This window comes from Lacrimispora xylanisolvens, from assembly GCF_002934545.1.
Lineage (GTDB): Bacteria > Bacillota > Clostridia > Lachnospirales > Lachnospiraceae > Lacrimispora > Lacrimispora xylanisolvens.
Genome location: NZ_PTJA01000004.1, coordinates 230,687 through 346,029 on the forward strand (window position 1 = coordinate 230,687; position 115,343 = coordinate 346,029).

A 115,343-nucleotide genomic window follows, 5' to 3' on the forward strand; every position below is an offset into this window, starting at 1 on the left:
CCGGCTACCACTTCAGTTTTCACATCTGTGTGATTCTTAGATAAATGAAAAACTTTTTCAAAAAATCCATCATTGGTGTTTCGTTCCATACTTCTACCTCCTTAGGTGCTCTAAAAAATTCGTTTCCCTTCCACATACTTCCCCGCGATGTGTCTGTCATCAGACAGATAGATAAAACGTTCCAGCCTTTCCCTCGTATTAAGGGGCTGGGGATGACTTAAACTGCTGTCATCCAGAATCAGAGCATCAAACTCATAACCTTCCAGAAAGCTGCCTGCTTCACCAAAGAAAGAGCCTCCTCCCATGGTTCCCAGGTAGAATGCCTCCTCAAACGTAATCGGCTTTAATGAGGAATCCACAAGGCGCCACCGAAGCTTTGACACCGATATGGCATCTGCCATGGCACGGAATATGGACTCACTGCTTCCTCCCGCTACATCGGTACCCAGGCCTGTCTTTAATCCCTGGTTCAGATAAGCACGGATTGGCGCAATACCGGACGCAAGGTTGGTGTTGGACTGGGGACAGTGTGCAACATAAACTCCCCGCTTTTTCATCAGTTCAATCTCCTGTTCAGACGAATAGACGCAATGTGCCATCACAGTCTTTTCCTCCCCACCGAACATGCCGAACTGATCATAAGCCTCACCGTAACACCCAGTACTGGGACATAAGCTCTTCACCCATTCAATCTCACTTAAATTCTCTGACAAATGGGACTGAACAGGAAGTCTGTATTTCCTCTTAAGCCTTCCCAGCCGTTCCATGAGATCATCGGTGCAGGATGGAATAAATCTGGGTGTCAGAATAGGAGTTACATTCTTATACTTCTCTCTTGTATGGGAAAGCCATAAAAGAGTCTCCGCTTCTGATGCCTGTGCACTGGGCTCACATAGATAATCCGGCGAATTCCGGTCCATATTGACCTTTCCAACCATGGTCTTTAAACCGGTATCTTCCATGAAATCCATTAACAGTTCAGTCGCCGGTCCATGGATGGTGGCAAAGATACAGGCTCTCGTAGTCCCGCTTTTCTTCATCGTTTCTGCAAATATCTGGTAGGCTTTTTTTGCATATTCCAGATCGCCATATCTGGCTTCCTCCGGAAACGTATTGGTATTCAGCCAGTCTAACAGTTCTAAATCCATGGACAGACCCCGGAATGAATATTGGGGCGCATGGATATGAAGATCAACTAGTCCCGGTATAATCAGCTTATCGCCGCAGTCAATCAGCAAAAAGTCCTGAAACTGTTCCGGTATGCTGTGAAATACTCCGGCTGACTTCCCATTCTGGCATATTAAAAACCCCTGTTCCACCATTCTTAACGTGTGTACATCCTCACTGTAGCAAATGTTTCCTTTTAATATAAAATTTCTATCACCGGTCATAGAACCTCCTGTTCCGCACAAACAAAAATACGGCAGCCAAATTGCAACGTTCCTAAAAACCAAGCAATAAAAAACTACCGTCTCATTCTGTCGCTCCAAACGTGAACACAAATAGCACAGCTAAATAAGCCGCCTTCCCATCACGAGGAAACTTATAGACAACTATTACGGTAGTTGGTAGAAACACTCATCCAATTATGAGCATATATAAGTTTCTTGAATACTGATACTTAACAAATTTTGTGACCTCTGACAGGTTGACTATAACATATTGTAAAACTATTTGTCAATGCCAATTTTGTTTTAAATCATTTGTCTTTAAATGCTGTCTTTTCTATATTAATGCAGCATTTTTCCGACTATTTTCTTCTGCTAATAGTATATCCAGAATTTCAAACTTTAAATGAAATACTCCCCTACAGATTCCCAGGAAAGATCTTTCTTTTCCATCCATTGGCCGATGTTTCCTGCCCAATCAGCCGGCATCGCCCAGGAAAGTCCGCATCCTGCCTTAATCTCTCTTGGTACCGGAATAATTCTTCCCGGAATCTCTTCTTTCATACATGCCGTCTCCATGGCAATCGCTTCCGTTACGGTATGAAATGTCACTACAGTCTTTAACTCTTTCTGCCTCATCCTGTCTCCTGTCAATGGCTGCTCAATTCTCTGACTGCCTTTACTGCCTGATCAATTTCCTCTTCTGTATTGAAGTGAGACATGGAAAACCGTACTGCCCCCTGCTTTTCAGTTCCCAGCGCCTGATGCATGAGAGGAGCACAATGTGCACCTGCCCTTGCATAGATCTCATAAGAAACTGCCAGTTCGTCTGCCACCTCTCCGGAATCGTAATCCCCTATATTTAAAGCGACAACAGGTGCCCGCTTATCAAGGCTCTCTAAGGAAAAATCCCCGTAAACCATGACGCCCGGAATATCCTTTACTCCTTCATAAAACCGTCTCATCAAATACTGTTCCCGCTTACGGATATACTCCATCCCCGTCTGACCGATATAGAGAAGTGCTGCATGAAGCCCTGCTAAGCCATGGCAGTTTAATGTACCTGCTTCCAGACGCTCCGGCATCTGCTCCGGCTGTGTTCGAAGGAAGCTTTGCACTCCGCTTCCGCCTACAACCAGCGGCTGAATGTCAAGCCCTTCCCGTACACAGATTCCTCCCGTTCCCTGAGGGCCCAACAATCCCTTGTGTCCCGTAAAGCAGACAACATCAATTCCCATTTCTTCCATATCAATATCAAATACTCCGGCTGTCTGTGAAGCATCCAACAGGAATAAGATTCCAAGCTTTTTACAGATTCTCCCAATCTTTTCCAGGTCATTGACGTTTCCGGTTAAATTAGAAGCATGGGTACATACTACGGCTCTTGTATTACTCTTATATGCACGCTCAAAATCCTCGTAATTGATACAGCCTTGTTTATCAGCAGGTAAAATGGTAAGCTCCACCCCTTTTTCTTCCATACGGTAAAGAGGACGAAGCACGGAATTGTGTTCCATCATGGTGGTAATCACATGATCTCCCGGACGGAAAATTCCTTCCACTGCCAGGTTCAGACTCTCTGTAGAATTTGCTGTAAATGCCACCTGGCTGGGGCTTTTTACATGAAATAACCGGGATATCAGACTTCGGGTATCATAAATCATCCTGGCTGCATCAAGAGAAGCGCCGTGAATTCCTCTTCCCGGATTCCCCATATGAAGTATGGCGTCGGCTACTGCCTTTCCTACTTCCTCAGGCTTTTGCAGGGAAGTGGCTGCATTATCCAGATAAATCATAAATGGTTCCTCAGTTTTACAGATTTTTCCTGTTTCTTCGTAACTTCACCGATAATCCGGCATGTTGTCTCCATGTCCGCCTGTGCAAAATCATTCATAATCTGCTCTCCGTCTTCCCTCGATACGCTGATCAAAAGTCCTCCCGAAGTCTGGGGATCGCAGAATATATCAATCATACATTCCTCTGTATCTGCGTAGTCCACATGATCACTGGTATAGGTGCGGTTTTTATATGCCCCTTCCGGCACCAGGCCCATTCTTGCAAGCTCAAAGGCCTCCTTTTGTACAGGAAGATCTTTGACGGAAATAACCAGGGTCACCCCGCTGCCTTCCGCCATCTCAACGGCATGCCCAGCCAGTCCAAACCCCGTCACATCGGTGCAGCTGTGTACATCATAACGTTCAATCACCTGCTTCGCCTTACGGTTTAAGGAAGTCATCACCTTTATCACTTCTTCTTTTGCCTCCTGTGAAGCTAAATCAGCCTTTACCGCAGTATTAACAATACCCGTACCAAGAGGTTTTGTAAGAATTAAAATATCTCCCGGCCTGGCTTCGCAGTTTTTAAAAACCTTATCCGGGTGGACAAATCCCGTCACACTAAGCCCATACTTTGGTTCCTCATCCTGAATGGAATGGCCTCCTGCCAGTACAGCACCTGCCTCTAAAACCTTTGACGCACCGCCTTCTAATATCCTCCCCAGAATCTCCGGATTTAAGCAGTTGGGCCACGCCACAATGTTTAAAGCAACTTTGGGTTCACCACCCATGGCATAAATGTCACTGAGGGCATTGGCAGCAGCAATCTGGCCGAATGTATAGGGATCATCAACCACTGGTGTGAAAAAATCCAGGGTCTGAATCAGTGCCAGTTCCTCATTTACCTTATAAATTGCACCATCGTCAGAGGTTTCAATTCCAACCAGAAGACTGGGGTCATGAAACTTGGGTAAATGTTCCAGAATTCCAGCCAGAGTTCCCGGGCCGATCTTCGCGGCACAACCGGCTGTTTTCGTCATCTGGGTTAATCTTACTTCACTGTCAGGTATCATATAGCGCCATCTCCATTCTACTCATTTTGTGGTCAGTTTATTACTACTTCTTTCTTCAGCGCAAAGGAATAGATAATCCTTTCCTTCACCTTTTTGCCTGTAATCTGCTCCAGAGCCCGCCTGTAATATTCCATCTGGATTCCATAACGGTCAGAAAGAACGGATTCCTGCCCTTCTTTCAGAAAATCTGTTTTATAATCCACTAAAACCAGCTGCCCCTCTTCCTCCATATATGCGTCAATGATTCCCTGTATCAGGATACGTTCATCGGAATCTGCCACATCCATCTCCCTGGCCGGTATCCCGATTACAAACTGCTGTTCCCGCTTTAACAGACCTTTCTCCTGAGCTGCTGCCAGACGCTTTCCTAATGGTGATTTTATAAATGCCAGAAGCTGGGAAATGGAAAGCAAAGCAAAGCTTTCTTCACTTAGCCGGCCATCGCTTTTTAGATTCTCCAGTGCCAGAGTTAAGTCCTGTGCCGTTTTCACCTTTGAAAAATCCAGAAGTTCCAGTGCACGGTGATAGGCTGTACCCCGACGGACGCCTCCCGTCTTTTCTTCTTCTATTTCCTCTCTTAAAAAAACAGGAATTGTTGGAAGGAAATCGCTTTCTTCTTCGTCTAAGTATTGCCCCTGCTTTTTCAGTTCTGAAACAGTGAGCTTGGTATGGAGTCTTATGTCCTCTTCGTAAGGATAAAAGTAGGAAAGTGCCTCCTTTAAGCCTGTTTCAAAATCCTGGTCATAGCTTATTTTTGTATCCAGTCTCAGGAAACTTTCTTTCGTCAGTTTCTTGCTTACCTGCCGGTTCATTTCCCCCATAACAAGACCGGAAACAGTCAGCTCCTTCATAATTAAATTCCCTGTATCCTGCCCCTCTTCAGACAAGATACCTGTGGAGGAATATTTACCAGACAGACTCATTAAAAGCCAGTCTAAATAAGAATCCGCACCGGAGAGGAAGGAAAATGGGATCTGGCCCTGAGCTCTCATTACGGTTGCATAACGCTCAAATTTTTTATCCAGATACCGGTCTAACCCAGTCATGATAAGCTTTTCCTTGGCTCTTGTCATGGCAACATAAAGGACTCGAAGCTCTTCTCCAAGCGCGCTTAATTCCGTTTTTCTCTTTAAAACGTGTTTCTTTAAGGTAGGTGCCTTGATCCGTCTTTCCAGATCCATGTAATCGGTACCGATTCCCAGATCAGGATCGATGAGAAGTTTTCCATAAGCATCCTGTTTGTTGAATTTTTTTCCCATTCCCGCCAGAAATACAACTGGGAACTCAAGACCCTTGCTTTTATGAATACTCATGACGCGAACGGTATTCTCTTCTCCCAGAAGGGAGGCTTCCCCAAAATCAGTATCATATTTTTTCAAATTTTCAATATAGCGGATAAAGTGGAATAACCCCCTGTAACTGGTCTGTTCATAGGAAGCCGCCTTTTCCACCAGCATGGCAAGGTTGGCTCTTCGCACCTCTCCTCCAGGCATGGCGGAAACGTAGTCAAAATACCCAGTTTCTTCATATATATCATAAAGCAGCTCATGAATGGACAAATAGGCGGCTTTTTCCCTGTACTGAGAAAGCCCCCGGGTGAATCTTAGCAGCTTCTCATAAAGCTCAGGAGCGCTTTCATCTTCCTTATGTTCATACTCCTTTAAATAGTGCTGCCACGCCCCGTAAATTCCACGGTCCTGCCCCTTCTTTGCAGCATTTTTCCATACAGCCAGCAGATGGGCCATCTCCTGGTCGGTAACTCCTACTATGGGGGATCTAAAGACTGCAGCCAGAGGAATATCCTGCATGGGATTATCAATAATATTCAGCATGGAAAGGACTGTCTCCACTTCTGAAGCGGAAAAATATCCTGTTTTACGCTCTGCATGGGCAGGAATCCCCTCATTCATCAAAATATTGACAAATTCCTCTGCCCAGCCACTTAAGCTTCTTAATAAAATAACAATGTCAGAGTATTGGCAGATCCGGTATCCTCCTGTCTGATTCAGATTTTTATCCCAGACAAGAAGTCCGCTGTCCGGATCTGTCAGCTCCCTGATTTTTGAGGAAATTACCTTTGCTTCTGCTTCCCTGCCAGTATAATCTGCACTATCTTCATCAAGCTGTTTTAACTGTTCCGAAGAACCATGAATCAGAAGCAGCTCCGTCTTCTCTCCTGCACGACCGTCTGTTTCCTGAAAAACAGCCCCAGGGTGAAGTGCCGTCTCCTTTGTATAACGGATATTTCCCAGATTTTTCGTCATAATCTGATAAAATACCTCGTTGATGCTGGTAAGTACTGACTCTCTGCTTCTAAAATTCTGATGCAGCTCAATCTTCTGATAGCTACCTTCTTCACTGGAGTAGCTCTGATACTTGTCTAAAAACAGCTGTGGTCTTGCCAGACGGAACTGATAGATACTCTGCTTCACATCTCCTACCATAAAAACATTGGGACTGCCAAACCGTTCTCTTGAAATACTGTTGATCAGCGCTTCCTGTACCTCATTGCTGTCCTGATATTCATCTACCAGTATTTCCTCAAACTGGCGGCTGAATTCATCTGCAGCTTCTGTGGGAACCCTGATTCCGTCTTCTTCCTTTAACAGAATCTCCAGGGCATAATGTTCCAGATCATTAAAATCCACCAGATTGCGCTCTTTCTTTTTCTCCTGGTATCTGCGGGAATATTCTTCTGCCAGATGAAGAAGCATGAAAACAGCTTCTTTGGTCCCTTCCATATCGGCTCCCACTTCTTCGGGAGATTCAAAGCAGTACAAATCGCAAAGCTTACCAATGCCCTTTTTCACTCTGTCCCTGACTGCAGTGACAGCGGCCTTTTTTTCCTGATCGATGTCCTTGCTTCGTATCGAGGCAAGTCTTACAAAGGCTACCTCTTTCAGCCGGCTGTTTAAGCACTCGTAATCCTCTGCTTTCCCAAGAGATTTAAGCATCGCTGCATCACTTGCCAGCATGGGAAGATATGCCTCAGGACCATTTTCCTCCTGGCAGATCTCCATGGCTGCTTCTGTCTGGATTAACAGTTCCTCAAGCAGCAGAGCGGCGTCCTCCATCAGAAACCTCATCCAGGCGGTATCCTTCATGTGTTTCATATCACAAGCTGTAAGCTCCTGTCTGCAGTTATTAAGCCACTCCTCCGGCCATGGATTACTTTGGGAAAAACGGTATACCTGCATGATAAAATCTTCAATTCCCCGGTCTGTCTTGCCGGAAGCATACGTTTCTACAAAGCATTCAAAGGAAGGATCCTTTGCTTCGTAAAATTCCTCCAGCATCTCCTTCATCACATCTCCCCGGAGAAGAATCAGCTCTCCCTCATCTCCCACACGAAAAGCAGGGTCAATATCTAACCGGCTGTAATGCTCTCTGATGATCCCCAGACAAAAGCTGTCTATGGTAGTAATCTGGGCATAGGGTATCATGGCTGCCTGCATCTGAAGGTGCTCGTTATCCGGCTGCTCCATCAGTTTTTCATCCACCGCCTTTAAGACACGCTCCCGCATCTCATCTGCTGCTGCCTTTGTAAATGTCATAACAAGAAGCTGATCGATTTTAAGGGGATTCTCTCCCTCCGTAATCATACGGATAATGCGTTCCACCAGAACAGCTGTTTTACCGCTGCCGGCTGCTGCCGATACCAGAAGATTTCTGTTTCTGCTTTCAATGACTGCTTTCTGTTCCTCTGTCCAGGTGATTGCCATGTTCTTCTCCTTCCTCTGCTTCTCCTTCGATAACCGGCCATATTTCCTCGGATTTTAAAGCCTTAAATTTCCTGAAACCGTATCCCTGTGTCTTTAAATCAAACCCGCAGACTGCATGGTAGGGGCAGTAATCGCAAGCCGTTTTATTCCCCTGTTTATAGGGATTTACATCAATAACCCCTTCTAAAATCTCCCGGCCTTCCGTCTTCAGTGTTTCCTGAACATACTGCCTCAAGGCTGAAAAACGGTTTCCGCCGGCTACTGATGACCGTGCCTCCTGAATGATTCCATTCTTCATGGCAACCGGTATTACGTCAGATTCTGATTCAATTTCATGATCCAGATGAGCGATTGCATTTAAATCGGTATTAACCAGACCGTTCATACGAAGCTGCTTTAAAATTCTGCCTGATATCTCTTCCTGTGTCATCTCACCATCTTTGTCCACAACCGGATCGTTAATATTATAATAAAAGATTCCGGCAGGAATCACCTGCTTGTCCGGCCTTTTCCGCTCTTCCATCTCCAGAGCCGCATCCATATAGACCACAAGCTGAAGCTGAAGTCCATAATAAAGGGAAGTTAAATCAAATGCTGTACTTCCTGATTTGTAGTCAATAATCTTTACGTAAACTGCCTCTTCATCCTCGCATAAGTCCATGCGGTCAATCCGTCCCCTTAAATGAACGGCCTCATCTCCAGACAATGGCAGTCTCATGGCTTTTAAATGATCGTCTGCAGAAAAGGATACTTCAAATCCGACAGGAGTAAAATCCCCTTTCTTCAGCTGCTCGGACAACGCCCACACCGTTCTGTCTGTGATCCGCTCCACTTTGCCTGCAAGGTATGCATTTCTTGCTGAGCTTTTTAAAACGGTGTTGCCATATTCCTCTGTCACTCTGGTTACACATTCGTGTACCATGGTCTTTCGTTCCTCTTCTGTCAGTGTTTTAAAATCCCTTCCTTCTTCCTTCATCCGCGCAAACCATAAATCAATGGAATCATGAAAGAGATTACCGATATCCATGGCAGCCAGCTCATATTCCTGACGTTCCATCAGTTCCAGACCGTAACTTAAGAAATGGGCATATGCACAAGAAGCATACTGCTCCATTCTGGTCACACTTCCATTAATAACGGAGCCGTAAAGAGCCTTGGCAGCTGCTTTTCCAATGCCTTTTTGCTGATATACATAAAAAGCCGCCTCCACCAGCTGTCTGGCTTCCTCCTTATGATCTGGCGAGGAAAGAAACGCTTTTAACAGTTCCAGAAGCCTTAAATCCCCTCCGTTTTTACCACACTCCCTCATCCCATCTGCCAGCTGGCTCTTTGCTTCACGATAATTTAAAGGAACCCCCGCCTCCCCCGGAGCCTGTTCCTTTAATCCTGGAAACAGCTTCTTTAATTCTCCGATTAAGGTAGAAGGGCGCATGCTCTTCCCGCTTCCGTCCATGGCTGCATAGGATAACACCAGCTCTTTCTCCGGCTTTGTCAGTGCCAGATACAGATAAAATCTCTGACGGAACCCTTCTTCCATGGAGGTGGGAGCCAGTTCTATTTCATGATTGGATAAAAATTCTCTCTCCCTGTCTGTAAATAAGCTGCCTTTCTCTTTTTTTACCGGAACCAGTCCATCGTTAACTCCTACAAAATAAAGAACCTTAATATGATCCAGTCGGGTTCTTGTAATATCTCCCACTACAACCCGGTCCACGGCAGCTGGAATTACGCCAACTTTAATCTCAGCAAAACCGGCATCTAAAATTTCACCGTATTCTCTCCTGCTTACATGTTCGTCTCCTAACAGTCCGGCAAGGCGGTCAAATAAATCCATTACCAGCCCATAAACCTGACCGTATTCCTTGGCAAGTGCGAATTCCCCCATCTCCTGAAACTTTTTCTCAAAACCAATCATCTTTTCTTCAATGCCTGTCTCCATTAAAAGTGCAGTCACAGCCGCAGTCATGGTTTTTACGGTAGAATCTTCTCTTTTAAATTCCTCACGCAGATGATGAAGAGGTTCCATCAATTCCGCTTTAAACTGATTTAATTCCAGAAGATTCAGCTCCCTGGCTCCTTTATACCAGCCCTCAAACTCAGCGTTCCATTTTTTAAATCCTCTGATTCCCATGGCTATGACGTAATTTTCCAGCCTGTCCGCCTGGTCCGTCTGATCCTGTGAAACTACCAGCCCGGTTCTTATGTAGCGAAACACGGATTCATAGGAGAAATCCTTTTGAACAATCTCAATGGCGGCACGAATCAGTTCCACCATGGGATTTTTTAATATGCTCTTCTTATCATCCAGAAAAAATGGCACATGGTTTAACTGAAACTGATGAATCATCTCGTTTGCATAGCTGGATAAGCTTCCGGTTATAACCGCCATATCCCGGTATCGAAGTCCGTTTTTTCTAATGTTTTCTTCCATGGAACGGATTACAAATGCAATCTCTTCCGAGGGATTACGGGTCTGATACAAATGGATGGATTCCGGCTGGCCTATAAAAGATCTTCCTGTATAGCGATAGAGATTCTGTTCCAGAAAATCCAGACTGCAGGGTGAGTGATCTGTGTCTTTCACAAAACGGACTGCGGGATGATCCGTAAGAAGGATGTCCTTTTCACGGCTTATCCCTGTCTCCATGGCAAGATCATTTAGTTTTTTTATCATCTGGCGGCTCATGTAAAACAACTCCTGAACCCCGGTCTTTCTGCTCATGTTCACTGCCGGATCCATGGTCACTGTAATCATTACTTTCTTACTATAACGGAAAAACAATTCCAAAATCCGATACTGGACAGGGGTGAATCCCGTATAACCATCTAATGTGATTACACTGTTTTTGATCAGTTCAGATTTAGGAAGGACTTTGCAGAGAACGTCTAATATCTCCTCTGAAGTAATAAACTTACCTTCAATATAATCTTTAAATCCTTCATAAACGACAGTAATATCCGACAGTTTCTGAGCCAGCACAGGGCTTAAGTTCTCCGGAATCTTCTCCTTTAGCATATCAGGAGTAATTCCATACTGGTAAAGCTCGGAAAGCATGGACTTTAACTGGGATATAAACCCTGCTTTCGACAAATGTTCTTTATAAAATACAAGACTTTTTTTCTTGTCTGCGGCTACCTTTCGAAGCACCATGGATTTCCCCATATCATCAAGAACCTGGGGATTTACAACCGCCAGTTCCTCAAAGATGCGGTAGGCAAGACGTTTAAAGCTGACAATATCAATATTCATCACTCCGAAGCTTGGGTGCAGGGAGACGATCTCCTTCTGGGTCTGCATGGTAAACTGCTCCGGCACGATGGCAAAATACTGGGTATCCGGTTCATTCACCGACTGACGGATCAATTCCGTATAAAGACGGCTGGTTTTGCCGGAACCGGATCCACCCAAAATAAATTGAAGGGACATACTTTTTCTTCCTTTCCCAAAACACACGTTTGTCTATTATCTTAGCACAGATTTCCTGTTACAACAATGAAATCTTAGGAATGAAATCCCCCAATCCGTTCATACATTATAACAAAACTATACGGAGGGCTTCTGTCTTATGAGCTCAAAAACAAAAATTGTTGTTTTACGAATGAAAGAGATCATCTATACTGCGATCTTCGTTGGCCTTGGAATCCTCCTCATTACCCTGTTTCTAGTCATGTTCCGCCCGAAAAAGGATACTGTTCCCACTTCCGGCGATGCTGTGGCTTATGTACCGGGTGTATATTCCTCTGCCATTACGCTGAATAGCCAGGATATCAATGTTGAGGTCACAGTTGATTCAAAGAAAATCACTTCCGTTACACTGGTTCCTTTAAGCGAGGCGGTTACCACCATGTATCCACTGATGCAGCCCGCCATGGATAATTTATCTCCGCAGATTTTAAAGAATCAGTCAACCAAAAACATTTCCTATCCGTCTGAGTCCCGCTACACCTCCAGTGTTCTGTTAAAAGCAGTGGATCAGGCACTTACCAAAGCTCAAAAAACCGACTGAGACAGGGGATTGTGTTTTTTATTACCAGACGGTATAATGAAAAATGACTACATAATTACTTAAACGAGGAAATTTTATGAAAAAGAATACAAGAAATAAAGACGAAGGAACGTCGAATCAGATTACAGAGGGAGTGATATGGAAGCAGCTTCTTCTGTTTTTCTTTCCAATTTTATTCGGAACATTTTTTCAGCAGCTTTATAATACGGCCGATGCAGTCATTGTTGGCCGGTTCGTAGGAAAAGAAGCACTGGCTGCCGTTGGAGGCCCTACTGGAACTCTGATCAATCTGTTTATCGGGTTCTTTATCGGGCTTTCCTCCGGCGCAGGCGTCAGCATATCCCAGTTTTTCGGAGCCGGGCAGAAAAAGCAGCTGAGCGAAGCCGTCCATACAGCCATGGCTTTTTCTGTTGTATGCGGCTTTTTTATTATGATAGCAGGAATTATATTCGCCCCCCTTGCCTTAAAAGCCATGGATACTCCTGATGATATCCTGCCTTATGGGGTTTTATTTATGCGTATTTATTTTTTAGGAACAATTCCTAACCTGATTTACAATATGGGGGCTGGTATTTTAAGGGCGGCCGGTGACTCCAGGCGTCCTCTTTATTTTCTGATTGTCAGCTGCTTTGTTAACATTGTTCTGGATATTATCCTGGTTGTTTTTTGCCATATGGGAGTTGCCGGCGCTGCAATCGCTACCATTACCTCCCAGCTGTTAAGTGCAGTACTCGTAGTGATTATTCTGGTTCGCACCAAAGAGGATTACCGCCTGTCTTTTTCTCAGTTAAAAATACAACGGGACATGCTGGTGCGGATTATCCGGATTGGATTTCCCGCAGGTCTTCAATCCGTAATGTACACGTCATCAAATATAATCATTCAATCCAGTGTAAACACATTGGGAACTGACACCGTGGCTGCCTGGACTGCATATGGCAAGATCGATACACTGTTCTGGATGATGATCAGTGCTTTTGGTATCTCCATAACCACATTTGTGGGACAGAATTACGGTGCAAAGAAATTAGACAGAGTATACAAGGGCATACGAGTCTGCCTTTTTATGTGCTTTGTTTCAGCTATTGCATTAAGCCTCCTGCTTTACACATTCGGAAGTCTGGTATTTCTCCTGTTTACAACTGACGCAGCAGTCATTGACAAGGGTACACAGATTCTCCGGTATCTGGTTCCCACCTTTTTCACTTACGTGTGTGTGGAAATTTACTCCGGATCCCTTCGTGGAACCGGTGACTGCTGGATCCCCATGATTTTAACCAGCCTTGGCGTCTGCGTCCTTAGAATTGTATGGATCTGCATCGCTGTGCCCATTCACCCAGTGATTGAAACCGTAGTATTCTGCTATCCGTTAACCTGGACAACCACATCGGTTCTGTTCCTGATCTATTTCCACTTCTTCAGCAGGTTAAAGAAAAGAAAACCAGTACGCATATAATCAACGAGACTGTTACTGCACATAATATGCAATAACAGTCTCGTCCTTTACTCCATGGGAGCACGGTAAAATCTTCCGTAAAACTGCTGAGTTTTAAACATATTCACTATCACCTGATCATCGACTTCATGAAACAGCGCGATGATATCCTCTACTTCATAAGAGGACACCACTGTGTGGAGGAGATACATCTTCTTCCTGCTGTAGCCTCCCACTGCATCCACACAGGAAATTCCGTGCCGGAAATCTTCCACATACTTTCCCGCCAGCTCCGGTCCTTTTACGGTTGTAATCTGAAGTGTCACACGTTCATACCGGTGATGGAAGGTGGATATGACCTTGGTGGACACAAATTGAAACAGAATGGAATATCCGGCATAATCCCAGCCAAATATAGCTCCGAAAATACAGAGCAGAATTACATTTCCTACAAACACATGGGTCCAGATGGAATTGCCGGTTTTATTGGAAACATAAAGGGCAATGAAATCTGTACCGCCTGTGGATGCATTCCCCCGAAGTGCCAGTACAATGGCAAACCCGTAAAGCACACCGCCATAGATCACATTTAATATACCGTCATCAAAGATGGGCGTAAAATGAAACACTCTTAAAAATGTACTGGCCAGCAGTACCTGCAGCAGGGAAAAAAAAGTAAACCGTCTGCTGATACTTTTACTGCATGCCCATGCAACTGGAATATTGAGTACAATCATGCCCATAGAGGTAGATATATTAAATCCGAACAGTGAGGTAATCCGGTCGATTAAAATAGCAATACCTGTAAATCCTCCCGATAATAATCCAGCAGGCCTGATAAAAGCCTGAATCACATACGTCTGTAATAGCGCTGATCCTATCACTGCCAGTGCGGTCATAATATTACGGACCCGCTTATCTCTCCTCAGTTCTTTCCACATAGTATTCCTCCTTATCACACCTCATATTATATGTAAGATTTTCCTGCCTATCAATGCAAATATAAAAAAATTAGAGGACTGCCCTTCCCCCACAGAAGGCAATCCTCCGTCACGATCTAAAACCGTCACACTATGTAGTTTTGTGCTTTGACATCCCCACATCAAAACACCGCACGCAAGGCACCCCTTGTGCTTCTCACATGGACGATAATACCATCTTTTGGCTCATAAGTCAATATTTTTAGTGTATTTTGCCAAAAATCAACAGGATTCGACCAGATACCACTGCATATTTTCCAATAAAACAGATCAAAAAAATCCTTTCTGACCATGCAGAATTAATAAAACATATTTTTCATGAAAATGCACATACTTTCCATAACCAATGCAAGGAGATTATACCATGGAATTTACGACGAAACTTTCTGATACTATGAATTATTTAGATAAAAAGCTGGATGTGGTGGGAAACTTTGATCTGGTTTACCGAACGTTCTATGTGGCCGGCAAAGAAGCGTGTATTTATTATATTGAAGGCTTCACAAAAGGAGAGGTCTGGCAAAAATTAATGGAGGACTTTGCTTCCATTAAACCAGAAGACATGCCTCCTGATGCTCATGAATTTTCTAAAAAATATCTGCCATACAGTCAGGTAGGACTGGTGAAAGAGGAAGAAGCAATGATTAAGCAGCTTCTTGCCGGAATCTCCTGCCTGTTTATTGACGGATATGACAAATGCTTTACTCTGGACTGCAGAAGCTATCCTGTAAGAAGTGTATCAGAGCCGGAGAAAGATAAAGTTCTGCGGGGTTCCAGAGACGGATTTGTTGAAACTCTTACGTTTAACACCGCTTTGATCCGCAGAAGAATCCGGGATCCCAAATTAACGATGGAAATCATGAATACAGGTGAAAGCTCCCATACAGACATTGCCGTATGTTATTTTAAAGGCCGGGTGGATGAAAAGCTTCTTGCCACCATAAAGGAAAGGATCACTAAACTCCATGTGGATGCTCTGACCATGAACCAGGAAAGTCTGGCAGAATGTATCTATCCCTACAAATGGTTCAACCCTTTTCCAAAATTCAGATATTCGGAACGTCCGGATACTGCTGCTGCCTCCCTGCTGGAGGGAAATATAATTATTCTGGTTGATAACTCTCCTTCCGCCATGATTCTTCCCTCATCTGTTTTTGATATCATAGAGGAGGCCGATGATTATTATTTTCCTCCCATTACCGGAACTTACCTGCGGCTGTCACGGCTTGTTATATCCATTCTCACGTTGTATTTAACGCCCCTTTGGCTGCTGTTTATGCAAAATCCGGAAATGATACCCAATTGGCTGCGCTTCATCCGTTTATCGGAACAACCTCAGGTCCCTCTTTTTTTTCAGCTTATGATTCTGGAATTTTCCATTGACGGACTGCGGCTGGCTGCTGTGAATACCCCCAGCATGCTGACCACTCCCTTAAGTGTGATCGCCGGTATTGTAATGGGCGAATACTCTGTTAAATCAGGGTGGTTTAACAGTGAAACCATGTTATATATGGCTTTTGTAACTGTGGCAAACTATTCCCAGTCAAGCTTTGAACTGGGCTACGCATTTAAGTTTATCCGAATGATGCTCTTAGTTTTAATCGCTCTTTTTAATGTGTGGGGCTTCATCATAGGCTTTATTTTGTCTATATGTGCTGTTGTATTTAATAAAACCATTGCAGGTAAGAGCTATATTTATCCCCTGATTCCCCTTCATCTCAAAGAGCTGAAAAAAAGGTTATTCCGGGGACGCCTTCCTCATAAAGAAAAGCAGAGTTAAAAAAAGCAGGCGGAACATGAATTCCGCCTGCTTTGTATTATTCGTCAATGCTGTAGTTTGGTGCTTCTTTTGTAATATGAATGTCATGAGGATGACTTTCCTTTAAGGAAGCAGCTGAGATCTTAACAAATCTGCCTGTTTCCTGAAGGGTTTTAATATCCTTTGCTCCACAGTATCCCATACCGGAACGGAGACCGCCAAGCATCTGGAATACCGTATCCTCTACCATACCTTTATATGCGACCCGGCCTTCCACGCCTTCTGGAACCAGCTTTTTCGCATCTGTCTGGAAATAACGGTCCTTGCTTCCGTTCTCCATGGCAGCGATAGAGCCCATACCACGGTATACCTTATACTTTCTTCCCTGATACAGTTCGAATGTTCCCGGGCTTTCATCACAGCCAGCAAACATGCTTCCCATCATACAAACGCTTCCGCCTGCTGCAATGGCCTTTGTTAAGTCTCCTGAGTATTTGATTCCTCCGTCTGCAATGATAGGAACCCCATGTTCCTTTGCTACGCTGTAGCAGTCCATAACTGCTGAAATCTGAGGCACACCGATTCCTGCAACCACACGGGTGGTACAGATGGAACCAGGTCCGATTCCTACCTTAACTGCATCAACTCCTGCTTCAATAAGAGCCTTAGTCGCTTCGCCAGTCGCTACATTACCGGCAATGACGGAAAGGGCTGGATAGGCTTCCTTGATCATTCTGACACAGTTGATTACATTCTCTGAATGTCCGTGGGCAGAGTCAAGAACCACAGCATCTACCTTGGCTTCCACAAGGGCTGCCACACGATCCAGAACGTTGGCGGTAATTCCAACAGCTGCTCCGCATAAAAGCCTTCCCTGTCCATCTTTTGCAGACAATGGATATTTGATCTGCTTTTCGATATCTTTGATGGTAATAAGACCTTTTAAGTTAAATTCTTCATCAACGATGGGCAGCTTCTCAACTCTTGCCTTTGCAAGAATCTTCTTCGCTTCCATAAGAGTAATTCCTTCTCTTGCTGTCACCAGATTCTCAGAAGTCATGCTTTCTTTGATTTGTCTGCTGTAGTCCTCTTCAAACTTTAAATCACGGTTTGTGATAATACCGACTAATTTTTTGCCCTCTGTGATCGGTACGCCGGAAATACGGAACTTGGCCATCAGCTCGTCCGCATCTTTTAATGTATGTTCCGGGGAAAGATAGAATGGATCCGTTATGACGCCGTTTTCTGACCTCTTAACCTTATCAACCTCTTCTGCCTGCTCTTCAATCGACATGTTCTTGTGAATAATGCCGATTCCACCCTGTCTTGCCATGGCAATTGCCATGCGGTGTTCGGTAACGGTGTCCATTCCTGCACTCATAAGTGGAATGTTCAGCTTGATGGTTTTTGTAAGGTTGGTCGACAAATCAACCTGATTGGGTATTACGTTTGAATAAGCTGGAACTAACAGCACATCATCAAATGTAATGCCTTCGCCAATAATTGTACCCATTATTTTCCTCTCCTTCGCTTAATTTTATACTTTTTAAAATAAACATTTTTGCTTATTAGTTAAATAGTTTAGCAAACTTTGCTTTGGTTGTCAACGGACATTTTCCTGTTTTTTTCCGCCCTCTGTGGACAGTAAAATGAACATTTCTAATAAATAATTACTTAACCAGGTCCACCCCTGGGGCTTTAAGCCTGGCAGTTTTCAGACGCATAAAAAAAGACCGCAGGAATTCACTTCTTCTGATTAAAGCAATGAATTCTGTACGATCTTTTATTCACCGGCAGCCTGGGATCATCCTCTCCAGTACAGCATCACGGCGCCGAAGGGGCTTAGCATCACACTGTCCTCATGGATTTTTACATTATCATAATTAGACAGTAATACATCCCAGTCATCCAGTACCTCTTTCTGCTTCACTGTCTGCTCCTGCCCGGTGAAGTTGGCAAATACCAGCAGCTTTTCTTCATACAAGGCCCTTTTATAGGACATGATACCCTGATTATCCACAAATACCGGTTCATAGCTCCCGTCGCTGATGATATCATACTGCTTTCTTAATTCCACCAGCTTCTGATAATAGGTAAAGATGGAATCGGGATCAGCAAGGCTTTCTTTTACATTAATCTCCCTGCAGTTTTTATTGACAGTCAGCCACGGCGTTCCGGAAGTAAATCCGCCATTTTCCTCTCCGTCCCACTGCATAGGGGTCCTGGCATTGTCCCTGGATCGTTCCTTAAGTATCCGGTAGATATCCTCTTCCTTCTGCCCCTGCTCCTTTAAAATATCAAAATAGTTCAGACTTTCCACATCCCGGTACTGGGAAATATCTGTGAAACAGGCATTGGTCATACCAATTTCCTCTCCCTGGTAGATAAAGGGCGTTCCTCTCATCCCGTGAATCACTGTAGCCAGCATCTTGGCGGACTGCTTCCTGTAGGTTCCGTCGTCACCGAAACGGGATACGGCTCTGGGCTGATCATGGTTGCACCAGAATACTGCATTCCACCCGTTTCCCCCGGCGATTCCCTCCTGCCATGTGTGGAAGATCTTTTTCAGCCGCCCAAAATCATAGGGCATTAAGGACCATTTATCCCCGTCCTTATAATCAACTTTCAAGTGATGGAAGTTAAAGCACATCTTCAACTGCTTTTCCTCCGGGTTTGTATAACGAATACAATGGTCTATGGTGGTGGAAGACATTTCCCCTACTGTGACCACATCTTCCCCATCAAGCCCTGTATCCTCCACGATTTCCCGCAGCAACTCATGAATCCGGGGACCATCCGTGTAGAAACGGCGTCCATCCCCCTCCTCGTCATCTTCAAAAACAGTTGGCTTGGAAACCAGATTGATGACATCGAACCGGAATCCCCGGATTCCTTTCTCTTTCCAGAAACGAATTACATGTTTTATTTCTTCCCGTACGTCCCGGTTCTCCCAGTTTAAATCCGCCTGGGTCACATCATATAAGTGCAGATAATACTTTCCAAGCTCTTTTACGTACTCCCATGCATTTCCCCCGAATTTGGACTGCCAGTTGGTGGGCGGACTGCCCGCCGTTCCATCCTGAAAGAAATAGTAATCCTGATATTTCTTCTCCCCGGCAAGAGCCCTCTGAAACCACTCATGTCTCGTAGAAGTGTGGTTAAAAACCATGTCAAGCATGAGCCTCATGTCCCGGTCTTTTGCCTCGGATATCAGGCGATCTAAATCCTCCATGGTTCCAAATAAGGGATCGATCCGGCAGTAATCCTCAATATCATAGCCGTTATCATTCTGAGGCGACAGGAAAAATGGAGTGAGCCAGAGGTAATCCACACCCAGCTTTTTTAGATAATCCAGCTTTTCGATAATGCCCTTTAAATCACCGATTCCGTCTCCATCTGTATCCATAAAGGATTTTGGATAAATCTGATAAACACATGATTTTTTAAAATTCTGCATTTACTAAATTCCTTTCTTTTTGCCCACAACAACAGTCAGACCAAAAGGTACTGCAATAGCAATCAGCATGCAGATGGCAAAGATTCCCATATACTGAGGCTGTATGGACAGAATTCCTGGAATACCGCCAACTCCGATGGAATTGGCCATAACATTCATTCCAACGGAAACGGTCGCTGCAATGGCAGAACCGATCATCGCAGAAAGGAAAGGGAAGCCTCTCTTTAAGTTCACGCCGAACATAGCTGGTTCCGTAACCCCTAAATAACAGGAGATACAGGCTGGAATGGAAATCTGCTTTGATTCCTCATCCTTTTTCTGTAAATAGATCATACCCAGTACTGCGGAGCCCTGTGCAATGTTGGACAAAGCAATCATTGGCCACAGCATGGTTCCGCCGAACTCCGCCATGAGCTGGAGATCGATGGCATTGGTCATATGGTGCAGTCCTGTAATAACAAGGGGCGCATATACAAAGCCGAATAAGGTGGCAAACAGCCAGCGTAAGTTAGAAGTAAGACCTGCATAAACCACCTTTGATATAGCGGAGCCAATGGCCCATCCGATGGGTCCAACTACTGCATGGGCGGCAATCACTGCCAGAAGCAGGGAACAGAAAGGAACTACAATCATGGAAATAGCCTGAGGAGTGATCTTCTTAAAGAACCTCTCCAGATAAACCAGTACAAAGCCTGCTAAAATAGCCGGAATAACCTGTGCCTGATAACCAATCATTCTCATCTTTACAAAACCAAAATCCCAGACCGGTATCTCTACGCCCGGCGCCATGGCATAGGCGTTTAAAAGCTGGGGAGACACTAAGGTCAGACCCAGCACAATTCCCAGGATCTGGGTAGTTCCCATCTTTCTCGTTACAGACCATGTGATCCCCACCGGGAGGAAATGGAAAATAGCCTCGCCTAAGAGCCAGAGAAAGCTGTAAACGCCGGACCAGAACTGGGAAACCGCCACCAAAGTCTCTGTCCCGCCGTTCATGAATTTAATTTCACCGATAATATTCCGAAAGCCCAGGATGAGACCGCCTACGATAATGGCGGGAATCAGGGGAGCGAATATTTCCGCTATATCTGCAACCGCTCTCTGCAGCGGGTTCATGTTGCCCTTCGCTTCCTTTTTCACTTCGTCCTTTGATACGCCTTCTATTCCTGAAATTGCTGCAAATTCATTGTAAAAAGTCTGTACGTCGTTTCCAATGATAACCTGAAACTGTCCAGCCTGTGTAAAGGTACCCTTAACGCTTTTCAATGCTTCGATCTTCTGCGTATCAGCCTTTGACGGATCTGACAGCACAAAACGCATTCTGGTCATACAGTGAGTCACAGCCCCTATATTCCCCTTACCTCCGACGAGGTCCAAAAGCTGCCTGGAATCATCTTCATATTTCCCCATATCCATACTCCTTTTCCATATGTTTTTAAAATAGTTGCAACTTATATGTTATTATTGTGTTTTGAATATAACATATACGTATATCTTTGTCAACATATATGAAGAAATATATTTCTGTCTCTTGACATAACCTTTTACAGCTTCCTTCTGGCGAAATCCACAAACTTAAACTTGTCCGGCCTGTGGCGGGATTCTGTAAATTGAAACAGGGTGGAATCCTCCAGATAAGTATAACTCTTCACCACCACGATCATGTCGTAGCTTCCCATATCCAGCAGGCGGTAATCCTCATCTGTAGCCATATGAACCGTGATTTCTTTCATGGCAAATCCGATTTTCAGGCCCAGCTCCTTTTCCAGATATTCGTAAACAGAATCCTGAGCCGCGCGGAGAGGCAGATTTTCCACCACCTTCCGTGAAAAATAATCCTTGTCAATGATGATCTTCTCTCCTTCGATCTCCCTGACCCGCTCAAGAGAAAATGCCTCATCCTCCGCTCCGATCTGCAGGGCAGCCATCAGCTTTTTATCTCCCTTTATGATTTCTAAATTTTCCACAATCGTATTGGGCTTAGAATCAGAAAAACGGTAGATTTCCTTAAAGCTTGCAATTTCTGATACAGGAAAATTAAACTTATTCTTGTCCAGAACCTCCGCCGCCTTTCCTCTGGCTTTTTGGATATAACCGTCCTGAACCAGAAGTTCCAGAGCCTTGCGCACCGTATCCCTGGAAGCACCGTAAGCCTCCATCAGCTCTCCCTCCGCCGGAAGCTTATCTCCTGGCTCATATTCCCGCCTGTCAATCTTATCTAAAAGCAGCTTATAAAGATGCCTGTATTTACTTTCCATAATTGTTTAACCTCCATATACCGGGTTCATTTTTATATTTCTGATAAGTATTGATATTATTGTAACATATACGTATATGTCAGTCAAATAAAACAAACTACAAAGTAAGGACTATCCCATAATGCAAAAAAAGAATCAGGCGGTCTGTTAAACCGTCTGATTCCCGTTATTACATCTGAGTTACAACTTTGCGTGGTGCAGTCATCTTCATACAGCGGAGCAGCTTGTCGTTTGGTTCAAAAATAATCTTCGTCCGTTCTGAACCAGACTGGCTAATCAGTGTATAAGTCTTAGCATCAGGTATTTTAGAAGAAAAATCCAGTACTTTCATGTTGCCTGATTCATGATCTCTGGCTTCTGTAGAACCGGTAGGTGCTACAATCTGAATTTCCTCCATCGATCCTTCCCAGCCTTTCTTACGCTTGCTTTTGCCGTAAATTCTGTCTATGGACAAGGTATTGGTCACGAACAGATACTCATATTCCACATCACTGTTTCGGAATACGACGTAGGTTGCCGCTCCGGCAGCAAACAAAATAATTACTCCAAAGATACCGAAAACCGGAGAGATGGACAGGAAAAATGCAATGACACATAGAATTCCCATCACAATTTTCAGTAACATGGTATAAGCTGGAGACTTCCGCTTTACAAGCCATTCTGCATACATTTCATTCATAATAATACTGGATCCTTTCTCATACCTGCAAGGCGTCTCTTCTGTACAAATTTTACATCATATCCATTCCGCCGGGAGCTGGCATTGCGGGTGCTTTTTCCTTAATATTAGCAACAACAGACTCTGTTGTCAATAAGGTAGATGCAACACTGGTTGCATTCTGAAGTGCACTTCTTGTTACCTTGGTAGGATCAAGAATACCAGCATCAACCATATCTACATAAGCTTCTTTGTATGCATCAAAACCAGTGCCTACTTTCGCTTCTTTGACTTTATTGATGATAACGCTTCCTTCCAGTCCTGCATTGGCTGCAATGTGGTATAACGGAGCTTCAAGAGCCTTTAAGATGATCTTTCCGCCGGTCTTCTCATCGCCTTCCAGACCATTTACAAGACCTTCAATTTCAGTGATTGCATGGATATAAGCAGAACCGCCGCCTGCAATTACGCCTTCCTCTACTGCTGCTCTTGCTGCAGATAACGCATCTTCCATACGAAGCTTTGCTTCCTTCATCTCTGTCTCTGTTGCAGCACCAACACGGATTACTGCTACGCCGCCAGATAATTTTGCAAGTCTTTCCTGTAATTTTTCTTTATCAAATTCAGAAGTTGTTTCTTCGATCTGGCTCTTAATCTGACCAATTCTTGCATCAATGGCAGCTTTGTCACCAGAACCGTCAACAACAACGGTGTTCTCTTTCTGGATCTTCACTGATTTTGCACGGCCTAACATATCAAGAGTTGCGTTCTTTAATTCGTAACCCAGCTCTTCAGAAATAACTGTACCGCCTGTTAATACTGCGATATCCTGTAACATCTCTTTTCTTCTGTCGCCGTAGCCAGGAGCTTTCACACCAACTACATTAAAGGTTCCTCTTAATTTATTAACAATCAGAGTTGTTAATGCTTCGCCTTCAATATCCTCTGCAATGATAAGAAGTCTTGCGCCGGACTGAACAACCTGCTCTAATAAAGGAAGAATCTCCTGAATGCTGGAAATCTTCTTGTCAGTAATAAGAATATATGGATCGTCAAGATTAGCTTCCATCTTCTCCATATCGGTGCACATGTAAGCGGAAATGTATCCTCTGTCGAACTGCATACCTTCTACAAGGTCCAGTTCTGTCTTCATGGTCTTGGACTCTTCAATGGTGATAACGCCGTTATTGGAAACCTTCTCCATAGCGTCAGCTACCATCTCGCCAACTTCATCATCTGCTGCAGAAATAGCTGCAACTCTTGCGATGGAAGCTTTTCCTTTGATCGGCTCGCTCATCTTTGCAATTGCATCAATGGCTGCCTGGGTAGCTTTTCTCATACCCTTTCTTAAAACGATTGGGTTTGCACCAGCTGCTAAGTTCTTCATACCTTCATTAATCATAGCCTGAGCCAGTACTGTTGCTGTTGTGGTACCGTCACCGGCAACATCATTGGTTTTGGTAGCAACTTCCTTTACAAGCTGTGCACCCATATTCTCAAATGCATCTTCCAGCTCAATCTCTTTTGCAATGGTAACACCATCGTTGGTGATTAACGGTGCTCCAAATGATTTATCAAGTACAACGTTTCTTCCTTTCGGACCTAAGGTTACACGAACGGTATCTGCTAACTGATTCACTCCTGATTCAAGTGCTTTTCTGGCATCTACGCCATATTTAATCTGCTTTGCCATGATTCATTCCTCCAGTTTAAAGTTTAATTTGTGATCTTATATAAGGAAATCACGCCTTTTTATCAAAATCTGCTGTTACCTGCCGGTACTGCGTTTATTATTCAATTACTGCCAGAATATCACTCTGTTTTACAATTACATACTTCTCGTCGTCTTCTCCGGTTTCGATCTCTGTTCCTGAATATTTGGAGAAGATTACTTTATCGCCTGTTTTCACCTGCATGGAAACTTCCTTACCATCTACAAGACCGCCAGGTCCTACTGCGATGACTTCCGCCTGCTGTGGCTTTTCTTTTGCCTGACCCGGCAGAACAATACCGGACTTTGTTGTCTCCTCTGCAACCAATGGTTTTAACACAACTTTGTCAAATAATGGTACTAATTTCATTGCAATTCCTCCTCATAACCTTCTTATTATTTCTTTCTGATTGGCCTTTAGAAAGAAGTTATATTTTATTCACATAATATGTTATATCACTCATTATTAGCACTGTCAATAGTTGAGTGCTAACTTTATATTTTTTTTACAAATTTACCATAATTAAACGGAATGAGCCGTTACTTACATAGTTTATAGAAATTTTCTTATTATATACCTTTATTTTTTTCCGGGTAAGTATTACAATAGGTAAGAGAATGAAAGGAGTGTTTAAAATGGCAAAAAGAGGTAATGGTTTTGGGAAATTCGTGGCACTTGCCACTATCGCCGGTGCTGTTGCCGCCGGCATCTCTTATTTTACAAAATACAAATCCTTCCATAAGGAGCTGGAAGAAAACTTCCATGATTTTGAAGATGACGGGAATGATGACATTTCCAAAATTGACAGTACGATGAACCGCAACTATGTTTCCCTTCATGCAAACAAGGATGAGCTGAAGACAGCAGCCTCCGATATGGCAGATGCAGCAAAAGATGCAGCAAATGCAGCAAAAAATATGATGAAAGATGCGGCTACCATCGTCAGCGATACAGCGAAGGAAGCAGCTTCTGCAGTGGCTGATACAGCCAGGGATATGTTTGATTCTGCAATGGAGAAGGAAGATATAGAAGAGGAAGATATGGATATTACCGAAGACGGTGGTCTTGACTATAACGCTTCTGAATCCGGACAACCTGCTGCAGATGAAGCACCAGAAGATAACACAGATTCCAAAGCTTTAGAATCTTCAGATGATACCACCACCATTGTGGAAGAAGAATTACAATAAATATTCTGCCGTATGCAGGGAAAAGAAGTATATTTTGAAGGACCGCCTCAAAATATACTTCTTTTTTAGTGTTGATATTTTAATGTGCAATCACCTTTGCTGATGGTAAATAAAAAAACAGCAAAAATACTTGACAAACAAAATCTACAGTTGTAAACTTAAGATACAGTCTACAACTGTAGATCATTAAATATTGACAGGCATTAAAAAGGCGTATGAAAGGAGGTGTTTTATTGGCAAACAAAATTTCAAAAATATCAGAATCAGAGTGGGAAGTGATGAAGCTTCTGTGGAAATCAAATCCATTATCATCAGAAGATATCATTCATGGCTTGTCCCCCAAACACAGTTGGTCAGCTCAAACTATAAAGACCTTTATAACCCGGCTTAGTAATAAAGGTGTTATAAGTTACAAAAAGGAAGGCAGACTTTATTATTATTTTCCTTTGTTCTCAAAAGAAGAATACATCAAATATGAAAACAATTCTTTTTTAAAAAGAGTGTATGATGGAGCGCTTGACATGCTTTTAACAAATTTTCTGGCGGAAAAAGAATTATCGGTGGAGGAGTTGGAACAACTTGAAAATATTTTAAAAGATAAAAAACAGAATAAATCTTCAGATTAATCTGAAATCAAAAGGAGGTGAACGATTGTTATGGAATACTTAATCAAAATTTTTTTCAGCTATTTAAGATCAACTTTATCTACCGGCATTTTTATATCATTAGCAATCATATTTTTTAAAGCTTTTGACAAGAAGATTAATGTGAGAGTAAAAAATATAGTATGGATTTTGATTTTAATTAAATTACTAATACCTGTTTCGATACCTGTAAGCATGAATTTGTTTGATGCATTAAGTAATAAATACGCCATGTCTGTACAATCTCAACAGGCTTCTCCTGTAACAGAAAAACCATTAATCACTGATTCAATAATAGCCAGTCAGCCGCCTTTTTTCCCGGGAAACAATATCACCGGGAAAGTAAGTATTGTTAATATGCAAAGGCAAAGCGATATTGCATTCGTTTTTAAAATAGCGGCAGTTGTATGGTTAGATGGAGTAGTTTTATTAAGTCTCTTTTTATTAATTGCACAATATAAGTTCAAAAGTAAAATGAAAAAAAGAACAGATATCTTAGATTCGAAGTCACTGGCTTTAATTCAAGAGCTTAAAGTATTGTTATCTATAAAGTCAGAGATCCCTATCGTAATCAATAATCAGATTAATAGCCCATGTATTTCCGGAATTTTTAAACCTACCATTTATATTCCAGAGTACATCATTAAAGTATGTGATACCCCCCAGCTTTCCCACATTCTTCTTCATGAATTGGTTCATTATAAAAGAAAAGACCTAATTTATAATCTACTCAGTATCATTGCACTTAATATTCATTGGTATAATCCTCTTGTGTGGCTTGCAGTTAAAAAAATGAAACTTTACAGAGAGTGCTGCTGTGATGCGTTTGTTCTTGAAATTCTTGATGAAGAGGAAAGCATTGAATATGGAATGACACTTTTAAACTATTCAAGATTATATTTAAATAGAAATAAATACTCACAATTACCAATCTATTTCGAAACAAAAAATCAAATAAAGGAGCGAATTACAATGATAAAAGGATTTCATAAAGGTTCTTATAAGGTGACAGGTAAGGTGATTTTAAGCTGCGCCATTGCGGCAAGTGTTATATTTACAAATAATCTGGAGGTAAAAGCATTAAATGCGGATAATCTTCTAAAAACAACTAGTTCCGCATTAACTGCTCCGGGGCGAGGCTCCGGCTGGTACCATCAAAATAACAATTGGTATTATAAACAGGTAGTCGATAAGGTAATTGATAATTGGTATGGTATACAGGATAGTACGAATGAGACGGAATACTGGCTATTTGATTCTGGAAAATGGTTCTACTTTGACGGGCAGGGGATCATGGTTAATCATACAACTCTAAAAATTGAGGGAAAAGATTACACATTCAACGAGAATGGCGTCTGTACAAATAAGGTTTATAAAGGCTGGGTGCTGGATGATGGCGATTCAGGCTGGTATTATTTTGATGAGAATGGAATTATGTTAAAAAACACCACTATAGACGAAAATGTATTGGATGAACATGGTAAGTTAGTAAAAGCAAAAGAGCGCAAAACCACAAATGACAAAAGTCAGTATAATGGTTGGTACCAGGAAAATGGCAAGTGGTATTGTAAACTTGATGGAAAAAATATGACAAAGGCCTGGGTTGGCGTTGGTGGTAATACGTACTATTTCGACGAGCAAGGCGTCATGGTAAGTAATACAACAATAAAAGTCGACGATAAGAATTATATATTTGATCAAAATGGCGTGTGTACTAATATTGACGAGAAAAAAGGCTGGAATTACGATGATGGGCAATGGTCTTATTACGATAATAATGGCGTAGCGCTTAAGAATACTACGATAGATGGATACAAACTTGATTCTAATGGAGTTAGGGTTGAATCAGAAAATATTGGTTCAACTGAAGCGTACTACATTCAAGGCGCAGATGGTTCACTGGTTGATCTTCAACTGAAAGATTATTATGTAAGAGATCCGGAATCAACAGACGGGTGGTACAGTAAGGAAGATGCATGGTATCTAAAAAAAGATAACAAAAATATAACTGGTTGGGTGAAACATAATCATGCGTGGGTTTATTTGGATAATCAGGGAAAACTGGTTAAGGATACTACTTTAAAAATTGACGGTAAGGACTATGTGTTTAATTTTGATGGGGTATGTACGAATAAGCTGGATTAATAAAAATTCTATGGGTGAAAGGATTTTAATATAGCGATTAATAAGTGTCATCGGCACTTCAACTCCCCTGCCCCTCAATCTTGAGGGGATCAGGGGTTTCTTTCTGTTTTATTAAGGTTCAATGCAATATTCAAACCCGGCTTCTTCAATCATTTTAATGGTGCTGTCAATGCTTTCACCGCCTGCAGTAAGGTACCCAGAAGCAAATACAGAATCAACCGCATAAAACATCCATTTTTCTTTTCCCTTTAAATAAAGCTCCCTTCCTGCCGCGCACCGGATATCTGATCGGGGATTTAAAAGTCTGGCCAGACAAAGTACTTTTAAGCAGTATTCAGAAGTTAGAATGGCTGTACTCTGATGTTCCAGCGCCGTACCTTTTATGGGTATGAGAAAATTAATGGGGACTGCTTTTGGACTTAAATCCCCAATCTCAAACAGCATGTCCACCACATCTTCCGGCTTTTCTCCTAATCCCACGATTCCGCCGCAGCAAAGTTCAAATCCCATCTCTTTTAACATATTAATATTGGCAATCCGCTGCTCATAGGTGTGGGTTGTGCAGATATTGGGATAATAGTTTCTGCCTGTATTTAAATTATGGTTGATTCTGTCCACACCGGCTTCTTTTAATATCATCGCCTGCTGTTTTGTAAGAAATCCGATGGAACAGCAGACCGGAGTATGACTTTCTTTTTTCAGTTTTTTAATTTCACTGGCAAATGCAACAATCTCCTGGTCAGAAAAACGGATTCCGCTTAATCCGATGCAGTGCCTTGCCAGCTTCTTTTCTTTAACCAGATAACCGTCTTGTAATAGCTTCTCACAGGAGATTAGTTCATAAGTATCAATGTCCGTTTTTGCCTGTCCGGACTGGGCGCAGTAAGCGCAGTTCTGGGAACAGTTACCACTGCGGGCATTGGTAAGCAGGTGTATACTCACCATATTCCCTTTATGCTTCTTTCGCAATGTATAAGCTGCTTCAAGAAGTTTGGGTAGTTCTTCATCCGGCATCAGAAGAATGGACCTGGCATCTTCCTTTGTAAGATTTATGTACGGATCTGTCATTTCTGTCCTCCTCTTATTCTTCATTACCACTGCAAAGTTCTTTGAAATACAGAATATAAACGGCGGACTAAAACGATGGTGATGCATGTCTTTAATAAATCACCCGGCAGAAACGGGATTACGCAAAGACTGAGAGCTGCTGTAAAAGAGGTGTGGGTAATATAGGAAAACCACAGGGTTCCAAATGAGTAAGTAACCAGCCAGCCGGCCAGTATGGACAAAGCAAGGGTTTTAACCGTGCGTTTTCCAAAACGCTCCAAAACCCATCCTGTCACATAAGCTGATACTACATAACCGATAATATATCCGCCCGTAGGTCCCGCTAACCTGGTAAGCCCTCCGTTAAATCCGGAAAATACCGGAAGACCTGCTGCGCCCATCAAAACAAAGGTAAGCTGGCTTAATGCCCCCAGCCTTGATCCCAGTAACCCTGCCGCTAGAAAGGTAGAAAGATGAGCAAAATTAACGGGTACCGGTCCGATGGGGATGGTAATTTGAGACAGGATTGCGGTCAGAGATGCAAACAAAGCACATAACGTAATTTCTTTTGTTTTTGAATTTTTCATGAAAAATCCCCCTGTAGAATGATGTCATTTTTCATCATTATACAAAGGGATTTTTATATTGTCAACCTGATTGTTGTTTCAGGTTAACATTTCATTATTTTTCGTAAAGAAACTTTTCCGGAAGGGTAACTTTAAAATCACGGGCAAGATCTTTAAAGTTCTGTGGTGTGATTGTCTGCAGTTTATCCGGACGTATGGATAAAACCTTTACCAGAATCTCTGCTGATTTCTCAACCGTATGCATCAATCCGAAGGTTAAGTCAAAGTCTTCACCGGAAGCGAAGAGACCATGATGGGCCCATACTGCCACGTCATATTTCTTCATTAACTCACTGGTAGCAACTGCGATATCGCGACCGCCTGGCACCATCCAGCCCACCACACCAACACCACTTGGGAAAACAACGGGGCATTCGGTAGCCATCTCCCATAACTCTCTTGTAAATACACGGTCTTCCAAAGGCAGCACAAAGGTTAATGCAATTACATTAGCCGGATGAGCATGATAAATCACCCGGTGCATACCATTGGTTGCAATCTTCTTCACTTCATGATTCATTAAATGGGAAGGCAGCTCACTGGTAGGGCGTCCTCCGTTTACAAGGCCCCAGCAGATCCTGTAATTTTCTCCGGATTCATCGATTTCTATGATACAGGTGTTTGCAGCCGGATCTAAAATCACATTACGAAAATATTTTCCGCTTCCTGTTACCATAAAATATTCTCCTGCCAGATCCTTAACCGTTGTTCCGATGGGCTGCCAGGAAGTGTTTTGATCTAATTCTTCCTTTACAGACTCCACTTCTTCTGCCTTAATCCGGTAGCTTAAATTTCCTCCGTTTCTTTCATGCCAGTTCTGGTTAAAACCATCGTCACACATACGGATAAAGCCTTTTACAAATTCTGCATCTAATATCTTCATGTTTCTTCTCCTCTATTTGCGGTCTGCCAGCACTTCTTTTTCATATGCGGTAATCTGGCTGAACCAGTCTTCTTTTGCAGGTACTCCGTTTATCTCACAGAAATAATTCCATACATCACCGATCGGGTAGAGCTTTAACTCTTCCTGAAGCATCATAAGCTCTGTGAAATTACGGGATTCCTGTAAAGCAGCCAGCTTCTCATTGGGAAGCAGAAGGGCGTTCAAAAGAGCTTTCTGCATATTTCTCATTCCTACTACCCAGGCGCTTAAACGGTTGATGCTGGCATCAAAAAAGTCCAGAGCCAAAAGGACACGGTCTGCTCCGCCGCGCACAACCTCTTTTGCGATCTCTTTCGTCTCATCGTCAAACAATACCACATGATCACTGTCCCAGCGAACTGGTCTGGTTACATGAAGTGCTACTTTATCAAAAAACAGAAGCATGGAAGAGATCTTATCAGAAACTACCTCCGTCGGATGATAATGTCCACTGTCTAACAGGCAGAGAATATCATTCTTTGATGCATAGTTCATATAAAATTCATGGGAGCCTACGGTACAGCTTTCCATACCAATGCCAAATACCTTTGATTCCACTGCGACAAATACCTTAGACTTATCGTAATCCATGGAAAGAATCTGGTCAAGGGAATCTTTTAATCTCGCTCTTGGTGAGGTACGGTCGGCAGGAATGTCCTTAAATCCGTCTGGAATCCAGATATTCATGGTACAGGGTGTACCTAACTCTTCGGCAAAATACTGGGAAATGCGGATGCACGCCTGTACATGGCGGATCCAGAATGCCCTTATTTCAGGATCTTCGCTTGATAAGGTGGCATGCTCTGCTTTTGAATGGGAAAATAAGGTAGGATTAAAATCAATACCAATTCCTCTCTCTTTCGCAAATTCCACCCATTTTGCAAAATGCTTTGGTTCCAGCTTATCCCGGTCAGCCCATTCTCCCTCTTCAAAGACTGCGTAGCTTGCATGAAGATTGATTCTGTGTTTTCCAGGAATCAGGCTCAGCGCCTTGTCCATATCTGCCATCAGTTCTTTGGAATTGCGTGCCCGTCCCGGATAATTTCCGGTGGTCTGGATTCCTCCTGATAATGCACCGGCTCCGTCAAATCCGGTTACGTCATCACCCTGCCAGCAGTGCATGGAGATGGGGATCTGTTTCAGTGCAAGAAGTACCTGGTCTGTATCAACGCCTACTGCTTTATATGATTCCCTTGCTGCTTCATATCTTTCTTTGATTGTCATATTTATTTCTTCCTTTCTTTTTTTTCAGTCTAAATGGAATACCGGTTTTAATCCGTCTGAAACAGGGCTGTTGTCAGGATTAGTTTTCATAATGTCCGCCATATAATCCCACCATTTCCGGTTAATGGGTGTATCTGCAGATTTCGCCCATTTCTCTTCCTCTTCTATTTCAATATAGCCATAAAGCACATTGGTTTCTTCATCTAAAAATATGGAATAATTATGTCCGCCGCATTCATGAATCATTTCTTTCATTTCCGGCCAAAGCAGATTGTGGCGTCTCTCATATTCCTCCGCCATGCCTTCATTTAAATACATTTTAAATGATTTTCTGATCATATCGTTCCTCTCCTATTCACAGCCGATTACAGCGGCTTATATTCTTTTACAGCAAATGACTGGTATACTGCTTCTCTTGCTGTTTTTAAATCTTCAAATTCTCCGTATGAAATCATCTGAGCCAGCAGATTTCCAATTGCAGTGGCTTCTCCCGGTCCGGCATAAACCGTTTTCCCCGTCTGTTTTGCAGTTAATTCATTTAGGTAAGCTGCATTGGAACCGCCTCCCACCACATGAAGACTGGAATATGTTTTTCCTGTAATGGACTGAAGCTCTTTGGTTGTCTCTTTATAGCATACAGCAAGATTGTTATAAATCACCGCCGCAATTTCTCCTGCACTTTTTGGTACAGGCTGGTTATTTCTATGGCAGAACTCAGCAACCGCATTTATCATACTCTCAGGAGCCAGAAAGCAGTTATCGTTACAGTCAACCAGAGACGGGATACTTTCCTTTGATGCAAGCTCACACAGTTCTGCGAAGGAATAAATTTCACCCCTCTCAGCCAGCTCTTTTTTCACTGACTGTATCATCCAAAGTCCCATAATATTTTTTAAATACCGATAACGGAATTCATAACCGCCTTCGTTGGTAAAATTAGCTTCCATACTTTTGATGGAACAGTCGGCAGCCGGAAGTTCGGTTCCCATAAGCGACCAGGTTCCTGAGCTGATGTATAGTATGTCCTCCTGAAGTTCTTCTCTTCCCGGAACTTTAGGAACAGCCATTACCGCAGAACCGGTATCATGGGTGGCAGGTAATACCACAGTACAGGAAAATCCCACCTCTTTTATAATATCCTCAGTGAACTGGCCTACCTTTGTTCCAGGCATGGAAAGGGGTCTAAATAACTTCTCCGGATAGGAAAGCATACGAATCAGTTCATAATCCCAATCCTCAGTTACAGGGCTGACCAGCTGGGTAGTGGTAGCATTGGTATACTCCTGCTTCTTTTCTCCTGTCAGCAGAAAATGAAAGTAATCTGGAATCATAAGAAGCGATTCTGCTCTCTTAAGAAGATCTGGTTCTTTCTCTTTAACAGCCATCAGCTGATAAATTGTGTTAAAGATCTGTTTTTGAATTCCTGTTCTCTTATATAAATCATTCTGTGAAATGATTTCATATACCTTTTCATCCATTCCCGTTGTTCTGTCATCCCGGTATCCTGCTGCCCTTCCAAGAATTTTATTCTCCTCATCAAGAAGAACAAAATCCACTGCCCAGGTGTCAATGCCCATGCTGACGGGTATCTTACCAAGTTTTTTACACTGCTTCAGTCCCTCTTTTATTTCAGCAAATAAGGACTCCACATCCCAGGATAAATGACCATTCTCCTGCCTCATTCCATTGTCAAAACGGTAAATCTCTTCCAGAATTATCTTGTTGTCCTTTACAGTACCGAGTATATGACGACCGCTGGAGGCTCCTATGTCTACCGCAAGATAATATTTTTCCATACGCACCACACTCTTTCATTATTATTGCCCATGCTCTCTGGGCATAAAGGGATACCCACATTTCTATTTATATCATAACGGATATTTAAATAAAAAATAAGGACGCTGTTTAATTAAAACTACGTCCTTATTTGCACTTTCTTTTATAGTTACTAGAAAATATTAAATAGATTAACACGTAATATAGTCGTAAGTTTGGGTATAATCGCCGTATACACGTCGTCTGCAATTATGGTATAATATAAATATCAAAGGTGTGGTTTGCTTTACGGGTACGTGAGTCCGGTTTTAGTGAACTGCATTTTTTATTTTATTAGAAAGAGGTGAGATATTATGAACATAGGTGATGTCTTTATATACGGAAGTCATGGTATTTGTGAGGTTACCGGATTACAGGATATGTGTATGGATGAAAAAATCAGCCAATATTATGTACTCAAACCTGTTTACCATGCTGCCGCTACAGTATACATTTCATCTATTAGCAGCAGAAGAAAAACTGAAATTCGCCACATTCTCTCTGCCGATGAAATTTTCTCTCTACTAAAAAAAATGCCGGATAAAGATCACATTTGGAATAATGATAATCGTAAGCGAAAAGAATTATACCGCCAGATTCTTGCAGATGGTAACCATTACGAACTTGTAAAAATGGTAAAAACTTTACGTTGGCACAAACAAGAGATAAAAAACACGAATAAAAATAATAAACTACAGATCTCCGATGAAGACTTTCTTAAGGATGCTGAAAAAGCGCTTTGCGAGGAGTTTGCTTATGTATTGAACATCAAGCGTGAAGAGGTTATTCCGTTTATTTATGAACAGTGATGTTAACCCATTTTACATGTTACCCGTAAACTCCCGACTATTCAATTTTTTATTTTTTCTTGACATACTCAAATTATCGTGTTATACTTCAAATAGTATTTTAATAAAGTCTTGATTTCGCATATATACGTAAGTCATTATTCTATTGATGATTTACGCATATGTGCGATTTTTAGTTTTATCAAATATAATTATAATTTAAGGAGGTATCTTTAATGAATAAAGGTACAGTAAAATGGTTTAATGCGCAAAAGGGATTTGGTTTTATCAGCGACGAGAAGGGTAACGATATTTTCGTTCATTTCTCAGGTCTCGCTATGGACGGTTATAAGTCATTAGATGACGGACAGTCTGTAACATTTGATGTTACAGAGGGTAATCGTGGGTTACAAGCTGTAAACGTTAACCTCGCATAAACATTAAAAAGACTGCTTTCGAGTGGTCTTTTTTTAATTTATATCAACAGTTTTCTTCATTGCCTCCATAAGATTGATGATGGGGCATAGTAAGTGCGAGACACGCTGACAGCGTACCTACGGTTAATAGTTTTCTCATAAATCCTCCAAAAGTTTGTCAATTTAGGGAACACAAGCGTGGCAATGAAAGGGCAGGAAAATAGCGGTTGCTCTCTTGATTTTGATATACAGATATGTTATATTAGAATCACAAAAGGAACACCCCCCTCCACAAGGGGTTGGCCATGAATAAGATAGAAAATTCCACCCTCAAACACGTCCAATGTTTTACAAGGGTGGTTTTCTATGCCTGTTTCCAGGACTTTATAGAAAAACGCTACTTACAATTATAAAAAATAAAGGTAAGTAATGCTAAAATGAACATACCAAAGGCCATAAGGTCTTTAAAGTCATATTTCATCCGCACCACCTCCTATCTATGTATAGATAGAAGGCCAACGCCCTTGCAGTGATACGATCCATGCCCAGACAAAGACAAATTATAATAATCTACCACAATACAAAACGTCACGGAATACTGAAATTCAGTTTTTCCGTGACGCTTGATTATTTTTTCAATACCATTTTGCATAAATAAGAATTACCAGCTTAAGCATAGATAAATTAGCGTCCTTATTCGCATTCTCACCCAATTGCTTTTAAACTTCCTACTCAGCCTTGGAAGAAATAAGTAATTCCTTTAAATCCATAATAGACATTTCGTGCTCGTCCAGTATTGTGGATACTTCCTTAAACTGTTCCAGCTTTATTTTATCCTGAATCTCTTTTTCCTTTTCATCCAGTGTAATAAGACTTTCCTTATACTGCTTGATGGATTCCTGAACTTCCGTTAACTCTTCCTGAAGTTTCTCAAGCGCTGTTTTTCTGACTCCTCTTGGCATACTGGTCCTCTCCTTTACAGATATTAATTAATTAACCATATATAACCAAGTATATGCAGAATTGTTTTTCATTATTACAAAAATACAAGTTATTAATAAATTATCTTTGTTTTCTTTTCTTCATTATTAAAGTATCACTTTCGGTTTATCATCCTTAACAAAGAAGAAAAGGGATACTCCTTAATACTGTTATCTCTTCCCATCGGGAAATGGCAGCGTTACATTCTTATCCCTGTATTCTTTTGGAGACATGCCGTAGTAATTCCGGAAAATACGATGAAAATAACTGGTATTGTCATATCCTACTGCAATGGATATATCCGTGATAGAGAGTCTGGTATTCAGAAGAAGAAAGGAAGCCTGATTCAGCCGCTTAATCTGAATGAGTTCCTTAAATGTCCGGCCGGTGAGACGTTTTACTGCTCTGCTCAGCCAGTAAATATTGTAGTTTAAGCTGGCTGCAAGTTCTGTCAGTTCCCCGTCTTTATAATTTTCATCGATAAATTTTAAAACCTGAAAAGTCAACTTCTGGTCAAAACTTTCTGATGTATGGCTGATCTTATCGGTGTAGTGCATGAGCTGAAGAAATAAAAGCCCCATTGTAACCTGATTGATACTTCTTTTATTTGGCTGGTCATTGAGCAGAGTCCATACCATATTTTCCACCAGATTCTGTACTGGAAGAACGTCTGCCACCTGAAAATGCAGGTAACTGGCATAGCGTGGATCAAAGCAAAGACTGCCTACCAGAAAATCTCTTAAAAGGTTCTTCTCCTCTCCCATCATCTGAAAGGCAGTATCAAAAAACTCTGGAAGAATGATAAAGTTAACGGCAATATCTCCCTCACCTGCAGGAAGTATTTCCTGTGTCGCATGCTGATTTAAAAACAGCAGTTCCCCGGTTTTTAATACTACTTCTTCTCCGTCAATCCGGTGGGTGGTCTCTCCCTGGCACATATAAATTACTTCTATATAATTATGTTTATGTCTTGGGAAATGGACAAATCTGGTATGAGGCCTGATGCGGATCATTTTACCATGCTCTAACATCTTTCTGCTGTCAATCACCAGCTCCTGGCTCTCTGTATACCGCTTCCGGTCGATTTCCGTTCTGCCGTTTATGATCTCCCGTTCCTCCTCAGTGATCACTGCAAGACGGTTTATAATCTCCTGATTCACTGACTGGTGCCTCCTCCCTCCATTTGGGAAAACGAAATTAAGTTTCTCCATCGATCCTCACCTATGGCTCGTTCACTAAGAGCATAGGCGTGGTCCTTTTCCCCATTGGCAAGGAGTTTATAAATCACTGCACCCTTTGCATCTGTTTCTTTGATCCAACGGTCATTTAATACAATCACTCCGTCTTTCGTCTGAAACTGCCACACAGCGGTCTCCCCCTGCCTGTTGGTACTGGAATAAGTGATGTCTCCCTGCATGAGGTCATCCTGAAACATTCCGTTTTTAGAAGTTTTAACAGTAATGTCCTGTGTAACCCCATCGTAATAACGGTAACCGCATTCACCGTTGCCGTTCATCTTTCCATTCTTCCAGCTTCCATAGGAATAATCATATCGTTTGCCTTCTTCCAGACTAAGGACTGAGATGGCCGAAACAGTTCCTTCCGGCATTCCATTTTTAAAATCCCCATAAAATACGACAGTGGGCTTTAAAAATACGATTCCTGTTCCATCCTTGATTTCACGTCTCAACATCCCTTCTGAATACATACAGGGAAATTCAGCAATGGAATCACCATTTGCTTCTACTAACCTTGCAGCTCCTTCCAGATCCCCGTCTTTCAATCTGCCGCCCAGCCCTTCTAAAAATTCACGATTGGCCGCAGTCAGTGAAATTCCCGTATCCGCCATTTCTGTAACCGCCGTTTCCGGTGGTATATTTTTTTCCTGAATCTGAGATAACTCCGTCTTCTTAAGCGGTTTATCCTTATTCTGTACTTCCTTACTGTTTCTAATAGTTCCTGCCACACTTAAAAGAAGCATCAACAGGGATACCAGAGCAATGGTGACGCCAATTCTTATATTTTCTTCTCTTCTGGCTTTATTTCCATCATAATTCACGAACTTCCCCCCTTACTGCCGTCAACCGACCAGGCTTCTTCTAAAAGAGCAATCCCTTTTTGTATTTCCGTCTCAGTCAAATTTGCAAATCCAAGAATAACCGTAGGTGGATATTTGTTATGCTCCTTATGAATAAAGGATCCGGACAAACCATATACTTTTACGTTTTTCTTCTCTGCTCTTAAGACCAGTTCTTCCTCGCTTCTTCCCTTCCGGTCTGTCAGCAGCAGATGCAGTCCCGCATGTTCTCCCCCAATTAAAAACTGATCTTCAAAGGACTTTAAACCGGCAGTTAACACATCGTGCTTGGACTTATAAACGGCTCTCATCCGGTTTAAATGACGCTCATAATGTCCCTCTGACAGGAACTGATACAATATGTTCTGATCTATTCTTGATACCGTGGAAGCATAGAAACTGATCCGTTTCTGATAAATCTGGTACAGAGGGATGGGTAACACCACGTAACTGACACGGATGGCGGGAGCAATGGATTTGGAGAAGGTGCCGCAGTAAATCACCCGCTCCCTGTCATCCATACCCTGCAGGGCAGGAATCGGCTTTCCCTTATAACGGAACTCACTGTCGTAATCATCCTCAATTAAATACCGGTTCTCCTGTTGGTACGCCCATGCAAGCAGCTCCTGCCTTCGTTTTACCGGCATAATAATACCAGTGGGATACTGATGAGAGGGCATGACATAGGCAATATCTGCACCGCTTTTTTCAAGCAGCGAGACGTCCATTCCAGACTGATCCATATCGACTGGTACCACCTGATACTGCAAACTGTCAAACACCCGGTATGCCTGTCTGTAAGTGGGATTTTCCATGGCAATGGTTCTGTCCCTTCCCAGTATCTGAGACAGAAGCATCAGAAGATATTCGCTTCCTGCACCTACAATGATTTGTTCCGGGAGACAGTTGACTCCTCTGGCAGAATGAAGGTAGGAACGGATTGCTTCCCGAAACAGGTACTCCCCCTGGGGATCTCCTGCTGCGAAGATCTCTCTGTTATCATCGATCAGCGTATTTTTTGATATCCGCCTCCATGTATTAAAGGGAAAATTACAAAGATCAATCCCTCTTGGGGAAAAATCCACGTCCCACTTCTTTTTCTCCCCTACTTCCTCTTTTGCAGCAGTAAAAAAAGAGGGCTGGCTTTTTAAAGTCTCCTGTCCGGTATGAATGAGTCCGTCGATTTTCAATACAAAATAACCACGGCAGGGAACCGACTCAATATAGCCTTCTGATAAAAGCTGCTCGTAGGCCATCTGGGTGGTACTCCTGCTGACTTTTAAATGCTCCGCCAAAAGTCTGGTGGAGGGGAGGCGAACTGCAGGCTTTAGATTGCCTTTTACAATTTCATTCTTAATGTAATTGTAAATCTGGCTGTAATAAGGCCAGCCTGGCTGGTTCTTTAAAGGTATCATCAGTTCCATGGTAACAACAATCCTCCTTTACCGGATAGGAAAAAATGCCGCACGTCCCTTATCTTGCGGTCATGCGGCATTTTTGTTCAGCTGTACTATTTTCCAATTTTAAAAGAACTCTTTAAGGATACGATCCGGTTGAATACCAGATGCTCCGGTGTGCTGTCCTTGCAGTCAACACAGAAGAAGCCGTTTCTTACAAACTGGTAGCTGTCATATGCCCTTGCTCCTTCAAAGCTGGGCTCCACATAACAGTTCTTTAAAACAGTCAGGGAATTGGGATTTAAGTTTAAGCTTCCGTCTTCGTTTAACTTTCCTTTTTCTTCGTCCACGATGTTCTCATATAAGCGGCACTCCACCTTCTGTGCAGTTGAAGCAGCTACCCAGTGAATGGTTCCTTTCACTTTTCTGCCCTCAAATCCGGAACCACTCTTTGTCTCCGGGTCATACGTGCAGTGAACAACCGTAACATTGCCGTTCTCATCTTTTTCGCAGCCGGTACAGGTCACAAAATAAGCGTTCATGAGGCGGACTTCATTGCCTGGGAATAAACGGAAGTACTTTTTAATGGGCTCTTCCATAAAATCTTCCCGCTCGATGTAAAGTTCTTTTCCAAATGGAACTTTTCTCTCACCCAGTTCCGGATTCTCCAGGTTATTGGCTACATCAAGATACTCTGTGGTATCTTCCGGATAATTATCAATTACCAGCTTGATGGGGTCTAAAATCGCCATCATTCTGGGTCTTTTCAGTTTTAAATCTTCCCTGATGCAGTACTCTAACATCGCGTAGTCAACAGAGCTGTTTGCCTTGGAAACACCTACTAAATCAACAAACATACGAAGGGATTCCGGCGTATAGCCTCTTCTTCTTAATGCTGCGATAGATACCAGTCTTGGATCTTCCCAACCGTCAACGATGTTATCCTCAACAAGCTTTTTGATGTAACGCTTTCCAGTTACCACATTGGTCAGATAAAGCTTTGCAAATTCGATCTGACGGGGAGGATTTTCAAATTCACACTCTTTTACTACCCAGTCATAAAGCGGTCTGTGATCTTCAAATTCCAGGGTACAGATGGAGTGGGTAATATGTTCAATGGCATCTTCAATTGGATGTGCAAAATCATACATGGGGTAGATACACCATGTATCCCCGGTGTTATGATGGGTCATACGTGCCACACGGTAGATAACCGGATCACGCATGTTGATGTTGGGAGATGACATATCAATTCTGGCTCTTAACACTTTTTCGCCGTCTTTGTATTTACCGTCCTTCATCTCTTCAAACATCTTTAGGTTCTCTTCCACACTCCGGTTTCTGTAAGGGCTCTCCTTACCAGGAGTCTTAAAATCCCCACGGTACTCCCTTATTTCATCAGCCGTTAAATCACAGACAAATGCCTTTCCCTTCTTGATTAAAAGAACGGCACAGTCGTACATCTCCTGAAAGTAGTTGGAAGCAAAGTAAAGTCTGTCATCAAATTCTGCTCCCAGCCATTTCACATCTTCAATAATAGATTCCACGAATTCCGTCTTTTCTTTTGTCGGGTTTGTATCATCAAAACGGAGGTTGAATTTTCCGCCATACTTTTTAGCCAGGCCATAGTTTAACAGGATGGATTTGGCATGTCCAATATGCAGATAACCGTTTGGCTCCGGCGGAAATCTGGTCTGCACATGGTTATAAACGCCTTCTGAAAGATCCTTGTCTATCTCCTGTTCAATAAAGTTTTTAGAAATTATTTCTTCTTTGTTATCTTCCATCTTTCTTCCTCCATATCAGTCACTTCAATAATACAATATCATATCATACTTCAAACGATTCGAAAAGGGGGAAAACGTCTTATCCTATAACAGATAGCCTTTCTTTTTCAGCTCCGCCTCAATAAAATCCAGATTCTTCTCCGAGTCTGCCTCTACGGTATGATAATGGCAGCCTCCTGTCAGCACATTTAAGGGCTGGTCTTTGGAGGATTCTAAATGCTCCATAAATTCTGCCGCATCCAGACGGTTATTAATAATTAAATCCACCTCGATCTGTCCGTATAACTGGTGTTCGATGAACACGTTCCTGATTCTTCCGCCATAATCAACAATGGTATTCAGTTCCTCCAGGGTATCTTCTGTCTTATGTCTAGTTCTGAAAATTCTTACAAAAGAGGATTCCTCTTCTCTCTTTTCCAGATGAAGCAAATAGCCTTTATTGGTGGACAGGATCATTTTACTTTCTGCACGCAACAATGCAATATCCTGTACCACCACCTGTCTGCTGACGCCAAGTCTCTGGGCTAAATCTCCTCCGGATATGGGCTTTCCTTCTTCCATTAACAGTTCCACAATTTTCTTTCTTCTTCTGCTGCCTTCCACGTTTTATTACTCCTGCCTTATTTTTCTGATGTCCTCTGTTGTCAAAAATGTGCCTTGGTATCCAAGGATTTCACAAAGCCTTGTGATGTGAGGCGGTTCCAGCCGTGCTTTTGTAAGAGTGTCTTTCTCATAAAATATCTTCTCTCCCGGTCCGTCTGATATCACCTTTCCTCCTGCCATAACAATAACCCGTTCAAAATACCGGGCAACGAAATCCATATCATGAAGGATTGCCAGTACAAATTTTCCTCTCTCTGTCATGGTACGAATCAGCTGTCCCAGCACCTCCCGCCCCCTGGCATCCTGGGCAATGGTGGGTTCATCTAATATCAGCACCCTGGGATCCATTGCCACGACGGATGCAATTGCCACCATCTTTCGTTCAGACAAATCCAGATCATAAGGATTTTCTTTTTCTGCATGGAGGAGACCTACCATCTCAAGAGCTTCCCTGGCACGCTGCTCCCCTTCTTTTCTTGTCATACCGATGTTTAAGGGACCTACCATCACCTCTTCTAAAACCTGATTCTTAAAAATCTGGTCATCGGGATTTTGAAATACATATCCTACTTTTTTTGCAAGCTGGGCTACGGTACGCCCGGAAATATCCTCCCCTTCCAGAAGTACGGTTCCTGCCCCGGGTTTTAAAAGTCCCTTAAGCAGCTTAACCAGTGTGGTTTTTCCGGCGCCGTTCTGACCAATCACTGCAGTTGGTCTTATATCCAGGGAAAGGGTGAGATTTTCAATGATCGGAGCGCCGGGTATATAATGAAAGCCCAGATCCTTTATGGTAAATATATCCTGACCCAGTTTGTCAGGAGTTCGCTCTCTTCCTGTTTTTGAAATGGTAACGGGAAACTGATCCTTGTAGCTTTGTATCTGTTTTAAGGTTACGGGATAAAGTAAGTCATCCCCCTCTTTCCTATAGACGGAAAGCGCTTTTGAAACCTGAGTATAGACGGGTGGTTCCACCCCAAGCTCCTCTAAATCATCTCTGGAAAAAATGCGTTCCGGAACATCATAAGCCACCTGTGATCCACGATGAAGCAGAAGTATTTTATCACAATAAGCCGCCAGCTTTTCCATCTTCTGCTCCACCATAATAATGGTGATTCCCGTCTTCGCCAGTTTTTCAACCACCAGGAACACGTCTTCGCTGCCCTGGGGATCCAGCTGGGATGTGGGCTCGTCCAGGACTAAAACCTCAGGTTCCATGGCAAGAATGCTGGCAATTGCTACTCTCTGAATCTGTCCCCCTGATAAATCAAAGGGATTCCTGTCCTTATATTTAATAATATCCAGAAGCTTCAGCGCTTTATCCACTCTTTTTCCGATCTCTTCTCTTGGAATCCCCAGGTTCTGAAGTCCAAAAGCAATTTCCTCAAAAACCGTATCTTTCGCACCGGACAGCTGATTAAACGGATTCTGAAACACAAGACCCACCTTCTGACAGAGAACTGCAATTGGTACCTTCGATGCTTCTACACCGTCAATGATCACTTTTCCCCCGTACGCTCCACGGAACATGGTTGGAACAAGCCCTGCAAATGCCTGGCAGAGTGTACTTTTCCCCGCCTGATTTTCACCGATAATGCCGATAAACTGTCCCTTATCCGCCTCAAAATCAATTCCGTCCAGAACCAGCTTACTGGTATGGGGATACTTATATTTTAAACCTTTTACTTCAATGAATGCCATATACGATCCTCCAGACAGCCGAGGCTGCAATCAGAAGAGCCATAAGAATCATAAACCCTTTGTCTCCTCCCGATAGCCGGTCCTCTCTTAAAAATGTCTTTTTATTTTTAGAGCCAAACCCTCTGACCTCAAGAGCGATCGCCCGTTCTCTGGTATTGATGAGGGAACTGCTGACTACTGGAGAAATCAGGGGAATAAATGCCTTAGCTCTGGTAAATAAACTTCCTTCGGTTTCCATTCCCCGGCTTCTCTGGGCATCTAAAATAGTATTCATGGTTCCCATCATCTGAGGAATGATTTGAAAAACAGAGGTGATCATATATCCGAATCTGGGAGAAAAACCCGCCTGTTCCAGATCGTCTACCAGATATGCCGGTCTGGTGGTAAGAACAAATGCAGCAAAAGCCAGAAGCATATTTAAAATATTCAGACCGATCCGGCATGCATAAAGAAGACCTTCCCTGTAAAATGCCAGGGCTCCCACTCGAAACAGGATGGTTTCATTCTCTTTGTTAAACAGACCATGGATCAAAAAAATAGTAATGAGAATGGTAAATGAAAATGCAATCAGCGGAAAAACCTTTTTAAGGATTCCTCCGCTGATTAAAAGGATCAGACTGATCGCCAGAAACAGCCCGTACATCCACAGCGCGCCTCCAATGAGAGGCACGCTGATGGCCGCCAGAATATATACCATCTTGGCAAAGGGGTGAAGTCTGGTTAAATAGCTGTCCTTATCTACGTAGAGACTGATGCTTTTCATAGGAATAAACCTTTCTTAATCCAGAATTTCTACCTCATCATTCACATCATAAAGAGAGGTGAGTTTTTTCGGCAGTCCTTTCATAATCGCAAAAACAATAAGGACCGTAATCAGCTTGTCCGGTACATCTACAACCAGTTCATCAAGAAATGATCCCAAAAATACAGGCAGTCCGGCAGACTGGGACCAGCCAAATAAAAGATCTCCCCAAACGTTTCCGGTTGCCCCGCCCCAGAAAATCACATTTAAAGGAGTGGAGATAACAACAGCAGTCAGTCCGGCAGCCACTGCTGTAAGTATTGCTCCTAAAAACCTTTCCATATGACCCAGTCTTGCCATAATACCCACTGCAGCTCCGATACCAAGACTGGTGAGGGCATAGATCAAAGTAATGGAATCACCGGTGGTAAAGCCAAAAATCAGATTGTTGGCCGCTCCGCAGACAGCTCCGATTATGGGACCTCCCAGCACACCGCCGATACAGGTGCCGATGGAATCCAGCCACAGGGGAAGCTTTAAAACAGATGCAAATAGTTTTCCTAAATAATTGATTCCGATACAGGCAGGTATCAAAACAAAAGTTGCCGCGTTTAACCTGGTTTTAAATAAATGATTCATCCTCAATCCTCCGTTCATGATTCTGATTGATCCATTCGGACAAACGCTTCCAGCGCAGTCAGGATCTCCATTTGTTCCCCTCTCATCATAGCAGATTCGCCGTCGGTGTAGCTGTTAATCTGCTCCGTCAGCTCCTCCTCAAATTCCACCACCGTATTCAGTATGGAGGCTGTCTTTACTCCACGTAAGCCTCCGGTTACAAATACGGCCGCCGTTTCCATGTCTGATCCGAGAACGCCTTTTCCCGACCAGTAGGCACAGATTTTTTCTTCCTCATCAATGTAGAAGCTGTCATGACTTCTGGCAATTCCCACATGAGCCGTTGCACCCAGTGCCCTGGCACTCTCCATACAGGCGATCAATAGACCTGTATCCGGAATTGCAGGGTACCTGGAATCCACGTAAGACGACGATGCTCCGTCATCTCTGACCGCTCCGTTTACCAGAATTAAATCTCCAAGACGGATTCCTTTTTTAAGAGCTCCGCAGCTGCCGATCCGGATCATTCCTCGTACCCCGATTCTGGAAAGTTCTTCCACAGCGATTGCTGCAGAGGCTCCTCCTATTCCGGTAGAAACCGCCATCACAGGTACTCCATGATAGAACCCTTTTATGCTTCTGTATTCCCTGTTGTAAGCAAGCTGTTCCACATTTGTAAGGTGGGAAGCAATCCGGTCTAATCGGGCAGGATCTCCCGGCAGCAGAGCATAGGGAGCTGTCTGACTGTCTGACAGCCTGATATGGGGCATAATTTCTGTCAAAACCACCATCTCCTTCCTTTTCTATTCTCTGAATTTAACACAAAGAAGCTGCCTTGTCAACCAATTGTCAGGTGACAAGACAGCTCTCTTTTCTATTCCTTTATAATGATGTTTATTTTCTCTCTGCAGCGGCCCACAGATCCTGTTTCTCCACAAACTGTTGATTGATCCATTCCAGTGCCTGCTGCCTTCCTTCTTCTGAAAAAGGAAATACTGCTTTCGTCTTTTTTTCATCGGCAGTCGCTTCGTAACAGTATGGCTGGGGGTAAACGGCGGCTTCCAGTCCTTCTTCTTCCTTTTTAATCCGATACCGCATCCCATTCATGCTTCCCGTATATGCCTCTTTTTTAAAAAACTGGATTGGAACAAATGTTTCTTTCTTTAGCATCGATCAATCATCTCCTTATTTAACACCCGGACCTGTTTTTTTCTTTCCTGTGGAATTGGAAACACCTGGTCCCACTTCCTGCTGCGGATTGTTTGTAACAGGCGCTTCCTGAGTGGCAGGAGTGGTTACTGCTGGTGTGGTAGGTGCTGCTGTGGTAGGCGCCGGTGTAGTAGGCGCCGCCGTTGTGGCAGCTGTTGTTGCCGGGGTAGATGCTGCCGTTGTTGGAGTTGTTGTCGGTGTGGTTCCCGCAGTTTCAGTCTTTGTTGTCCCATTAGAAGTTGTCTTAGTTTCTGTACCAGGTAAGTTGTAGCAAAGCACCGGTACTTTAGACGGAATGTTCTCAAAGAGAGTTTTGGCCATTGCCGGGGGAAGGTTTACACATCCATGGGAACCACTTGTTTTGTAAATACTGCCTCCAAACTGCTTTCGCCAGGTTGCATCATGAAACCCGATATTACCGTTAAATGGCATCCAGTAAGCAACCGGAGTTCTGTAATCTTCTCCTTTTAAAGTTGCATCCTTCTGCTTATATGTAAGGGAGTAAACGCCAGCCGGTGTTGACCAGCCTTTTGATTCATTCCCTGATACAAAATCCGTATCCAGTACCAGTTTACCATCTTTATAAAAATATAAATGCTGTGCGGTAAGGTTTACTTCTACATAAGTATTCCCATAATCATTCTCCCCGTAGCTTGCCGCCTCCTGTTTATAGGCAGGCACCCTTTCCTGACTTTCTCCCGATCGGATAATTTCTGCCAGTGCATCGGCTTCCGCACTCTGATTCATCTTCCAGCCATAGCTTCCTCCGGTTATTTTTACCGGTTTTCCGTAAGAAGTATTAAGAGTCTTTGCCTTTGATACGGTATCATACTTGGATGCCAGACCTTTTACATAGGCAGTTACTTCAGAACTGCTTAAATATGCTTTTCCGTCTTCCCCAATCCCCACCCATTTGGAAATGGTATCACCGTTTAATACTTCTCTCTTATCTCCAAATTTATAGGTTACCTTCACGTTGGTATATCGGTTTAAGGTCTGGACCTGATTGATTAAATCCGGATTATCCGCCGTAATCTTTGGTTTTGTATAAACATCACCATCCTCTAAGGACACTTCTGTCTTAAAGTCCGAAACAGCTGCTGCAATCAGTGATTTTACCTTCTCCGGATCCGGGCGGTTTCCATCTACTGCTGCAACAATATGATATCCCTTCCCAGACTCATACTGAGAAATAGTGGCATCCTGGGGTTCTTTTATCTTATCTTCCTGAAAACAGGCCAGCTTTGATACTACTTCATCAAACTGCTCCTGATTGTATTTTACCAGAGTTCCAATATCAAAATTCTGAAATTTGCTATTATGCTCTCCCCATTTTAAAGGATTCTGCTCTTCCAGAAGTTTTTCCACGCTTCCGTCAAAAACCGCTTCCATACCAATATCAGTACCTTTTATGGTCTCGGTATTATCCCCCCGTTCCTTAATTGTAATCTGGTAACCGTCAATACCGGCTGCTACCATCTTCTTAACCTCATCAATGGATTTTTTGGATGCATCCATACCGTTAATGATTGTGTTGGGGAAAAACACCTCTTTGTACTGTCTGCCCATCTGTAAATATGTAAGTGCCGCAATTAATGCGACTACGGCAACGGACCCGCCTCCGATTACAGCCAGACCCCCGATTCCCAATGACTTTTTCTTCCTGCTGTGGGGCATTTGCTTTTCCATTTATTTCCTACCTCTTTACTAGCCTTTTTATTCAGGTATTATTATATCGTAAAACAACGAAATATGTCTAAATATTTATGGTATATTTCTTGACTTTTTTATTACGATTTGACCTGACATCTCCAGAAAATTCATATTGACTTCCTGCCTTTCATAAGATATGGGTAAGAACAATCGGAAAGAACCAATTTATGGCTAATTATTCAACTGTATACGGAATTGTCGGTTCCGTTACTCCCTTTTACACCACGGTATCTGACCATAGCTGCTCCCTGCTTATTTCTGTCAATACCCAAACCATGGGGCAGATTAACTTTGTAGTTTCTCCCCAAACCTTTGTTTTGGAACAGCACACATTTGGTCAGGGTGAGCCCATTATCGGCATATATGACACCAGTGTTCCGGTTCCTTTGATCTATCCTCCCCAGTACCAGGCTGTAGTTCTGGCACAAAACACCTTCGGCTACCGGGCCGCACTGAATTATTTTGATGAAGATCTGCTAAGCGTGGATCAGACAATGAAACTAAACATTCCATCAGATGGAAGCACTCAGGTTCTTCTGGTCAATGGACAAAATTTTGCTTATAATCCTGGAGATCACTATCTTTTTATTCTATACATGTCTGATTCCATGAATCCTTCAACGGAAGTGACCCCTCAGAAGATTATCGTATTCTGTAACTCTGATGAGTAAATGCATGAAAAAGCCGTCTTAACCGCCCATTTACCAGGCTGTAAGACAGCTTTTTTATTAATAATGACAAATAACAGGGATTCCCGTATAGATTAAACCATAAAGGGCCTTTGCCTTTTGAGGTGGAAGGTTAATACATCCATGACTTCCACCTGTCTGGTAAATGGTTCCTCCGAATTTGCTTCTCCAGCTGGCATCATGAAAACCGATTCCTCCATTAAAAGGCATCCAGTAATCCACATGACTTTCATATTCGTAAGTACCATCCGGCTTTTTATCTCCCCGCAGTACGCGGTCTGTCTGCTTATAAGCAAGGGTATAGATACCTTCCGGTGTGGTAAGCTTCTTTGACACATTCCCCGTTACACAGGGAGAATCCCATACCACACTCCCATTCTGATACAGGTACACATGCTGGGCTGCCATGTCCGCTTCCACATAAGTACTGCCCCAGTCCACATTTCGGTCAGCCGCTGCCAGACTGTACTGGGGCGTCCGCTCCTGACTCTGGCCTGTTTTTATAATAGCGATTAGAGCCTGTGTCTCCGCTTCCTGGTTTATCCGCCATCCATATGCACCGGAAAGAGACAGATCTCTTCCATCGGTTGCTTTAAAGGCCCTGGCTTTTCCAGCCGTATCATATTTACCTGCCAGCGACTGAATGTACTCCGCAGCTTTTGTTCCATTTATATGGATTCCTGTCTGATCTGCACCATCGATCCAGGTACAAAGCTGTTCTCCGGTAAGTACTTCCGACTGACTGCCAAATAAATATGTGACTTTCATATCTCTGATCTGATTTAAGGCAGCGCATCTTGCCACCAGCTCTGAATCTGTGGATGTGACGGTCACCGTATCATAACAGTTTTTCTCTTCCAGACTGAGCTGTCTGTTCTCCTGAGTTAACGCAGCTTTCACCGCCTCATCAAGCTTCTTTCTGTTTACGCTGTTCCCCTGTACCTCAGCAATGACAGTGAAGGGCTGTCCCTCCTGCCAGGCTGAAATTCTTGCGTTCTGAGTAACCACAATATCCTTGCTGCTGACACAGGCAAGAGAATCCAGCCGTTCTTTCAGCTTCTCTTCCTGGTAGGTCACCGTACTTTTAAGGACACTGCTGTTGTCGATATCAGGACCTGCCACACGTCCGTTACTATTTTGTTGCGCCAGTATATTCTGAAGTCCATCGGTAATCACCACCTGATACTGGATATCTGATCCCTTAATCACTTCAGAGGCTCCTCCTTTTGCCTTTATGGTTAGCTGATACTCTCTTCCATAAAAGCCTTCAATCTGTACCTTTGCCTCCTCTACAGTCATACCTCCCACCAAAACTCCGTTGATCTTTGTTCCGGGCACAAACTTAGAAGCATCATCTGCCAGTGCAACCACACTTCCTGCCAGCATAAAAACCGCCGTCAGAAAAGCAATTATCCCTACGGTACCTGCATGACTCTGTCTCCTGCTCATTCATTCAAATCCTTTGCTGATTAGTTATTATGGAAAAATATCCCACTTCCTCCTAGGTTAGCACGATTTTATCAGAATAACAAGTATCAAAATCCACAAATCATTCCGCCACATATTTCGTCAGATCAGCCCAATGTTCCAATGCAACAGCTCCGATTTCAGGATCATACAGAATGCCCAGATTCCTTTTTATTTCTTCATAACAATACTTCAGCGAATATGCATCCCTGTATCCTCTGTCGGAGGTCATGGCATCGATGGAATCGCAGATTGAGATAATCCTGGAACCAACAGGAATTTCATCTCCCCTCAGTCCGTAAGGATAACCGTTTCCATCATACCGTTCATGGTGGTGAAGTACAATGTCTTTCAGCTCATTCAAATGACGGGATTTACTTAAAATCTGAGCACCGGTCTGAGGGTGTTTTTTCATGGCAGCCCATTCGTCCGGAGAAAGCCTGTCCGGTTTGTTTAATACTGCATCAGGAACTCCAATTTTGCCAATATCATGAAGATGTGCAGCAATATGAATTCGCTCCGTCTCTTCCCGATCAAGCTTTAGAAACCCGGAAAGGGCCAGCGCCATATCGCTGACCCTTTGAGAATGCCCCGCCGTATAGGGATCTTTGGCATCTAATGCGCTGACGATGCATTCGATAATTTCATGATAATCAATGCCGTTCCTGCATAACTCAAATCCTGATTCATTTTTCATGCTCTTTTTTACCTGTCTTACTGGTTAGCATTAGCTAACTTGCAATTAATAGCAACCGGCATTCTCACATCCGCAAGGTTTAATTGAAATTGAAGCGATCTTCTGATCTTCCAGATAGCCGCAAGCAGTTAAACCTGCCCGCACAACAGAATTCCAGTTTTTTGCAGAGAGATGATAAGTCGTTTCATCATCCAGCACTACCGTGCAGGCATCTTCCATGGAGCAGGTGTCGGAGTAAGCGATTTTATACATGTTCTTCCTGCTGATGGCTCCGATTTCCTCTAAAACATTAACCATACGATAGACAGTAGCAGCTCCGATGCTCTCATCCACCCTGGAAGCTTTGTAATAGATTTCTTTACAGCTGGAACATTCATGTTCCAGAATAATATCTAAAAGTGTGAGGCGCTGCTTTGTAATTCTGCACCCCTTACCCTTTAACCGCTCAATAATAAGATCCTTCTGCATCCTGGTTCTATGATAACTTCTGGAATCAGCTACTTTTCTTTTTTCAATCATGTTTGTGTGCATTTCCATTTTGCCACCTCCATTAAGACGTATAATATAGTACGAAAAACAGATACCAGTCTCTTAGTGGCAGTGTCCGCCACAATCCTTGCACTGTCCGCCGCACTGAATGGATTTTCCGTTTTTCTTATCCCGAATCATGCTTCTGATAATCAGTGCCACCGCTCCGATGACAACTGCTGATACTGCTAACGTTCCCATATGATACCTCCTGATATCTTGAGCCTGCATAAACGTAAACCATGCAGGCTCTTATGATTACCGGATTATTTTGCTCCGGCTATACTTGTTAATTTTACATTGGATTCACTTTTTGCTTTTTCAGGTCTGACAAGCAGATAGATAAAGCCTGCAATCAGTGCAAATGCCACTACTGTAAAGAATCCAAAGGATCCTGTGGTGATTAAAGTTCCTACCTGATAGACACAAAGCGCTACTATATATGCCAGAAGTGTCTGATATCCAACTGCAAACCAAAACCATCTGGTGTTATTCATCTCACGTTTGATCGCTCCCATTGCTGCAAAGCAAGGTGCGCAGAGAAGATTGAATACTAGGAAAGAATATGCAGCAACTGCTGTCATACTACCTGCAAGAGTACCCCAGATCTCAGAACCATCTTCTGCAACTTCAGCAAAGCCGTAGAGAATACCAAAGGTTCCAACTACGTTTTCTTTTGCTACCAGTCCTGTGATGGCTGCTACTGCAGATTTCCAGTTTCCCCAGCCAAGAGGAATGAAGAGCCAGCTGATAGTACTTCCCAGCTTAGCCAGGATGCTGTGGTCAAGTTCCATTGCTTCCAGCATTCTAAACTGACCGTCTACCCAGCCAAAATAGGAAGCAAACCATACAACGATAGTAGATAATAAAATGATTGTTCCCGCTTTCTTAATAAAGGACCAGCCGCGTTCCCACATACTTCTTAAAACGTTTACAACTGTTGGCATATGGTAAGCGGGGAGCTCCATAACGAAAGGCGCCGGATCACCAGCAAACATTCTGGTCTTTTTTAAAATGATACCGGAACAGATAATTGCTGCAATTCCTACGAAATAGGCACTTGGTGCAACCCAGGAAGCTCCATCGAAAAGTGCGCCTGCAATCAGTGCAATAATCGGAAGCTTGGCTCCACAGGGAATAAAGGTTGTTGTCATAATTGTCATCTTACGGTCACGATCATTTTCAATGGTTCGTGATGCCATAATACCTGGTACGCCGCATCCACTGCCGATCAGCATGGGGATAAAAGACTTACCGGAAAGGCCGAATTTGCGGAATACGCGGTCCATAATAAACGCAACACGTGCCATATAACCGCAGCTCTCCAAAAATGCAAGGAAGATAAAAAGTACCAGCATCTGAGGTACAAAACCAAGAACTGCACCCACACCTGCAATAATTCCGTTAACTAACAGACCCTGGAGCCAGTCTGCGCAGCCAATTGCAGTTAAAAAACTCTCAGCCATAACTGGTATGCCAGGAAGCTGGAGGCCGAAAAGATTCATTTCGTCACCGAAAAGACTGTCATTCACCCAATCAGTTGCCCAGGAACCCACTGTTGTAACAGAAGCATAATAGACAATAAACATTACGGCTGCAAAGATGGGCAGTGCCAGAAACCGGTTAGTAACGATCCGGTCAATTTTATCGGAAATCGTAAGTTTATTTTTCATGCTTCTTGTTAAACACTGATCGATGATAGAAGAGATATATACATAACGTTCATTTGTAATAATACTCTCTGTATCGTCATCCAGTTCCCGTTCAATCCTTGTGATCTCTTCCGTTACATCAGGTACACGCTTCATCTGAGTCTGTATCTTTTCATCCTTTTCCAGAAGCTTAATGGCAAAGAAACGTCTCTGATCCTCAGGAACATCATTTCCAAGTTTGTCTTCGATGGAATCCAGAACTGATTCCACTTCAGCTGCAAATTTATGTACTGGCGGTCTGTTATTTTTCTGGTTTGCAATCGCAACTGCTTTTTCAGCAGCCTTCTGGATTCCAGTGCCCTTTAGTGCAGAAATTTCCACAACCTCACAGCCAAGCTTTTCGCTTAATTTACTTATATGAATTTTATCCCCGCTCTTTTCCACGATATCCATCATGTTAACTGCCATGATAACGGGAATTCCAAGTTCCATAAGCTGGGTGGATAAATATAAATTACGTTCTATGTTGGTACCGTCTACGATATTTAAAATCGCATCAGGACGTTCTCCGATCAGATAATTTCTCGCTACCACTTCTTCCAGTGTGTAAGGAGAGAGGGAATAGATACCTGGAAGATCCATGATAATGACATCTTTATGACCTTTTAACTTTCCTTCTTTTTTCTCTACGGTAACTCCTGGCCAGTTCCCCACAAACTGGTTTGATCCCGTCAGTGCATTAAACAAAGTCGTCTTTCCGCAGTTGGGATTACCTGCTAATGCAATTTTAATTGACATACTCTACCTCTTTCTGCCTGTCAGCAATTGATTTGTCTGGTATTAGTCTCACCTAACTAATATGTAAAAAAATTACTCCACAATGATCATTTCTGCATCCGCTTTTCGTAAAGACAGCTCATACCCTCTGACTGTTACTTCCACCGGATCTCCAAGAGGAGCTACTTTCCTCACAAAAATATCAACACCTTTTGTGATTCCCATATCCATAATTCTTCTCTTAACAGGACCTTCTCCGCTTAGCTTGGTTACCTTGACAGTTTTACCGCATGGAATTTCCTTTAATGTCATCGTCTTTTCTCCTTTTCTATCCCACCATGATTTTATTAGCCATATCTTTTCCTATGGCAACTCTGGAATCTTTTACATTAACGATCATGTTTCCGCTTATTTCAGAAACAACAGTCACAATTCCGCCGGTAACAAAACCCAGGTTTTCCAGAAAACGTCTTGTCTCTTCTTTGCCACCGATTTTACGAATTACGTTAGGCTCTCCTGCTTTCACCATTGTTAAAGGCATCATTCATCATCTTCTTTCATTTTATTATTGATAATCATTCCCATTTCTCTTCAGTTAGTATATTCTAACTTTTGTTAGTTGTCAATATTTTTATTGAAAAATTTTCTCATTTGTTAAATGTATTTTTTCACGTACACATTTCATTATAAAAAGCTACGGCATATAAAACCTGTTGCCGCAGCTTTTTTATCTTGTTTTTACCAGATTTTCACTCTCTTCTCAGGAGCCACATACATGGCATCTCCTTCTTTTATTTCCGGATAAGCCTTATAAAATGAATCTGTAGCGCTAAGCACTCCGTTAACCCTGACTTTTGCCGGGGAATGGGAATCCGTATTCAGACGATCAACCATCGCTTCCGGAGTATACTTGGACGCCCAGATTGTTGCATACTGGCGGAACAACAGATTCAAATCACTGCCCTTTTCATCTGCAATCGCCGTAATGCATGCCATAGACCCCAGATCTGCGATATTTTCATTCAATGTCTGGGCGCCATTTACTTTTCTTCCCTGAAATCCATCCATTCCGCTGTAATATTCTTCCACCTGTTTGGCCAGCTCATCAAATTTTTCCCGGTCTTCCTTTGTCCACCATACATGATAATTTCCATTCTCATCGTAAAGAGAACCGGAGGAATCAAATGCATGGCTCACCTCATGTGCCATTACCATTCCAATTCCGCCTAAGTTAGAGGCGAAGTCCGCTTTGGGATCATAAAACGGGGACTGGAGAATCGCGGCAGGAAACACAATCTCATTGGCAGTGGGGTTGTAATATGCATTTACAGTCTGAGGAGTCATGCCCCACTCTCCTTTATCCACAGGTTCCTTATATTTCTTCTTATTCACCTCATTGACTGCTTTCATGAGAGAGAGGCTATTATCAATTAAGTTTCCCCCCTCTTCTGCTGACAGCACTTTGGCATCTTTATAATCATTGGGCCATTTATCCGGATACCCCACCTTCAGATTCATATGCTCCAGTTTTCTTATGGCAGAAGCCTTGGTTTCATCACTCATCCAGGTGAGATTTTCAATCTGTTTTTTATAGGAGGCAAGAATCAGGCGGATCATGGACTCAATATCCTTTTTATCGGATTTGGAAAAGCATTTCTCAACATAAAGCTTTCCGAATTCAAACCCCAGGGTGTTTTGTGTCAGTTCACTTGCCAGCTTTTCGTCTGTTTTTCTTACTTTGATTCCTTTTCTTAAATTATTCCATTCCAGATTGGAGTCTCGGATTTCGGGTGTCAGACTGGGGGCAAAATCATTTACCAGACAAAATAACGTATACTGTTTTAAAAGAGGGAGGGATTCCTGATTTAAATATCCACCGATTTTTTTCATCTGATCTACCTGAACCACAATGTATTGATCCTGTTCATTTAAGTCTGCTGCTTTCAAAAAGGTCTCCATGGTTCCATCAGGAAACAGTTTCTTTAATTCTTCTACGGTATACGGATTATATATAACGTCAGGATCTCCCTGTTTGCTAAGAGGAAGTGCACTCGCTGCCAGATCCTTCTGCAATTTTAAAATACCATCCGCAGCCTGATCCGCTTCTTCTTTCTTCATTCCTGTATATTCCATAATCTGGGATATATAATTGCGGTAATGGTTCATCAGTTCTTCCTGGTCGGAATCCTCCAGGGTTTCTTTTCCAGGTCCAAGATCTGCACCGTCAAAATACAGGGCATAGCGGGTAGAATTACTCATATCCTCAGACCACTGGGGCAGAATAATGCTGCTCACCCCCAGATCATTGTAGATTTTTCCCGCCTGTTCCAGATATTCCTCGATGGTGGAGGCACGGCTGATCCCGTCCATATAAACAGCAAGTCCGCCAAATCCGGCAGCCCTTCTCCCCTCCATATCCATAGCGGTCAGATAGAGATCGGCGATTTTCTGTTCCAGAGATCCTTCTTTTTCATTTTTCCTGTTATTCACAGATTCACGGAGCACTTCATTTAGAATTTCATATGCCTCTCTGTCCAGCTTATAAAACTGGCTCCAGCCACTTGCGTCACCCGGAATCTTGGTATTATTAAGCATCTGCCCGTTGACAAAGTCATAATAATCATCTTCCAGGCGTATATGGCTTGCTTCCCCTGCAGAGGCCTTTCCCGTTCCACTGGCGGGTTTTGCCTGGGTCTGCTCTTCTTCCGGTTTCGGACCTGTTTTACTTTTACAGCCGGTAAACGCCAGAGTCATAACTATCATTGCTGCCAATATTGAGAAAAAAACTTTTTTCATGAAATCTACCTCTCCTTGCCATTACGATATATTTTTGTACGAAAAAAGGAAGCGGATTTCTCCACTTCCCATCTGCTCATTCTTTATTATGCTTAAACTTCGTCAGAATATACAGGTGCATCTTCTGCAGCTGCTTCGTCCTGACCCTGAAGTGCTTTGATGCTTAAGCTGATCTTCTTGTCATCTTCATTGAAATCAACTACCTTTGCTTCGATTTCCTGTCCAATTGCCAGAACATCTGCAGGTTTTTCCACATGCTCTCTGGAAATCTGGGATACATGAAGCAGAGCGTCTACGCCTGGCTCCAGCTCAACAAATGCGCCGAAATCAGTCATACGTGCTACTTTACCGTTTACTACATTGCCGACTGCATACTTTTCAGATGCATCTTTCCATGGGTTTGTCTCCGGGAATTTTAAGCTGAGAGCAATCTTGTCGCCGTTGATATCTTTGATTAAAACTTTTACTTTCTCACCAGCTTTGAATGCTTTTTTCGGGCTTTCTACTCTGCCCCAGCTCATCTCTGATATATGAAGTAAACCATCGGCTCCGCCAAGGTCAATAAATGCACCGAAATCGGTTACGTTCTTGATTGTACCTTCAACAACATCGCCTGCATGGATCTTATCAAATAATTCTTTCTGAAGCTCGGCTCTCTTAGCAACCATAATCTGCTTTCTGTCACCGATAATTCTTCTTCTCTTTGGATTGAATTCAGTAATGATGAATTCGATCTCCTTATCTGCATACTTGGTTAAATCCTTCTCATAAGTATCGGATACCAGGCTTGCAGGAATGAATACTCTTGCGCCTTCTACAACCACGCTTAAACCACCGTCAAGCACCTGTGCAACTTTTGCGGTAAGTACTTCGTGGTTTTCAAATGCTTCTTCTAACTTCTTATTGCCTCTGTCTGCTGCTAATCTCTTATAGGATAAAGCAACCTGACCCTCACCGTCATTAACCTTAGTGACTTTGGCTTCCATCTCTTCGCCAACCTGAACAACAGTTGTAAGATTTAAATTCTGGTCATCCGTGTACTCGCTACGCGGGATGATGCCGTCAGACTTGTACCCTATATTCAAGACGATTTCATCTTCTTTTACGTCGATGACTTTACCAGTGACGATCTCTCCTGTACGTATGGTTTTCAATGATTCCTCTAACATTTGTTCAAAACTTAACTCTGACATTAGTATGAACCTCCTCGATAATATGATTCGGGGTTGAAGCCCCGGCTGTAATACCTACGCTGCGCACAGAATTTACACAATCAGGATCTAAATCACCTAGTGTCTGGATATAGTAAGTATTCTTACATTCCCTTCGGCATATCTCGTACAGCTTCTGGGTATTGGAACTGCTTTTTCCGCCAATGACTATCATGGCATCCACTTCTGAAGCTATCCGCTTTGCTTCCACCTGTCTTTCCTGTGTTGCATTGCAAATCGTATTTAAAACAAGTATATCATACCGCGTTTCAGAAATTTTTTCAACTAAATCTTGAAATTTCTTGTAATTAAATGTCGTCTGTGATACAATACACAGCCTCTCTCCTTCTGTGAGCGGCAAAGTTTCCACTTGCTCGGGTGTTTCCACCACTAAAGTATTGTCATTTCCCCAGCCTTTAATACCTTCTACTTCCGGGTGTGAATCATTACCAATTATGATCAGGCGTCTGCCCTCTTTATTCTGCTCCTGTGCAATTTTGTGAATCTTTCTCACATAAGGACAGGTTGCATCAATGATCTCAATTCCGTTCTCTTCCATGATATCATAAACCCGCTTTCCGGCTCCATGGGAACGGATTACCACAACGGCGTCGTGAATCTGTTTCAGTTCTTCTTCACCTTCAATTACTTTTACGCCCTTTTCCTCTAAATCTTTTACAACCTCTTCATTGTGGATGATGGGACCATACGTATAAATTGGCTTATCGTTTCGTTTCAACTGTTCATATACCTGATCAACGGCACGTTTCACACCAAAGCAGAATCCGGCGGATTTTGCCACAACTACTTCCATACATTAGCTCCTCTCTTCCAGTTTTCTTTCCTCAAACAGCATTAAAATCCGTTCTATTACCTCTCTGGCACTCATCTCAGAAGAATCTAAAAGCACTGCATCCTCTGCCTGCTTTAAGGGAGAATGTTCCCGGTTCATATCCTGGTGGTCCCGCTTGATAATATCTTTTTCGATTTCTTCCAGGCTGCAGTCCTGCCCTTTTTCTTTCAGTTCCAGGTACCTTCTTTCGGCACGGACCCGGCTGCTGGCGGTTAGATAGATCTTAAGATCGGCATCAGGAAGAACGCAGGTACCGATATCTCTGCCATCCATAATGACATTCTCCCGGGCTGCAAGACCTTTTTGCAGTTCTACCAGCTTTTCTCTCACCGGTAAGTGTACGGAAGTGGCAGAAGCCATGGCTCCCACTTCCTCAGAACGGATCAGTCCTGATACATTCTCTCCGTTTAAAATCACCTGCTGCACGCCATTTTCATAGGCCAGGGTCACATCAGCAGTCTTAACAGCTTCAGAAATGGCCGCCTCATCCTGGGGAGAGATCCCTTTTCTTAAAAAATGCAGTGCCATGGCACGGTACATCGCTCCCGTATCCACATAAACAAAATTAAGTTTACTGGCTGCTGCACGGGCAATGGTGCTTTTTCCCGCTCCAGCCGGTCCGTCTATTGCGATATTATAAACCTTTGTCATCTTTCGTCCTTCTCCTCTCCTGCCGCACTACCTGCTGCGAAACCTGTGGACCAGGCAATCTGAAGATTAAAGCCCCCGGTCACCGCGTCCAGATCCAGAACCTCTCCTGCAAAATACAGGCCGTTTACAAGTTTTGATTCCAGAGTGGAGGGATTTACCTCTTTTACAGAAACACCTCCCTGGGTGATAATGGCCTCATTGTATCCTCTCAGTGCAGTGAGAGTCATGGTAAATGACTTGGTTACGCGAATCAGCGCCTGACGCTCTTCTCTTGTAATCTCATGAACCTTCTTTTCCGGAGAAATTCCGCTTGCATCAATAATAACAGGAATCAGCTTGGCAGGATACAGATTGCCCAGAGCATTTTTAAACTGCTTATTCATGGATTCCTCAAAATCTCTTAGAATCCTGGCATCCAGCTGTTCTTCCGTCAAAGCAGGTTTTAAATCAATGGAAAGGGTAAGAGGTCCTTTCTTCAGTTCCTTTGCCGCATAGCTGCTGGCACTTAACAGAACCGGACCGCTGACTCCGTAGTGGGTAAAAAGCATCTCTCCGAATTCCCTGTAAATAACCTTGCTGCCTTTCATTACCGTCGCTTCTACGTTTCTAAGTGAAAGGCCCTGCAGTTCCTTAATCATGGGCTCTTCCACGACGAAAGGAACCAGTGCCGGAGATAACGTGCTTACGGTGTGGCCGGCTTCTTTCGCCAGTTCATAGCCGTCTCCCGTGGAACCGGTAGTCTGATAGGAATAACCTCCGCAGGCAATGATTACGCTGTCTCCATAAAATGACTTCTTACCGGTACTGTCACTGACGACAATTCCTTTTACAGTACCGTTATCAATAATAAGCTTTTCTGCTTTTTTCCGGTAATGAATCGTAACACCCAGTTCCAAAAGCCGGTTATTCAGCGCCTTAATTACATCGGAAGCCTTATCCGAAGCCGGAAACACCCGGTTTCCCCGTTCCGTCTTTAACTGGCAGCCAAGGGTCTCTAAAAGTTCCATCATATCGAAATTGGTAAAACCGTAAAAGCTGCTGTAAAGGAATTTGGAATTGGTTACAACATTCCCGAACAGTTCCTCCGTATCACAGGCATTGGTTACATTGCACCGTCCTTTTCCCGTAATATATACTTTTTTACCAAGTTTCTCGTTTTTCTCAAAAATGTGGACGGTACTGCCCTTCATGGCTGCTGCTATTCCAGCCAGCATCCCTGCAGCGCCCCCGCCCACGATTAAAACCGTATTCATGCCCTATCCTCCTGCCTTTGTTCACTTCCTCCTACTTTACACGAAAAAAGAGGAAAACACAAGTGGTCAGGGACGATTATTCACTTCTTTTATCTTGTTTTCCAGAGCTTCCACCACAGTTTTTAAGATCTTGATCCTTGCATAATACTTGCAGTTTCCTTCCACTACCACCCATGGTGCATAGGTTGTGGAGGTACGGACCAGCATCTCATTGACTGCCGATTCATACTGATCCCATTTTTCTCTGTTTCGCCAGTCTTCTTCTGTAATTTTCCACTGCTTTAAGGGATCTTCCTGCCGTTCTTTAAAGCGTTTTTCCTGTTCGTCTTTATCAATGTGAAGCCAGAATTTAAGGACGACGGCACCTGCATTTGCCAGGTGGCTTTCCATCTCATTGATTTCCTGATAAGCCTGCTTCCACTGGCTTTCCCTGCAAAAGCCCTCTACCCGCTCTACAAGCACTCTCCCGTACCAGGTGCGGTCGAATATGGCGATATGGCCTGCTTTCGGCATATTGATCCAGAAACGCCATAGATAGTGATGAACCCGTTCCAGATCGTTGGGGGCCGCAGTCGGGTATACCTTATACCCTCTTGGATCCAGGTGGCTGGTAAGACGTTTGATGGCTCCGCCTTTTCCTGCTGCATCCCAGCCTTCGAACCCCAGCACAACCGGAATCCGCATCCGGTAAATCTGGCTGTGGAGAAATTCCAGTTTTTTCTGCAGACGGTCAATTTCCTTTTTGTAATCTTCCTTTGAAATGGACTTGGTTAAATCCACTCCGGACAGAACACCTGATTTAAAGCTTTCTGAACGGACTGGCACTTCCTTCTCCTTTGCCACTCCGTTTAAGCTCTTTTTATTCAGGGCATCCGAAAGACAGTCTGCCACACAGGACATGATCTTGGCTGCTGCATACTCTTTATCGTTTGCTTCGATTATGGTCCACGGGGCATAATCCATGTCCGTATTCTGAAGCATCTCTTCGCAGATCTTAAGGAACCGGTCATACTCCGTGTTCCTCTTCCAATCGTCTTTTGTTACCCTCCAGCTGGTTTCCTTTGAGTTTTCCAGCTTTTTAAACCGCTTCTTTTGTTCTTCTCTTGAAATATAAAGAAAAAGCTTGATGATAACCATTCCGTCATCGGTAAGCTGCCGCTCAAAGGACTGTATGTCGTGAAAGGCTGCTGGCAGATCTTCATCAGGAAGCTTTGTTGAAAAACGCTCCATGGTTACCTGACGGTACCAGCTTCTGTCAAAGACAGCGATTCTTCCCTGGGCAGGCAGTTTTGTGTAAAAACGCCACAGGAAGGGACGCATACGCTCTTCGTCCGTCGATTTATCATTGGCATAGACATCAAAGCCTCTGGGATCAAGGGCCTGAATCAGGTGATTGATCTGGGTGCCTTTTCCTGAGGCGCCCATACCCTCAAATACGATCATAACCGGAATCCCGGCTTCCTTTAACTGGCGCTGCAAAAGCCCCAGTTTTTCACTTTGCTCTTTCTCTGTCTTTTTGTAAGTTTCCTTATCAATTTTCTTTGATAAATCAATTTTCTCCAGCATAAACAGTCCCTCCTTACTGGTTTCCGTTAAGCCTGTATCTTTTCAAACACCTTTGCTACCTCGGGCATAACCTGGCTGATTTTAATCATCTGCGGGCATTCCTTTTCACATCTGTGGCAGGTCTTGCAGCTGTCTGCTTTTATGGCAAGAGCCTCATACCCCGCTTTGGCCTCGTCCTCTTTGTGGGCAGCCGTCATATTATAATAGGAGAATATCTCCGGAATCTCCAGTCCGAAGGGGCAGGGAACACAGTAACGACAGCCGGTACAGCCAACCAGCGCCATGGAGTCAAAGACCTCCTTTGCTTTCTTGTACATGGCATGCTCTTCTTCCGATACCATACCAATATAGCTTCTGTCTGCATACAAAAGATTATCTTCCAGTTGCTGCTCATCACTCATACCGCTTAAAAGCAGGCTGACTTCCGGCTGATCCCATAAAAAGTCAAGGGCATATTCCACGCTGGATTTTTCACTTCCTAACACTTCTTTTACATGAGATGCAGGATTGGCCAGTCTTCCGCCTAAGAGCGGCTCCATAATGACTACGGCAAGTCCTTTTCCAGCGGCCTCTTTCAGTCCTTTTAAGCCTGCCTGATGTGTGAGATCCACATAGTTATACTGAATCTGGCAGAAATCCCATCCATCATAATAATCTAGGATATCCTGAAACACGTCATATGAATCATGGAAGGAAAAACCAATATACTTAATTTTTCCATCTGCTCTCGCTTTTTCCATCTTCTCTACCAGTTTCAGTTTTTTTATCTTCTCTTCAAACCGGTCTCTGCTTAAGGCATGGAGCAGATAAAAATCCACATGATCTGTTTTTAATTTTGCTAACTGTTCATCTAAAACTTCTTCAAAATCTTCTTCTTTTACAAGCTTCCATACAGGACATTTGGTAGCCAGATAAGTCTTCTCCCTGTAACCTTCCTGCAGCGCTTCCCCTACTATTCTCTCACTTTCCCCCTCATGATAGGGATAAGCAGTGTCAATGTAGTTGACTCCCTGATCAATGGCATGACGGATCATTGCCACCGCCCGCTTCTCATCTACCTGATTTTCTCCCGAAAGAGGAAGCCGCATGGCTCCGAACCCGAGTGCTGAAACTTTTATTCCTGTCTTTCCAAAATCACGATATTGCATATTTTTCCTCCGCATGATAAGATTCGCAATTGAACTATAAGCTGCTTTAATCATTATTGTATCATATTTGTTTTCTGTTCAATAGTTTTTTTTGCAAAATATAAGCGAAAAAAGACAGACTTTGCGTCATGCAAATGCCTGCCTTTCTGCCATGAATATTAATTTTGCTCTTTAAACTTCGGTCGTTATAAAGATATCATAAATCGCTTTAATCGCTTCTTCAAAATCACTGTTTCTCACACCAATAATGATATTTAATTCACTGGAGCCCTGATCAATCATTTTAACATTGACTCTGGAATGGGCGAGGGCCGAAAAAATCCTGCCGGCAGTCCCTCTGGTGGCCTTCATACCTCTGCCTACTACAGCTACCAGTGCAAGATCGGATTCCATCTCCACAAAATCAGGCTCAACCGCTCTGTGAATTCCGGCAATAACAGACTGCTCAAATTCCACAAACTCTGACTGGTGAACGAAGACTGTCATGGTATCGATTCCGGAAGGCATATGCTCAAAGGAGATTCCGTATTTTTCAAATACCTCAAGCACCTTTCTCCCAAAACCAACTTCAGCATTCATCATGGCTTTTTCAATATTAATGGAACAAAAGCCTTTCTTTCCTGCTATTCCCGTAATGGTGTAGCGGGGCTGTCTGCAGGTGCTTTCCACAATTAAAGTTCCCTTGTCCTCGGGCTTATTGGTGTTACGGATATTAATGGGAATTCCTTCTTTTCTCACAGGGAAGATTGCATCCTCATGGAGTACGCTGGCACCCATATACGCCAGCTCTCTTAATTCTCTGTATGTAATGGTTTCAATGACTTCCGGATCCTTAATGATTCTGGGGTCTGCCACCAGAACACCGGATACATCCGTCCAGTTTTCATACATATCTGCATGAATTGCTTTCGCCACTACGGAACCTGTCACATCGGAGCCGCCTCTTGAAAAAGTCTTGATGGTGCCATCGTGCTTTGAGCCATAAAATCCGGGAATAACTGCTGTTTCAGCCTTGTTTAAACGTTCGGAAAGCACCTGATCCGTAAGATCTGCTTCAAAGTTGCCATCCTCGTCAAAAAAGATCACCTCAGCGGCATCAATAAACTCAAATCCCAGATACTCTGCCATGATCAGACTGTTTAAATATTCACCTCTGGAAGCAGCATAGTCCCTGCCTGCCTTTTCTAAGAAATTCTTTTCAATCACATTAAATTCCTCATCAAGACTCATGTTCAGGGAAAGCCCGCTGATAATTTCCATATAGCGCTCTTTGATTTTTTCCAGAATGCTTTTGTAGCTTTTGCCTGCTTCCGCCGCATCGTAACACTGATACAGCAGATCTGTTACCTTTTCATCCTTGTCATTACGCTTTCCCGGCGCGGATGGAACTACATATTTTCTGCTCTTGTCTGCGCGGATGATATTACCAACCTTTTCAAACTGCATGGCGCTGGCTAAAGAGCTTCCTCCGAATTTCACAACTTTTTTCATGGCGTCTTTCTCCTCTGATACAGGTTAATATCTACATATTTAACGGAAATAATATCTTAATTGTCACCAGCTGTCAAGTGGTTTTCTCTAATTATGTATAATTTTCCATCATCATGCATAAATTCTCTTTTCCAGGAACATATTTAAGATCTTCTCATTTGCCAGGCTGTTTCGTTTATCCGATTCTTCAATCCGCCTGTTTCCTCCGCTGATGCTGTTATATTCCCCGCAGATATCAACTGCCAGTACTGGATTCTTTCTGCAGATAATATCCCATGCCCTGGAAAGCTGGGCCAGTGTCATACTTCCCTGATCCCAGTCAGTCAAGAGTTCACTGGAAGAAAATACATCTTTATCCACAGATAAATACACCGGTTCCTTAAGCTGTCCGGCAAAATCCGAAACCCAGTCTTTCCCTGATAGTTCCGATTCCGTATAGATCTTCACTCTGTCTTTAAAATCTTCCCTGACTGCACAGGCCAGCTCATCCGACACGCCAATTAAAATAACCCTTTTTAAGAACCCCTGTTCTTCCAGTATCTGGCGGATCCAGTTCCCGCAGGAAAGGATTCCCTCAAAACTGGAAGCCATAAGGTCTGCATGATGGTCGAATACAACCAGATCATAGGGTTCTTTGTAATCTTTTTGCAGAACATAACTGACATAATGAAAATTTCCGCAGTCCAGGAACCGGAAGCTGCCCCCTGCCTTTTTCGCCCGCCGCTCAATCTCCGTTAAAGAAGCGCTGTCGCAAAAACCATGGACACCGGTTAAATCCGTACAGTCAACCCAGTCATATGGAACCTTCCTGTAAAAATCCTGTCTTTTGTAGACATCTGTGAAATTAAATATGGTGACCGGTCTTATTTTGATTTCAAAGCTTCCACCTCCTGATTTACGCTTTCCTCACAGGAACGCATGGCAAGTATAGTCTTTTCAAGCAGCTCTTCTAACGTCCAGCCCAGATACCCGGCGCCAGTGTCGATGATGTCCCTGGAACAGCCTGCTGCGAATTTTTTATCCTTATACTTTTTCTTTAAGCTGGATACTTCCATATCCATCACGCTTTTGGAAGGACGCATTCTGGCAGCCGCACCGATTAAACCAGTCAGTTCATCTGAGGCAAAGAGTACCTTTTCCATCTCATGCTCCGGTTTTACCTCTGAGCAGATCCCATATCCATGACTGCATATGGCATGAATCAGTTCCTCCTCTGCATCGATTTCTTTTAAAAGCTCCGGCGCTTTTGTACAATGTTCCTCTGGAAACTGTTCAAAATCCACATCATGGAGAAGTCCTGCCAATCCCCAGAAATCTTCTTCTGCTCCGTAGCCAAGTTCCCTGGCATACCAGCGCATCACCCCTTCTACGGTCAGCCCGTGAAGGAGATGAAAGGGCTCCTGATTATATTTTATGAGTAAGTTAAGTGCCTGTTGTCTGGTTATCTCTGTTTTCATACTGATATTCTCCTTACTGTACTTAATTTAGTTGTCCGTTCCGGTTATGAGAGAATGAATTTTGCTTTCTCCGATCACTTCAATTCCGTTCTCTTGAAGCAAAGCCGCGGTGACACCGCTTCCAGGAATTTTATTTCCGGAAAATGTCCCGTCATAGATCATTCCATGGCCGCAGGATGGACTGCGTTCCTTTAAGACAGCCTTTTTGCAGCCAAAGATTGTTGCCAGCTTTAAGGTTTCACCGGCACCTTTTTCAAAAAAGGCTGTGACATCCTGACCAGACTGGCTGATGACTGTATTTTCCCCTCTCCGCTCAGACGCAAGTCTGGGTGTTTCCATTCCTCCCAGCTGTTCCGGACAGACTGGAATAAGATGATACTCATCAAGCAGTGCCAGAATCTCTTTATTTTCTCCATGATTGCCATCATAGCGGCAGTTCACACCCAAAAGACAGGCGCTCACAAGAATTGTCTCTTTTTGATCCTTCATTCCTTTCGCCTCCTTTCATAAGTCCTACTGTAGCAAAAAATGAAAAGGGGTTCAATCCTTTTTTCAGATTAACCCCTTAAACCTTCTCTATTTTCTTTTTTCCAGAATTGCATCAATGATTCCGTAATCCATGGCTTCTGATGCTGTCATAAAATGATCCCTGTCCGTATCCCGTTCAATCTCTTCTTCAGAATGACCGGTATTTTCCCCCAGTATCCAGTTTAACCGCCTTTTATCCTTTTGAAGCTTTTCTGAGTAAATCCATATGTCAGCTGCCTTCCCCCCGATTCCTCCTGATACTCCGGGCTGATGAATCATAATCTCCGCATTGGGAAGGGCAAACCGCTTTCCTTTTGTCCCTCCTGCCAGAAGAAACGCCCCAAAGCTGGCCGCAAAGCCAAGGCAGATGGTGGAAACATCGCAGCGGATGTACTTCATGGTATCATAAATCCCCAGTCCTGCGGTTATGGAACCGCCGGGGCTGTTAATGTAAAAGGAAATGTCTTTCTCCGGATCCTGGGATTCCAGAAATAAAAGCTGTGCGATAATCAGCTTGGCAGATTCATCGCTTACCTCTTCCCCCAGAAAAATAATCCGGTCCTTTAACAGACGGGAAAACAGATCATAGCTTCGTTCCCCTGACCCAGTCTGTTCAATCACATAAGGAACCACATTCATGCCGCACACCTCCAGGCTTTGGAGAGGTTCATTATTACTTCTTTACGCCTTAATTCTTTGTTAATTCTTGCTTTTCTGTATGTCATTGGCGTACAGCCATATACTTTTTTAAACTCCAGTGTAAATGCCTGCTGGGACTGATACAATGCGTCCTGTGCAATTCTGGCAATGGATTCTTCTTCCATAATAAGCTTACCAGCCGCTTCACTGAGCCTGCGCTCCTTGATATAGCGGTGAATGGTACAGCCTGTGACATCAGAAAACATCCGGTTGATATGAAATTTAGAATAACCGGCATACCGGGCGATCTCCTCCACATTCAGTCTTTCCGGCGCAGATAAATTTACTTCAATATAATCAATGATCTGACTAACTGTTTTTTTCTTTTCATCCATGCGTTCTACCTCCGTAATCTGATCTTATTATAGCAGATTTCATTTTCCCCGTATTCATAAAAAGTGCGGTTTCAAAAAAACACCGAATTCCTACTATGTTTATAGAAAAAGGTCATGACATTTTGTTAATAATATAGTATACTTTATACAAGATACTAGAACGAGCAATAGAAAGGAAGGCTGCAACATGTACTGTATCAAAAAAATAATAGACGATCTGTTCTGGGTTGGCGGAAGTGACCGCCGTCTGGCCCTGTTTGAAAATGCATACCCTATTCCCAGAGGAATTGCTTATAATTCCTACGTTTTGCTGGATGAAAAAACCGTACTGTTTGATACGGTTGACAGAGCCATTAGCGGACAGTTTATCGAGAATGTGGAAGCAGTTTTAGGCGGACGGAATCTGGATTATATTTTTGTTAATCATATGGAACCGGATCACTGCGCAACGTTAGGGGAGATGGTAAGAAGATACCCTGATGTGAAAGTGGTGTGCAATGCAAAAACTGTCCCAATCATCAATCAGTTTTATGAATTTGGAGTGGATGACAGAGCTGTCATTGTAAAAGAAGGAGATACATTCTCAACCGGTAAGCACAATTTTACCTTCTACATGGCTCCCATGGTACACTGGCCGGAAGTTATGGTAACCTATGATGCCACTGATAAGATTTTATTTTCCGCAGATGCATTTGGTACCTTTGGCGCCATGAACGGGAATATATTTGCTGACGAGCTGAATTTTGAGCGTGAATGGCTTGATGATTCCAGAAGATATTATTCTAACATTGTGGGCAAATACGGGGTTAACACCCAGGCTTTATTAAAAAAGGTAGCGGACTTAGACATACAGCTTCTCTGCCCGCTTCACGGACCGGTATGGCGTTCCGATATCTGCTGGTACATGGACAAGTACTGCACCTGGAGCAGTTACGAACCAGAAGAACAGGCTGTCATGATCGCCTACGGCTCCATATACGGCAACACGGAGAATGCTGCCAACATTCTTGCATGCCGGCTTGCAGAACGGGGCATCCGCAATATTGTGATGTATGACGTTTCCGTAACTCACCCATCCTATATTATCTCAGAGGCATTCCGATGCAGCCATCTGGTTTTTGCATCAGCTACCTATAATGCAGGAATCTTCAGCAATATGGAGCATCTTCTCATGGATATGAAGGCTCACAATGTGCAGAACCGTACCGTTGCACTGATCGAGAACGGCACCTGGGGCGTTATGGCAGCCAAAAAGATGACCGAAATCATCTCCGGCATGAAAAACATGACCATTCTGGATCAGACCATTACAGTGAAATCTTCCCTGAAAGAGGATCAGCTGTCAGAAATCGCTGCTTTGGCCAATACCATTGCAGATTCCATGTCTAAATAAAAAATGATCCCCCGGAATACGGCGTACATATCATACTGTGTACCGTTTTCCAGGGGTATTTTTTATCCCTCTGTCACTTAGAATCCCTTTATTACAATTCCTTCCTCCATAAGACCTTCCCGGATCTTTTTCACAAATGCCAGTGCTTTGGCTCCATCCCCGTGAACACACACGGAATCAGCCTGTATGGTAATATCCCGTCCGTCCACAGCTTCCACCTTCCGCTCACGGACCATACGGATCACCCGCTTTACTGCCTCTTCTTCATCCTTTATCAGTGCACCCTTCTGATTTCTGGGAACAAGAGTCCCGTCACTTTGGTATCCCCGGTCTGCAAATACCTCGCTTGCACAGAATACACCAGTAGCTTTCGCCGCACGAATCAGCTCACTGCCGCTTAACCCAAGGAGCACCAGACTTTCATCTACCTCCTTCACAGCCAGACAGACAGCCCGTGCCAGCTGATAATCCTCTGCTGCCATATTATAAAGGGCACCATGAGGCTTTACATGCCAGAGCCTCACTCCTGCTCCGGTGCAAAATGCCTTTAGCGCTCCAATCTGGTATTTTACAGAGGCCTTCACCTCTTCCGGAGACAGCGCCATATTCCTTCTTCCAAATCCTGCCAGATCCGGAAATCCCGGATGGGCACCGACTCTCACTCCATGCTCCTTACAAAGGGCTACTGTCCGTTCCATCACCATGGGATCTCCTCCGTGGAATCCACAGGCAATGTTTGCAGAAGTAACGTATGGAATCACTTCTTCATCCATTCCAATCTTATAAGCTCCGTAACTTTCCCCCAAATCACAGTTCAAATCAATGACCGCCATAATCACGCTTCCTTTCTCTAAGACCGTTTCAGTATTTCAGCTGCACATTCTTCACATCTGTAATAAACATATGACCGGGAGCATGGGTAATTACAAAGGGAGGACGGCTGTTCATCACCACTGCCTGTGGCGTGACTCCGCAGGGCCAGAACACTGGAACTTCCCCTTCTTTTATGGTCACCCGGTCTCCGAAGTCCGGGTTCTCAATATCCCTGATCCCAATTGCCTCCGGGTATCCGATCTGCACCGGAGCTCCATGTACCCTGGGCATGGCTGCAGTAATCGCTGTTGCAGCCGGTACCAGGCTATGAGGAATGGGTCTCATGCTTACTACCATGTTTCCGGAAAATATTCCCGCAGGGATGCAGGGAATGGTTGTCTGGTACATGGGAACATTAACGCCTTCTTCGATCTGCCTTACGGGAATACCAGCTTCCAAAAGCTCCGCTTCAAATGAAAAACTGCACCCAATTAAAAAACTTACCAGCTTTCCCTTATGTAACTGATAATCCTCAAAAATATCGGTCACAGCCGTGTACTCCCCGGTACAGATGCCGTCTTCATAAACCCGGTATTTGGGAAGATCCGTGGTAATGTCACTGCCTGGTGCTGTAAAAGCAAATGTCCGGCTGCCTGCATCGGAAACTTCAAGAAGAGGGCAGGATTTGGGATTTCTCTGGCAGAATAAGAGGAAATCCCATGCGAGTTCCTGGGGGAGCATCACCAAATTCCCCTGGGCATAGCCTGCACACAGTCCGGCAGTGGGAGTATCAATCAGTCCCTTTCTGATCATGGTTCTTACTTCCACAGGTGTTAATCGGCTTAAATCTGTTCCCATTATTTTCCTTCTTTCCTGTTGATATTTTACCATTTTCCCATGGCAGTCTCAATTATTTTTTTCAGCTCCAGAAGCTTTTTATTCTCTTTTCTGGCAATCTTCACCGCTTCCATGGCAGTTACATACTGAAAAGTCACCCACTCTCCCGGACGCAGCTGAGCCAGTGCAGGAATATCCGTGCTGATGACAGTGGCAATCTTTGCATAACCTCCTGTGGTCTGATGATCTGCCAGCATGACAATGGGAAGTCCCGAAGCGGTAATCTGAACCGATCCCTCCAGGACTGCATCGGAAATAATATCCGCCCCTTTTCTCATCTCTACAGAGGGGCCGCCAAGCCTGCACGCCATGCGGTCACAGTCTGCAGTCAGCTGATAGGGATTTCTGACAAAGGTATTTCTTCCTTCCTCTGTAAATGTCTCTGTCTGGGGTCCGGGAACAGCACGAAGGAGCACATACCGTTTATCTGCGCTGTAACGGAATGGGTTGGAGGGATTTATAAACCAGGGTTCATTTTCCTCAGACAGGGATGTGAAATCCATTTTATACACCCCAGCTGCAAACCGCATTTTCTCTTCCCCGCATTTACCTGATTTGAGGAGATCACCAGCTTTTAACACTCTGCCTTCAAGACCTCCCAAGCAGCTTTTTAAGTCAGTGGATCTGCTTCCAAGTACCGGTAAAACCGCCACTCCCCCGTATACAGCCAGATAGGATCTAAGGCCCTTTGATGCCATTCCAAGGCTCAGACTGTCACCTTCCCTCATAACCACAGGACGATACATGGGAATGGGGACTCCGTTTTTCAGTGGATTCATATCAGCACCAGCCAGGGCGATCACTTCATCGGAAGTAAAAGTAATCTCTCCCCCCTTTAAAGTAAACTCCAAAACTGCCAGTTCCGGCTCTGATAAATTACCCGCAAATAAATTGGCGGCAGTCATGGAGTATTTATCACAGGCACCGCTTTCCATAAACCCCTGGCTTAAATATCCCCGCCTCCCTTTATCCTGAATCGATGTAAATGCACCCGGCAGTTTTATTTCCAGCCCCATACAGTCACCCCTTCTCCTGTTCCAGTCTGATTTTATGGTATTCCTTTAATGTGATGGGAATGAACCGTATAGTATCCCCAGCTTCATAGAGCGGACGTTCTGCCCGTTTTACATCAAAAAGTTTCAACGGAGTCCTTCCGATCAGCTGCCATCCACCAGGCGATTCCATGGGGTAAATTCCAGTCTGTTCTCCTCCGATTCCAACAGACCCGGCAGGTATTTTTGTCCTCGGCGTGGTAAGCCTGGGCGTATGAATTTTTTTATCCAGCCCTCCCAGGTAAGGAAAACCGGGTAGAAAACCAAGCATATAGATCCGGTAATCTCTGCTGCTGTGAATGCGGATCACCTCCCGCTCCTTCATCCCTGCATGCTCTGCCACAAAGGAAAGATCCGGCCCTGACTCTCCGCCATAGCACACCGGAATCTCTACAAGTCTGCCACCGGACTTCTTTCCCAAAGTAACCGTTTTTGACAATTTCTCCAGTCTGCTGCTTAGTAAATCATAATCTGTGATAATGGGATCGTAGCATACCAGAACAGAACAAAAGGCAGGAACTGTCTCCGTAATACCTTCTATTGAGGCAGCCATTATACTCCGGTTCAGTTCCATAACCTGGCGGTTTACCGTTTCATCAATGGTTTCTCCCAGTTCAAGCAGCACTCCCCGGTCACCCACAGCTTTGATTTTCAACTTCCTTCCCCCCTTTTTGGAAAAAGCCCTTCCCGATAACCGGTTCAAACCATTGATCTGAATTATGGGAATACCGGACTGCATAAGCCGTGCACTGACGCATCAGACTTACAATTCCCGTATTCATCCGGGTATTAAACCCATCAATACCAGGCAGCAGAGATCCGTTCATATCGATCAGCCCGCTTCTTGACGCCACGCGCATCACCTCTGCCTCCATCTCTTCCCTGTGAAGAATCTCCATATCCCTCTTTAAGTAGGCAAGTGCTGCCATCAGTCCATAGCAGCCCCAGTCGGAACAGGTGGCAGTAATGATATGATCTGCAATGCTGGCTGCCAGAGTGCCTCCTTTGCAGCCGCAGATACATTCTCCCTGTCCGGTAAAAGGGACATATTGTCTGATATGCATTCCTATGGTTCCCATCCCGATTTCATTTCCCAGATCGCCTATGGCAATGTTTAAAACGCCTTTCTGTTTTAAAAGTTCCCACAGAATATCACTTTTTGCTTCCAGTTCAGAAACATCCTTACCAACTGCATTGTGATAAACCCCCAGATGGTTGGCTCCCGGAGCTTCCACGGAAATTACTGCAGAAGGCAGAGTATCTTTAATCAGCCACTCCGCTTCCATTGATGCTCTGTTGGTGTTCTTTGTAAATGCATGAACTCCCATGCTGTAGGGAAGCTCCTGTACGGTCTTTAAATCTTCGTAGATATGAAGGCCAACTACGGAGGCACACTTTTTTACTGCCTTCACACAATCCTCCGGACAGATAATGACTGGTTTTGCACCGAAAGCCAGCACCAGAGATCTGGCTAAGAGCAAGGAACTTACCATGCCATCCATCTCCGGTTTCCTGTGGGGCAGAAGAACAAAACCGGTAAGAATAAAGACCAGATCCTGTTCCTTTACCGTGTCGCACAATCGCTCAGCAGCTCTCATGGCTAAGGGCTCTCCCATTGCCTTTCTGCTTCCTTCATATAGAATCCGGCAGACGCCATAGCCCCTTGGATCCAGATTCATCAGCGCATCTAAATTTTCTCCTACGTTCCATTTTTCCAGTTCTGCCCGTTCCATTTCATACTCCCTTTTCATACAGCTGTCCTGCATGTTCAGACTACATCATCAAACAAGCTACTCTTTCCTGTATATCTTAAATATTCTTCAATGACTTCCTTCTGAATCCGGCTTAACCTCACCGGATCTTTTCCGCCTACGGGTATTCCATCGATTTCCTTCGCGTGAAGACAGAAATTAGAAGAGGAAGTTACCAGCACCTCATCCGCTTCCATCAGCTCCGTCAGGGTAAAGGGGCGTTCTATCACCTGGATACCAAGGCGGTAACAGGCTTCAATCATATGAGTCTTGGATATCCCCCGCAGAATGTACTGATCATTGGGATGGGATAAAAAAATGCCATTTTTCAGTATGGAAACGTTACTATGGGCGCACTCCGTTACCATATCCCCCCTGTGAAACACGGTTTCCTGTGCCCCCTTTTGCTCCGCCTTCTGAGATGCCATGACAGAAGGCAGAAGATTTAAGGTTTTAATATTGCAGTGAAGGAAACGGGTATCCTCTGCTGTGATCAGGCTGATGGGGACTTCGGGATCTCGCAGCCGGTTGGGGCGGATCATAACCCAGAGCTTACCGGTCATCTCACTGTCATATGCGTGGTTTCTGGGAGCCGCTCCTCTAGTGACCTGCCAATAGACAAAATGAGTCTCCCCCTCCACCTTTTTAAGAAGATCCGTTAAAAGCTCTCCAAGCTCCTTCTTTTCCATGGGAATCCGGATATCCAGAGCATTTGCACTGGAATAGAAACGATCCAGATGATCATCCAGCAGATAAATACGGTGATTCCCCCCCACTGATGCATCATAAACCCCGTCACCGAAAAAATGCACTCTGTCATTAAAAGGAATCTTAAGCTCCTCTGGTGCAGCAATGGTTCCATCATAATAAGCAAGTTCTTTCATAACCTCTCCTTTTTTTCCGGGCAAATGCCAAATTTCATCCTGATATACTCTTTAATCAGTTCCGCGCAGTTATCAAGTCCCAGGCTTTCCGTATCCAGACACAGGTCATAATTTCGGGGGTTTTTCCACTGTCTTCCGGTATGATACAGGTAATAGGCATTGCGGTACCGGTCCAGCTGGTCGATGTAGCGCTGTGCTTCCCCTTCCTCGATTCCCTGCCGTTCCATCTCCCGTTTTATCCGAAACTCATAGGGTGCATCTAAATAGACTGACACCACATTGGGTTCCCCCTTTAATACAAAATCAGCAGCTCTTCCCACACACACATAGGATTCCTGGGTCAGCAGCTCTTTTAGCACCTTTGCCTGATAATTAAATAAATTCTGGTCTGATAAGAAATTTCCGCTTTCCGGCGGGATGATCTCTCCATTATAAACCCTTTTAAATGCCCCGTACAACAACGTCTTTTTTGTATTTTCATCCGCCTGTGCAAATATGGTTTCATTAATTCCGCTGTCCTCTGCTGCCAGCCGTAAAAGCTTCCTGTCATAATAATCAATTCCGTAATCAGCAGCCAGTTTTTTTCCTATATAGCTGCCGCCTCCGCTTCCGCAGGTGCGGGTTATGGCGATTGCAAAAAAATGATTCTGTTTGTTCATATTTCTTCCTCCTACTGTCCCAGATATGCCTTTCTTACACGGTCATCCCTTAATAATTCTCCGGCATCTCCGGATATGGTGATCTTCCCCGTTTCCATTACATAGGCACGGCTTGAAATGGACAAAGCCATTTTTGCATTCTGCTCCACTAAAAGGACGGTAATTCCTTTCCTGTTCACTTCTTTTATAATTGAAAATATCTCCTTTACCAATAGAGGGGACAGCCCCATGGAGGGTTCATCCATCAGGATCATGCTGGGTTTTGCCATAAGAGCCCTTCCCACTGCAAGCATTTGCTGCTCTCCTCCTGATAAAGTGCCTGCAAGCTGTCTGCGCCGTTCCTTTAACCGCGAAAAGCGTTCAAATACCTCTTCCATATTTTCTTCTAAATCCTTTTTATCGGTAAATGCCCCCATCTCCAAATTTTCTTCCACGGTCATCTGAGGGAAGATGTGCCTGCCTTCCGGTACATGAGCCAGCTTCAGGGTAATAATTTTGCTGGGCTCCATCTTTCTTAAATCAGTTCCGTTAAAAAGGATCTCACCATCATCCGCCTTTTTTAATCCGGATATGGTTCTTAAAATAGTGGTTTTCCCCGCCCCGTTTGCCCCGATTAAGGACACCACCTCACCGTCATGAACTTCCAGGGAAACTCCGTGTATAGCTTTGATGGCTCCGTAAGAAACTGCCAGATTATTCACTTTTAGCATCCGCTTCCACCTCCTCATCTTCTTTTCCCAGGTATGCCTCAATGACCCTGGTGTCGTTAGCAATTTCTTCCGGTGTTCCTATGGCGATTGTGGTTCCGAAATCCAGCACCAGAATCCGTTCGCAGATTTTCATGACAAGGCTCATATCATGCTCGATTAGAAGAACCGATATTTTAAATTCATTACGTATGAAGTGTATGATTTCTAAAAGCTCTTCTGTTTCCGTTGGGTTCATTCCTGCTGCCGGTTCATCTAAAAGAAGCAGCTTCATATCTGTAGCCAGAGCCCTTGCAATTTCCAGACGGCGCTGCTGACCATAGGGAAGATTCCCCGCCTCATAATCCTCCATTCCGCTTAAATGAACAATTTTAAGAAGCTCTTTCGCTCTTTCTGTTAATGCCTTTTCTTCCTTCCAGTAGACCGGGGTTCGGAAAACTGCGTGGAACAGCCCGTAGGACAGTTTGCTTTCCATGGCTGATTTCACGTTGTCAATAACGGACATTTTCTTAAACAGACGGATATTCTGAAAGGTTCTTGCAATTCCGGCATCTACAATCTGATGGGTTTTCTTCCCGTTCATCCGCTGTCCATTTAAGTAAAAAGAGCCTTCTGTAGGTTTATAGACACCGGTAATCAAATTAAATACCGTGGTTTTTCCTGCACCGTTTGGTCCAATCAGCCCCACAAGCTCAGATTCTCCGATCTCCATATTAAAGCTGTCAACCGCTTTTAAGCCTCCAAACTGAATTCCTAAATTCTGAACCTTTAATACCGGCTCTTTCTTTCCAGCTGCTTCCATGGCTGCACCCCTCCTTCTGCTTTCTCATGCCCCTTTTTTTCCGCCCTGTGTAATATTCTGACAAGGGAGAATTCCCAATTGCCGAAAATTCCGCCGGGTTTAAAGATCATAACAATAATAAGAACCACAGAATAAGCCAGCATACGGTACTGGGAGAACTGACGCATCATCTCAGGAAGGGAAGAAAGAAAAGCAGCCCCGATAATGGATCCGGTTAAGGACCCGATTCCTCCGATGATTACTTCTGAAAGAAGCTCTGCAGAGTACATGAAATTAAAATTGGTGGGGATCATGGCTGTCATGTAATGGGCATAAATTCCACCGCCCACACCTGCAAAAAAAGCGGCTACGGTAAAGGTCAGCACTTTATAATAGGTTACATTAATTCCAGAGGCTGAAGCCGCAATATAATCCTCCCGTATTGCCTTTACCGTTCTTCCAAAGCGGCTGCGGATATATAAATACATCACAGCCACGCAGGCTGCCATAATCCAGTAGCACCAGTAAAAGTCTGACAGCTTTAAAATGCCGCTCATGGTCTTTCCGCCTCCGGTTATGGAGAAATTACAAAAGCAGACACGGATAATTTCTGCAAATGCCACCGTTACAATGGCCAGATAATCCCCCCTCAGACGAAGAGCCGGAATTCCTACCAATACGCCTGTAATCCCGGCAGCGATCCCGCCTGCCAGGAGGGCAATGAGAAAGAGTGCCAGATCAGGCAGACCCTTTCCAGTGAGAGCACCGGACACAATGGCAGATGCATAGGCACCAACCGAAACAAATCCTGCATGGCCAAGAGAAAATTCTCCCATACAGCCGACCACCAGATTTAAGGAAGCTACCATTATGATTGTATAACAGGCTGTGGTACATATTCCTTTGATATACTGGGTGGCTGCTCCAAATATCCTTGACTCAAAAAGCAGAACAAAGAGAAGAAACACTGCTAAAACACCCAGGAAATTAATCACATATGAAATCTTAACCCGTCTTTCCATGGTCCACCCCCTAAACTTTCTCGCCCGCATTCTTCCCCAGAATGCCAGACGGTTTAACCAGCAGTATAATGATGAGGATGGCGTAGGTAATGGCTTCATACCATCCTGGAGCAAACAGCTTTACAAATATTTCGATGAGACCGACTAAAATTCCTCCCAGCATGGCGCCGGGGATGACTCCGATTCCCCCCAGTACAGCGGCAATAAAGGCTTTCAGTCCCATCATGGACCCCATGTCATTGGTCACACGGGGATATTTGGCACAGTACATCAGAGCTGCAACTGCTGCCAGTCCGGATCCAATGGCAAAGGTAACGGTAATGACTTTATTGACATTAATTCCTGCAAGAATGGAGGCATCCCGGTCCTGGGGAACTGCCCGCATTGCTTTTCCCATTCTGGTTTTTTTGATAAAAAGCTGCAGCCCTGCCATCATAAATATACCAATACCAATGGTCAGCACAACGTTTAACGGGAGACTTGTTCCAAACACACTGACAGAAGGAAGGTCAAAAATTTTCTGTACATTTCGGGGCTTTGCTCCAAAAAGAACCATGGCAAGATTCTCCAGAAACAGGCTCATGGCAAGTGCCGTAATAAGCGCGGACATGGCGCCTGCTTTCCGTACCGGTTTATATGCCACGACCTCCACAACCACACCGGTTCCGGCACAGATTACAATAGCCAGAAATACGGACAGCCATGGGGGCATTCCGGCATTGATCATAAGGGGAATGGTATAAAACAGGGTATAGGAACCGATCATGATAAAATCGCCGTGGGCAAAATTAATCATACGGATAATTCCGTATACCATGGTGTAGCCCAGCGCAATCAGGGCGTAAATCGCGCCCTGGTTCAGTCCGTTTATCAGGCTTTGAATAAATAATGAAAATGTCATAGGCCGTTTCCTTTCTCCAAATGGAAAATGTGCACCAAAGACATTTTCATGCTTTCATGCACATCTCCTCATTGTCTTTTTAATCCTATTTTTTTGTTCCTTCCGGTGACAAGGTCATCAGCCATTTTACCTTGCCGCCCTCAAAGGTATTGATGGCAACCGATTTTTCAGGATCCCCGTTTTCATCAAGGGTAAAGGTCCCCCCTACGCCGGTAAAGGTCATTTTCGTCATTCCTTTAATTAAGGATGCAGTATCTGTTGCCTTACCGTTTTTTGCTGCTTCTGCAATCATATAGACGGCGTCATAATAAAGTGCCGCACAGGCATTTAAGCTTTCTGTCCCGTATTTTTCCTTATATTTGGACACAAAATTAGAAACAGCAGGAGCGGTATCTTCGGATGAATAGTGGTTGGTGAAATAGCAGTTGTCAAACTTGTCTTCCACACCTTTCGTATCTGCACCGTCCCAACCGTCACCGCCCATTATGGCACCGGTAAAGCCTGCATCTCTGGCCGCTCCCACTAACAGCGGAACTGTATCTAAGAAACAGGGATAAAACAGGAAGTCTGCTCCCTTTGCCACCACCTGGGAGGCCTGGGAGGAGAAGTCCGTATCTTTTGTGGTACATTCTCCAGTATAGACAACCTCAATTCCATTTGCTTTGGCGTTCTCTATAAATGCATCCTTTAATCCATTGGAATAATCATCGTCCTTTGCATAGATAACGGCTGCTTTTTTCCAGCCCTTTTCTTTTGCAAACTGAGCTGCCATTTTTCCCTGATAGGGATCGATAAAGCAGTCACGGAAGATGCTGGGACCTTTTAATGTAACATCTTTATTGGTAGCTCCTGTTGCAAGAAGAAGCATATTGTCCTTGGAAGCCTGTTCTGCAATAGGGAGGGTTACTGATGAGAAAAAGCATCCCACTATGGCATCCGGGCTTTCTTTCATCAGACTGTTATAGGCATTAATCGCCTGTTTTGCATCACTGGCATCATCCACTACTTTTCCACCGTTCACAATTTCAATCTTATATTCCGAATCGCTGGAATTGATTTCTTCCGCAGCCATGGTAATGGCATTCTGTGCCCCTTCTCCATAGATGGCGGAACCACCTGTCAGAGAACAGATCGCACCGATTTTAATGGTTTTCGACCCATCACCTGCAGCTTTTGTCTCCCCCGAAACCGCTTTTGTCCCTGCTCCTGCCGCACTTTGCTGTGCGGATGATCCGCACCCGGCCAGAAGACTGCTGGCCATAGCCCCAATTAGCACAGCTGATAATAACTTTTTCCTCATAATCCGATCCTCCTCATGCTTTTTTTGTTATATAAAACGGTTTTTTGTCAAACAAAAAGAGGCTCTCCCGCTAAATACTGGGGAAAACCTCCTTGTTCTCCAAAAAGAAACTGGGATGCTTTAAGAGGACATCATGTCTCAAAAAGCAAAAGAAGCCGCAACTGCATTCCTGCAGTTGAGACTCCATTGTTCTCACGCTTTATATGTTGGGAGCATTATACCATTTTCAGGTAAAAAGCACAAGTGGTATTTGGATTTTTCCATACAAAACTACTTTTTCCCGTGATGGCCACGCCCCTCTGATTTTAAAGTGCTGTTAGGGTTATTGTAGGAAACATTCAGCGCATTGGCGACTGATTCCATAATTCCATTGCTGCTGAAGGTAGCACCAGAAACTGCATCTACCTCAGTGCTCTGGCTGTTAATAATCTCAGCTGTCACCTTCTCAACTGCCTTGCTGAAATATGGCTTATCATCTTCATAGGATAAAACTGTTATGTCGGTAATATTTCCATTCTTCACGGTAACACTTGTCTTTGTCTCTCCACGGAAGCCCTGCCCTGTACCTGTATAAGTACCGTCTATATAATTTCCGGTATTGGACTGAACCTGGACCGTTACCGGAGTCTGGCTGCTCACCATCTGAGCCTGGGTATTCCCGGCATAAACCAGCCCGAACATAGCTGCTGCCGAAACAGCTGAGACTGCCACCGGCGCTCCGTTGGCTCTGGCATTGTGTCTTGGACAAACCGATGTGCACTCAAAACAGTCAATACATTCTCCTGATGTAACTGTATCGTACTGATAAAGAGGAATTCCCATACTGCACTTACTGGTACACAGCCGGCAGCTTCCACATTTACTCCTCTCCTTTTTAATTCGGAACAGCCGGAATCTGGACAAAATAGCAAAAACTGCTCCAAGAGGGCATAAATAGCGGCAGAAAAATCGTTCTATGAGGAAAGATCCAGCAATAATAAGAAGCAGAAGGAGACCTCCAGTGGTAAATAAATACCGGACGGAAGGCAAGCTTCCGATTTTAGAATACATGCCAAAAACTGCCCAGGGGCCCGTCATACTGTCAAGATTCCCCAGATGAAATGTCCATATCCCCAATATAATAAACATCAGAATTACGTATTTTAAATTTTTCAGCCACCCATCAACCTTTTCACTTACCTTTAAACCCTTTTTCCCTGTTTTCTTTGTCAGGTACCACAAAAAGTCTCCCATTGCCCCGAAGCTGCATAAGAATCCACAGAAAAATCTGCCTGTAAGTATGGTAATTATCATGCTTCCCAAGAACAGAAGCAGCTGGGGAAACATTGCAGAAAGGGAGAATGTACCAGCAAGAATCCCACTGTAGATTTCTTTCATTGCATAAAAAATACTGGTAAACAGACCGGGCAGAGCCAGAAAGGATATGACCTGAATGATTCTTCTCCATACTCTGACTGAACCCGTTTTCTTTTTATTATCCATAGTAATTAATCTCCTTTTTACCCATGATGAATTTATCTTTCAATTCCGGTGTTACATAAGTAGCACCTGACCCCTCCATAAAAATCCCTTCTATATGATATTGGTTTAAAAGCCTCATCCCTGATTTCAGACCCATAACAAAAACAGCGGTAGATAACCCATCCAGTTCACATGCGAAATCACCAATCAAAGTCACTCCTGCTAATCCGCTGGCGGAAGGAAATCCGGTTCCAGGATCCAGAATATGATGATATCTCTGCCCGTCTTTTTCAAAATACCGTTCATAGTTTCCGGAAGTCACAATTGCCTGATTTGAGACTATTACAGTTCCGGCTGACACTCCTGTTTTAGCAAATGGATTCTGAATCCCGATTTGTTTTGGACTTCCAAATGCTATGACCGACCCTCCAAAGTTAATAAAGCCATCTGATATTCCCTCATCAAGTAACATCTGTTTTGCCGCGTCCGCCGCATAGCCTTTGGCGATTCCTCCCAGATCCAGTTCCTGACCTGTTTGTGACAGTCCCACCTTATTGTGGTCAATTACAATATTTTTGTAGTTGATTAAATCCATGGTTCGTTTCAACTCTTCCATGCATGGCAGCCTGTTTTCCCTTTTGGCATTTCTCCAGATTCTTAAAAGACTTCCTGATGTAATATCAAAGGTACCCTGGGAATCTTTAGAAATCTCAACAGCCTTTTCAATCACATCGATTGTCTCTTTGCTGACTGTTACCAGGTTTTTTCCTGCTGCCCGGTTAATCTCAGCGATCTCACTATCCTCTTTAAAAGCGGAAAACATATGGTCAAAACGAAGGGTTTGCATCTTAATATGGTCCAGAACTTTTATGATTCGTTCCTCAGAAAGTTCCTGGTCAAAAACAGCCACAGTGTTGGCTGTACCCAGTGCAAAAAAAGTTTTCTGTATCTGTCTCATCCTTATGACTCCTTTCTTCTTCGTTTCTGCTGTTATCATAATCTGTAAAAATTAAAACCAGATTAAAAATAAGCTAAATTGTGTGAACTTCCTGTGAAATAAAAAAACTGCCCGGCAAGATTTTACCGACCGGGCAGTTTTGACTACTTCCATATTCAATTTTCAAATGGCAGATTTACAGTAAACACCGTTTCTTCACCAGGCTGGCTTTTTACCGTAATCTCTCCCTTATGAGCACTTACAATCCATTTTACCATGGCAAGTCCAAGTCCTGTGTTACTTCGTCCGCTGCTTCTGGACGGATCAACCTGATAAAAGCGTTCCCATATACGCGTTAGATGTTCCGGCGCAATCCCGATGCCATTGTCTGCCACCGTTAATTCCAGATGATCCTCTTTCTTTTCCAGAGAGAGCTTCACCCAGCCTTCTTCTTTTCCATACTGGACCGCATTTTCAATTAAATTAATCAGCATTCGGATCATCATCGTCTCGTCTGCCATCAGAAAAACATCTGGCTGTACTTTAGTAATGACACTGATTTTCTTATCCTTTGCCATCTCATTTTGCTGTTCCCCGATAATTTCCACCAGTTCACTGAAATTAATCTGTTCCAGATTCTCCAGTTGGAACTGACCATTGTCCATCCTTGCAAGAGTAAGAAGATTGGAGATCAGGGCAGACATCTTTACTGCCTGCTGTCTGATTTTATAGAGGGACTCTTTTGTTTCTTCCATACTGGAAGCATGTTCCAGCCCATAATCACACTGGGCAAGAATGACAGCAGCCGGGGTCCTCAGCTCATGGGAAGCATCTGCTGTAAAACGCTTCTCATTTTCAAAATAGCCCTCCAGCTTGTCAAACATACCATTAAAGGTCTTTGCCAGGGTATGGATTTCATCCGTTCCCTCTTCCATTTGAATCCGACGGGACAAATCTCCCGCCTCTCCAATGGCTTTTGCCGTTTGAATCATATCCTGAATGGGGCGAAGCCCTCTGTCAATGACCAGATACCCCACCAATGCTACTCCCAGAACCAGAAAGGGAAGTGCCAGCACAAGAAGGCGAAGGAATATGTCCTCTGAGTGAACGGTATCGTGAATTGGCAGGATACCGCGGATCCACAAATAAGTTCCATGTTCTTTTTTTACCTTGGTATCATAGATAAACCATTCCTGGCCACCAGATTTCAGCTTTCTGGAAGTGTCCTTTGCAAATGCCTCTTTATTTTCACAATCAGTTGGTACAATTCCCGCCAACCGTGATCCATTCATATCATACACAGAGATGTAGATATCATTTACAGGGACCGAAATCTTTTCCTCTAACTGATTCCGGTTTAGATCTTCGATTTCATCCACAGTTTCCATTAATTTTTTCTGTAAGGTAAGGCTGTTAAATTTTCTTTGTGAGAACACTAAAAAAACAGATACCACTATAACAAGAAGCATCATAAATAACGTAAACCACAGAGTAACCCGCATTTTAATGGAAAGTTTTTTCATCATTATCTCTTCCTGAAAAGTTATTTTATCACGTCAGACCTTCTAATTCTGTAACGGGTCTTCTGTACGCAGAACGTATCCTGCACCTCTGACTGTGTGAATCAGTTTCTCCGAATATCCTTCATCTATTTTTTTTCTTAAATACCGGATATATACATCAACCAGATTGGATTCTCCTTCATATTCGTAATTCCAGATATGCTGGCTGATCTTATCCCGGGAAAGCACAATCCCGGCATTTCGGATTAAATATTCTAATATGGAAAATTCCTTTGAAGATAACGGAATGTTTTTCTGATCCCTTGTCACTAACCTTGTATCGCAGTTCACCGTCAGATCCCCCAGCTCAAAAATATTGCTGATATTACCAGATGATCTTCTTAACATGACACGGATTCTTGCAAGAAGTTCCGTAAAAGCAAAGGGTTTTACCAGATAATCATCCGCTCCTGCATCAAGACCGGTCACCCGGTCCTCAATACTGTCCCTCGCTGTCAGCAACAGCACCGGAGTCTTTTTTCCCATTCTCCTGGCCTTTTTTAATAGTTCAAGACCACTCATTCCGGGAATCATAATATCAAGAATCACCGCATCATAATCAGTCATCTGGAAATACTCCAGACCATCCAGTCCATTAAAACAGCTGTCAACCGTATAATGTTCCAGCTGAAGCTTTTTTACAATCAGTTGATTCAAATCCGGTTCATCTTCCACCAATAATATTCTCATTGCCTCTGTTTTTCCCTTTCCTTCTTTCTACTAATTATATCACAAGAGTAAGGAATGAAACATGAAAATGTAATCAACAGAAACAGCACCACAGCATAGACGGAGGAAAACAGAAAAATAATCACAAGTAAAATCAGCAAAATCCCGATTCCGATTCGTATCATGATATGAGGAATGAGTTTAAAACCACTTGCCAGCCCCAGAACGGCATTCCCGATAAACATGGTATTAGCAATTCCTACAATATTCTGAAATGACAGTATCCCAGAGGCATGGAGAAATAGAACCAAATAATTCACTGCCAGAAGCATCAGGGCTGTCAGACATTTATGGTGAAATATTTTCGGTAATCCAGTATTTTTAAACCGTGCCGCAGTCTGGCGCGCAACTGCCCCCGTAAAAGTTGACACTGTACAGATACAAAGACCTGCAGCCAGCCCGGAAAAAACGGCTCCTGAAAACCTGCCCGCTACTGGTAGTAAAAGATCAGGCATGGAATGACTGGGGCTGTTTTGAAATGCGAAAGCAGTCAGCAGATAAACCATAATAATTGCTGACAAACTGATCTGCATGGCACGCATCATGGTACGTTTGGGATTTTCCACATCCTCCACATAATTTCCCAGTATCTCCCATCCCACAATCGCCCAGAATATAAGAAGAAGCGTCTGCCCTAAGGCCTCCGGTGCCGGCAGGCTGTGGGGAATGGACAAAACCGGTAAACGAAGCAGAGTCGCACCGCTGCCGGCAAGCAGCAGGCAGGCTGTGATACTGGATAATACCAGCATAAATTTCCCCATAAAGGAAACATCCGATATAACAATCATGGCACAGATAAAAAGTACCCCACCGGCTGTAACCCACGGGCTTACGTGAAAGACAGAGGTAACAGCCGGTCCAATAAACTCTGACGCAGTAATCGCCACAGCAACAGGACCAAAAAAGACCGCAACCGTAAGGTAATTGGCTGCAAGCGTTCCAAATCTGCTGCCGAACATATCCCCAACAATGGTGCTGATTCCCCGGTTATCCGATGCAATGATTGTCATCTTTGCAAAGACATAGGCAAATAAAATATTAAGTGCCATTATGATAATCCATGCAAAAATCGCATGCTCACCCAGCATTTCATAAGCCAGAGATGGCAGAAAGATAATGCCGGAGCCAAGAATCGGTCCGGTCATCAGCCCGCTTACCGTAAAAACATTTAATTTTTTCTTCATACAAACACATCTCCCTTCCATCCCATTAATCATAATAAAAAATCAACCATTTGTATAATTGAAGTTATTAAAGATTGACTTCAGAATAATTGATGATAAAATAATGATAACCGGATTTTGAAAGGATGAGAACCGAAAGGGATGAATGAGATATGATAGAGATACGTAATTTAAGAACGTTGGTTAAAATAGCAGAGCTTGGCAGTTACACGAAGGCGGCTCAGGCACTGGGATATGCCCAGTCTACTCTGACCTTTCAGGTGGGTGCCATTGAATCCTACTATCATTGTCCTGTTTTTGACCGGACTGGTAAGACGCTGAAGCTTACTGCATTTGGAGAGCAGCTGCTGGAATGTTCTAATTCCGTGTTGCGGGAGTACGATAATCTGGAACAGCTGGGAAAAAGCGATGCCATACCCCAGGGCTGCTTACGGATCGGAGCCCCCGAATCCCTGACACTGTATCGTTTGTACCCGCTTATCATTGCCTATAAATCGGCTTATCCACAGGTGGAGGTTCGTATGATCAACAGCCCGTGTGAGCTGCTGATAAAAGATTTATCTGCCGGACAGCTGGACATCAGCTTTGTACTTCAGCCCGAGTGTATGGATGAAAATCTGCATACAGAATTGCTTTTAGAAGAAAAAATGTGCCTTGTTGCTCCCGCCGAACATACACAGCCAGACTTTTTGCCCGAATCCGGGGAAATGGTATTCTACACAGAAAAGGAATGCAGCTATCGCCAGGAATTTGAACGTTACCTGCAAAAGCACCACTATATCCCTTCCAACGTACTGGAAACAGCCAATGTAGAGGCGATCAAAAAATATGTAACCAACGGTCTGGGAGTTTCCTATCTTCCCTATTACACCGTGAAATCAGAAAGTGAAAGCGGATTAATCCGCACAAAATTCATTGAAACAGACCCTGTTTTTTTTACCCAGATTGTGTATCATAAAAAGAAATGGATTTCTCCAGCCATAAAGGCACTGATCAATCTCAGCCGCGAATATGGCCGGAAATGGTCCGTCTGACAGTCATTAATTATTGAAGCTCTTATAATTGAAACTCCGATTTTAAAATCCCATATTCATAAGTATCTTTCCATATGGGATTGCCGTCCTCATCGGTAAAAAAATATACATTTTTCAGCAGTGTCCCCTCTCTTCTCATCCCCACCCGCTCAAGCAGTTTCCAGGAATGAGGATTCTGGGGATCACACATTGCAATCATTCTTCTTACACCAAGCTCATGAAAACCATATTTCATCAGTGCCAGAAGTCCTTCTGTGGCATACCCCTTCCCCCAGTACTGATCATTGAAAACATACCCCACTTCCCATGTTTCAAATTCTTCTTTTGCAAAATAAAAATTACCGATGAGTTTTCCGTTTTTTAAGCATACGGCAAGAAACCGTTGGTCATCAGCCCGCCTTTTTGCTTCTGAATAAGATTTTTCTCTTGAATATGGCTTGTATGGTTCAAATTCCAATACCTTTGGATTGGAAAAATACTCATACAAATCTTCCCCGTCATGTTCTGTAAACTTACGTATCACCAAACGGTCTGTTATTATTTCCCTCATATAAATTCACCCCAGTCTTTTCATTTATGTTACAAATAAGTATTATACAGCAACATTCATAAATTTCAAAAGACTTTGTGAAATCATTGTATGCAATGGCACTTTTACCGGCGTATCAGATCTTTAACTTCAATATAAGGGTTCTTATACCTCTGTTTCCCTTCCGACATGTTTCCGTATTGAACAGCCTGCCTGGGGCATAGGTTTAAGCAGGAAAGACACATCTCACACTGATGATTCCACGACGGTATTCCATTCTTAATTTCAATGTTATGGACAGGGCAGACCTGGCTGCATAATCCACAGCCAATACACCCCTGATCTGCCTTGAACTTATGATCCATTTTCTTAATAAAAGGCAAAGCAGACCGATACAACATACCTGTTCTTAAAATTCTGTCGGACATGGTGCCCGTTTCCACAGCATGGTACTCATGGAATTTAACTGCCGAGACGATCTCCCGGACTTTCTTCTCCATTGAGTCAAAAAGTATTTTCTTTTTTTCCTCGTTTGTTTCATGCAATAATATCATGTTGGTAGGCATGATTACAGAATAACCTGCCGAAAGTTTAATACCTTTTGTCCCCAGCATTCTGCGTGTAAGTACCAAAGTTCCGGCTACTCTGCCACCATTGGTAGCGACGGTGAAAAAATATTTTCCCTTATTATCAGGTGACAGATGTTTTATAAACTGCTTAACCACGCCTGGCAGGCCAAAAGCATATACAGGAAATACAAGGCCGATATTGTCAGCTCTCAAAGGTGCTATTTTCTCACCTTCGCCCTCTATGGGAACTAACGTCGTATCCCCAAGCAGGTCTCCAATCCTTCTGGCGCAGTAAAGAGAATTTCCTGTTCCTGTAAAATAGTAAATAATCGTTGACATCTTCATTACTCTCCTTTTTCAAATCTGATATCCGTCCCCTTATTTCCCATCAGCCTGTAGATTTTCCAGCAATGTCGGTTCCGATTTTTTATATACGGTCAGGAACAGGGTAGGAATTACTGACAAGATTGTAAAGCCAACTGACCACCAAAAAGCAACATTGTACACACTTACAACATTCTGCATTCCCAATGCAGAGTGACCGGCTAACTGATGCTCTACAATTGTTGCAAGGACTGCAGATCCAAACGCTCCTCCAATTGTCTGCAGTATTCTTGTGGCAATGCTGGCATGAGGAATCTGCTCACTGCTCAGTCCCACATAGGCAGAAACCATAAGCGGAATGAATACTCCGCCCAGGCCAGCCCCCCGTATCAGCAGCGCTGCACCTAACAAAATTGCATTTGTTCCGGAATCAGCAAAAGCAAATGGCAAAGTACCCACCGCTGTGATGATAAGACTTACCATAACAATCGGACGCGCTCCTATCCGGTCGGTCAGTTTCCCCATCTGAGTTCTTGTGAGCAGCATGCCAACTCCCTGAGGAATCAGCATAAGGCCGGCGTAGAGAACGTTTTCGCCACGCACCTGCTGATAAAATAACGGAAGAAGAAGCATACCTCCATTTGTGATAATGCCTGACATGAAAAGCAGCACAGACGTAGCGGTAAAATTGCGTGATTGAAACAAATGCAGATCAAGAACTGGAGATATCTTTGTATTTAAGGCGTAGAGAATAAATGCAGCCATTACAAGAAGTCCTGCTACTGTCGGGATAAAAACTGCAGTGCTGTTTAATCCACCATGAGAAGCAATCTGCGCTATTCCATAAATGAGCAGGGCAAATGCCGGGGACAGCAGCAAAATACCAATGATATCAAGAGGCTGTTTTTCCTCTGTGGGACTACCCTCAGGTATTCCCCAAAAAGCCAGTAATAAGGCGATGACAGTCACCGGAATATTAACATAAAAGATCCAGCGCCAGCCCAGACTGTTGACTATAATCCCGCCAAGAACCGGTCCCAGGATGGGTGCTAGCAGCATGGGCAGGCTGACAATTGACGCCATGTGGCCAATATTCCGCCCCCCGGATATTTGAACCAGCATATTTGTCATCGTCGGCATCAGTAAACCTGCGCCAATTCCCTGAAGGAGCCGAAACCCGATCAAAGTACCTATATTCCATGACAGTGATGATAGAACCGAACCTATAAAAAATAAAATCAGTGAAAATTCATACAGCCGTTTGCCTCCAAAACGATTAATCGCCCAGCCAGATACGGGAACCGCAATTGCCATTGCAAGCACATATCCTGTGATCACCCATTGTATAACGGAAACCGTACTATTAAATTCACTAGCTATTGTTTTTATGGCCACATTGACCATTGTAGAATCCAATAGCGGTGCAAGAGAACCAAACACCAGAATTATTGACACCTTAAGCATCATCGGATCAAGCGTTTCTTTTCGCTGCCCGGAATCATTTGCTATATTTTCTGCCATATTGAAACCTCCTTTAAATTAAGAACTTTACTTCATCCAACAATCTGTTGTATTATCATATTGTAATGAGATCACGATTCTTCATCAACCGACAATCATGATTTGTTTGTTGGATTTTAAAAGGGAGTGGAGGAATTCTCTTGATAAAGCAGCCTGAAATAACGATGCAGACTAAAAATAATTTAGCAGATGCCTTCTGGCAGATCTATTGTGAAAAACGAATTGAGAAGATTACGGTTAAAGAAATTACAACAAAGGCAGGTTATAACAGAAGCACATTTTATGAATATTATACGGATGTCTACGATGTGCTGGAGCAAATTGAAGCTTCTGTATTACCAGATATTGAAAAACACAAAAAAATGATACCAAATGGGAGCATGCGATTTCCACTGAAACACCTTGTGGAAGTGTACAATAAAAACAAACAATATTTTATTGTCCTGTTGGGAAAAAATGGGGATCCGGCCTTTCAGGAAAAAATGAAAAACACATACAAAGACCTGGTACGCCCCATGGTAAAAACCTATGAATCAGATGATTACAAATTAGAATGCAGTTTGGAATATGCCATGTCCGCTATTATTGGTGTGATGACGTATTGCTTTACAAGGGAAGAACAACCTGATATTGAAAAGACGGTTGTGCTTCTCAATGACTTTATGAACAATGGTGTAATAGGACTGCTAAAGTGAATAAGAAAAACGAGCAGAAATCAGACCAAAACCCCCTGATCTCTGCCCATTTTTTATCTTTTCACAACGCCTGGAACCCTTAAAACATATCCCACACCTCTGACCGTATGAATCAGCTTTACCGCATGGCCTTCATCGATTTTCTTTCTCAAATACCGAATGTACACATCAACCATATTGGATTCTCCTTCATAGTCGTAGTTCCATATATGCTGACTGATTTTTTCCCGGGTTAGCACCACGCCTGTATTGCGGATTAAATACTCCAATATGGAGAATTCTTTGGAGGAAAGCGAAATAATTTTCTGATTTCTCATTACTCTCCGTGCATCACAGTTTACAATCAGATCGCCAACCTCAAAAATATTGCTGATATTACCGTAATACCGCCTTAACATTGCCCGTACTTTCGTAAGAAGTTCTTGTAAAGCAAATGGCTTCAGCAGATATTCATCCACCTGTAATTCCGGATTGGTGCCACGGTCCAAAGCAGAGTCATCCGCACTCATCAGAAGCACCGGTGTCTTGTTTCCCTTACTTCGTACCTTTTTTAGCAGTTCTATCCCGCTGACTCCCGGAATCATAGTATCCAGAATGACAGCATCATAATATTCCGTCTCCAGATAATCCAATGCGTCAAGACCATTAAGACAGGAATCAACGGTATAATGTTCCAGTTTTAGTTTTCTCACGATCAGCCCATTTAAATCCGGTTCATCCTCCACCAATAAGATTCTCATTGTATGTGTCTTTCCTCTCATTCTTATGTCCATTCATTTATGTCTGTAACTTATAAATATTATATCACAAGATTAATGAAAGGAATATGAAGGAAATAACAAATAATCTTATAAAGACTAGCGTGATTAAAACTTAGCCACATATTTTGTTAATTTACCATTCCCCACTTTACAAATCAAATCTTTATCAAGCATTTCTTTAAGCATATTAATTGCATGAGTTGTCCCAGAGCCCAGAGTTTCTTCAACATCAGAGCGGGTAATTTCTTTTTGTTTCTCAAATAGTTTTATAATCGGTAAATACTTTTCATTATCATTTGTCAATATTCTGGCATGTATATTGGGAAGCACAACTCGAAACGCACCTTCCACATTTTCAAACTCAGGTTGCACTGAAAAATCTTTATAACAGCTTATTATCTTACTGATACCTGTTCCGTATGCTTCAATAAGCTTCATCCTGTAAAATAGTGCTGCAAGCCTTTCATTTCTTGATTGGGATGCTCCTAACATAGCTGCCTCTAATGATAATCCAGATACCATACTTCCTAAGGATATTATCTCCAATCTGTTAGAGTATAGATTAATGAATGTACTGCCGCTAAAAGAGTAATCTCTGTGAACTATGGCATTCAACAATGCTTCACGTACTGCATCTTCCGGATAATCTCTTTCATCTGTTCGTAGCAAATCATGGAAAGAAGCCTTTGTCCCATTGTAAAAATCAATGGTTCTGTAAGCATCAGTAAGCTGAGTAAACAGGGATCCTGTAAATTCTTTTCTGTCCCTGAAAACCAACTTATCTGTACCCTGAAACATTGCAAATTTAATAGAATGCTTACATTGATCAGAAACAAGTAATCCCATATTTGTATAAATACCATCTGAAGAAAGAATGCCTAAATTTTTCATTTGGATTTCAGTAAATTCTAACTTCCTTTTATTTAATTCCTCATCAAGTCTGTGAAACGTCAGTTCTTGAACCAGAGAACGATTTGTTTCAAACGAATCGCCATCAGTTGTTTTTATCATCATGCGTATTGCATCTTCAGAAGCAGGGGCTGATGTTGTTCCGCTCCTGACATATACTCCTGTAGGTTTAAGTCCTTTTTCAGACAAGTAGTAAGGTTTTTTTGTCCCCTGACTGACAGTTAGTTTAATAAAAAATTTACTATTTTCCTGCAGTAACTCAATATTTGTAAACATGGATACATCGGGACGTATACTGTCTCTTAATGAATTAGATATCTTCTGCATTACAAAGTCAGCATCATCAAGACCAACTATTTCACCACTATCATTAACACCTATATAGATTGTCCCGCCAATTGTATTAGCAAAAGCAACAATTTCTTTTTTTAAATCCGTCGTATAGATTTCTTTTAACTCTATTGTTTCACTTTCATATAATTTCATGGATCTACTCCTTCTATCTTTTCTATCACCATACTAACACAACAAGTGATAGAAAGCAAGAATAACCAAGTGACAAATTGCGACAAAAGAAATGTAAATCCAGCCCAACTATGATATGATAAATAAATAAATAAATAAATAAATAATAATAACCGCACTTCCTATCCCAAACACACACCCGCATAAACAAGGAGGCACTTTTATGGACACCCGCTATCTGACCTACATCCTGACAATCGCCAAAAAAGAGAACATGACCAAAGCTGCCGAAGAACTTTTTGTCTCCCAATCCACCTTAAGCCAGTACCTCTCAAAGCTGGAAAGTGAACTTGGCACTCCACTATTTTACAGAAGCAAAGGCAGGTTAACACTCACGCCAGCAGGCTCCCTTTATATAGAAGCGGCGGAAAAAGTCATGTCCATAAAAAATGTCCTGTATCAGAATATACAGAATATTGAAAACCGCGGTCACATAACCGTAGGAGTGACCTCACAGTTCGGTCTTACCATGCTGACTGATATTATTCCAGCTTTCAAAGTTCAATACCCGGATATGATCATAGAAATTTCAGAAACCAATCTTCCCGGGCTTACCAGAATGATATTGGAAGAAAGTATCGACTGCGGAATCATGGCGATCAATGAAATCGATCCGTTTTCTCCTGATCAGGTGACCATACTCCGGGAGGAAGAAGTTTTATTTTCCATTCCTGTTAATCATCCATATCGGAAGAAAAATCCGGACAGGCCTATCCGAATCGAGGAATTTGCAGAGAGTTTCGGGGAAGAAAATATTCTGCTGTCTAAAAAAGGCTCTACTCTTCGCCGCCTCACCGATGTAGTGCTGGAAAATGCCGGCTGGATCCCCAGTACGGTTTGTGAAACCAACAGCATATCCACAACCAGAAGTATGGTTGCTATGGAAATCGGAGTCACATTTATCAGCGAATCCTGTGCAATAGACCGGGAACACGTGGCATACTATCATGTGGAACCAAAACTCACCAGATTAAATGCTTTGGTGACAAGAAAAAACTGGATACAAAGCCAGGCGAGCCAATGTTTTTGTAATGCCATAAGGAACTATTTCAATGAATAACAGCCCTGGACGCCGATCTAAAAACCGACTCCCCGGGCTGTTAAATTCAATTAAATTAATTATTTTGCAAGATCATCAGCGATCTGTTTAATCTCATTGTAAATCTTTTCGTCATTTGCCTCAGAATCAGAAGAGCTTAAATAGTAAGGCATCATTTCAACTTTGGCAATTGCCTCTTTTACTTCCGGATCTTCAGTCATTTTCTTCACCAGCTGATCGTACCAGGCAATGACATCATCAGAAGTATCTTTAGGGAAATAGAAGGAAAATTCACAGTTTGGATATACTAAATCTACGCCCTGCTCTGTTAAAGTCGGGATATCCTTGATTAATTCATAACGCTCTTTTGTGGGAGCTCCCAGACATACAAACTGTTTTGCCTCCAGATAATCCTTGCAGTTAATATAAGCGCCCGGCATTAAATCTACCTGACCGGAAAGCATAGCTGCAATCTTATCGGAGTTAGAGCCTACGTCTACCAGATCCAGATCAATTCCTGCCACTTTTTCAAATGCAAGCAGCTCATAGTAAGTATATGCGCCTACTTCGGTACATGCTTTTAACTTGCCCGGATTTGCTTTTGCTGCCTGAATGAACTCGTCAAGGGTCTTATATTTGTCAGGATTTGCATAGAACTGCTGCGCCGGATCAAGTGCAAATGTGGGTCCTAATTTAAATGCGGTATAATTATAATCGGTTACACCAGCAATATTGGCTACGTTTACCAGGTTGTGACCATAGAGGAAGGTATGTCCGTCTGCAGCTGCGGAGCGAACCTGATTTGCTGCTACGGAGCCTGCAGCCCCGTTGGCATTTACCACAATGAAATCAGCACCTGTCATTCTCTTTGCATACTCCGCAAATACACGGGCAGAAAGATCTGTGTTGCCGCCTGCTCCTGCAGGAACCACAATGGAAACAGTGGTGGTTGGCTTCCAGGTGGAAGCTGCTGCCTCAGTACCTGCTGCTTCTGATCCTTTTGTAGCGGCTGCCTCAGAACTGGCTGCTGCTTTTGTTGTTTCTGCTGTTGTTGCCTGTGTCTGGCTGCTGCCACATGCTGTCATACTTAGAACGACCCCCGCCGCCATTACTGTTGCCAATAATCTTTTTTTCATAGTTTTTGCTCTCCTTTTTTATAATTGTTCAGATGCCTTCCCCGCTTTTTTATTTATGTACATCTTGTATTCCTTATAAACTGACCAAACCACGACTCCGATTGCCACAAAAAAGAATGCGTCAAAAATCGGTCTCTGGAAGAATGCTCCAAATGATTTGTACTGCATGATTCCTCTTCGGAGATATGTCTCCAGCATTTTTCCTATGAGAAAGCATAATACAAACGGTGTAGTTGGCAGTCTGAACTTATGATATAAGTATCCTACCAGTCCAAACAGAAGTATGGACTGTACGTCAAAGATCCGGTTGTTGGTTGCATAAGCACCTACACAGCATAAAACCAGGATCAGTGGCATCAGAATGTGTTTCGGTATCTTTAAAAGCTGTACAAATACTTTGATTCCAAAAAATTCGATTAACAGCATCATTGTAATACAGATCATACATGCTGCAAAAATTCCGTATACAACATCTGCATTTTTAACAAACAGAAGAGGTCCTGCTGATAAACCATGAATCAAAAATCCCCCAAGCATCATGGCAGTTACTCCATCTCCCGGAATTCCAAGTACCAGAAGGGGGATCATTGCTCCTCCTATGGTGGCGTTGTTGGCTGTTTCAGTTGCCACGATTCCGTCAGGACAGCCTTTTCCGAATTCTTCCGGATGCTTTGACATGTTTTTAGCCGTTACATAGGCAAGCATTCCTGATGTACTTCCTCCGATTCCCGGAAGAATACCAATTCCGGTTCCGATGAGAGCAGAACGAATTGCGTTTGGAATCTGATAAACAAATTCCTTCCAGGTGAAGCCGAATCCCTTAATGGGTTTCATCTTTATTGTTTCCATCTTTCCATGCCCCATGGATTCTGCTGTTATAAGGATTTCGGATATAGCGAATATACCAATCAGGGTGGGAAGGGTATCATACCCTGCCATCAATGAACTGGAGCCAAAGGTGAAACGGGCTGTTCCGTCAATGGGCGCCATTCCTACCAGAGAAAAAATCAGTCCCAGCATTCCCGCTAAAACCCCCTTTAGCATAGAACCGGAAGCCAGTACTGCAACCATGGTAAGGGCAAAAAAGGAAATACCAAAGTTTTCAGCCGGAGTGAATTTTAATGCAATATTAGCAAGTAACGGAGCGCAGAATGTTAAAATAATAAAGGAAAAGACCGATCCAAGAAAGGAAAAGACAATTCCAAATCCCAGGGCTTTACCTGCCTCACCTTTTTGCGCCATGGGATATCCATCAAAACAGGTTGCGATGGAAGATGCCGTACCCGGCATATTTAACAGAATTGCTGATATCAAACCGCCTGATATCCCTCCGATATAAACAGCCACCAGCATATTCATACCCATGGAAGGGGACATGCTGAATGTAAGCGGCAAAAACAACGCCACAGCCATGGAGGCTGATAAACCTGGTATGGAACCGAATACAATTCCCACACTCACGCCTGCTGCCATAAGCAAAAGAGAAGACGGAGTAAAAATTCTTACATAAGCGTTACCTAGCGAAATTAATGCGTTCATAGCTTCCCCCCTATAAATTAATGGTGAATATTCCAGCAGGTAATATAATCTTAAATCCATACCGGAACAGGAAAAATACCACAAAGGTAAATATAACGGAAGTTACAGCCAGCTGTATGATATCTTTTTTCGTCTTTTTCTCATCAGGTGCCAAAGCATACATCTGGAATGGCAGGTAAAGAATTGTGGTAACAATAAAGCCAACTGGTTGAAGCAGGTAAACATAAACCAGAATCAGGATAAAACTGATAAGCATACGTTTGTAATCCAGATCCTCCTTTTCCATTTTTTCAGCTTCTGCCTTTCTGGCTTTTAAATTTTTTACATTTAAAAATGCCAGGGCAGCTGCCAGAGCAAAGGTCACAATCCCGATGCACATCGGCATGAAATCAGGTCCAATATCCATGATCTTTGATTTCGGCAGCATCTTTGCCATAATCATCATTCCGGCGGATAAAATCATAAAAAATCCGCCGACAATCATATCCCCATATTTTTTAATAAACATTGACTGGCCTCCTCCTTTTATCTTACCAATGCCGGCTTTTTACAGTCATATTTCCAGCCTGGTATTAAATACTGCATTGCAAGAGCATCGTCCCTGTCATGAGAAGGAAGGCTGTTATAGAATGCATTGGCCTCCATTACCCGCTCCATATTGATGGTTACTCCAAGCCCGGGTCTGTCAGGTACCTCCAGATACCCATTTTTAATAGCAGGGGTATCGTTTAAGAGATTCTGACCATCCTGCCAGATCCAGTGAGTGTCAAGTGCGGTCGGATTTCCCGGTGCTGCAGCTGCCACATGGGCAAACGCGGTCAGTGTAATATCAAAATGATTGTTGGAATGACTTCCCCATGTCAAACCCCAGTCATTTAAAATCTGCGCCATTCTCACACTTCCTTCAAATCCCCAGAAATGTGGATCTGCCAGAACAATATCCACTGCTTTTAATGCTGCGGAATGATAAAACTGTCTCCAGTCTGTTGCGATCATGTTGGTTGCTACCGGAAGATTAACGGCATTTTTAAATTCTGCCATGATCTCTCTGCTGGAGAAACCGGATTCCGGACCGCAGGGATCTTCAATATAAGATAAGATTCCCTCCATTGGCTTACAAAGGTCAATTGCCTCCTTTAAGCTCCATGCCCCGTTGGGATCTATGTTGATACGGCCATTGGGAAATGCCTGCTTCAGTGCCCGTACCGATTCCATCTCTTCGGAACCGGTAAGCACACCGCCTTTTAATTTAAAGTTCTTAAATCCGTATTTTTCATGAAGAACCTCTGCCTGTTCCACAATGCGTTCCGGCGTAAGCATCTCCATACGGCGAAGGCGGAACCATGGATCCTCACTGCAGCTCTCATTGAGATACCCAAGCTTAAGCCGCGCTTTTTCCTTCTCGCTGACATAGAATAAATATCCCAGTGTTTCTACCTGGTTTCTCTGCTTTCCCTCTCCTAACAGCTCACACATGGGAAGCCCCAAGTGTTGTCCCAGAAGATCAAGAAGTGCGCATTCAATCGCCCATTCTGCTTTCACAACAAATTTCAGTTTGCTGATATCAAGGGTCTGTATTCCCTCTCCGTCATCACCTTCTGCTCTCCTTCCCCCTCTATGGATTGAATTTAATATTCCCCGGTATTTTCCAATCTGCTGACCTATTACCAGAGGAGTACAGCTTCTTAATGCTTCACAGGTGTAATCCCCTCCATGTATCTCTCCGATTCCGGTTTTCCCCGCACTGTCCTTCAAAATCACCAGATTTCTGGTAAACCATGGTGCATGAGCTCCGCTTAATGTCATAAGCATGCTGTCATAACCAGCAACCGGGATAACCTGCATTTCTGTTACCACCGGCGTTCCTGAGTGCTCCATATGCTTCATTTCCTTTCTTTGGTTAAAATGCACATTTTTTTATTTGTCGAATCTTGTTTTCACATGCATTATACCAATGAAAATCCCATAAATCCAATAATTAAAACCGATTGCAGCAATAAGAAATGTTAATAATCCGTTAAAATCATCGAACAAGACAGGGTTTTTTCGGATTAAATTTCCAGCCTGGTATCAAATACTGCATACCCATGGCATCATCTCTGCCGCCCAGGCAGTGATCCAGATACAACTGGTGAGCCTTTTTAATCTGGTCCAGATCTGCCTCAATACCAAGTCCAGGCTTCTTTGGAACTTCCACACAGCCATTTACGATCTGAAGGGGTTCTTTCGTCAGGCGCTCTATCCCCTCCTGCCAGATCCAGTGGGTATCAAGTGCATTGTAATCTCCTGGCGCTGCGGCTCCTACCTGGGTAAACATGGCAAGGGAAATGTCAAAATGGTTATTGGAATGAGAACCCCATGTATAGCCGAAATCATGGCACATCTGTGCTACTCGGACGGAACCGTTCATTGTCCAGAAATGGGGATCAGCCAGTATGATGTCCACAGCCTGTGATTCCAGGGAATGACCTACCTCTCTCCAATCGGTTGCAATCATATTGGTAGCCGTAGGGAAACCGGTGCGGCGGCGGAATTCGCTGACAATTTCTCTTCCGGAATAGACACCTTCTGCTCCGCAAGGGTCTTCGCAGTACGTTAAAATTCCCTGCATTCCTTTGACATACTCCACAGCCTCTTCAAGAAGCCAGCCGCCGTTGGGATCCAGATCAATCCGCGCATCAGGAAAAGCTTTCTTTAATTCACGGATTACATCCATCTCTTCATTGCCTGGAAGCACTCCGCCTTTCAGCTTAAAATCCTGGAAACCGTATTTTTCTCTTGTAGCTTTTGCAAATGCCACGATCTGATGGGCAGTCAGAGCCTCCTCATGACGGATCCGGTACCAGTCACAGTCTGCATCCGGTTCAGAATCGTAGGGAAGATCTGTTTTATTTCTGTCTCCCACAAAGAATAAATAACCCAGCATACGTACACGGTCTCTCTGTTTTCCTTCGCCTAACAGTTCACATACGGGAACCTCTAAATATTTTCCCAGAAGATCCAGGCAGGGAGCTTCAATGGCAGTTATTACATGTACTCCTGTACGTAAATCGAACGTCTGGTTACCTCTTACATCCGTTTCCCCTTTGGAATCCAGATACTCTTTCACTTTTAAAAGAGTGCTTTTGTATTCACTGATTTTAGTACCCGTTACAAGGGGAACGCATTCTAAAAGTGCATCGGTGATCTTCTTTCCTCCGGGCACTTCTCCTACCCCCATCTCTCCGTTATCCGCATACAGAATCACTATATTCCTGGTGAAGAAAGGAGCATGAGCTCCGCTTAAGTTTAATTCCATACAATCTTTTCCTGCTACTGGGTACACTTCCATTTTAGTAATCACTGGTGTCATTTTTTATCTCCTTTATCAAAGCCCTCCTGGACTTATACAGCTTGAATTATAACTTTCTTTTCACTCTCATTCTATTGACAGACACAACAAGCATTTTGTCTTTTTTTGTCATCTTTCTTATTCTTTCAAATAATGAAACAGGGATTGCAATTATTTGCAATCCCCTGCTTTTATACGTCATAACTGTTCCCAATCCCGTAACGTTTCATCTTCCTCCACAGAGTGGTCGTACTGATCTTCATTGCTTTTGCCACCTCAGTTCTTCTTCCGTTAAAGCGTTCCATCAGCATCTCAATGCGGAGTGCTTCCGGATTCTGGTTTTTTACGGTCTGACTGCTTCCATTGTCTTCTCTGGTAAATGGATAAAGCTCCTGTAACAGATTCTGCACCATCCCCTCCTCCACTTTTCTTCTATGGGCTGTCAGAACCAGCCGCTCACAGAAACTCTCCAGCTGCAACAGATTACCTTCCCAGAAATACTCTTCCATCACACCCAGGGCAGCCTCACTGATTTCCACATATCTGGAATAGGCAGTATTGTATTTTTCAAGAAATATACCGGTAAAACGTCGGATTTCTTCTGGCTCCTTCCTGATCGGAGGAAGGGAAATCTCTAAAGCAGACAGATAGAAATATAAATCCTCCCGAAATTTACCCTGTTTTACAAGTACTGCCAGTTCTTTTCCAGAACATGCGATGAGTCGTACTGGCAGAACTCGCTTTACCATAGAATCACGGTCCCAGAAAAGCCTGTCGCGAACCGCTTTATAAAGCAGGTACTGACACTCCAAAGACAACCGGTCCACCTCTTCTAAAAATACGGTTCCAAACGCCGCAGCTTCCAGAGCACTGACCGGTTTTTTCCTGTTTTCCTCGCCGAAACCAAACAGAACCTGTTTCTGTTCCTCCGGCGAAAGTGTGCTGCAGTTGATATGAATAAACGGTCCTCCTTTTTGGGGGCTGTTATTGTGAATTGCTTCGGCAAAGATTTCTTTTTCCGTGCCGGTCTCTCCGTATATAAAAACCGGGTTTTTAGAAATTCCATACGCTCTTGCCAGCTTTATGCACCGTTTTATCTCCACGGACTCTCTGAGGATATGATGATAATTATGAATTGCAAGATGACTGCCTGCCAGCTTAGCCCCTGCTTCTGACCCTTCCTCCCGCTCTGCTGTCCGAACCTTATGACAGGTCAATATGGCTCCGCTGTAGTGTCCGTCGTACTGAATGGGGGCTCCGATTACCATCAGCAGCTGATTTTTTATGGAAAAAGAGGTGGAATAAAGTTCTTCCCTTCCGTTTAAAATCCCATTGATACTTTCTGTATCAATACCATCAAATACCTTGTTAATGGGAAAACCGATCACCTCGCTGGTTGATTTCCCCAACAGCTGCTCAATCACCCGGTTTACTGCCACAATCTCCTGATAAGCATTTATCTTAATGATCCCGCTAAAGGATGTATCAAGAAGTGTATCAATCTGCGCCTTATTGTGTTTTTCCTGCTCCGCCAGCTCAAGCATGTGAACAGCCAGATGAAGTGCTTTCTTAATGGACTCTTCTCCCGTTTCCATAAACAGACTGGGAAAACCGATTTCAAATGCTATCTGATTGGTTTTTACTCCGCCGATAATTAAGTCTACACCGTCAATAATAGCCTGACTGACTAAGTTCCTCGTATCTTCCAGTTCATTCAGGTTATAAAAGTGCAGATCAAAACCAAACAGCTGGTCCAGTTCATCCAGACTTTCAAACATGTTTTCAAATGCCACAATCCCAATGGAAGGGTGATCCTTTTTCAGCATATTTTTGGCTTTTAAAATCATAAAACCAATTTCACGTACCGTTATGGGCATTTCCACAACCGGAATATTTAAACTTTCTTTAATCAGCGTAGCCTGCAGTCCTCTGGCTATAATAACCCGGGCACCTGCCTCAACAGCCTCTTTCGCTTCCACAACCGCATTGGAATTATCCACTACCTTTAAAAGCTGAACCTCAGTTTTTTCTTTTTCCAATACATTCTGAGCATATGTTAAAATGGTCTGCCTTGGAAGAAGAATCGCTATTTGCTTCATATGTGTCCTCATTTCACAAAATTTCAATGTTGCATATTTTAATATTGATAAATCCTATCATTTTTATTATAATTGCATCATAAAATTATTTCAATTTATTGTTCCATAACTTTTACTAACTTTTTCTAATAGATTCAGGAGGGTATCATGGACTTACGCCAGATTGATAACATCATTGCCATTGAACAGGAAAAAAGTATATCAAAAGCAGCACAAAAATTATTCCTCACCCAGTCAGCCCTAAATCAGCAGCTTCTCCGTCTGGAAAAGGAGCTTGGCACCCAGCTGTTTGAGCGGAAAAGCCACTCCATGGTCCCAACTGTTGCAGGACGAATCTATCTAAACACAGCCCGCCAGATGGTGGATTTAAAGCAGGAGACTTATAAAATCATCCATGATATCTCAGGCGAGCGGCGGGGGGAGATCTCCCTGGCCTATTCACCGGAACAGGGATCTCTTATGTTTTCCAATGTCTATCCCATCTTCCATGCTGCCTATCCGGAAATCACCTTCCGGATTGCAGAAGCACGGGTAAAAAAGATGGAACAGCTTCTTCTGCAAAAAGAGGTGACACTTGCATGCCTGGCATATTTCGGAAACCACAAAAATCCTGCCATTGAATATAACGAGATGGAGGAGGAATTTATTGTACTTGGACTGCCTATCAGCCATCCTCTTGCCAGTCTTGCAGGAGAACGAAGTTATGATACCTTGCCGTCGATTGACTTAACCCTTTTTAAAGGAGACAGCTTTGCATTGATTGCCCGCGACTCCAGAATGAGAGATCTGGTAGATGAGTTGTTTGAGCGGGCAGGCTTCATTCCCAATATCCTGTTTGAATCTGCCTCTACCCAGACAGTTTTCAACATGGTAAAGCAGCAGATCTGCCCTGCATTCTTCCCACAGTCTTATGTGGACCCAGATGCCCCCATCGCCTACTTTACAGTCCCTCCAAGGCATACCTGGATGCGCACCATTGCATATTTAAAAGGCAGTTATTTAACAAAACCGGAAAAATATTTTATGTCACTTGCAATAAATTATGTAAAAGGAACGCTGGAAATTTAAATCCGTCTTTCTGTATTATCACAAGCTTTTAAAAGCAGTTTGATCAGATCTTTCACAGGCTTTGAAAGAATACTGCTTTTCCGGTAAGCAATTACAAGATAAAAGGCTGCCGGATGAGTTAAGGGCAGGCAGACGTAATTGCTTTCTTTCTCCCACATGGACTCCGGTAAAAAGGCAATCCCCTTCCGGCAGCCCACCATATGTTTCGTTACAGTCAGGTCATTGGATTCGCAAAGAATAGACGGAGTAAACTGCCAGCTGGAAAATATCTCATTTTCGCAGGTTCTAAAGGTGCTTTTAGCCGGGTTTAAAATAAATGAATCGTTCAAAAAGCAGGAGACGTCTAATCCATTTTTATAATTCTGGTTCAGGCAATGGTGATTGTCCGGCACTGCCAGTACCAGATTCTCTCTCCGCAGGGGTATGTATTCCAGCATACTATGAGAAAGCTCCTTCGTCACCATGACTGCTAAGTCTGCCATACCATTAATCACATAATCCTTAGCTATATATCCATCTGCATCTATGGTGTCAATAAAGATATTCTCATGCAATTCCGCCAGAGAAGGAAGCACCTCCTTTGAAATTGCAGGAAGCAGATCATTGCGGTAAATGACTGTAAGTTTCTTTTTTCCAGAATAATTTAAATTTTCAATTTCTTTTAATGCGCTGCTGTAGAGACTGAGAATATATTGTGCTCCATTTACATAGATCCTTCCTGCATCTGTAAGGAGATAATCGTTTTTATCTTTATAAAACAGCTTTGTCTGAAGCTCTTCTTCCAGCTTTTTTAACTGCTGGCTGATTGCCGGCTGGGTAACAAATAGTTTCTCTGCCGCTTTTGACAGATTCTTCTCCTCTGCAATCGCTATCACATATTCTAACTGCTGAGTATTCACGGATTTTCCCTCTCATTCTCAAATTCATGGCAAATCTCTCTTATATACCCACTATAAGCAGGAGTATATGTTGGATTATTCATATCCTGCTTCATGACCAGATAAATAAAATACCGCTCCGCTTCCGACAAAGCCTTCCCCTTTTTAACAATTGCTCCAAGACCCAGATAATATCTGGGTGAAAGAGAAAAATAAATGATCTTATGATCTGATGGAACCATGGATGACCGGGGAATCAGCCCCACGCCTGCTCCCTGACGTATCATATTGCTTAGCACCAGGTTATTATTGGTTTCAAAAACAACCGTAGGTTTCATCTTAGCAGTAAGGAAGATGCTGTCAGATATTGCTCTGATAGAGGTTCCCTGGCACATGAGGACAAACGGTGAATCGGAAAACTGGCCGATTTCAATTTGAGTCAGCCTGTTGTCACAGATGCCTGCCAGACTGGCCAATTTATGAAAAGACGGTGCACTTAAAATGACCTCCTCTTTATACATCATAACAAAATCCACATCTTCTTCCTCGCTGTCATAACAAGATCCTAATGCAATATCCACTTCTCCCGCTATCACATGCCTTCTCAAATCTTTCATATAACATTCTTTTATTTCTATTTTCACATTAGGAAACCGTTTGTTGAACTGAGTGAATATTTGTGCTACCAGAACAGCTCCTCTAAGGGGTGTGGCGCCTATGACAATTGATTCTTTTAATTCATGAGTCAGAGTACGAATCGCCAGGTACGTCTGGTCCTTTGCCTCAAGGATCTGGTTGGCAGTGTCTATATAGATCTTTCCTGCCGGTGTGGGAATCAGCCATTTTTTATCCCTTATAAACAGATCTGTTCCAAGGCTTCTCTCCAGTCTTGATAAATAAACACTTAACGTAGGCTGGGAGATCCCCAGTTTTCTTCCTGCTGCTGAAATGCTTTTCTCTTTTGCTAACGTCGTAATGTAAAGCAGGCTTTTTGTATTCATCCTGATCAGCTCCTTAAAACTTCTATAGCTTTTACTTATAACTTTTATAGATATTACTGAATTGAACCTTATTAAATTTTACTATATAATCCGATCTGTAGCAAACTTACAAAAGATAATATGCACAATCCAGGCGCCCATTTTCATGAAGGATACGGTACATTATACTTTTGCACGAAAGTAATGGAGGAATTTAGTAATGACGTATGAAATGATAGTCGTTTTGTTAATTCTGGTTTTTATGGTTGTTATGCTGCTGTCTCACGCAATTCCCTATGGCGTAACAGGAATGATCTGCTGCGTGGCTCTTGTTCTGACAGGGGTCAGCGATATCCCCACTGCGTTTTCCGGTTTTTCCAACAGCACTACCATTATGGTTGCAAATATGCTGGTAGTTGCCAGCGCCCTTGGAAAGACCAGCCTGATTCACAGACTGCGCCAGGCAATGAACCGTCTGCAGGGCAAAAGCGGCATTGTCCTGGTTCTTGCAATGCTTCTTATTACCATTGGTCTATCCCAGTTAATGGGACAGATGGCATGCCTTTCCATGATGCTTCTGTTTGTTCAGACCCTTGATGATGAAAGCGACATCTCTCCGGCCCGCATGCTTTTTATTGTTGCTTGTGTAAATACGATCTGGACCGCAAAAATACCCATTGGTATGGGTGCAACCATGCCTGGAACCATTAACTCTTTTTATCAGGGTATGGTAGAAGCAAAAGACTTACTTGGCATCACGGATTATCTGAAAGCAGGATTCTTCCCCGCAGTAGCAGGCACCATTTATTGTCTTTTTATGTATAAAGTAATTCCCAACAGCAAAATAGACAGTTCTCAGGTCAGGGAAGTAAAAGAAGCAGATGCTATTTCTAAAAAACACGAAACAATTATCTTCCTGGTATTTACTGGGGTTATTATGGGATTTATGTTTGGCAACCAGTTAGGCAGCAATATCAGTAATATTTTACCGGCAGTTGGTGTACTGATCTTAATTATCACCGGAGTTCTTTCTGTAAAAGAAACCGTTACAACTCTTACCGGTGACATGATATGGATGATCGCAGGCATGTCAGTCATTTCTTCTGTACTGGGAAAAACAGGAGTAGGAGAATTGATTGGACAGACTGTACTCAATCTTCTAGGCGAAAACCCCAGCGGTATATACGTTACAATTGTTTTCTGTGTAGTCACAACCGTTATGACAAACTTTCTTTCCAATCTTGGAACCATGGCTCTCATGTGTCCGATTGCAGCGGCTACAGCGTTAGCAGGAGGAATGAATGTAAAGGCTATTGTATTGGTTACGGCTGTATCCAGCTGGTTTGCCATTGCTATGCCTACCGGCTGTTCTGCTGCCATGATGGCTTTTGGAATAGGAAATTTCAACGCATTTAAGCTGATGAAGTTCACTCTCCCTCTTGTTCTTATTTTAATGGCAGCATTAATTTTAGGCGTCAATTTGTTTTTCCCAATCTTTGTCTAGAAAGGATTCCTATAAAATGAAAAAAATTATTAACCCTGGAAATCAACGAAAATCATTAACTTTAATTGATAACATCGTTTATTCCAACCAGAAAGATTTAAACGGGAACTCAATGGATTTAAAAATGTCCATCCTGCTTCAGAACGGCAACAGCGAGATGAAACTTGCAGCCGGTGAAGATGACCCGAAAGAAAATCATGAGCTAAAACCAGCCCTTCTGTGGATACCCGGAGGGGGCTGGAGAGGGGTCGATAAAAACCTGATGCTTGGTGAAATGAGTCAATTTGCAGATGCCGGCTACGTAGTAGCATCCATGTATTACAGAAGCAGCGCTGAAGCACATTTCCCAGCGCAGATAATTGATGTAAAAACTGCTATCCGTTTTCTTCGGGCGAATGCTTCAAAATATGAAATTGATCCCAACCGGATTGGAGTATTCGGGCGATCCGCAGGCGGACACCTTGCAGCTTTTGCAGCTATGAACACGGATACGTTTGAAAGTGAAGAATGGTCCGGCTGGTCATCAAAAGCAAACGTCTGCTGCAATATGTTTGGTCCTACCGACGTAGTGGCACTCATGAATGAGGAAGAGAAAAGTTTTAATAATCCCAGCAGCCGCTGGCACCGAATTGAGGATACCCATGGCGGAAAACTCATAGGCGGAGATCCTTCTACCATAAAGGAACGTGCGAAATCGGCAAGTCCGGTTAATTATGTAAATCCAGATATGTGTCCTATGCTCATACTTCACGGTGACAATGATCCGCTGGTTCCCCTGGAATTAAGCAGCGACATTCTATACAGCAGAATCAAAGAAGCCGGTATGGAAGAGAAGGCGGATTACTATATTCTGAAAGGAGCCGGACACGGTTCCAGAGAATTCTTCCAGGACGAGATCAAACAGCTTATGATTTCATTCTTCGATCAGTATTTAAAATAACATGACAAATATGCTCCTTCTGAAGCAGATAAAAGAAGGAGCATATTTTTATCATACAATATCCAGAAAGGTCTTTCTTACCGGTGCAGGAAATGCCTGGTTTATTTCCATGAGCTCGTCCGCCGTCAGCACTACTTCCCACGCCTTTGCATTGTCCAGTGCGTGATCCTTGTTTCCTGTTCGGGGGATGGCCACCACATTGTTATTTCGTATCACAAAAGCCAGAAGAACATTGGAAACCGTACAATGGTGGGCATCTGCAATGCGGATTAGCACAGGGTTCTCATAGAGCCCCTGTTTTAAATCACCCGCCTGTGCAAGAGGACAGTATGCCATGACAGGGACTTTGTGATCATCCATCCACGGGATTAAATCGTACTCAATTCCTCTGGAGGCCACATGATAAAGAACCTGATTGATCTGGCAGTTACTTCCTCCTTTCACACTCCATAATTCCTTCATATCGGCAGTATCAAAATTTGATACCCCCCAACGACGTATTTTCCCTTCTTTTTTCAGCTGCTCCATACATTCCACTGTCTCACTTAAAGGAATACTCCCCCTCCAGTGTAAAAGATACAAATCCAGATAGTCTGTATTCAGCCGCTCCAGAGTTTTGTCACAGCTTTTAAATATATTCTTTCTTCCTGCATTATGAGGATATACCTTAGATACCAGAAACAGGCTGCTGCGGTCAACCCCCTGTATGGCCTCCGAAAGAAGCTCCTCTGCCTTTCCATCCCCATACATCTCAGCCGTATCTAAAAGGGTCATCCCGGCTGAAATACCAGCCTTTAAACTATCCAGTTCTTCCTTTCGTCTGTTTTTTTGTTCACCAAGGAACCAGGTTCCCTGACCCAGAGAAGGTACCGCTGTTCCATCGGGAAGTATTACACATTGATTCTTATTTTCCATTTTCTCCTCCTGTTCTTCTTCTCCATCCCGGGCAGTTTATAATTAATTTTAAGAAAAGCCCATAGACCAGAGAGGAATTGTAAGCATGGATAAAAGTGTGGATATCACCACACATTTGGTTGCAAATACATAATCACAGTCATATTTTGCTGCAAGGATAGCCGATGTACTCCCAGCCGGCATCCCAGTCATCAGTACACAGATTGCCGTAAGGTAAGTCTCCATTTTAAATATTCTGCACAATGCCAGGGTTAAGACAGGCAGAACGATCAATCGCATAAGGGATATAAAAAGAGCATCCCGGTGAATGAGACTTTTTAAGCTCACCTCTGAAAGCATCATACCGATTAGCAGCATAGTCAAAGCCGTTGTACAACTTCCTGCCGAACGGACTGCCCTGTCAAATGCCAGTCCCATTATGTTCAGTATCGTTTGGACAGTAGTCGGCAGATGAGTCATAAAACCTGCATGAAAGGCCTCCATGGGTGTCTGAAATAATAACAGAAACAGGCCGATATAAACGGCCACAATACATGGATGAACAGCTATTTTTTTCACTACTGACTTAAAATCCGGACTTTCCGTAAAGCATGCAATTCCGGCTGACCACATCATAATCCGCATGGGAATAATGAATATAGAAGCATACATCATACCTTCCGCACCATAAATTCCTTCTGCAATAGGCAGGCCTAAGAACCCGGAATTTGAGACTATGGTTGCGTACTGAAGAACCCGTTTTACTGCATGGGGCCTTTTATTATACAATACCCGGCTTAAAACATAACTTACGATCTGTACAAGAACAGACAGGAAAAGGACTGCCCCGAAACGGAGCAGTATTTTACTGTCAAATTTCATACGGAAGGAATTGATAATATTGCAGGGCAGGAAAAAATACAGCACGGCGTCAGTCAGCACCGTCTTACCTGATTCCTTTAAAATACCTTTTCTCTTTAATATGGCACCTGCCCCAGCCAGCAAAAACATCATGCACTGAAGAGACCATAATCCGGTTATATCCATTTTCTCCCCTTTTTTACCCGTTCAGACTCATTCCGGCTCTCAGCATACGAAAGGTGCGCTGTGCCGCTCCCCGATATAGTTCTACCGACCGTTCCATCGCTTCCTCTATGGGCATTGCTCCCTGAATGGTTGTGGTAATACTTTCAATTCCGTATTCATAGATTTTTTCGGCTCCATCACCCATACCGCCTACGATAGCAACCGCTGGAATTCCTTTTTCCTTACACCGCATGCCGATTCCGCTTGGAACCTTTCCAAAGGCTGACTGCCAGTCCATTCTGCCTTCTCCTGTGACGACTAAATCCACTCCCTCCAGCAGAGTATCAAACTGAATCAGATCAAGGACAGTTTCAATTCCTGATTTCATATTGGCATTTAAAAATACGTTTAAAGCGGCTCCAAGTCCTCCTGCAGCTCCAGTCCCCTTTATCTGGTCTACATCAATACCTGTCAGCTCCATAAGCTTTCCTGCGTAGGATATCATATCTTTTTCCAGCTGTTCCAGTATTTCTGGCGTCCCGCCTTTTTGCTTCCCAAAGGTATAGGTTGCACCGTTTTGCCCAGTCAGTGGATTGGTTACGTCACACATGACTGTAAACTCAGTCTCTTTTACCGCCGGGTGAAGCCCGCTTACATCTATGCGGTCCACTTCTCCCAAGTCTCTTCCATAACCAGTCAGCTGGTTTCCTGCTTTATCAAGGAATTTTACCCCAAGAGCAGTCATGGCTCCCATTCCGCCGTCATTGGTTGCGCTTCCGCCGATTGCAATGGCGATCTTTCGATAGCCATCATCCAAAGCAGCTTTAATCAGTTCCCCTGTCCCATAGGTTGTGGTATGGAGAGGATTTCTCTTTTCTGCCGGAACCATGGGGAGTCCGGAAGCCTTTGCCATCTCAATAACCGCATGGCTGCCATGGAACACTCCGTAATCTGCAATTGTCTCTTCCATCAGCGGTCCGTGTACCGAAACCCTGCGGATCTGTCCATTCATGGCATCAATTACCGCCTCTATGGTTCCTTCCCCTCCATCTGCCACAGATACTCCGCTGCACTCACAATCCGGAAAAATACGTTTTGCTTCTTCTGTCAGGATTCCTACTATCTCCACTGATGATAGCGTTCCTTTAAATGAATCAGATGCAAATAAAAATTTCATCGCCTGCCCCTTTCCTCTTACGCCTGAAACGAAAGCAGGCCGGCAGCCTATCAACAGCCACCAGCCTGCCCTCTTTCTACTTATTATATCAATCCAGCTGTTTCCATCTCTTTTCTGATCTGTCCAAGGACAGGACCTTCCGGAGTGGCAACATTGGGTTTGTAAGGAAGTCCAACGTTTCTTCCTCGTAAATTAGCCATATCCTTTGCTGCTACCGGGAAGCTTGCCGGATCCATGGAAAGACGGACCGGATTTAATTTAAACTGAGCTTCCAGAGAGCCTTGTAAATCACCTGCTACGAACTTATTATAAACATCAGTGATCAGCTCCGGCATAAAGTTGGCAGCTGTACAGACTCCGCCTACTGCGCCGTGGCACATGGATGCATATAACAGCGTATCCTTTCCGCCGAATACTTTAAAGTCTGTTCCCCGGGTTCTGCGAATGAACTCTGCAGTCTGGGTAATATCACCGCTGGTATCCTTCATTCCCACAATGTTATCAAATTCCTTTGCCAGACGCTCAACCAGTCCCGCAGACATGGTATATCCCACACGTCCCGGATTGTTGTAAAGCAGCATTGGAGTTTCTGGTACAGATTCTGCAATTGTTTTAAAATGGTTATAAAGTTCTGTTTCTGTTGGCTTTAAAAACATAGGCTGAAGAACGGATATACCTGCCGCTCCGTTCTCTACTGCCATTTTAGCCAGACGGCAGCATTTTTTCGTGCTGATGGCGCCGATGCCAAAGTAAACCGGAACTCTTTTAGCTGCCTGATCTACCATGATCTTTAATCCGCGCTCCATCTCATCATCTTCCACTGCGTAGAACTCACCGTTGCTTCCAAATGCCAGAATTCCAAGAACGCCGCCATTAATTACATAATCAACCTGATCTCTTAATTTTGCTTCATCGATCAGTTCATTTTCATCGATTGGCGTAAGGATTGGCACGATAACGCCTTTAATAAAATCTGTATTCATTATGATTGTCCTCTCCGCCCGGCTTATTTTAATGGTTCTACCGTGGTATTAGCAATTTTCTCGTAATACTTCACGATGCTGGAATGATCCTCTTTGTCAAAACCGTCTGCTTTCAGTCCCTGCATAATCTCCATTAGCTGACCTGTTAAAGGAACCGGAGAACTCACATTATGAGCTGCATTCAGTGCATTGTTTAAATCCTTAATGTGAAGCTCAATGCGGAAACCTGGCTTGAAGTTCCGATTCAGCATCATAGGTGCTTTTGCATCCATGACGGTAGAACCAGCAAGACCGCCGCGGATTGCCTGATATACAAGTTCCGGATCTGTTCCTGCTTTTTTTGCAAAGGTAAGTGCTTCTGATACCGCTGCAATATTTACTGCAACTACAATCTGGTTTGCCAGCTTAGCCACATTTCCTGCACCAAGCTCACCTACATAAACAACGGATCCTGCCATAACCATAAGCATATCGTAATACTTGTCAAACAGATCTTTCTTACCGCCTACCATTACAGATAAGGTTCCGTCAATTGCCTTTGGCTCTCCGCCTGATACGGGGGCATCAAGCATATCAATACCAAGCTTTTCAAGCTCTGCGCCGATAGCTCTGCTCTCGGTTGGATCAATGGAGCTCATATCAATGATTACAGTTCCTGGCTTAGCACCTTCTGCAACGCCGTTCTCACCTAATACTGCGGCTCTTACATGTGGAGAGTTTGGCACCATGGTGATCACAACGTCACACAGGGAGGCTAATTCTTTTCCAGTTTCAGCAGAAGCGGCTCCGTTTGAAACCAGATCTGCTACCGCTTCTTTATTAAAATCAAATACAATTAATTCATGACCTGCTTTTAACAGGTTTTTTGCCATAGGTCTACCCATAATTCCCAAACCGATAAATCCAATTTTCATATGCTTATCCTCACTTTTTCATTCTGTTTGCTGTGACCGATGGGTTATTCCCATCTCTTCTGTGATTATAGATAGAAAATAGTGGTTTCGCTATGGGCGGAATTAACGAATGGAACGAATACATTTATACAAACTCTCTATAGTTTCAATTTGATATCATTTTTATATCATTATCTTTTCATTTTAATTTCATTGTAAATGATATTTTTTCATCTTTCTCCATAATGTGGCCTTACTGATCCCCAGTTCTTTTGCAGTCTTTTCCCGGTTTCCCCCCTGCCTGAAAAGGGTATCTTTTATTTTTACCGCTTCCAGGGGAAATGGAATTTCTTCCTCTCCTGGGGAGGCGTCTTCTGATCCTTCCTCTGTTTCACCCGGATACAGTCTGGCAAGAAGATTTTCCACAACGGCTTCGTCAAGACTCCTCTTTTCTGCTGTCAGGATCAGGCGTTCGCAGAAATTCTCCACCTGAATGAAGTTGCCTTTCCAGGGGTAATGAAGCAATACCTCATAAGCTCCTTTTGTCAGCACATGAAATCTGGAATAATGTTCACAGCAGTCTCTGATTGTTTCCCTGATCTTATACTCTAAATCTTCTTTCCGGTCTCTTAAGGGTGGAATGGTCACTGTCAGCCCCTCAAGAAGATAACAGAGTTCTTTGCGAAACCCTCCCTCTTTTAAAAGCCCGGATAAAGAAACCATGGAAGTTGCCATCACCCGCACCTCTGATCCGGGATACCGCTGCCCTTCTTTTCCCATTCTGTGCTTGTGACGGATAAGCTGGTAAAGTCTGTACTGGTTTGCCTTCGTTAAAGCATGGACATCTTCAATCAGGAGAGATCCGCCTTTTGCCTGGGCAGCTGCGCCCTTATCACCAAATAACAGATCATACTGCGCCTCTTCCTCCAGCCCGTCACAGGAAACATTAACGAAAGGGCCATCTTTATGAAGTCCTGCATTATGAATGCATTGTGCAAGAAGCTGCTTCTCCGTTCCCGGCTCTCCTGTTATGAATACTGCCTTTTCTGAGAGGGCATACAGCTTTGCAAGGCGCACACAGTCCTGCATACTCTTTGATTCCTGTAAAAGATCTCCAAATTCACCAAGCGCTCCGGCTCCCCGTAACGAACTTTTTCCTTTTACCTCCTGTCCCTTACGCTGTTTTCGTTTCATGCGGTGACAGGTGAGTATGACTCCCTCCACCTTTTTTTCAATCACAACCGGCGCTACAATGGCAAATATGGAGGTGCGGTTGATCTCCATAAACAGAGAATAGGATTCTTTTCCGTATTCCAGCACCTGATGAAAGGACTCACCCAAAAGTTCAGGAAATACCTCTCCTGCCGCTTTTAAAAGAATTTCATCCTTTTTCTTTTCCAGAATATCTTCCATGGTTGCATTGATGTCCACAATCATTCCACAGGCATCAAGCCTGGCCACACCGTTAAAGGAATAATCTAAAAGCGTCTCAATCTGGGCAGCACTCCGTTTCTCCACTCCCATGGCATAATCAACGCTTTCCGCCATAGACAGGGCATTTCGCATGGAATCTTCCGTATTGGATAAAAACAGAGATGGGATACCTGCCTCTCCTGCAATCCCTACAGCCGTATCCCCTCCAATAATTAAATCCACTTCGTCAAAAACCGCCTGCCTCGCCATATCATCCAGAAGATCTCCCTTTTCTGCAAAATATGTCCGCATTTCAATTCCGTATATCACATCAAAATAAGACATGTCACAAAACATGTTTTTAAATCCCACCACGCCAAGAACCGGATTGTCTTTTTTAAGAATCTGTTTTGCCTTACTGACTAACAGCGCCATTTCCTGGGCAGTTATAACGATTTCCACTACAGGAATATCTGTGTACTGCTTAATGAGAGAAGCCTGGAGGCCTCTTGCTATCATGATTGTGGCACCGTTTGCAATGGACTGACGGGCTTCAGAAACCGTATCTTCTGTTTTTATTACCCGCATTTCCCCAATCTCATGTTTTTTCTCCTGAAGAATGTTATGCGCCTGATAAATCATCTCTTCTCTCGAAACAAGTAACGCAATTTTTCCCATATGGATTCCTTCCTTCCGTTTATCCTGTCTGGTTCATTTTACTATAAGAAAAAGATGGTGTCCAGCATGTAAAAAGTACGGCCCCCCAGTCTGGAAGCCGTACTTTTATTAATGTATCAGGATTGTCTATCTGTAAATTGGATACATGAGGTTTGCCGCAATTGCTGATGATATAATTCCCAGTATTATGTAAGGAACTGTAAATTTCATTACCTTAGCCGGATTGTACCCCCCTGCTGCAAAGCAGACTGCAGCTTCTCCGGAACCGGAGGGGAATCCAATTGCCAGCATATTGGCAGTTCCGATTGCAAGTATGATTCCACGGGGATCCCAGCCTCCTGCCAGAGCAACCGAAGCTGCAATAGGGATTAAAACTGTCTGGGTAGCCATATTGGAGAGGAATGTAGTCATAATAACAGTGGCAGCAGAGAAAATCAGCATTACAAATATGGAGCTTGGGTTTTCGCCCAGAATGGCAAGAATAAACTGGCCAATTAAGTTTCCTGCGCCGGATTTACCCAGTGCATCTGCAACAACAAGAACACCTGCAATCATCCATACCATATCTGATGTCATGTTTTTCACTACATCTTCCACTTTTGCAATCTTTGTATAGATCAGAATGAGGATACCGATGCCAGGTGCCAGATACAAAAGATTGCCCGTCCACTGGTTTAAAAGCATCATCAGCATTACCATTACAAAAACGCCGTATACAATCAATTCCTGATTACGGGATAACATTTCCACATTTTTTCCATGTTTAAACGCCGACTGGTCGATCTGGTCATCCTTTGGCATCAGCTTCCATGCGAACAGGCAGTAAATTGTAAGTACGATAGTTGGAATCAGGCTATAGATAAATGGATCCAGCATTTTTAATGCAAACTTCGGATCTGCGATAATTCCTTCGTACATGCCGTTTAATGTTGCAAAGTTTGCTGCTCCGATTCCAATGGGAACACGGAATTTCCATGCACACAGAACTCCCAGCAGAGGAAGAAGCAGACGGTTTGCGGTGATTTCTCCTGAATCATCCAGTGTAGATAAAAATACAATCAGAATGGTGACTGCTGCAGTAGAGGGAATAAACTGAACAAATACAGCGCCTACCAGAAAGAAAAATCCAACCAGAAGCATCCCTTTTTTACCCTTAAGAGTGTTTAAGGTTGTACTGATTTTAGCAATCATGCTGGTTCTT

Annotated in this window: 106 protein-coding genes and 1 riboswitch (2 of these 107 running past the window's edge); of the genes, 16 read left to right on the forward strand and 90 right to left on the reverse strand. The window is 43.4% G+C overall.

Features of this window, described 5'->3' with window-relative positions; translation table 11 throughout:
* The 7 genes from BXY41_RS09085 to addB all read right to left on the reverse strand — a co-directional run.
* Positions 1-89: the 5' end (the start) of an NCS2 family permease gene (locus BXY41_RS09085; protein WP_104436507.1), read on the reverse strand. Its footprint begins 1,306 nt before the window's first position; only the first 89 of its 1,395 coding nucleotides appear in the window; its start codon is at positions 87-89; its stop codon lies beyond the left edge, outside the window.
* A 21-nt stretch (positions 90-110) separates the two neighbouring features.
* Positions 111-1,391, reverse strand: coding sequence for an amidohydrolase family protein (locus tag BXY41_RS09090; protein WP_104436508.1), 1,281 nt, complete (start codon positions 1,389-1,391; stop codon positions 111-113).
* Positions 1,392-1,526: 135 nt separating this feature from the next.
* Positions 1,527-1,622, reverse strand: a riboswitch (purine riboswitch).
* A 168-nt stretch (positions 1,623-1,790) separates the two neighbouring features.
* Positions 1,791-2,027: a putative Se/S carrier protein gene (locus tag BXY41_RS09095; protein WP_104436509.1), complete on the reverse strand. Its 237-nt coding sequence runs from the start codon at positions 2,025-2,027 to the stop codon at positions 1,791-1,793.
* An 11-nt stretch (positions 2,028-2,038) separates the two neighbouring features.
* The gene (locus BXY41_RS09100; RefSeq protein WP_104436510.1) at positions 2,039-3,184 is read right to left on the reverse strand and encodes an aminotransferase class V-fold PLP-dependent enzyme; all 1,146 of its coding nucleotides are present in this window, start codon (positions 3,182-3,184) and stop codon (positions 2,039-2,041) included.
* Positions 3,181-4,236 carry a selenide, water dikinase SelD gene (gene selD, locus BXY41_RS09105; RefSeq protein ID WP_104436511.1) on the reverse strand — a complete coding sequence of 352 codons (1,056 nt, stop codon included), beginning with the start codon at positions 4,234-4,236 and terminating at the stop codon, positions 3,181-3,183. Before selD ends, BXY41_RS09100 begins: the two co-directional genes overlap by 4 nt.
* Positions 4,237-4,268: 32 nt before the next feature.
* The gene (gene addA / locus BXY41_RS09110) at positions 4,269-7,958 is read right to left on the reverse strand and encodes a helicase-exonuclease AddAB subunit AddA (protein ID WP_104436512.1); all 3,690 of its coding nucleotides are present in this window, start codon (positions 7,956-7,958) and stop codon (positions 4,269-4,271) included.
* Positions 7,918-11,385 carry a helicase-exonuclease AddAB subunit AddB gene (gene addB / locus BXY41_RS09115; RefSeq protein ID WP_104436513.1) on the reverse strand — a complete coding sequence of 1,156 codons (3,468 nt, stop codon included), beginning with the start codon at positions 11,383-11,385 and terminating at the stop codon, positions 7,918-7,920. Before addB ends, addA begins: the two co-directional genes overlap by 41 nt.
* Positions 11,386-11,524: 139 nt before the next feature.
* On the opposite strand from addB, the gene BXY41_RS09120 reads away from it, so the two are divergent.
* Together BXY41_RS09120 and BXY41_RS09125 are read left to right on the forward strand one after the other, a co-directional pair.
* A complete protein-coding gene (locus tag BXY41_RS09120; RefSeq protein ID WP_104436514.1) occupies positions 11,525-11,965 on the forward strand; it encodes an FMN-binding protein in 441 nt (146 codons plus the stop codon).
* Positions 11,966-12,041: 76 nt separating this feature from the next.
* Positions 12,042-13,421 carry an MATE family efflux transporter gene (locus tag BXY41_RS09125; protein WP_104436515.1) on the forward strand — a complete coding sequence of 460 codons (1,380 nt, stop codon included), beginning with the start codon at positions 12,042-12,044 and terminating at the stop codon, positions 13,419-13,421.
* A 47-nt stretch (positions 13,422-13,468) separates the two neighbouring features.
* Here the strand turns inward: BXY41_RS09125 and BXY41_RS09130 are convergent, their stop codons facing one another.
* Positions 13,469-14,341, reverse strand: coding sequence for a YitT family protein (locus tag BXY41_RS09130; protein ID WP_104436516.1), 873 nt, complete (start codon positions 14,339-14,341; stop codon positions 13,469-13,471).
* Positions 14,342-14,744: 403 nt separating this feature from the next.
* Here BXY41_RS09130 and BXY41_RS09135 point away from each other — a divergent pair, with 403 nt between their 5' ends.
* Entirely contained in the window at positions 14,745-16,160 is a 1,416-nt protein-coding gene (locus tag BXY41_RS09135; RefSeq protein ID WP_104436517.1) for a spore germination protein, read from the forward strand.
* Between the two features lie 37 nt (positions 16,161-16,197).
* Here the strand turns inward: BXY41_RS09135 and guaB are convergent, their stop codons facing one another.
* The 7 genes from guaB to BXY41_RS09170 all read right to left on the reverse strand — a co-directional run bounded on the left by guaB (position 16,198) and on the right by BXY41_RS09170 (position 24,593).
* Complete coding sequence (gene guaB, locus BXY41_RS09140; protein WP_104436518.1) at positions 16,198-17,652, reverse strand: IMP dehydrogenase; 1,455 nt, start codon at positions 17,650-17,652, stop codon at positions 16,198-16,200.
* A gap of 291 nt (positions 17,653-17,943) precedes the next feature.
* Positions 17,944-19,596 (reverse strand): alpha,alpha-phosphotrehalase, encoded by a 1,653-nt coding sequence (gene treC / locus BXY41_RS09145; protein WP_104436519.1) that lies wholly within the window; start codon positions 19,594-19,596, stop codon positions 17,944-17,946.
* A gap of 3 nt (positions 19,597-19,599) precedes the next feature.
* A complete protein-coding gene (treP, locus tag BXY41_RS09150; protein WP_104436520.1) occupies positions 19,600-21,006 on the reverse strand; it encodes a PTS system trehalose-specific EIIBC component in 1,407 nt (468 codons plus the stop codon).
* 134 nt (positions 21,007-21,140) lie between these two features.
* Positions 21,141-21,854, reverse strand: coding sequence for a trehalose operon repressor (gene treR, locus BXY41_RS09155; protein WP_104436521.1), 714 nt, complete (start codon positions 21,852-21,854; stop codon positions 21,141-21,143).
* 169 nt (positions 21,855-22,023) lie between these two features.
* The gene (locus BXY41_RS09160; RefSeq protein WP_104436522.1) at positions 22,024-22,533 is read right to left on the reverse strand and encodes a DUF6106 family protein; all 510 of its coding nucleotides are present in this window, start codon (positions 22,531-22,533) and stop codon (positions 22,024-22,026) included.
* 52 nt (positions 22,534-22,585) lie between these two features.
* Complete coding sequence (groL, locus tag BXY41_RS09165; protein ID WP_104436523.1) at positions 22,586-24,205, reverse strand: chaperonin GroEL; 1,620 nt, start codon at positions 24,203-24,205, stop codon at positions 22,586-22,588.
* A 97-nt stretch (positions 24,206-24,302) separates the two neighbouring features.
* Positions 24,303-24,593, reverse strand: a complete 291-nt coding sequence (locus BXY41_RS09170; protein ID WP_097005136.1) for a co-chaperone GroES — start codon at positions 24,591-24,593, stop codon at positions 24,303-24,305.
* Between the two features lie 266 nt (positions 24,594-24,859).
* Between BXY41_RS09170 and BXY41_RS09175 the strand changes: the two genes are divergently transcribed.
* The 3 genes from BXY41_RS09175 (at position 24,860) to BXY41_RS09185 (ending at position 28,203) form a co-directional block, all read left to right on the forward strand.
* Positions 24,860-25,414, forward strand: a complete 555-nt coding sequence (locus tag BXY41_RS09175; protein ID WP_242980130.1) for a hypothetical protein — start codon at positions 24,860-24,862, stop codon at positions 25,412-25,414.
* 233 nt (positions 25,415-25,647) lie between these two features.
* A complete protein-coding gene (locus BXY41_RS09180) occupies positions 25,648-26,040 on the forward strand; it encodes a BlaI/MecI/CopY family transcriptional regulator (protein WP_278321416.1) in 393 nt (130 codons plus the stop codon).
* A 30-nt stretch (positions 26,041-26,070) separates the two neighbouring features.
* On the forward strand, positions 26,071-28,203 hold the full coding sequence (locus tag BXY41_RS09185; protein ID WP_104436525.1) for a M56 family metallopeptidase: 2,133 nt from the start codon (positions 26,071-26,073) through the stop codon (positions 28,201-28,203).
* Between the two features lie 111 nt (positions 28,204-28,314).
* Here BXY41_RS09185 and bioB read toward each other — a convergent pair whose 3' ends face one another.
* The 6 genes from bioB to rhaB all read right to left on the reverse strand — a co-directional run bounded on the left by bioB (position 28,315) and on the right by rhaB (position 33,818).
* Complete coding sequence (gene bioB, locus BXY41_RS09190) at positions 28,315-29,271, reverse strand: biotin synthase BioB (protein ID WP_341457823.1); 957 nt, start codon at positions 29,269-29,271, stop codon at positions 28,315-28,317.
* Between the two features lie 23 nt (positions 29,272-29,294).
* Positions 29,295-29,837, reverse strand: coding sequence for a biotin transporter BioY (locus tag BXY41_RS09195; protein WP_104436527.1), 543 nt, complete (start codon positions 29,835-29,837; stop codon positions 29,295-29,297).
* A gap of 94 nt (positions 29,838-29,931) precedes the next feature.
* Positions 29,932-30,759 carry a rhamnulose-1-phosphate aldolase gene (gene rhaD, locus BXY41_RS09200; RefSeq protein WP_104436528.1) on the reverse strand — a complete coding sequence of 276 codons (828 nt, stop codon included), beginning with the start codon at positions 30,757-30,759 and terminating at the stop codon, positions 29,932-29,934.
* Between the two features lie 12 nt (positions 30,760-30,771).
* Entirely contained in the window at positions 30,772-32,022 is a 1,251-nt protein-coding gene (locus tag BXY41_RS09205) for an L-rhamnose isomerase (protein ID WP_104436529.1), read from the reverse strand.
* A gap of 24 nt (positions 32,023-32,046) precedes the next feature.
* A complete protein-coding gene (gene rhaM, locus BXY41_RS09210) occupies positions 32,047-32,361 on the reverse strand; it encodes an L-rhamnose mutarotase (protein WP_104436530.1) in 315 nt (104 codons plus the stop codon).
* 26 nt (positions 32,362-32,387) lie between these two features.
* Positions 32,388-33,818, reverse strand: a complete 1,431-nt coding sequence (gene rhaB / locus BXY41_RS09215) for a rhamnulokinase (protein ID WP_104436531.1) — start codon at positions 33,816-33,818, stop codon at positions 32,388-32,390.
* 333 nt (positions 33,819-34,151) lie between these two features.
* Here rhaB and BXY41_RS09220 point away from each other — a divergent pair, with 333 nt between their 5' ends.
* Both BXY41_RS09220 and BXY41_RS09225 read left to right on the forward strand, forming a co-directional pair.
* Positions 34,152-34,646 carry a CarD family transcriptional regulator gene (locus tag BXY41_RS09220; protein WP_242980132.1) on the forward strand — a complete coding sequence of 165 codons (495 nt, stop codon included), beginning with the start codon at positions 34,152-34,154 and terminating at the stop codon, positions 34,644-34,646.
* A 215-nt stretch (positions 34,647-34,861) separates the two neighbouring features.
* Positions 34,862-35,062, forward strand: a complete 201-nt coding sequence (locus BXY41_RS09225; RefSeq protein WP_104436533.1) for a cold-shock protein — start codon at positions 34,862-34,864, stop codon at positions 35,060-35,062.
* A 707-nt stretch (positions 35,063-35,769) separates the two neighbouring features.
* Here BXY41_RS09225 and BXY41_RS09230 read toward each other — a convergent pair.
* From BXY41_RS09230 to BXY41_RS09285, 12 genes are all read right to left on the reverse strand, one after another.
* Positions 35,770-36,003 (reverse strand): hypothetical protein, encoded by a 234-nt coding sequence (locus BXY41_RS09230; RefSeq protein ID WP_104436534.1) that lies wholly within the window; start codon positions 36,001-36,003, stop codon positions 35,770-35,772.
* Between the two features lie 189 nt (positions 36,004-36,192).
* Positions 36,193-37,182, reverse strand: a complete 990-nt coding sequence (locus BXY41_RS09235; RefSeq protein ID WP_104436535.1) for an AraC family transcriptional regulator — start codon at positions 37,180-37,182, stop codon at positions 36,193-36,195.
* Positions 37,179-38,081, reverse strand: a complete 903-nt coding sequence (locus BXY41_RS09240) for an MORN repeat-containing protein (RefSeq protein WP_104436536.1) — start codon at positions 38,079-38,081, stop codon at positions 37,179-37,181. The genes BXY41_RS09235 and BXY41_RS09240 overlap by 4 nt, the downstream gene beginning before the upstream one ends.
* On the reverse strand, positions 38,078-39,523 hold the full coding sequence (gene pdxR, locus BXY41_RS09245; RefSeq protein WP_104436537.1) for a MocR-like pyridoxine biosynthesis transcription factor PdxR: 1,446 nt from the start codon (positions 39,521-39,523) through the stop codon (positions 38,078-38,080). The genes BXY41_RS09240 and pdxR overlap by 4 nt, the downstream gene beginning before the upstream one ends.
* Before the next feature lie 86 nt (positions 39,524-39,609).
* Positions 39,610-41,283, reverse strand: a complete 1,674-nt coding sequence (locus BXY41_RS09250; protein ID WP_104436538.1) for a glutamine--tRNA ligase/YqeY domain fusion protein — start codon at positions 41,281-41,283, stop codon at positions 39,610-39,612.
* Positions 41,284-41,367: 84 nt separating this feature from the next.
* Entirely contained in the window at positions 41,368-41,886 is a 519-nt protein-coding gene (locus BXY41_RS09255) for a transcription repressor NadR (RefSeq protein WP_104436539.1), read from the reverse strand.
* 6 nt (positions 41,887-41,892) lie between these two features.
* The gene (locus BXY41_RS09260; RefSeq protein ID WP_104436540.1) at positions 41,893-43,584 is read right to left on the reverse strand and encodes an ABC transporter ATP-binding protein; all 1,692 of its coding nucleotides are present in this window, start codon (positions 43,582-43,584) and stop codon (positions 41,893-41,895) included.
* Entirely contained in the window at positions 43,571-44,347 is a 777-nt protein-coding gene (locus BXY41_RS09265; RefSeq protein ID WP_104436541.1) for an energy-coupling factor transporter transmembrane component T family protein, read from the reverse strand. The genes BXY41_RS09260 and BXY41_RS09265 overlap by 14 nt, the downstream gene beginning before the upstream one ends.
* 15 nt (positions 44,348-44,362) lie before the next feature.
* On the reverse strand, positions 44,363-44,965 hold the full coding sequence (locus tag BXY41_RS09270; protein ID WP_104436542.1) for an ECF transporter S component: 603 nt from the start codon (positions 44,963-44,965) through the stop codon (positions 44,363-44,365).
* Between the two features lie 14 nt (positions 44,966-44,979).
* Complete coding sequence (locus BXY41_RS09275; protein WP_104436543.1) at positions 44,980-45,726, reverse strand: nucleoside phosphorylase; 747 nt, start codon at positions 45,724-45,726, stop codon at positions 44,980-44,982.
* A 112-nt stretch (positions 45,727-45,838) separates the two neighbouring features.
* The gene (locus tag BXY41_RS09280; protein WP_104436544.1) at positions 45,839-46,114 is read right to left on the reverse strand and encodes a GNAT family acetyltransferase; all 276 of its coding nucleotides are present in this window, start codon (positions 46,112-46,114) and stop codon (positions 45,839-45,841) included.
* A gap of 15 nt (positions 46,115-46,129) precedes the next feature.
* Positions 46,130-47,842 carry a L,D-transpeptidase family protein gene (locus tag BXY41_RS09285; RefSeq protein ID WP_104436545.1) on the reverse strand — a complete coding sequence of 571 codons (1,713 nt, stop codon included), beginning with the start codon at positions 47,840-47,842 and terminating at the stop codon, positions 46,130-46,132.
* 191 nt (positions 47,843-48,033) lie between these two features.
* Here BXY41_RS09285 and BXY41_RS09290 point away from each other — a divergent pair, with 191 nt between their 5' ends.
* Positions 48,034-48,537, forward strand: coding sequence for a hypothetical protein (locus tag BXY41_RS09290; protein WP_104436546.1), 504 nt, complete (start codon positions 48,034-48,036; stop codon positions 48,535-48,537).
* Between the two features lie 57 nt (positions 48,538-48,594).
* Here the strand turns inward: BXY41_RS09290 and BXY41_RS09295 are convergent, their stop codons facing one another.
* From BXY41_RS09295 to BXY41_RS09390, 20 genes are all read right to left on the reverse strand, one after another.
* Positions 48,595-50,004, reverse strand: coding sequence for a L,D-transpeptidase family protein (locus tag BXY41_RS09295; RefSeq protein WP_104436547.1), 1,410 nt, complete (start codon positions 50,002-50,004; stop codon positions 48,595-48,597).
* Positions 50,005-50,104: 100 nt separating this feature from the next.
* Positions 50,105-50,719, reverse strand: coding sequence for an HD-GYP domain-containing protein (locus BXY41_RS09300; RefSeq protein ID WP_104436548.1), 615 nt, complete (start codon positions 50,717-50,719; stop codon positions 50,105-50,107).
* Positions 50,720-50,764: 45 nt separating this feature from the next.
* Positions 50,765-51,256, reverse strand: a complete 492-nt coding sequence (locus tag BXY41_RS09305; protein ID WP_104436549.1) for a transcriptional repressor — start codon at positions 51,254-51,256, stop codon at positions 50,765-50,767.
* A 54-nt stretch (positions 51,257-51,310) separates the two neighbouring features.
* The gene (locus BXY41_RS09310) at positions 51,311-51,448 is read right to left on the reverse strand and encodes a FeoB-associated Cys-rich membrane protein (RefSeq protein ID WP_104436550.1); all 138 of its coding nucleotides are present in this window, start codon (positions 51,446-51,448) and stop codon (positions 51,311-51,313) included.
* Between the two features lie 65 nt (positions 51,449-51,513).
* Positions 51,514-53,697: a ferrous iron transport protein B gene (gene feoB / locus BXY41_RS09315; protein ID WP_104436551.1), complete on the reverse strand. Its 2,184-nt coding sequence runs from the start codon at positions 53,695-53,697 to the stop codon at positions 51,514-51,516.
* Between the two features lie 72 nt (positions 53,698-53,769).
* Positions 53,770-53,988: a FeoA family protein gene (locus BXY41_RS09320; protein ID WP_104436552.1), complete on the reverse strand. Its 219-nt coding sequence runs from the start codon at positions 53,986-53,988 to the stop codon at positions 53,770-53,772.
* 16 nt (positions 53,989-54,004) lie between these two features.
* Positions 54,005-54,220 (reverse strand): FeoA family protein, encoded by a 216-nt coding sequence (locus BXY41_RS09325; protein WP_104436553.1) that lies wholly within the window; start codon positions 54,218-54,220, stop codon positions 54,005-54,007.
* 194 nt (positions 54,221-54,414) lie between these two features.
* Complete coding sequence (locus tag BXY41_RS09330) at positions 54,415-56,472, reverse strand: M13 family metallopeptidase (RefSeq protein ID WP_104436554.1); 2,058 nt, start codon at positions 56,470-56,472, stop codon at positions 54,415-54,417.
* A gap of 92 nt (positions 56,473-56,564) precedes the next feature.
* Complete coding sequence (gene rpsA / locus BXY41_RS09335) at positions 56,565-57,665, reverse strand: 30S ribosomal protein S1 (protein ID WP_104436555.1); 1,101 nt, start codon at positions 57,663-57,665, stop codon at positions 56,565-56,567.
* Positions 57,646-58,497: a 4-hydroxy-3-methylbut-2-enyl diphosphate reductase gene (gene ispH, locus BXY41_RS09340; RefSeq protein ID WP_104436556.1), complete on the reverse strand. Its 852-nt coding sequence runs from the start codon at positions 58,495-58,497 to the stop codon at positions 57,646-57,648. Before ispH ends, rpsA begins: the two co-directional genes overlap by 20 nt.
* A 3-nt stretch (positions 58,498-58,500) precedes the next feature.
* Positions 58,501-59,187, reverse strand: coding sequence for a (d)CMP kinase (cmk, locus tag BXY41_RS09345; RefSeq protein ID WP_104436557.1), 687 nt, complete (start codon positions 59,185-59,187; stop codon positions 58,501-58,503).
* A complete protein-coding gene (locus BXY41_RS09350) occupies positions 59,184-60,440 on the reverse strand; it encodes a BaiN/RdsA family NAD(P)/FAD-dependent oxidoreductase (protein ID WP_104436558.1) in 1,257 nt (418 codons plus the stop codon). The genes cmk and BXY41_RS09350 overlap by 4 nt, the downstream gene beginning before the upstream one ends.
* Before the next feature lie 66 nt (positions 60,441-60,506).
* Positions 60,507-62,006: a polyphosphate:AMP phosphotransferase gene (gene pap, locus BXY41_RS09355; RefSeq protein ID WP_104436559.1), complete on the reverse strand. Its 1,500-nt coding sequence runs from the start codon at positions 62,004-62,006 to the stop codon at positions 60,507-60,509.
* 26 nt (positions 62,007-62,032) lie between these two features.
* A complete protein-coding gene (locus BXY41_RS09360; protein WP_104436560.1) occupies positions 62,033-63,154 on the reverse strand; it encodes an aldo/keto reductase in 1,122 nt (373 codons plus the stop codon).
* A gap of 171 nt (positions 63,155-63,325) precedes the next feature.
* Positions 63,326-64,645 (reverse strand): aspartate kinase, encoded by a 1,320-nt coding sequence (locus BXY41_RS09365; RefSeq protein ID WP_104436561.1) that lies wholly within the window; start codon positions 64,643-64,645, stop codon positions 63,326-63,328.
* 111 nt (positions 64,646-64,756) lie between these two features.
* Positions 64,757-65,518 carry an arginase family protein gene (locus tag BXY41_RS27145; RefSeq protein ID WP_104436562.1) on the reverse strand — a complete coding sequence of 254 codons (762 nt, stop codon included), beginning with the start codon at positions 65,516-65,518 and terminating at the stop codon, positions 64,757-64,759.
* Complete coding sequence (locus BXY41_RS09375; protein ID WP_104436563.1) at positions 65,509-66,102, reverse strand: hydrolase; 594 nt, start codon at positions 66,100-66,102, stop codon at positions 65,509-65,511. Before BXY41_RS09375 ends, BXY41_RS27145 begins: the two co-directional genes overlap by 10 nt.
* A gap of 27 nt (positions 66,103-66,129) precedes the next feature.
* The gene (locus tag BXY41_RS09380) at positions 66,130-66,591 is read right to left on the reverse strand and encodes a 2-thiouracil desulfurase family protein (protein ID WP_104436564.1); all 462 of its coding nucleotides are present in this window, start codon (positions 66,589-66,591) and stop codon (positions 66,130-66,132) included.
* Positions 66,592-66,678: 87 nt separating this feature from the next.
* Positions 66,679-67,269 carry an ATP-dependent Clp protease proteolytic subunit gene (locus BXY41_RS09385; protein ID WP_104436565.1) on the reverse strand — a complete coding sequence of 197 codons (591 nt, stop codon included), beginning with the start codon at positions 67,267-67,269 and terminating at the stop codon, positions 66,679-66,681.
* Positions 67,266-67,664 (reverse strand): helix-turn-helix transcriptional regulator, encoded by a 399-nt coding sequence (locus BXY41_RS09390; protein WP_104436566.1) that lies wholly within the window; start codon positions 67,662-67,664, stop codon positions 67,266-67,268. Before BXY41_RS09390 ends, BXY41_RS09385 begins: the two co-directional genes overlap by 4 nt.
* A 187-nt stretch (positions 67,665-67,851) precedes the next feature.
* On the opposite strand from BXY41_RS09390, the gene BXY41_RS09395 reads away from it, so the two are divergent.
* Entirely contained in the window at positions 67,852-69,057 is a 1,206-nt protein-coding gene (locus tag BXY41_RS09395; protein WP_104436567.1) for an FprA family A-type flavoprotein, read from the forward strand.
* 77 nt (positions 69,058-69,134) lie between these two features.
* Here BXY41_RS09395 and BXY41_RS09400 read toward each other — a convergent pair whose 3' ends face one another.
* The 17 genes from BXY41_RS09400 to BXY41_RS09480 all read right to left on the reverse strand — a co-directional run bounded on the left by BXY41_RS09400 (position 69,135) and on the right by BXY41_RS09480 (position 85,697).
* Positions 69,135-69,890 (reverse strand): LamB/YcsF family protein, encoded by a 756-nt coding sequence (locus tag BXY41_RS09400; RefSeq protein ID WP_104436568.1) that lies wholly within the window; start codon positions 69,888-69,890, stop codon positions 69,135-69,137.
* Between the two features lie 28 nt (positions 69,891-69,918).
* Entirely contained in the window at positions 69,919-70,728 is an 810-nt protein-coding gene (locus tag BXY41_RS09405) for a putative hydro-lyase (RefSeq protein WP_104436569.1), read from the reverse strand.
* A 26-nt stretch (positions 70,729-70,754) separates the two neighbouring features.
* On the reverse strand, positions 70,755-71,783 hold the full coding sequence (locus BXY41_RS09410; protein WP_104436570.1) for a 5-oxoprolinase subunit C family protein: 1,029 nt from the start codon (positions 71,781-71,783) through the stop codon (positions 70,755-70,757).
* A gap of 4 nt (positions 71,784-71,787) precedes the next feature.
* Positions 71,788-72,474 carry a 5-oxoprolinase subunit PxpB gene (gene pxpB / locus BXY41_RS09415; RefSeq protein ID WP_242980135.1) on the reverse strand — a complete coding sequence of 229 codons (687 nt, stop codon included), beginning with the start codon at positions 72,472-72,474 and terminating at the stop codon, positions 71,788-71,790.
* Complete coding sequence (locus tag BXY41_RS09420) at positions 72,452-73,570, reverse strand: DUF4392 domain-containing protein (RefSeq protein ID WP_432765507.1); 1,119 nt, start codon at positions 73,568-73,570, stop codon at positions 72,452-72,454. The genes pxpB and BXY41_RS09420 overlap by 23 nt, the downstream gene beginning before the upstream one ends.
* Before the next feature lie 17 nt (positions 73,571-73,587).
* Positions 73,588-74,454 carry an aminotransferase class IV gene (locus BXY41_RS09425; protein WP_104436572.1) on the reverse strand — a complete coding sequence of 289 codons (867 nt, stop codon included), beginning with the start codon at positions 74,452-74,454 and terminating at the stop codon, positions 73,588-73,590.
* On the reverse strand, positions 74,451-75,113 hold the full coding sequence (locus BXY41_RS09430) for a cytidylate kinase-like family protein (protein ID WP_104436573.1): 663 nt from the start codon (positions 75,111-75,113) through the stop codon (positions 74,451-74,453). Before BXY41_RS09430 ends, BXY41_RS09425 begins: the two co-directional genes overlap by 4 nt.
* Before the next feature lie 11 nt (positions 75,114-75,124).
* The gene (locus tag BXY41_RS09435) at positions 75,125-75,823 is read right to left on the reverse strand and encodes an ABC transporter ATP-binding protein (RefSeq protein ID WP_104436574.1); all 699 of its coding nucleotides are present in this window, start codon (positions 75,821-75,823) and stop codon (positions 75,125-75,127) included.
* On the reverse strand, positions 75,807-76,622 hold the full coding sequence (locus BXY41_RS09440) for an ABC transporter ATP-binding protein (protein WP_104436575.1): 816 nt from the start codon (positions 76,620-76,622) through the stop codon (positions 75,807-75,809). The genes BXY41_RS09435 and BXY41_RS09440 overlap by 17 nt, the downstream gene beginning before the upstream one ends.
* On the reverse strand, positions 76,589-77,623 hold the full coding sequence (locus BXY41_RS09445; protein WP_170072297.1) for a branched-chain amino acid ABC transporter permease: 1,035 nt from the start codon (positions 77,621-77,623) through the stop codon (positions 76,589-76,591). The genes BXY41_RS09440 and BXY41_RS09445 overlap by 34 nt, the downstream gene beginning before the upstream one ends.
* Before the next feature lie 10 nt (positions 77,624-77,633).
* Positions 77,634-78,524 carry a branched-chain amino acid ABC transporter permease gene (locus tag BXY41_RS09450; RefSeq protein ID WP_104436577.1) on the reverse strand — a complete coding sequence of 297 codons (891 nt, stop codon included), beginning with the start codon at positions 78,522-78,524 and terminating at the stop codon, positions 77,634-77,636.
* Positions 78,525-78,609: 85 nt separating this feature from the next.
* Positions 78,610-79,824, reverse strand: coding sequence for an ABC transporter substrate-binding protein (locus BXY41_RS09455; RefSeq protein WP_104436578.1), 1,215 nt, complete (start codon positions 79,822-79,824; stop codon positions 78,610-78,612).
* Between the two features lie 270 nt (positions 79,825-80,094).
* Positions 80,095-81,306: a 4Fe-4S binding protein gene (locus tag BXY41_RS09460; protein WP_104436579.1), complete on the reverse strand. Its 1,212-nt coding sequence runs from the start codon at positions 81,304-81,306 to the stop codon at positions 80,095-80,097.
* The gene (locus tag BXY41_RS09465; protein WP_170072298.1) at positions 81,299-82,243 is read right to left on the reverse strand and encodes an FAD:protein FMN transferase; all 945 of its coding nucleotides are present in this window, start codon (positions 82,241-82,243) and stop codon (positions 81,299-81,301) included. Before BXY41_RS09465 ends, BXY41_RS09460 begins: the two co-directional genes overlap by 8 nt.
* A 155-nt stretch (positions 82,244-82,398) precedes the next feature.
* A complete protein-coding gene (locus tag BXY41_RS09470; protein WP_104436581.1) occupies positions 82,399-83,748 on the reverse strand; it encodes a sensor histidine kinase in 1,350 nt (449 codons plus the stop codon).
* 39 nt (positions 83,749-83,787) lie between these two features.
* Entirely contained in the window at positions 83,788-84,474 is a 687-nt protein-coding gene (locus tag BXY41_RS09475; protein ID WP_104436582.1) for a response regulator transcription factor, read from the reverse strand.
* Positions 84,471-85,697, reverse strand: coding sequence for an APC family permease (locus tag BXY41_RS09480; RefSeq protein ID WP_170072299.1), 1,227 nt, complete (start codon positions 85,695-85,697; stop codon positions 84,471-84,473). Before BXY41_RS09480 ends, BXY41_RS09475 begins: the two co-directional genes overlap by 4 nt.
* Positions 85,698-85,849: 152 nt before the next feature.
* Between BXY41_RS09480 and BXY41_RS09485 the strand changes: the two genes are divergently transcribed.
* The gene (locus BXY41_RS09485; protein ID WP_104436584.1) at positions 85,850-86,731 is read left to right on the forward strand and encodes a LysR family transcriptional regulator; all 882 of its coding nucleotides are present in this window, start codon (positions 85,850-85,852) and stop codon (positions 86,729-86,731) included.
* A gap of 22 nt (positions 86,732-86,753) precedes the next feature.
* On the opposite strand, the gene BXY41_RS09490 is transcribed toward BXY41_RS09485, so the two are convergent.
* From BXY41_RS09490 to BXY41_RS09500, 3 genes are all read right to left on the reverse strand, one after another.
* Positions 86,754-87,281, reverse strand: coding sequence for a GNAT family N-acetyltransferase (locus BXY41_RS09490; RefSeq protein WP_104436585.1), 528 nt, complete (start codon positions 87,279-87,281; stop codon positions 86,754-86,756).
* Positions 87,282-87,385: 104 nt separating this feature from the next.
* Complete coding sequence (locus BXY41_RS09495) at positions 87,386-88,168, reverse strand: EFR1 family ferrodoxin (RefSeq protein WP_104436586.1); 783 nt, start codon at positions 88,166-88,168, stop codon at positions 87,386-87,388.
* A 39-nt stretch (positions 88,169-88,207) separates the two neighbouring features.
* Positions 88,208-89,674, reverse strand: coding sequence for an MDR family MFS transporter (locus BXY41_RS09500; protein WP_104436587.1), 1,467 nt, complete (start codon positions 89,672-89,674; stop codon positions 88,208-88,210).
* A gap of 140 nt (positions 89,675-89,814) precedes the next feature.
* On the opposite strand from BXY41_RS09500, the gene BXY41_RS09505 reads away from it, so the two are divergent.
* The gene (locus tag BXY41_RS09505; protein ID WP_104436588.1) at positions 89,815-90,369 is read left to right on the forward strand and encodes a TetR/AcrR family transcriptional regulator; all 555 of its coding nucleotides are present in this window, start codon (positions 89,815-89,817) and stop codon (positions 90,367-90,369) included.
* Between the two features lie 53 nt (positions 90,370-90,422).
* Here BXY41_RS09505 and BXY41_RS09510 read toward each other — a convergent pair whose 3' ends face one another.
* The gene (locus tag BXY41_RS09510; RefSeq protein WP_104436589.1) at positions 90,423-91,109 is read right to left on the reverse strand and encodes a response regulator transcription factor; all 687 of its coding nucleotides are present in this window, start codon (positions 91,107-91,109) and stop codon (positions 90,423-90,425) included.
* A 126-nt stretch (positions 91,110-91,235) separates the two neighbouring features.
* On the reverse strand, positions 91,236-92,525 hold the full coding sequence (locus BXY41_RS09515; protein ID WP_104436590.1) for an RNA-binding domain-containing protein: 1,290 nt from the start codon (positions 92,523-92,525) through the stop codon (positions 91,236-91,238).
* Between the two features lie 202 nt (positions 92,526-92,727).
* Here BXY41_RS09515 and BXY41_RS09520 point away from each other — a divergent pair, with 202 nt between their 5' ends.
* On the forward strand, positions 92,728-93,624 hold the full coding sequence (locus BXY41_RS09520) for a LysR family transcriptional regulator (RefSeq protein WP_104436591.1): 897 nt from the start codon (positions 92,728-92,730) through the stop codon (positions 93,622-93,624).
* Positions 93,625-93,683: 59 nt separating this feature from the next.
* On the opposite strand, the gene BXY41_RS09525 is transcribed toward BXY41_RS09520, so the two are convergent.
* From BXY41_RS09525 to BXY41_RS09550, 6 genes are all read right to left on the reverse strand, one after another.
* Positions 93,684-94,739 carry a tripartite tricarboxylate transporter substrate binding protein gene (locus BXY41_RS09525; RefSeq protein WP_242980137.1) on the reverse strand — a complete coding sequence of 352 codons (1,056 nt, stop codon included), beginning with the start codon at positions 94,737-94,739 and terminating at the stop codon, positions 93,684-93,686.
* An 18-nt stretch (positions 94,740-94,757) separates the two neighbouring features.
* The gene (locus BXY41_RS09530; protein WP_104436592.1) at positions 94,758-96,278 is read right to left on the reverse strand and encodes a tripartite tricarboxylate transporter permease; all 1,521 of its coding nucleotides are present in this window, start codon (positions 96,276-96,278) and stop codon (positions 94,758-94,760) included.
* A 10-nt stretch (positions 96,279-96,288) separates the two neighbouring features.
* On the reverse strand, positions 96,289-96,786 hold the full coding sequence (locus BXY41_RS09535) for a tripartite tricarboxylate transporter TctB family protein (RefSeq protein WP_104436593.1): 498 nt from the start codon (positions 96,784-96,786) through the stop codon (positions 96,289-96,291).
* 17 nt (positions 96,787-96,803) lie between these two features.
* A complete protein-coding gene (locus BXY41_RS09540; RefSeq protein WP_104436594.1) occupies positions 96,804-98,156 on the reverse strand; it encodes an enolase C-terminal domain-like protein in 1,353 nt (450 codons plus the stop codon).
* 145 nt (positions 98,157-98,301) lie between these two features.
* On the reverse strand, positions 98,302-99,630 hold the full coding sequence (locus tag BXY41_RS09545) for an enolase C-terminal domain-like protein (protein ID WP_104436595.1): 1,329 nt from the start codon (positions 99,628-99,630) through the stop codon (positions 98,302-98,304).
* Between the two features lie 170 nt (positions 99,631-99,800).
* Positions 99,801-101,708: a sigma-54-dependent Fis family transcriptional regulator gene (locus tag BXY41_RS09550; protein ID WP_170072300.1), complete on the reverse strand. Its 1,908-nt coding sequence runs from the start codon at positions 101,706-101,708 to the stop codon at positions 99,801-99,803.
* A gap of 147 nt (positions 101,709-101,855) precedes the next feature.
* On the opposite strand from BXY41_RS09550, the gene BXY41_RS09555 reads away from it, so the two are divergent.
* Positions 101,856-102,776 (forward strand): LysR family transcriptional regulator, encoded by a 921-nt coding sequence (locus BXY41_RS09555; RefSeq protein ID WP_104436597.1) that lies wholly within the window; start codon positions 101,856-101,858, stop codon positions 102,774-102,776.
* Here the strand turns inward: BXY41_RS09555 and BXY41_RS09560 are convergent.
* Positions 102,773-103,675: a LysR family transcriptional regulator gene (locus tag BXY41_RS09560; protein WP_104436598.1), complete on the reverse strand. Its 903-nt coding sequence runs from the start codon at positions 103,673-103,675 to the stop codon at positions 102,773-102,775. The two genes, BXY41_RS09555 and BXY41_RS09560, sit on opposite strands and share 4 nt — an antisense overlap.
* Complete coding sequence (locus tag BXY41_RS09565; RefSeq protein ID WP_104436599.1) at positions 103,672-104,655, reverse strand: LysR family transcriptional regulator; 984 nt, start codon at positions 104,653-104,655, stop codon at positions 103,672-103,674. The genes BXY41_RS09560 and BXY41_RS09565 overlap by 4 nt, the downstream gene beginning before the upstream one ends.
* Positions 104,656-104,854: 199 nt before the next feature.
* Between BXY41_RS09565 and BXY41_RS09570 the strand changes: the two genes are divergently transcribed.
* Complete coding sequence (locus BXY41_RS09570; protein WP_104436600.1) at positions 104,855-106,138, forward strand: SLC13 family permease; 1,284 nt, start codon at positions 104,855-104,857, stop codon at positions 106,136-106,138.
* 16 nt (positions 106,139-106,154) lie between these two features.
* Positions 106,155-107,078: an alpha/beta hydrolase gene (locus BXY41_RS09575; RefSeq protein WP_104436601.1), complete on the forward strand. Its 924-nt coding sequence runs from the start codon at positions 106,155-106,157 to the stop codon at positions 107,076-107,078.
* 51 nt (positions 107,079-107,129) lie between these two features.
* Here BXY41_RS09575 and BXY41_RS09580 read toward each other — a convergent pair whose 3' ends face one another.
* The 7 genes from BXY41_RS09580 to BXY41_RS09610 form a co-directional block, all read right to left on the reverse strand.
* Entirely contained in the window at positions 107,130-107,993 is an 864-nt protein-coding gene (locus tag BXY41_RS09580; protein ID WP_104436602.1) for an aldo/keto reductase, read from the reverse strand.
* Positions 107,994-108,041: 48 nt separating this feature from the next.
* A complete protein-coding gene (locus BXY41_RS09585) occupies positions 108,042-109,019 on the reverse strand; it encodes an AEC family transporter (RefSeq protein WP_104436603.1) in 978 nt (325 codons plus the stop codon).
* A 13-nt stretch (positions 109,020-109,032) separates the two neighbouring features.
* On the reverse strand, positions 109,033-110,175 hold the full coding sequence (locus BXY41_RS09590) for a glycerate kinase family protein (RefSeq protein ID WP_104436604.1): 1,143 nt from the start codon (positions 110,173-110,175) through the stop codon (positions 109,033-109,035).
* An 83-nt stretch (positions 110,176-110,258) separates the two neighbouring features.
* Positions 110,259-111,158 carry a dihydrodipicolinate synthase family protein gene (locus BXY41_RS09595; protein WP_104436605.1) on the reverse strand — a complete coding sequence of 300 codons (900 nt, stop codon included), beginning with the start codon at positions 111,156-111,158 and terminating at the stop codon, positions 110,259-110,261.
* 23 nt (positions 111,159-111,181) lie between these two features.
* Positions 111,182-112,072 carry a 2-hydroxy-3-oxopropionate reductase gene (gene garR / locus BXY41_RS09600; protein WP_104436606.1) on the reverse strand — a complete coding sequence of 297 codons (891 nt, stop codon included), beginning with the start codon at positions 112,070-112,072 and terminating at the stop codon, positions 111,182-111,184.
* Between the two features lie 189 nt (positions 112,073-112,261).
* Entirely contained in the window at positions 112,262-114,142 is a 1,881-nt protein-coding gene (locus BXY41_RS09605; RefSeq protein ID WP_104436607.1) for a PrpR N-terminal domain-containing protein, read from the reverse strand.
* A gap of 126 nt (positions 114,143-114,268) precedes the next feature.
* On the reverse strand, positions 114,269-115,343 hold the 3' portion of the coding sequence (locus BXY41_RS09610; protein ID WP_104436608.1) for an SLC13 family permease. 206 nt of this gene lie beyond the right edge of the window; the window shows 1,075 of its 1,281 coding nt (coding positions 207-1,281); its start codon lies beyond the right edge, outside the window; it ends in the stop codon at positions 114,269-114,271.

Bases quoted from the DNA above. Each gene is read 5' to 3' on its own strand.
- BXY41_RS09090 (WP_104436508.1), bottom strand. From the start codon at position 1,391: ATGACCGGTGATAGAAATTTTATATTAAAAGGAAACATTTGCTACAGT.
- BXY41_RS09095 (WP_104436509.1), bottom strand. From the start codon at position 2,027: ATGAGGCAGAAAGAGTTAAAGACTGTAGTGACATTTCATACCGTAACG.
- BXY41_RS09100 (WP_104436510.1), bottom strand. From the start codon at position 3,184: ATGATTTATCTGGATAATGCAGCCACTTCCCTGCAAAAGCCTGAGGAA.
- selD (WP_104436511.1), bottom strand. From the start codon at position 4,236: ATGATACCTGACAGTGAAGTAAGATTAACCCAGATGACGAAAACAGCC.
- addA (WP_104436512.1), bottom strand. From the start codon at position 7,958: ATGGCAATCACCTGGACAGAGGAACAGAAAGCAGTCATTGAAAGCAGA.
- addB (WP_104436513.1), bottom strand. From the start codon at position 11,385: ATGTCCCTTCAATTTATTTTGGGTGGATCCGGTTCCGGCAAAACCAGC.
- BXY41_RS09120 (WP_104436514.1), top strand. From the start codon at position 11,525: ATGAGCTCAAAAACAAAAATTGTTGTTTTACGAATGAAAGAGATCATC.
- BXY41_RS09125 (WP_104436515.1), top strand. From the start codon at position 12,042: ATGAAAAAGAATACAAGAAATAAAGACGAAGGAACGTCGAATCAGATT.
- BXY41_RS09130 (WP_104436516.1), bottom strand. From the start codon at position 14,341: ATGTGGAAAGAACTGAGGAGAGATAAGCGGGTCCGTAATATTATGACC.
- BXY41_RS09135 (WP_104436517.1), top strand. From the start codon at position 14,745: ATGGAATTTACGACGAAACTTTCTGATACTATGAATTATTTAGATAAA.
- guaB (WP_104436518.1), bottom strand. From the start codon at position 17,652: ATGGGTACAATTATTGGCGAAGGCATTACATTTGATGATGTGCTGTTA.
- treC (WP_104436519.1), bottom strand. From the start codon at position 19,596: ATGCAGAATTTTAAAAAATCATGTGTTTATCAGATTTATCCAAAATCC.
- treP (WP_104436520.1), bottom strand. From the start codon at position 21,006: ATGGGGAAATATGAAGATGATTCCAGGCAGCTTTTGGACCTCGTCGGA.
- treR (WP_104436521.1), bottom strand. From the start codon at position 21,854: ATGGAAAGTAAATACAGGCATCTTTATAAGCTGCTTTTAGATAAGATT.
- BXY41_RS09160 (WP_104436522.1), bottom strand. From the start codon at position 22,533: ATGAATGAAATGTATGCAGAATGGCTTGTAAAGCGGAAGTCTCCAGCT.
- groL (WP_104436523.1), bottom strand. From the start codon at position 24,205: ATGGCAAAGCAGATTAAATATGGCGTAGATGCCAGAAAAGCACTTGAA.
- BXY41_RS09170 (WP_097005136.1), bottom strand. From the start codon at position 24,593: ATGAAATTAGTACCATTATTTGACAAAGTTGTGTTAAAACCATTGGTT.
- BXY41_RS09175 (WP_242980130.1), top strand. From the start codon at position 24,860: ATGGCAAAAAGAGGTAATGGTTTTGGGAAATTCGTGGCACTTGCCACT.
- BXY41_RS09185 (WP_104436525.1), top strand. From the start codon at position 26,071: ATGGAATACTTAATCAAAATTTTTTTCAGCTATTTAAGATCAACTTTA.
- bioB (WP_341457823.1), bottom strand. From the start codon at position 29,271: ATGACAGATCCGTACATAAATCTTACAAAGGAAGATGCCAGGTCCATT.
- BXY41_RS09195 (WP_104436527.1), bottom strand. From the start codon at position 29,837: ATGAAAAATTCAAAAACAAAAGAAATTACGTTATGTGCTTTGTTTGCA.
- rhaD (WP_104436528.1), bottom strand. From the start codon at position 30,759: ATGAAGATATTAGATGCAGAATTTGTAAAAGGCTTTATCCGTATGTGT.
- BXY41_RS09205 (WP_104436529.1), bottom strand. From the start codon at position 32,022: ATGACAATCAAAGAAAGATATGAAGCAGCAAGGGAATCATATAAAGCA.
- rhaM (WP_104436530.1), bottom strand. From the start codon at position 32,361: ATGATCAGAAAATCATTTAAAATGTATTTAAATGAAGGCATGGCGGAG.
- rhaB (WP_104436531.1), bottom strand. From the start codon at position 33,818: ATGGAAAAATATTATCTTGCGGTAGACATAGGAGCCTCCAGCGGTCGT.
- BXY41_RS09220 (WP_242980132.1), top strand. From the start codon at position 34,152: ATGAACATAGGTGATGTCTTTATATACGGAAGTCATGGTATTTGTGAG.
- BXY41_RS09225 (WP_104436533.1), top strand. From the start codon at position 34,862: ATGAATAAAGGTACAGTAAAATGGTTTAATGCGCAAAAGGGATTTGGT.
- BXY41_RS09230 (WP_104436534.1), bottom strand. From the start codon at position 36,003: ATGCCAAGAGGAGTCAGAAAAACAGCGCTTGAGAAACTTCAGGAAGAG.
- pdxR (WP_104436537.1), bottom strand. From the start codon at position 39,523: ATGGAACTGATGATACCTTTAAAGAACCAGCCAGGCTGGCCTTATTAC.
- BXY41_RS09250 (WP_104436538.1), bottom strand. From the start codon at position 41,283: ATGGAAGATAACAAAGAAGAAATAATTTCTAAAAACTTTATTGAACAG.
- BXY41_RS09260 (WP_104436540.1), bottom strand. From the start codon at position 43,584: ATGGCATTCATTGAAGTAAAAGGTTTAAAATATAAGTATCCCCATACC.
- BXY41_RS09265 (WP_104436541.1), bottom strand. From the start codon at position 44,347: ATGAAAAGCATCAGTCTCTACGTAGATAAGGACAGCTATTTAACCAGA.
- BXY41_RS09270 (WP_104436542.1), bottom strand. From the start codon at position 44,965: ATGAATCATTTATTTAAAACCAGGTTAAACGCGGCAACTTTTGTTTTG.
- BXY41_RS09280 (WP_104436544.1), bottom strand. From the start codon at position 46,114: ATGCTAAAGAAAGAAACATTTGTTCCAATCCAGTTTTTTAAAAAAGAG.
- BXY41_RS09285 (WP_104436545.1), bottom strand. From the start codon at position 47,842: ATGGAAAAGCAAATGCCCCACAGCAGGAAGAAAAAGTCATTGGGAATC.
- BXY41_RS09290 (WP_104436546.1), top strand. From the start codon at position 48,034: ATGGCTAATTATTCAACTGTATACGGAATTGTCGGTTCCGTTACTCCC.
- BXY41_RS09295 (WP_104436547.1), bottom strand. From the start codon at position 50,004: ATGAGCAGGAGACAGAGTCATGCAGGTACCGTAGGGATAATTGCTTTT.
- BXY41_RS09300 (WP_104436548.1), bottom strand. From the start codon at position 50,719: ATGAAAAATGAATCAGGATTTGAGTTATGCAGGAACGGCATTGATTAT.
- BXY41_RS09305 (WP_104436549.1), bottom strand. From the start codon at position 51,256: ATGGAAATGCACACAAACATGATTGAAAAAAGAAAAGTAGCTGATTCC.
- BXY41_RS09310 (WP_104436550.1), bottom strand. From the start codon at position 51,448: ATGGGAACGTTAGCAGTATCAGCAGTTGTCATCGGAGCGGTGGCACTG.
- feoB (WP_104436551.1), bottom strand. From the start codon at position 53,697: ATGTCAATTAAAATTGCATTAGCAGGTAATCCCAACTGCGGAAAGACG.
- BXY41_RS09320 (WP_104436552.1), bottom strand. From the start codon at position 53,988: ATGACATTAAAGGAAATTCCATGCGGTAAAACTGTCAAGGTAACCAAG.
- BXY41_RS09325 (WP_104436553.1), bottom strand. From the start codon at position 54,220: ATGATGCCTTTAACAATGGTGAAAGCAGGAGAGCCTAACGTAATTCGT.
- BXY41_RS09330 (WP_104436554.1), bottom strand. From the start codon at position 56,472: ATGAAAAAAGTTTTTTTCTCAATATTGGCAGCAATGATAGTTATGACT.
- rpsA (WP_104436555.1), bottom strand. From the start codon at position 57,665: ATGTCAGAGTTAAGTTTTGAACAAATGTTAGAGGAATCATTGAAAACC.
- ispH (WP_104436556.1), bottom strand. From the start codon at position 58,497: ATGGAAGTAGTTGTGGCAAAATCCGCCGGATTCTGCTTTGGTGTGAAA.
- cmk (WP_104436557.1), bottom strand. From the start codon at position 59,187: ATGACAAAGGTTTATAATATCGCAATAGACGGACCGGCTGGAGCGGGA.
- BXY41_RS09350 (WP_104436558.1), bottom strand. From the start codon at position 60,440: ATGAATACGGTTTTAATCGTGGGCGGGGGCGCTGCAGGGATGCTGGCT.
- pap (WP_104436559.1), bottom strand. From the start codon at position 62,006: ATGCTGGAGAAAATTGATTTATCAAAGAAAATTGATAAGGAAACTTAC.
- BXY41_RS09360 (WP_104436560.1), bottom strand. From the start codon at position 63,154: ATGCAATATCGTGATTTTGGAAAGACAGGAATAAAAGTTTCAGCACTC.
- BXY41_RS09365 (WP_104436561.1), bottom strand. From the start codon at position 64,645: ATGAAAAAAGTTGTGAAATTCGGAGGAAGCTCTTTAGCCAGCGCCATG.
- BXY41_RS09375 (WP_104436563.1), bottom strand. From the start codon at position 66,102: ATGAAAACAGAGATAACCAGACAACAGGCACTTAACTTACTCATAAAA.
- BXY41_RS09380 (WP_104436564.1), bottom strand. From the start codon at position 66,591: ATGAAGGATCAAAAAGAGACAATTCTTGTGAGCGCCTGTCTTTTGGGT.
- BXY41_RS09385 (WP_104436565.1), bottom strand. From the start codon at position 67,269: ATGAATGTGGTTCCTTATGTGATTGAACAGACTGGGTCAGGGGAACGA.
- BXY41_RS09390 (WP_104436566.1), bottom strand. From the start codon at position 67,664: ATGGATGAAAAGAAAAAAACAGTTAGTCAGATCATTGATTATATTGAA.
- BXY41_RS09395 (WP_104436567.1), top strand. From the start codon at position 67,852: ATGTACTGTATCAAAAAAATAATAGACGATCTGTTCTGGGTTGGCGGA.
- BXY41_RS09400 (WP_104436568.1), bottom strand. From the start codon at position 69,890: ATGGCGGTCATTGATTTGAACTGTGATTTGGGGGAAAGTTACGGAGCT.
- BXY41_RS09405 (WP_104436569.1), bottom strand. From the start codon at position 70,728: ATGGGAACAGATTTAAGCCGATTAACACCTGTGGAAGTAAGAACCATG.
- BXY41_RS09410 (WP_104436570.1), bottom strand. From the start codon at position 71,783: ATGGGGCTGGAAATAAAACTGCCGGGTGCATTTACATCGATTCAGGAT.
- BXY41_RS09420 (WP_432765507.1), bottom strand. From the start codon at position 73,570: ATGAAAAGGGAGTATGAAATGGAACGGGCAGAACTGGAAAAATGGAAC.
- BXY41_RS09425 (WP_104436572.1), bottom strand. From the start codon at position 74,454: ATGAAAGAACTTGCTTATTATGATGGAACCATTGCTGCACCAGAGGAG.
- BXY41_RS09430 (WP_104436573.1), bottom strand. From the start codon at position 75,113: ATGAACAAACAGAATCATTTTTTTGCAATCGCCATAACCCGCACCTGC.
- BXY41_RS09435 (WP_104436574.1), bottom strand. From the start codon at position 75,823: ATGCTAAAAGTGAATAATCTGGCAGTTTCTTACGGAGCCATCAAAGCT.
- BXY41_RS09440 (WP_104436575.1), bottom strand. From the start codon at position 76,622: ATGGAAGCAGCTGGAAAGAAAGAGCCGGTATTAAAGGTTCAGAATTTA.
- BXY41_RS09445 (WP_170072297.1), bottom strand. From the start codon at position 77,623: ATGGAAAGACGGGTTAAGATTTCATATGTGATTAATTTCCTGGGTGTT.
- BXY41_RS09450 (WP_104436577.1), bottom strand. From the start codon at position 78,524: ATGACATTTTCATTATTTATTCAAAGCCTGATAAACGGACTGAACCAG.
- BXY41_RS09455 (WP_104436578.1), bottom strand. From the start codon at position 79,824: ATGAGGAAAAAGTTATTATCAGCTGTGCTAATTGGGGCTATGGCCAGC.
- BXY41_RS09460 (WP_104436579.1), bottom strand. From the start codon at position 81,306: ATGGATAATAAAAAGAAAACGGGTTCAGTCAGAGTATGGAGAAGAATC.
- BXY41_RS09465 (WP_170072298.1), bottom strand. From the start codon at position 82,243: ATGAGACAGATACAGAAAACTTTTTTTGCACTGGGTACAGCCAACACT.
- BXY41_RS09470 (WP_104436581.1), bottom strand. From the start codon at position 83,748: ATGATGAAAAAACTTTCCATTAAAATGCGGGTTACTCTGTGGTTTACG.
- BXY41_RS09475 (WP_104436582.1), bottom strand. From the start codon at position 84,474: ATGAGAATATTATTGGTGGAAGATGAACCGGATTTGAATCAACTGATT.
- BXY41_RS09480 (WP_170072299.1), bottom strand. From the start codon at position 85,697: ATGAAGAAAAAATTAAATGTTTTTACGGTAAGCGGGCTGATGACCGGA.
- BXY41_RS09485 (WP_104436584.1), top strand. From the start codon at position 85,850: ATGATAGAGATACGTAATTTAAGAACGTTGGTTAAAATAGCAGAGCTT.
- BXY41_RS09490 (WP_104436585.1), bottom strand. From the start codon at position 87,281: ATGAGGGAAATAATAACAGACCGTTTGGTGATACGTAAGTTTACAGAA.
- BXY41_RS09495 (WP_104436586.1), bottom strand. From the start codon at position 88,168: ATGTCAACGATTATTTACTATTTTACAGGAACAGGAAATTCTCTTTAC.
- BXY41_RS09500 (WP_104436587.1), bottom strand. From the start codon at position 89,674: ATGGCAGAAAATATAGCAAATGATTCCGGGCAGCGAAAAGAAACGCTT.
- BXY41_RS09510 (WP_104436589.1), bottom strand. From the start codon at position 91,109: ATGAGAATCTTATTGGTGGAGGATGAACCGGATTTAAATGGGCTGATC.
- BXY41_RS09515 (WP_104436590.1), bottom strand. From the start codon at position 92,525: ATGAAATTATATGAAAGTGAAACAATAGAGTTAAAAGAAATCTATACG.
- BXY41_RS09520 (WP_104436591.1), top strand. From the start codon at position 92,728: ATGGACACCCGCTATCTGACCTACATCCTGACAATCGCCAAAAAAGAG.
- BXY41_RS09525 (WP_242980137.1), bottom strand. From the start codon at position 94,739: ATGAAAAAAAGATTATTGGCAACAGTAATGGCGGCGGGGGTCGTTCTA.
- BXY41_RS09530 (WP_104436592.1), bottom strand. From the start codon at position 96,278: ATGAACGCATTAATTTCGCTAGGTAACGCTTATGTAAGAATTTTTACT.
- BXY41_RS09535 (WP_104436593.1), bottom strand. From the start codon at position 96,786: ATGTTTATTAAAAAATATGGGGATATGATTGTCGGCGGATTTTTTATG.
- BXY41_RS09540 (WP_104436594.1), bottom strand. From the start codon at position 98,156: ATGGAGCACTCAGGAACGCCGGTGGTAACAGAAATGCAGGTTATCCCG.
- BXY41_RS09545 (WP_104436595.1), bottom strand. From the start codon at position 99,630: ATGACACCAGTGATTACTAAAATGGAAGTGTACCCAGTAGCAGGAAAA.
- BXY41_RS09550 (WP_170072300.1), bottom strand. From the start codon at position 101,708: ATGAAGCAAATAGCGATTCTTCTTCCAAGGCAGACCATTTTAACATAT.
- BXY41_RS09555 (WP_104436597.1), top strand. From the start codon at position 101,856: ATGGACTTACGCCAGATTGATAACATCATTGCCATTGAACAGGAAAAA.
- BXY41_RS09565 (WP_104436599.1), bottom strand. From the start codon at position 104,655: ATGAATACAAAAAGCCTGCTTTACATTACGACGTTAGCAAAAGAGAAA.
- BXY41_RS09570 (WP_104436600.1), top strand. From the start codon at position 104,855: ATGACGTATGAAATGATAGTCGTTTTGTTAATTCTGGTTTTTATGGTT.
- BXY41_RS09575 (WP_104436601.1), top strand. From the start codon at position 106,155: ATGAAAAAAATTATTAACCCTGGAAATCAACGAAAATCATTAACTTTA.
- BXY41_RS09580 (WP_104436602.1), bottom strand. From the start codon at position 107,993: ATGGAAAATAAGAATCAATGTGTAATACTTCCCGATGGAACAGCGGTA.
- BXY41_RS09585 (WP_104436603.1), bottom strand. From the start codon at position 109,019: ATGGATATAACCGGATTATGGTCTCTTCAGTGCATGATGTTTTTGCTG.
- BXY41_RS09590 (WP_104436604.1), bottom strand. From the start codon at position 110,175: ATGAAATTTTTATTTGCATCTGATTCATTTAAAGGAACGCTATCATCA.
- BXY41_RS09595 (WP_104436605.1), bottom strand. From the start codon at position 111,158: ATGAATACAGATTTTATTAAAGGCGTTATCGTGCCAATCCTTACGCCA.
- garR (WP_104436606.1), bottom strand. From the start codon at position 112,072: ATGAAAATTGGATTTATCGGTTTGGGAATTATGGGTAGACCTATGGCA.
- BXY41_RS09605 (WP_104436607.1), bottom strand. From the start codon at position 114,142: ATGGGAAAAATTGCGTTACTTGTTTCGAGAGAAGAGATGATTTATCAG.